This window comes from Cellulosimicrobium sp. TH-20 (assembly GCF_002105775.1).
In the GTDB taxonomy this organism is placed as follows: Bacteria; Actinomycetota; Actinomycetes; order Actinomycetales; family Cellulomonadaceae; genus Cellulosimicrobium; species Cellulosimicrobium funkei.
Genome location: NZ_CP020857.1, coordinates 342727 through 456221, shown reverse-complemented (window position 1 = coordinate 456221; position 113495 = coordinate 342727). Strand labels below are relative to the sequence as shown.

The window sequence follows — 113495 nt, the reverse complement described above, 5'->3', positions numbered from 1 at the left end:
CACGCCGACGCCTCCCGTGCCGGTCTCGCCCGCGCCGGGCGCGGGGGAGCCGTACGCCGGTGCGTCGGCGTCGGTGCGGGGGTCCGCCGTCATACGAGAACGACCTTTCCGGTGGTGGCGCGCGCTTCGAGCTCGCGGTGGGCGCGCGCGGCCTCCGCGAGGGGGATCTGGTGCGTGACGACCCGCCACGTCCCGTCCGCCGCGAGCGCGAGCGCGCGCTCCTGCAGCGCGGACAGGTCTCCCCAGGGTCGGGCCCGGGGTCCCACCGCCCACCGTACGTCCGGCGCGCCGCCGTCGGCCCCCGTTTTCCCGCCCGGGTGGTCGACGTCACCGGCCCGGTTCGGCGCCCCCGACGCCCAGCCGTAGAGCACGAGGCGGCCGGTCGGCGCGACGAGGCTCGCGGCGTCGGTGCCCGCGTCGCCGCCGACGCCGTCGAGGAGCACGGTCGCGCCCTCCGGGGCGTGCTGCCCGACGGCGGTCGCCGCCTCGTCGAGCCAGCCGTCGGCCCGGTAGTCGACGGCGACGAGGCGGTCCTCCTGCGCCTCCCCGGCGAGCGACCGCACGAGGGCGATCTTCTCCGGGCTGCCGGCGAGCGCGACGACGCGCGCTCCCACCGCGAGCGCGCTCTGCACGAGCAGCGTGCCGAGCCCGCCGGCCGCGGCGGTGACGACGACGGTGTCCGTCGCGGCGAGCTCCGCGAGGTCGAGGATGCCGACGGCGGTCCGACCGGTGCCGATCATGGCCAGCGCGTCGGGCGCGGTGACGTGGTCGGGGATGCGGTGCAGCGCCTCGACGGGCACGACGGCCAGGCGGGCGTACCCGCCGCCGTCGGGCGTGGCGCCGAGGTGGGCCGTGACGCGTCGCCCGCGCCACGCGGCGTCGACGCCCGGCCCGACGACGTCCACCACCCCGGCGACCTCGCGCCCGGGGACCGTGGGCAGGGCGGGCAGCGGGAGCGGTCCCGCGACCTCGCCGCGGCGCAGCGTCGTGTCGAGCAGGTGGACGCCGTGCGCGCGCACGGCGACGCGTACCTGGCCGGGGCCGGGGACCGGGTCGGGGAGCTGGTCCAGCACGAGGTTCTCGGGTGGTCCGAACGCGTGCAGGCGGATGGCGTCCACGGGTGCTCCTCGGGGTCGGGATCGGGGTCGTGCCAGGGGTCGTGCGGCCTCGCGGCCGCGCCGCCCTGCTAGTCTCGAACCTCAACAATTGTTCAGGTCAAGTACCCGTGCCGACCGGCGGCCGGCCGTGCGCGCCGCGTCGCCGCTGCACCCGACCGCGTGGAGGAACCGCAGTGCCCGACGCCGCCCCGTCCCCGAGCGACGAGCTCACCGTCGGCCAGCTCGCGGCGCGCAGCGGCGTCGCCGTGTCCGCGCTGCACTTCTACGAGCGCGAGGGGCTCATCACGAGCCGTCGGACGCCCGGCAACCAGCGGCGCTTCACGCGCGAGACGCTGCGCCGCGTCGCGTTCGTGCGCGCGTCGCAGCGCGTCGGCATCCCGCTCGCCCGCATCCGCGCCGCACTCGCGACGCTCCCCGGCGACCGCACGCCCACGGCCAAGGACTGGCACCGGCTCTCGGCCGGGTGGCACGCCGACCTCGACGCGCGCATCGAGCAGCTCACGCGCCTGCGCGACCACCTCACGGACTGCATCGGCTGCGGGTGCCTCTCGCTGCGCCGGTGCGTCCTCGTCAACCCCGACGACGCGCTCGCCGACGAGGGCCCCGGCCCCCGCACGCTGCTCGTCGAGGGGATCGAGGACTGAGCCGCACCGCGCCGAGCGTCCGATCGGCCGCGGGGCCGCGTGGCAGGAGCGTGGGGCGGGCCCGGCGACGAGGCCGTCAGCCCGGCGCGCGCAGCGAGCCGAACGTCGGACGGTGGCGCAGGGCGAACCCGAGCCGCTCGTAGACGCCGATCGCGCCGACGTTCTGCGCCGCGGCGTGCAGGAACGCGCGGTCGCCCCGCTCCTGGACGTGGAACGCGACGTCGCGCACCAGGCGCGAGGCGAGGCCGCGCCCGCGGTGGTCGGGGTCGGTCGTCACGGCGCTGATCTCGGTCCACCCCGCGGGCCGCAGGCGCTCGCCCGCCATGGCGACGAGGCGGCCGTCGTCGTCGCGGAACCCGACGTACCGGCCGAGGAGGTAGGTCCGGGCCTCGAAAGGACCCGGTCGGCTGCGCTCGACGAGCGCGAGCATCTCCGGGACGTCGTCCGCGCCGAGCACGACCGCCTCCGGGTCGGGTCGGGTGACGAGGTGCTCGGTCTCGACGAGCTGGACGCCCTCGACGCGGGCCTCGACCGTCCAGCCGTGCGGCGGCTCGACCCCGACCGGCGGCGCCGAGAAGTGCCCGCCCGGGCCGACGAGCGCGGCGATCGCGTCCCACACGCCCGGGTCGGTCCACGAGCGCACGCCCGTGATCGGGGAGACGTCGGCCGGGTAGCGTCGCGCCAGGTCGCCGCCCTCGGCGAGGTGCGCGTGCGCGCCGGTGAGCGCGCTCCACGACGGGTTGTCCAGGGCCGGGTCGTCGACGCCGGTGGTGCCGGGCCCCGTGCTCGTCGCGGTCATGCTGCTCCTCCTCGCCCGGTCGCCCGGGTGCCGTGCCGTCGTCGCGGCCGTCCGGCCGTGCGTGTCCTCCGGGGCGAACGCGTCCGGACGGTGGCCTCTTCCCGGCGCGCTCAGCCGTGCCACCGGTCCCGGTGCACGACCTCCGCGAGCGGGCGCCGCCGCGGCTCGGACCAGCGGCCCCGGGTCGGGTACCCGAGGGGGAGCAGGCCCATCGTCAGCGCGTCGTCGGGCAGGCCGAGCAGCGCGGCGACGTCGCGCTCCCGGACGGTGTGGAAGGTCGTGAGCGTCGTCCCGATCCCGTAGGCCCGGGCCGCGAGGACGAGGTTCTGCACCGCGCCGTAGATCGAGGCCCCGAGCCGGGGGTCGGCCGAGCGCGCCGCGTCCCGCAGCACCGGCACGACCCACACCGGAGCCTCCTCCAGGTGCAGCGCCAGGTGCTCGACGGCGCGGAAGCCCGCCTCGCTCACGCCGGCGTCGCCGGTCGCGGCACCGAGGACGGCGTCCCGGCGGTCCCCGTACGCCGCTCGCCACCCCTCGCGGTACCAGGCGGCGATCTGCGCCTTCGTCGCGGGGTCCCGCACGACGACCCACCCCCACCGCTGCCGGTTGCCCCCGCTGGGCCCGCGGACCGCGGCGTCGAGGATCGCGTCGAGCACGCCGTCGGGCACCGGGTCGGGCGAGAGGTAGCGGCGCGACGGCGTCGAGTGGAGCGCGCGCAGGACGGGCAGGTCCTCGGGTGTGGTCACGGTCGCCGAGGGTACGGGCGAGCCGCCGGCGCGTCCTCGGGTCGTGCCCGTCGTCTCGCAGGCTGGGCACCCCTGCGACGCGTCCCGCTCCACCGGCCGACGAGGTGAGCAGGCGGACGTCGGAGCGGCCGGCGGACGACGGCGGATCGGCCGCGGCGCAGCCGGGGCTCACCAGTTCTTGGTGCCGCCCCCGGTGCTGTCGCCCGGGTCGCTGCCGGTGCCCGGCTGGTCCCCGTAGAGGTCGCGGTACTCCTGCTCGAGGCGCTCCTGCTCGTCGCGCGCCTCGGAGCCCTGCTGCTCGAGCTGCTCCTGGCGCTGCTGCTCCTCGCGCTCGGCCTGGCTCTGCTGGTCCTCGCCCTGCGCGCCGTCGCCGCCCGAGGCGTCCGACTGCTCGTCGCCCTCGGAGCCGTCGCCCTCGCCCTCCGAGGTGTCGCCACCGTCCTGGTTCTCGGGCTGCGAGTCCTGCGCCTCCTGCTGCTTGTCCTGGAGACGCTGCTGCGCGGCCGCGTCCTGCTCCTGCTGCTCGGGGGTCTGCTCGGACTCCCCGCAGTCGGGCCAGCCGCGGATCTGCTCGGCCGTCGCGTACTCCTGCTCGGCGTACTCGTACCAGTCCTGGACGTCCTGGCGCAGCTCCGCCGGGTCGGGCTCGGTGCCGTCCCCGTACGGGTCGAGCACCCCCTCGTCGTACGGCAGGCCCGCGTCGCGGGCGGCGATCGCCTCCTCGACGAGGGCGAGCTCCGCCGCCTTGCGGTCGGCGTAGGCCATGTCGCCGTCGCCCTGGATCTCGTACGTCAGCGACAGGTTGGTCTGGATCATGCACCGTTCCTCGGGAGACGAATTCTCCGCGAGGTCGTAGGCACGGTCGAGGGATCGGATCGCGTCGTACAGCGACCACGAGTCCTCGGTCCGCGCGAGCGCCGTCCCGTGGTTGTAGTGCGCCTTCCACGGCTCGACGAGGTTGAGCGTCCGCTGGAGGCCGTACGTGCTCGCCGCGCCCTCGGTGTCGCCGGCGTCGTAGCGGTCCTTCGCGAGCGAGGCGACCGGGGCGCGCAGGGCGAGCGTGAACCCCAGCACGAGGAGCACGAGCACGACGGGCAGGGTCCCGAGGAGCCACCACCGGCGCCGCCGCAGCCGCGCCGCACGCAGGGCGGCCGCGCCGGTGGGCCGGGGCGCGCGGGCGCCGGGCGGGGGTGCCGGGGGAGGGGTCCAGGTCATCGGCGCACCTCCGCCCGGTCGCGTGCCGTCGGGCGGACGAGCGAGCGGCTCGCCGAGCGCGCCCAGAACCACGCCTCGACGCCGAGCAGCGTCACGAGCGCGAGGGCGAACGGCCACACGACCGGCCGGTACGCCGTGACGTCGCGGCGTCCGTCCGCTGCCACCTGCTGCGGGTCGACGCCCGCGACGAGCGACGCCGTCTCCGACGGCTCCTGCCGGTGCACGTACGGCACGCCGAGCTGGTCGGCGAGCGCGGTGAGCGTCGCCTCGTCCAGCACGGACAGCGCCTCGACGGGCTCGCCGCCGTCGCTCGGCTTCGACCAGTCGACGAGGTACTCCGCGTCCTCGGGGTCCACGTCCGGGTCGTACTCCTTCATGCGGCCTCCCTCGGCGGTCCCGTAGCCCAGCACCGCTCCGCCGTCGACGAGCGGCGCGAGGTCGGCGAACGACCGCGGCTCGCCCTCGGCCGTCTGCTCGCCGTCGGTGAGGAAGAAGACGAGCCGCACGTTGGCCGGGTGCTGCTCCGCCGAGCCCTCGAGCGCCGACCGCAGCTCGTCGAGCGGCCGGTCCGTGAGGGACCCCTGCGAGTACCGCGTGATCTCGCGGTGGAACGTGTCGGCCCAGGACGTGATCGCGCGCGCGTCCGTCGTCAGCGGGAGCTGGCGCGACGCCTGCGAGTCGAACGAGATGATCGAGTACCGCGCCCCGGGGATCGCCTCCGTGAGGCTCGTGATGTCGTGCCGCACGCCGTCGAGGCGCTCCTGACCGCCCTCGGGCCCGTAGTCCTCGGCCGCCATCGACCCCGTGCGGTCGACGACGAAGAACATGTCGACGTTCGCGACCGACGTGTCGCGGTCCGTCGACGCGACCGACGGCGCGATCCCGATGATCCCGAGCAGCACGACCACCCCGGCGCGGCGCACCCAGGCCGCGCGCGGGGCGCCCGGGCGCGGGGCGCCGTCGGGCCCCGGGCGCCCGGCCACGACCGCCTGCCACCCGGCGAGGCCGAGCAGCGGCAGCACGAGCAGCGCCAGCGCCCACAGGGGCACGAGCGGCTGGAACGTGAGTCCGGCGAGGTTCATCGGCGCGTCACTCCTTCACCCGCCACGCGACGACGAGCAGCAGCGCGACGCCGAGGACCGCGACGAGGAACCAGCCCGCGGGCCGGTCCGTGACGACCACCTCGGGGGACGCGTCGAGCTCGACGGCCTGCTGCGCGACGACGTCGTCGACCATGCCCTGCACCGCGGCCGGGTCGTCCGCGAGGAAGTACAGGCCGCCGCCCGACTCGACGGTCTCGCGGTACTCGGTCTCCTCGGGCGTGCCCTCGTAGCGCTGGGACCCGCCGAAGATGCCGTGCAGCGTGATGTCGCGCGACGCGACCAGGTCCGCCGCCTGCGGGAGCGTGTAGATCGGCTCGCCGGAGACGTAGTTGTCCGTCGCCAGGATGATCGAGCGCGAGCGCTCGGTGTCCTCCGCGTCGAACTGGAGCGCGCAGCTCGCGAGCCCGTCGCCGATGAGGCTCGCGCCCGAGAGGTTCGCCGTCGTGCCCGCCGTGAACTGCGCGTACTCGAGGATCTCCGCGTCGTCGGTGCCGCCCGTGTAGTCGAACGTCGCCGGGTCTTGGTCGAGCGCGGCGATCCCGGCCTGGAGCTCCTCCTGGACGAGCGTGTAGTCGTCCGTGAGCGGGAAGACCGTGCGCGACGACGAGTTGAAGATCGACAGCGCGATCCGCTCGCCCTCGAAGTTGTCCACGAGCTCCTGGAACACCTTGAGCACCGCGCCGTCGTACTCGATCATCGAGCCCGACACGTCGAGGCACAGCACGATGTCGCGCGTGCCGAGGCGGTCGACGACGACGTCCGTCTCCACCGGGCGGGCCGCGACCGCGCCCGCCCCGACGACCGCCACGAGCAGCCCCGCCGCGGTGAGGCCCTGCAGCACGCGGTAGCGGCGCACCCACGCGGCGAACGCCGGGACGCGCGCGAGGTAGTCGGAGTTCGCGACCCAGAGCACGGCGTCGTCCGCGTCGCGCGACCGGCGCCGCCGCGCGAGCCACCACGCCACCGCCGCCGCCGCGAGCACCGCGACGACGAGGACGACCCACAGCCACGGCCACAGGATCGACGGGCCCTGCGGCCCCGGGACGACGGCGGTGCTCGCCGCGACGGAGCGATTCACCATCCGCGCACTACCGCCCGGGCGCGGTCGATCGAGTCCTCGCCGTCCGTCGAGCGCGCCGCCGGGTCGTTGTCGTGGTCCGCGAACGACGGCCGGTAGTAGCGCGCGATGAGCTGCGTGAGCCGCCCGGCCTCGGCGAGCTGCTGGATCTCCGAGAGCGTCATGGACGACGCGTCCTGGCCGAGCCGACCGGTCGCGAAGCCGCGCATCTCCGCCGAGAGGGCGAGGTGCAGGGTGCGCTCGTCGAGCTCGCCCGCGCGGAACCGCTCGGCGACGGCGTCGAGACGCCGCTCGTACTCCGCGCGCAGCGACGCGTACGGGTCGTGCGGGCCGGTGGGGAGCAGCGGCGCGGGACGCGGGGCGTTCTTCTCCTCCGCGCTCGCGCGCGTCAGCCAGATCACGAGGAACACGACCGCGGCGGCCGCGAGGACCAGGACGATCCCCAGGGCCGTCCACCACCCCGAGTAGCCGACGGGGTCGACGAGCTCATCGACGGGCACGCTTCTGCCTCCCCAGGAGCTCGACGAACCGTTGCAGGACATCGTCGGACCCCTCGACGAGCACGCCCTCGACCTGGAGGGCGCGCAGCCGCTCGGCCACCTCGGAGCGCCGCGCGGCCAGCGCCTCGGCGGCGGGCGCCGCGAGCGCGGCCCGCCCGCGCAGGAACGGCGGCAGGCGCAGCGTGCCGTCGACGTCGGCCACCTCCCCGACCCCGGCGCCCACCGGCGACAGGTCCGCGACCTGCACGACCATCACCTCGTGGCGCACGCGCAGCGAGCGCAGGAGCTGCTCGTGCTCGGCGGCGGGGCGGGCCTCGTCGGTGACGACGACCACGAGCGAGCGGCGCCGGAACGCCGTCTGCGCGCGGTCGAGCGGACGGGACAGGTCGCTCCCGGGAGCGTCCGGGCGCCACAGCCCCTCCACGGTGCGCAGCAGCACCTCGAGGTCGCGCGTGCTCGCGCGCGGCGGGAGCTGGACCAGGCGCTCGGCGTCGCCCGCGACGAGCGCGACGCGGTCGCCCCGGTCGCGGGCGAGGTAGGCGACGAGCGCGCAGCAGAAGCTCGCGATCTCCGCCTTCGTCTCCCCGCTCGGCGCCGTCGCGCCCATGGTGCGCCCCGTGTCCACGACGAGCACGAGGTTGAGGTTCGACTCGCGCACGAACCGGCGGATGATCGGCAGCCCGGCGCGCGCCGAGGACTTCCAGTCGATGTCGCCGACGTCCTCGCCCGGCGCGTACAGGTGCAGGTCGTCGAAGTCCTGCCCGTGCCCCTTGAACACCGAGCGGTGCCGGCCCTCGAGCAGGCCGGACGCCCGGCGCGCGACCGGCAGGTCGAGCCGGGCCCGGACCTGGGCGAGACGGGAGACGTCGGGCACGTGGTGCTCTCTCGGGACGGTGGGCGGACCGGTCAGGGCGTGGGGACGGCGTCGAACACCGCGTCCACGAGCTGCTCCGGCGGCACGTTGTTGGCGAGCGCGTCGAACGTGCGCACGAGGCGGTGGCGCAGCACCGAGTACCGCACCGCCTTGATGTCGTCCGGGATGACGTACGCCCGGCCCGCGAGGATCGCGAGCGCCTGGCCCACGCGCATGAGCGCGATGCCGCCGCGCGGCGACGCGCCCACGCGCACGTGGCGCTCCAGGCCCGGCACCGGGCGGGGGCCCGAGAACCGCGTCGTGTTGATGAGGTCGACGACGTAGCGCTTGATCGAGTCGTCCACGTACACGTCGTCGACGAGACCACGCAGGAAGCGCACGTCGTCGAGCGAGATCGGCTGTGCCGTGAGGGGGCGCGTCATCTGCCCGGTCGCGATGCGCTGGAGGATCTCGAGCTCCTGCGGCGGCGTCGGGTACGTGAGCACCTCCTTCATGAGGAAGCGGTCCATCTGGGCCTCGGGGAGCACGTACGTGCCCTCCTCCTCGATGGGGTTCTGCGTCGCGAGCACCATGAACGGGTCGGGGAGCGCGTAGTTCTCGCCGCCGATCGACGTCTGCTTCTCCTGCATCGCCTCGAGCATCGCCGACTGCGTCTTGGCCGACGAGCGGTTGATCTCGTCGAGCAGGACGACGTTCGCGTGCACCGGGCCGAGCTGGGTCGTGAACTGGCCGGTCGCGTAGTTGAAGATCTGCGTGCCGACGATGTCGTTCGGCATGAGGTCCGGCGTGCACTGGATGCGGTGGAACGAGCCGTCGACCGCCGCGGCGAGCGTCTGCGCCGCGGTCGTCTTGGCGAGGCCCGGGACCGACTCGAGCAGGATGTGCCCGCCCGCGAGCAGCGTGCTCACGAGCGCGGTGCGCAGAGCCTCCTGCCCGACGACGCGCTGGTCGAAGACCTGGCCGACGCGCTTGAGCAGGTGGCTCGCGCGGTCGAGGTCCTGCGTCGAGATGCTGCCGTGCCCTGCGGCCATCGGTCGTCCTCCGGGTGGTGCGGGTGGTGTGGTCCCGTGCGCGGCCGGAGGGCGGACGGAGCCTCGCGAGCCCCCGGCGAACCCGGCCCAGTATGCCAGCGCGGACCCCGCCGGACCGGGCGTCGTCCACAGGTCCGGGTGGGGAGAGGTCCCCACGTGCGGCGCGCCGGGAATGCCCCGCGAGCCCGCGACGGTTGCCCCGGCATGAGCACCGACGCCCGTGACATCTCCCGTGACACCGCCCGCGACGTCCCCGGCCGCGCGCCGCGCGCCCCGCTCGGGGACCCCGCGCTCCTCGACCTCGTCGCCGCGCGCCGCCAGGGCGTCCTCGCGACCGTGAAGAAGGACGGGCGGCCCCAGCTCTCCAACGTGCTCTACGTCTGGGACCCGGAGGACGGGCTCGCGCGCGTCTCCGTCACCGCCGACCGCGCGAAGACCCGCAACGCGGCGCGCGACCCGCGCGTCTCGCTCCACGTGAGCGCGGAGGACTTCGCGGGCTACGCCGTCGTCGAGGGCGACGCCGAGCTGAGCGCCGTCACGCTCGACCCCCACGACGCCGCCGCCGACGAGCTCGTCGCGACCTATCGCGCGGCCACCGGGGGCGAGCACCCGGACTGGGAGGAGTTCCGGCGCGCCATGGTCGCGGACCGCCGCCAGGTGCTGCGCGTGCGCGCGACGAAGGTCTACGGGATGGCCCGCCTGTCCCGGCCCTGAGCCGTGACCGGAGGGGCCCGCGCGGTCGATACCCTGGTGGGGTGACCACCACTGCCCTGCGCCGCGCGCCCTCGGACGCCCGACCCGCGAACCCGTGGTGGCTCGTCGTCGCCGGGCCGTTCGCCGTCGTCGTCGCGGTCGTCGCCGTGCTCGCCGCCGGCGCGTTCTCGGCCGCGTTCACCGTCCCCGCCGGGTTCCCGGACCCGGGCGCCCTCGCGCGCCTCGGCACCCCGGTCGTCACGGTGCTCACCGAGCTCGCCGTCGCGCTCACGCTCGGCTCGCTCGTCCTCGCGGCGTGCGTGCTGCCCGCCGGGACGCCCGTGCGCAAGGCGCTCGGCGTCGCGGGGGCGGCGTCGGCCACGTGGGCGGTGCTCACCGTCCTGCAGGTCGTGCTGCGCTACTCCTCCATCTCGAGCACGCCGGTCACCAACCCGACGTTCGGCGACCAGCTCGGCCTCTTCGTCTCGCAGGTCAGCCTCGGCCGGAACTACCTCGCGATCGTCGTCGTCGCGGCCCTGACGTCCGCCGTCGCGCTCGCCGTGCGCAGCGCGACCGGGGCGATGTGGACCGCGGCCCTCGCCCTCGTCGCCCTCGCGATGCAGGCCAACACCGGCCACGCGGCCGGCGCGGTGAGCCACGAGCTCGCCGTCTCCTCGATGTTCCTGCACCTGGCCGGCGCCGCGCTGTGGGTCGGCGGGCTCGGGACGCTCGCCGTCGTGCGCGTGCGCGGTGGCCTGGGCCGCGCGGACTTCGCGTCGTCCGTCGCGCGGTACTCCGCGATCGCGCTGTGGTGCTACGTCGCCGTCGCCGTCTCGGGCATCGCGAACGCGAGCATCCGGGTCGACTCCCTCGCCGGGCTGACCACCGACTACGGCATCCTCCTGCTCACCAAGCTCGCGCTCCTGCTCGTCCTCGGCGCGGTCGGCTTCGCGCACCGGGAGCTCGTCGTGCGCCGCCTCGCCGGCCCGACGGCGGCCGCCCGCCCGGCCGGGGACGGCGCCCCGGCGAGCGGTGCCGGGAAGGGCGGGACGTCGTCGTCCACGAGCGCACGGGCCGCGGCCGCGGAGGGCACGCGCTGGCTGTTCTGGCGCCTCGTCGCGGTCGAGCTCGCGATCATGGGCGCCGTGTCCGGCGTCGCGGTCGCGCTCGGGTCCACCGCCCCGCCGGTGCCGCAGGAGGAGCCGCTCGACACCTCCGCCGCGTACCAGGTGACGGGGCACGCGCTCCCGCCGGAGCCGACGCTCGCCCGCTGGTTCACCGAGTGGCGCTGGGACCTGCTGCCCGCGTTCGCGTGCGTCGCGGCGATCGTCGTGTACCTGCGCTGGGTGCGCCGTCTCGCGCGGCGCGGCGACTCGTGGTCGGTGGGGCGCACCGTCTCCTGGTGCCTGGGGATCGTCATCCTGTTCTGGGTCACGTCCGGCGGCCCGGCGATGTACGGCCACGTGCTGTTCAGCGCGCACATGGTCCAGCACATGATCCTCGCGATGGTCGTGCCGATCTTCCTCGTGCTCGCCGCCCCCGTGACGCTCCTGGTGCGCGCGGTGCCGCCGCGCAAGGACGGGTCGCGGGGACCGCGCGAGTGGGTGCTCGCCCTCGTGACGTCGCGCGTGGGCCAGTTCTTCGCGAACCCGATCGTCGCGGCGGTGAACTTCGCCGGCTCGATGATCGTCTTCTACTACACGCCCGCGTTCGAGTACGCGCTCACGACGTACGCCGGCCACCTCGTCATGCTGGTGCACTTCACGCTCGCGGGGTACCTGTTCGCGAACGCGCTCGTCGGCATCGACCCCGGCCCGCACCGCCCGCCCTACCCGCAGCGTCTGCTCCTGCTGTTCGCGACCATGGCGTTCCACGCGTTCTTCGGCGTCGCGCTCACCTCGGGCGAGGAGCTGCTCGTGCCCGAGTGGTTCGGCCTCCTCGGCCGCGAGTGGGGCCCGAGCGCCATCGCCGACCAGCAGCGCGGCGGCGCCGTCGCGTGGGGCATCGGCGAGCTGCCGACGCTCATCCTCGCGATCGTCGTCGCCGTCATGTGGACGCGCTCCGACGAGCGCGAGGCCAAGCGCCGCGACCGCCAGGCCGACCGCGACGGCGACGCCGAGCTCCAGGAGTACAACGACATGCTCGCCCAGATGTCGAAGCGGAACGACTGACCGACCCCCTCCCGCCCCCGTTCCGCCGCTCCCTCTCCCGCCGAACACGGGGTCGTCGACCGAGAATCCGTGATTTCGGTCGCTGATCGCGTGCTCGCGGGGCGGTGATGGGGGGCGACTCTTGTTGTGCACAGGGTCGGTGCCGGGCCGGGTGTCCACAGGGGGCGAAGGCTCGTGCCGCAGTGGACGAGGGCGTCGTGGTGCCATGCCGGCCATGGCGTTCTCATCGGAGCTGGACCGGCTCGTCGCTGCGCAGGCCGGGCTCGTGTCGATCGACCAGCTGCTCGCCTTGGGGGTCTCCTCGCGCGTCGCTCGTCGTCGCGTCGACTCGGGTGCCTGGGCGCGCGTCACGCGGGGTGTCTACGACCTCCGGCCGCCGGGCGGTCAGCGCCTGGACTGGGACGATAGGCGGCGAAGATCGGCGTGGGCGGGCCTGCTCGCCTTCGGCCCGGAGGCCATCGCCGTCGGGACGACGGCGCTCGTGCTGCACGGCGTCCAGGGGATCCCCGTCGGGGTCGCCCCGGAGGTCGCCCTGCCCCGTGCGAGCGACCGCACCATGCGCGACGGCATCCGCCTGCGGCAGTTCGACGACGGGATGACGACCGTCCAGATCGGTGGGCGAGCCGTCGCGACCGTCGAACGCGCCCTCGCCCAGGCGGTGCCCGAGCTGCCTCGCGCGCACGCGCTGGCCGTCCTGGACTCCGCGCTGCACCGGCGGTCGACCGACCCCGACGGGCTCGCGAGGGCGCACGACCTGGCACAAGGGCGCCGTGGCGTCGCCGCCACGCACGCGCTCTGGGGAATGGCGGACGGCCGCGCGGAGTCGCCGTTGGAGTCCTTCGGGCGGCTCGACTGCGTGGATGCGGGCGTGCCGCCCGACGTCCTCCAGCTGCCGGTCCTCAACGCGGACGGTCGCGTCGTCGCGCGGGGAGACATGGGTTGGCGCCTCGGTGGCGGGCGGTGGCTGGTGGCGGAGATGGACGGAGCGGACGTGCACTCCGACCCTCAGGCCGTGTACGCCGATCGCACGCGCCAGAACCGTCTCGCCGCCTCGGGCACGATCGAGCTGCTCCGGTTCACGGGTCGTGACGTGCCGGGCGGCGTCGGCCCCGCGGTACGAGCCTTCCTCGGCCATCGCGGCGCCCTCCCCGCGTGACAGAGGCCCGAACACGGGAAAGGCGACGGTCGAGCACGGGGTTGAAGACCCGAATCGGCGGATTCCGGTCTCTGATCCCGTGTTCGGCGGGAGCCGTTTCCGGGGGAGGGGCGTGATAGGACGTACGGGTGAGCAATCTGGCTGGCACGCCCGGTACACCCGACCCGACCGTGGGACCGTTCCACGATCTCGACCGATATCTCGCGATCCCGCGCGTCGGGGGCCTCGCGCTCTCGCCCGACGGGACGCGCCTCGTCACGACCGTCCAGACGCTCGACCCGCAGCGCACCGGGTACCGGGCGGCGCTGTGGGAGGTCGACCCGGCGGGCGAGGCGCCCGCGCGTCGGCTGACGCGCAGCACGAAGGGCGAGTCGAGCGCGACGTTCACCGGCGCGGGCGACGTGCTGTTCACGTCGGCGCGGCCCGACCCGGACGGTGGCGCCGACGACGACGCGACGTCGGCGCTGTGGCTGCTGCCGGCGTCGGGCGGGGAGGCGCGCGTGGTCGCCACGGCGCCCGCGGGCGTGAGCGGGCCGCTCGCGGCGACGGACGCGCCGGTCGTGTCGGTCGCGGCGTCGGTGCTGCCGAGCGCGCGCGACCTCGCGCACGACGCCGAGCTCCGGTCGGCGCGCAAGGACGCGAAGGTCGCGGCGATCCTGCACCGCGCCTACCCGGTGCGGCAGTGGGACCACGACCGCGGTCCCGACGAGGCGCACCGGTTCGTCGGTGACCTCACGACGCTGGTCGACGCGCCCGCGCAGCCCCTCCTGGCTCCGGCCCCGGCCGCCCCGACCGCCCCGACCGACGCGCCGGCGGGCTCGGCCAGCACCGCGCCGCACGCCGCAGCGACGCGGGGCACCGCAGGGGAGCATGCCGCCGCCGAGCATGACGCGCGGCTGCTCGACCTGCGCGACGTGAGCCGCGGCGTCGGGCACGACGGCACGGCGCCGGGGCGCGCGCTGCACGAGCACTCGGCAGACCTGTCCGCCGACGGCACGACGCTCGTCACGACGTGGCAGGTGCCGGGTCCCGGCCCGCAGGTGCGCAGCACGCTCGTCGCGATCGACACGGCGACGGGCGCGCGCCGCACGCTCGTCGACGAGCCGCGCGCGGAGGCGCACTCGCCCCGGATCTCGCCCGACGGCGCGTGGGTCGCGTTCGTGCGCGAGACGATCTCGACGCCGCACCAGGCACCGGAGGAGAGTCTTGCCGTCGTGCCGCTGCACGCGCCGGACGGGCCCGCCGGGACCGCGGAGGGCCACGACGACTCGGCGACGACGCGCGCCGAGAACCACGCGTCGCCGCGCACGCTCGTGCCGCACTGGGACCGCTGGCCGACGTCGCTGCGCTGGCTGCCCGACGGCTCGGGCCTGCTCGTCACCGCGGACGACGACGGCCGCGGCCCGGTCTTCCTCGTCCCCTTCGAACCCGCGGGCAACGGTGCGGCCGAGCACGGCACGGCCGAGCGCGTGACGAGCGACGACGCGACGTTCACGGACGTGCAGGTCGCGCCCGACGGCCGGACGCTCTACGCGCTGCGGACGAGCTACCTGGAGCCCGCGCACCCGGTGCGCGTCGACCTCGGGGCGTTCCTCGACTCCGGCACGCCGGGCGGCCGCACGCCGGTGCCCGCGACGCCGCTGCGCGGCCCGGTCGCGACGCCCGACCTGCCGGGCACGCTCGTCGACGTCGAGACGGCGGCGGGGGACGACGTGCGCGTGCGGGGCTGGCTCGCGCTGCCGCACGGTGCGTCCGCGGAGGACCCGGCACCGCTGCTGCTGTGGATCCACGGCGGCCCGCTCGGGTCGTGGAACGCGTGGAGCTGGCGCTGGAACCCGTGGCTGATGGTCGCGCAGGGCTACGCGGTGCTGCTGCCGGACCCGGCGCTGTCGACCGGGTACGGGCAGGACTTCGTGCAGCGCGGGTGGGGCGCGTGGGGCAAGGCCCCGTACACGGACCTGCTCGCGATCACGGACGCCGTGGAGGCGCGCCCGGAGATCGACGCGACCCGGACGGCCGCGATGGGCGGGTCCTTCGGCGGGTACATGGCGAACTGGGTCGCGGGCCACACGGACCGCTTCCGCGCGATCGTCACGCACGCGAGCCTGTGGGCGCTGGACCAGTTCGGCCCGACGACCGACCACGCGTACTACTGGGCGCGCGAGATGACGGACGAGATGGCGCTGGAGAACAGCCCGCACCGGTTCGTCCAGGACATCGTGACGCCGATGCTCGTCATCCACGGCGACAAGGACTATCGCGTGCCGATCGGCGAGGGCCTGCGGCTCTGGTACGAGCTGCTCGAGTCGTCCGGGCTGCCCGCCGGCCCGGACGGCGACACGGTGCACCGGTTCCTTTTCTACCCGGACGAGAACCACTGGATCCTCCAGCCGCAGCACGCGAAGGTCTGGTACCAGGTGGTCCTGGCCTTCCTCGCGGAGCACGTGCTGGGGGCCGCCCCGGGCGAGGGCGACGCCGCGCTGCCGACGACGCTCGGCTGACCGGACCGCCGCCCGCGGGCGGCGGCCCGCAGGGCTTGTCCGCCGTCCGACGGTCGCCGTCCGCCGTCCGACGGTCGCCGTCCGACGGCCGACGGTCACCGTCCGACGGCCGACGGTCGCCGTCAGACCGCCGTCAGACCGCCGTCAGACCGCCGTCAGGCGACGGTCGACGGGAGCCCTGCGGCCGCCGCGCGCCAGCGCCGCACGAGGCGCCGGTCGGCGGCGCCGCGCGCGGCCGCCCACAGGCAGTGCTGGGTCGTCTCGCGGTGCTCGAGGAGCGCGTCGCGGTCGTTCTCGAGCGCCCAGAGCAGGGCGGTGCGCACCTCGGTGCGCGAGGGGGCGGAGGGCAGGGTGTCGTGCATGGTCCGTCTCGTCGTCCGTCGTTCTGCGGCGGCCGGTCGGCCGTCCACACGAGGAGACGGCAGAAGTCTCCGTCTGTGACGCGACTTCGGGGACTTTTTTTCCGGAACGCGCACGATGTCTCACCCGGAGGTCAGGAGAGGGCGTCGACGATCACGGCCGCGAGGTCCCGGGGGCGCGAGAGCATCGGCCAGTGGCCGGTCGGGAGGTCGACGTAGGTGACGTCCTCGACCTCGCCCAGCTCGGTGTGCAGGGGCGGCCCCGGGTGCGCCATCTCGGCGAGGACGGCGGACGGGATCGACGAGCAGACGGCGGTCGCGGGCACCCGCAGGCGCCGCGGGTCCGACACCCGCACGGCCCCCCGCGCGACGGGTCCCGGGGTGGGCACCGCCCGCTCGCGGAAACGCGCCAGCGCGGCCTCGTCCAGCCCGTCGACGCTCGACCCGGCCTCGGCGAGCTCCTCCCACGTCGGGAGCGGGACCTCTGCGGCATCGGCCGGAAGCTCCGGCGACAGCGCCGCGCCGTCGACGAGCGGGCCCGTGTCGACGTAGACGACGCGCTCGATGCGCGTGGGGTCCCGGTCGAGGGCCTCCTGCACGACCGGCCCGCCGCCGCTGTGCCCGACGAGCACGACGCGGCCGTCGAGCTCTTCGATGAGGCGCGTGACCGCGGCGACGTGGTCCGCGCGCGTGACGTGCGCGCGGTCGGCCGCGGTCGCGCCGGGCTCCAGGCCCGGCAAGGTCACCGGGTGCGGGACGAGGCCGGCGGCCTCGAGGTGGGGGACGACGTCGTCCCAGGCCCACGCGCCCAGCCAGAAGCCGGGGACGAGGACGACGTGGACGGGCTGTTCGGGTGTTCCGTGGGTGCTCATGCAGCCACCCTCGCAGGGTGTCGGTGACACCTGTCTGTCACCTGTCTGTCACCATTCTGGGGTGAACAGGACGGAGCGCCTCTACGCGCTCGCGGAGGAGCTGCGCCGCGCGGGCCGGACGGGCACGACGGGGCCGCGCCTCGCCGCGGCGCTCGAGGTGAGCGAGCGGACGATCAAGCGCGACGTCGCCGCGCTCCAGCAGGCCGGGCTCACGATCTGGGCGCAGGCGGGGCCCGGGGGCGGGTACCTGCTCGACCCGAGCGCGTCGCTCCCGCCGGTGAACTTCACGCCCGGCCAGGCCGTCGCCGTGGCCGTCGCGCTCGCGACGCTCCCGCCCGGGAGCCCGTTCGCGGTCGACGCCCTCGCCGCCCGCGGCAAGGTGTGGGACGCGCTCGGCGCGGGCGACCGCGCACGGGCCGAGGCGCTCGCCGCGCGCGTGTGGGTCCGTCACGCCGCGCCGGACCCGGACCGGCCCGACGCCGTCCCGCCCGAGAGCCCGCCCGACGCCGTCCCGCCCGCGAGCCCGCCCGACGTCGTCCCGCCCGCAGCAGGCCCGCCCGCCGTCCCGGCCGACGCCGTCCACCCGGGAGAGCCGTACGGCGACACGACCCCGCCGGGCCGGGGCGACGTCGTCGGGCGTGCGCGGACCCACCTCGGGGTGCTGCGCGCGGTCGAGCAGTCGATCGCGGGCGGGCGCGTGCTGGCGATCCGCTACCGGGACGGGCGCGGGGCGACGTCGACGCGTCGCGTCGAGCCCGTGCTGCTCGCGCACACCGACGGCCGCTGGTACCTCGTCGCCTGGTGCCGCACGCGCGAGGCGATCCGCTGGTTCCGGCTCTCGCGCGTCGAGCGGGCGGACCTCACCGCGGAGGCGTACGACCCGCGCCCCGTCGCGGACGTGGGGGAGCCGCCCCCGGGCTCGGCCGCGGTGTACCGCCCCGACCCCGCGTGACCCGGGGTCAGTCGCCGCGCAGGACGCAGAACTCGTTGCCCTCGACGTCCGCCAGGACGACGAACGTCTCGTGCTCGCCCTGCCCGACGTCGACGCGGCGCGCGCCGAGCTCTTCGAGCCGTGCGACGTCGGCGGCCTGGGTCGACGACGAGAAGTCGAGGTGGAGGCGGTTCTTCACCGTCTTGCCCTCGGGGACGCGCTGGAAGACGAGGCTCGGTGGCCCGAGGATCGTCTCGCCGTCGCGCGGGAAGAGCACGGCCTCGCCGTGCGGCCCGGTCTCGCGCCCCGTCCACCCGAGCGCGGCCTGCCAGAAGTCCGCCACGACGGCGGGGTCGGCGCAGTCGACCACGGCGCCGCTGAAGGTGAGTGTCATGCCGCCAGTGTGACGCGCGCCACCCACACCCAGGGAAGCGGGTCAGCCCGCGGCGGGCAGCGGCTCGACGAGCCGTCCGACGAGCGCCGGGAGCCAGTCCGCGGTCTGCGCGCGCTGCACGGCGTCGTCGCCCGCGGGGCTGAGGAACGCGTCGCGCGCCGCGCTCGTGTACGCGCTGATGAGCACGCGCGTCGCGGCGGCCGGGTCGATCGCGAACCGCATGCCGACCTCCGTGAGGACGCGCGTGAGGATGTCCGCGAGCTCGGTGCGGAACGACTCCTCCTGGTCGGCGAACCGCGCCGCGACCTGCGGGTCGCGCAGCGCGAGCAGCTCGAGCTCCGCGCTCATGAGGCACCAGCGGCGCTCGTCGCGCGGGTCGGCCATGACGGCCGCGACGATCGCGGCGATGGTGTCGGGCGCGATGACGCCGTCCCGGACCGGGTCGTCGGGCAGGTGCTCGACGGCGGCCTCGAGGTTGCGCATGCGCGTCCGGATCTCGCGCTCCGTGAGGGCGAGGAACAGCGACTCCTTCGACTCGAAGTTCGAGTAGAACGCGCCGCGGGTGAAGCCCGCGGCCTCGCACACCGCCTCGATCGAGGTGCCGTTGATGCCGTGCTCGGCGAAGAGGCCGTAGGCGGCGTCGAGCAGGCGCTCGCGCGTGCGCTCGCGGCGCCGCGAGAGCGGCGCGTCGCTCTCCGCGCGGTCGACTCGGGTCGGGTCGAGGTCCGTCGTCACGCCGGACATGCTCCCACTGTCGGACGGCGCCGCCCGAACCGGGCGGCCTTGCGATGCACGAGTGTATCCGATACGTTCGCGCATCGGATACAGCGGCGTATCCTCGAATCCGTCTGCACTCTCCCCGGGAGGCCGCTCGTGTCCTCAGCGCTGTACTCGCTCGGCCGTTGGGCGGTCGGGGCGCGCCGGCTCGTCCTCGTGGCCTGGATCGGCATCCTCGTGCTGGCCGGAGGGCTCGCCGGGCTCGTCGGCCAGGGCCTCGACGACGAGGTGACCATCCCCGGCACCGAGTCCCAGGCGGCGCTCGACCGTCTCGCCGCCACGTTCCCGCAGGTCAGCGGGGCGTCCGCGCAGGTCGTCGTCGTCGCTCCCGACGGGTCGACCATCGAGGACGACGCCGTCCGCGGCCCCGTGGAGGACGCCGTCACCGCGCTCGGCGACATCGACGGCGTCGCCGCCGTCACCTCCCCCTACGACGACACCATGCCCGCGTCGGTCAGCGACGACGACGTCGCGACCCTCATGACCGTCCAGCTCGACGAGGGCCAGAGCGAGGTCACCGACGCCACGAAGGACGCGCTCGGCGACGTCGTCGACGACCTCGCCGCGGCCCTGCCCGACGGCGCGCAGGCCGCGCTCGGCGGGCAGCTCTTCAGCACCGAGTTCCCGACCCTCACCGTCACCGAGGCGCTCGGCCTCCTCGTCGCGCTCGTCGTGCTCGTGCTCACGTTCGGCTCGTTCGTCGCCGCCGGTCTGCCGCTCCTCAACGCCGTCGTCGGGGTCGGCGTGAGCATGGGGCTCCTGTTCGCCGCGACCGCCGTCGCGCAGATCAACTCCACGACCCCGATGCTCGCCGTCATGCTCGGCCTCGCCGTCGGCATCGACTACGCGCTGTTCATCGTGTCGCGGCAGCGCGACGAGCTCGCGACCGGCCTCAGCGTCGAGGAGGCCACGGCGCGGGCCGTCGCCACCGCCGGCTCGGCCGTCATCTTCGCGGGCCTCACCGTCATGATCGCGCTCGTCGGCCTCGGCGTCGCCGGCATCCCGTTCCTCACCGTCATGGGCGTCGCCGCCGCCGTCGGGGTCGGGCTCGCCGTCCTCGTCTCGATCACGCTGCTGCCCGCCATGCTGGGGTTCGCGGGCGAGCGGCTCCGCCCCAAGGCGCCGCGCCGTCGCGGGCGTGGGCGACGCCGTGCGGCCGCGGGAGCGGACGGCGGAGGGCCGGCCGGGGCGACCGGGTCGCCCGGGCGACGGACCGGACGAGCGGCGGCTGCGCCCGAGGATGCGAAGGGCGTGGCGGGCCTGGCGGGAGCATCGCGAGGAACGAGCGATGCGGATGGTAGCCCGAGCACCTCGGGCGCAGCCGCCGCGGACCCGACCACGGACGCCGTGAGCTCGACGACGACCACAGAGCACCGCAACCGGTTCTTCGCGGGATGGGTGCGCGCCGTCACGCGGATCCCGCTGCTGACCATCGGGCTCGTCGTCGCCGCGATCGTGCTGCTCACGCTGCCGGCGCGCGACCTGCAGCTCGCGCTGCCCGACGCGGGGACGCTGCCCGAGGACAACCAGGCGCGCGTCACGTACGACCTGGTGTCGGAGCACTTCGGCCCGGGCTTCAACGGGCCGCTCATCGTCACGGGCACGATCGTCACGTCGACGGACCCCGTCGGTCTCATGAACGACCTGGGCGACGAGATCGCGGACCTCCCGGGCGTGGCGGACGTGCCGCTCGCGACGCCGAACCTGACGGCGGACACGGGCATCGTGCAGGTCGTCCCGACCGGCGCGCCGGACTCGGAGGAGACGAAGGACCTCGTCACGGAGATCCGCGCGCAGCACGACCACTTCCTCGCCGAGTACGGCGTCGACCTCGCGGTCACGGGCTTCACGGCGGTGGGGATCGACGTCTCGGCGAAGCTCGGGGCGGCGCTGCTGCCGTTCGCGTTCGTCGTCGTCGGCCTGTCGCTCGTGCTGCTGACGATGGTGTTCCGGTCGGTCGCGGTGCCGATCAAGGCGACGCTCGGCTACCTGTTCTCGGTCGGCGCGGCGTTCGGCGTCGTGACGCTCGTGTTCGAGCACGGGTTCCTCGCGGACGCGCTGCACGTGACACGGCTCGGGCCGGTCATCTCGTTCATGCCGATCGTCCTCATGGGCGTGCTGTTCGGCCTCGCGATGGACTACGAGGTGTTCCTCGTGGCGCGCATCCGCGAGGACTACGTGCACTCGGGCCAGGCCCGACGGTCGATCTTCACGGGGTTCCAGGCGTCGGCGAAGGTCGTCACCGCGGCCGCGGTCATCATGTTCGCCGTGTTCGTGGCGTTCGTGCCCGAGGGCGACATGAGCCTCAAGCCCATCGCGCTCGGCCTCGCGGTGGGCGTCCTCGTCGACGCGTTCGTCGTGCGCATGACGCTCGTCCCGGCCGTGCTCGCGCTGCTCGGCGACAAGGCGTGGTGGATGCCGCGCTGGCTCGACCGGGTGCTGCCGTCGTTCGACGTCGAGGGCGAGGGGCTGTCGAAGGAGCTCGCGCTCGCGGACTGGCCGGAGCCGGGCAGCACGGACGCGGTCGTCGCGCACGACCTCGTGGTCGCCGGCGCGCGCGGCCCGCTGGCCGAGCCGGTCACGGTCCGGGTGCCCGACGGCGGGTCGCTCGTCGTGCACGGGGAGTCGCCCGCGGCGGTGTCCGGGGTCGTGCTCGCGCTCGCGGGGCGCCTGCGCCCGACGAGCGGGGCGCTCAAGGTCACGGGCCTCGTGCTGCCGGAGCGTGCGCTGACCGTGCGGCGGCGCGTCGCGCTCGTGGACCTCGCGGCGGACGTCGCCGCGCTCCCCGGCGACGCCCCGGCGCCCGCGGCGCACCGCGTGCCGGCGGCGGCGAGCGTCGCCGAGGTCCTGCGCGAGCGGCCCCGGCTCCTCGCCGTCGTCGGGACCGACGCCGTCACGTCGCCCGCCGAGCGGGCCGCGCTGGCCGAGGTGCTCGCCGACGCGGCGGGGCGCGGCACGGCGGTGGTGCTCGGCGCCGTCGGCCCGGCACCGACGGACCTCGCCCCGCCCGGCACGCCCGTGCTCGACCTGCACGACCCGCACGACCCCGACCGCACCGTCCCCGCCGCGCCCGTCGTCGGCCCGCGCACCGAGGAGGTGCCCGCATGAGCGTCTTCCCGCCCGAGCCGGTCCCGACCGACCCGACCGCCGACCCGACCGCGCCGGACGCACGGACCGGCGGCGCGCGTCCCCGCCGCGTCGACGCCCGGCGCGCGTGGACCGTGGCCGCCGCGGTCGCGCTGCCCCTCGCCGTCCTCGGCCTGCTCCTGTGGGCGCTGTGGAACCCGCAGGAACGGCTGGACACGGTCAAGGCCGCGGTCGTGAACCTCGACGAGCCGGTCGAGGTGGACGGCCAGACCGTCCCGCTCGGCCGTCAGCTCACCGCCGGGCTCGTCAGCGGCGGCGCCGCCTCGACCGACACCGGCGCGGTCGCCGTGCAGCCCGACCCGGGGACGACGAACTACGACTGGGTCATCACCGACGCGGACGACGCCGCGGCCGGGCTCGCCGACGGCACGTACGCGGCCGTCGTGACGATCCCGGAGAACTTCTCCGCGGCGGCCACGTCGTTCGGCGGCGACCCGTCGGCCGCGACGCAGGCCACGCTGTCCGTCGAGACGACGCCGGGCGGGCGGGTCGTCGACGAGGCGCTCGCGCGCATCGTCACCACGACCGCGACGTCGGTGCTCGGCACGACGCTCACCGAGAACTACGTGGACGGCGTCCTCACCGGCTTCACGACGCTCCACGACCAGCTCGGCGAGGCGGCCGACGGCGCGGACCAGCTCGCCGACGGCGCCGCCCAGGCGAGCGACGGGGCGACGCAGCTCGCGTCGGGCGCGGGCGAGGTCGCCACCGGGGCGAGCGCGCTCGCGTCCGGCGTCGGCGAGCTCGGCACGGGCGCGGACGGCCTGGCCGCCGGGGTCGGGGAGCTCGGCAGCGGCGCGGACCAGCTCGCGTCGGGCGCGCAGGGCGTCGCGAGCGGCGCCCAGGGCCTCGCCGCGGGGTCGCGGCAGGTGGCGGACGGCGTCGGGCAGAGCGCCGCGGGCGCGGGGCAGCTCGCCTCCGGGGCGCAGAGCCTCGCGGGCGGCGTGGGGGAGCTGTCCACCGGGGCGTCGGACCTCGCGAGCGGGCTCGGCGCGCTCGACGCCTCGATCGCGGACGTGCGGCTGCCCGACGGCACGTCGACGGGCCGGTCGCTCCCGGAGACCGCGACCGCGCTCGCGACGGGCTCGCGCGACGTGGCGGGCGGCCTCGCCCAGGTCGTCGCCGGTCTGGAGCAGCAGAAGGTCGCTGCCGGGTGCGCGCAGGACCCGGCGAGCCCGACGTGCCAGGCGCTCGACCAGCAGCTCGCCGCGCTGCGCCCGCTCGCCGCGGGCGCGGCGGGCGTCGCCGCGGGGAACGCGGCCCTGGCGGGCTCGCCGTCGGGCCAGGGTGGCGCCCCGACCGGCCTGTACGCGCTCGCGGCGGGCGTCGACCGGCTCGCCACGGGCGCCGACGATCTCGCCGCGGGCGCGGCGCAGGCGTCGACCGGGGCCGCCGGCGTGGCCCAGGGCGCGGCCGCGCTCTCCACCGGGCTCGGGCAGCTCGCGCCCGGGGCGGACCAGGTCGCGGACGGCGCGGCGCAGCTCTCCGGCGGCGCGGGCCAGCTGTCCACCGGGGCCGACGGCCTGGCCGCCGGGGTCGGGGCGCTCGGCAGCGGCGCCGACCGGCTCGCCGACGGCGTCGGCGCCCTCGGGACCGGCGCGGACCAGCTCGCCACCGGCACCGAGGAGCTGGCGACGGGCGCGGGCGACCTCGCGGGCGGCGTCGGGCAGCTCGCGGGCGGCACGTCCGACCTCGCCGACGGTCTCGGCGAGGCGACCGGGCAGATCCCCTCGTACACCGACGCGGAGCGCGAGAACCTCGCGAGCGTCGTGGCCGACCCCGTGGCCGCGCCCGGCGTCGACGACCTCGGGACCGGCTCGACCGGCCCGCTGTTCGCGGTGCTCGCGCTGTGGCTGGGCGCGCTCGCGATCTTCGTCGCGTTCCCGCCGGTCCCGGCGCGACTCCTCGGGTCGACGCGCGGCCCCGGCCGGCTCGCGCTCGCGGCGCTCGCGCTCCCGGCCGGGATCGCCGCGGCGACCGGTCTCGTGGTCGGCGGCGTGCTCGCCGCGGTCGAGGGGGCGAGCGTGGGCGGCTGGATCGGTCTGCTCGCGTCCGGGGCGCTCGCGTCGGTCGTGTTCGTCGCGCTCAACCAGGCGCTCGCCGCGCTCCTCGGGAACGTGGGGCGCGCGATCGGCCTGCTCGTCGCGGTGCTGCTCGTCGCGACCGGCATCGTCGCGACCGTCCCGGCCGCGCTCACGAGCCTGCGCGACGTCCTGCCGGTGGGCTCGGCGCTCCGCCTGCTCACGTCGATCGTCGACCCCGGCGCGGCCGGGGGAGCGGGCGACGCCGTGGCCCTGGTCCTGTGGGGCCTCGTGTCCGTCGCGGTGACGACGCTCGTCGTCGCGCGCCGCCGGTCCGTCCGGGTGGAGCAGCTCCTGCGCGCCTGACGCGGGTGCGGCGCGCCGCGGTGCGCGTGTGGGCGGCTGCCGCCAGACTCGCTCGGCAGGACGCGGGCGGCGGGAGCCGTCCGCCGGGCGAGGGGACGGTGCACCGATGGACCAGCAGAAGGCACGGGAGATCAAGTCGCAGCTCGCGGACTACGCGCGCGAGCTCGCCGAGCGGTCGGGCCTGCCGGGCCGGTCGGACACGGCGATCGAGGCGCGCGACGTGCCCGACGCCGCGGAGGCCGTGCGCGCCCCCACGCTCGCGATCGGGCTCGCCCCGCACGACGACGGCGGGTACGCGATCGCGGTCCGGTACCGCCTCGGGGTGCCCACCGCGCGCAGCATCGCGCGCAAGGTCGCCTCCGAGGCGGGCGACACGGTGGACGTGCGGCGCACGGGACGCATCCGTCCGCTCGCCGCCGCGCCGGGCGCCGGGCGTGCCCGCGGCGACGGCCCGGGCGTCCGCCCGCCCGTCGTCACCGCGTACGCGACCGGCGAGACCGGCCGCGTCCGGCCGCTGCGGCCCGGGGTCTCCGTCGCGCACGTGGACGTCACCGCGGGGACGCTCGGGGCGTTCGTGCGCGTCGCGCCGCCCGCGGACGACGGCGCCGACGAGGCCTCGGTCTACGCGCTGTCCAACTGGCACGTGCTCGTCGGCTCGCCGGCCGCGCGGGTGGGGGACGTCGTCGTGCAGCCCGGCCCGGCCGACGGCGGTCGCGCGCCCGACGACCGCGTGGGCACCCTCGCCGGGCTGGTTCCGCTGGAGGCGGGGGTCACCCAGACCGTGGACGCTGCGGTCGCGCTGCTCGACGACCCGGACGTCGACCCGGAGTACCCGGTCGGCCGGATCACGACGACGGCGGTCGCGCTGGGCGGCGAGGTCGTGGGCAAGTCGGGCCGGACCACGGGCGTCACCGCGGGGCGGGTCACAGCGATCGAGCTCGACGACGTCGTCGTCGGGTACGGCGACGGGCTCGGTGCGCTGCGCTTCGACGACCAGATCGAGGTCGAGTCCACGGGAGACGGGCCCTTCTCGCGCGGCGGCGACTCCGGGTCGCTGGTGTACCGCGAGGACGGCGTGGCGCTGGGGCTGCTGTTCGCGGGGTCGGAGACCGGCGGTGCCAACGGCACGGGGCTCACGTACTGCAACCCCATCGGGACCGTGCTCGATCGGCTGGGCGCGACGCTGCTCGGCTGAGCCGGCGCGACGCTGCCCGGGCCGTCCGGACGGGTCTGCTCGCCCGACCCCTCGGGGGCGGGACGCTCGTCCCTGCCTTCCGGCCGCCGTCGGGCGCACAATGGGTGCGGGAGGTGGTTGCCGTGGCGACCCTCGAACGAGCCCGGGAGGCCAAGGCCGCGCTGCGCGACGAGCTCGCGGGCCTCGACGGCGTGACCGGCGTCGGCATCGCGCGCGCCGACCTGAACGGCGCCCCGGTGCGCGGGGCCGGGACGTCCGGCGTCGGCGACGACTGGCTGCTGCGCGTGAACGTGACGTCCGACGACGTCGCGGTCCCCGAGACCGTGGACGGCGTCGACGTGGAGGTGCGCGTCGTCGGCGACGTGACGGCGTCGCGCGCCTGAGCCTCCACCGCTCGACGCGTCCGGGTGTGAGGGACCGCTCCGGCGGTCAGCCCGTCGCGCGGCTGGAGGACGACCGCAGGCGCAGGCTGTTGCCCACCACGAAGACGCTCGAGAACGCCATGGCGGCACCGGCGAGCATCGGGTTGAGCAGGCCGAGGGCCGCCAGGGGGATCGCGGCGACGTTGTAGGCGAAGGCCCAGAAGAGGTTCACCTTGATCGTCCCGAGCGTCCGCCGCGCGAGGCGGATCGCGTCGGCCGCGGAGCGGAGGTCGCCGCGCACGAGCGTGATGTCGGCGGCCTCGATCGCGACGTCCGTGCCCGTCCCCATGGCGAGGCCCAGGTCTGCCTGCGCCAGGGCGGCGGCGTCGTTCACGCCGTCGCCGACCATCGCGACGACCTTGCCCTCGCCTTGGAGCCGGCTGACGACGTCGACCTTGTCGCTCGGCATGACCTCCGCGATGACCTCGTCGATGCCGACCTCGGCCGCGATCCGTCGGGCGACGGTCGCGTTGTCCCCGGTGAGGAGCACCGGGGTGAGGCCGAGGGCGCGGAGCTGGCGGATCGCCTCGGCGCTCGTGGGCTTGACCGCGTCGGCCACCACGAGGACGCCGCGAGCCTGCCCGTCCCAGCCGACGATGACGGCCGTGCCGCCCTGCTCCTCGGCGCGGGCCTTGGCGTCGGCGAGCTCGCGCGGGAGGTGCTGCGCCCACTCGGCGAGGAGCGTCTCTCTGCCGACGAGCACGGCTCGCCCGTCCACGACGCCCTGCACGCCCTTGCCCTCGACGTTGGTGAACTCCGTGGGCACGGGGAGCGGGCCCACCTCCTGCGCCGCACCGCGGGCGATCGCCCGGGCGACGGGGTGCTCGGAGGCGTCCTCCAGCGCGCCCGCGAGGCGCAGGAGCTCCGCGCGGTCCGTGCCCGTCCCGGTGACGACGTCGGCGAGCGTCATGACGCCCGTCGTCACGGTGCCGGTCTTGTCGAGCACCACGGTGTCCACGGAGCGCGTGGACTCCAGGACCTCCGGTCCCTTGATGAGCACCCCCATCTGCGCGCCGCGTCCCGTCCCGACGAGCAGCGCCGTCGGGGTGGCCAGGCCGAGCGCGCACGGGCACGCGATGATGAGGACCGCGACGGCGGCCGTGAACGCCGCCGAGGCGGGGGCGCCCGCCCCGAGCCACGCGCCCAGGGCGCCGACGGCGATCGCGATGGCGATGGGGACGAAGATCGCGGAGACCCGGTCGGCGAGGCGCTGGACCTGCGCCTTGCCGGACTGCGCGTCCTCGACGAGGCGCGCCATCTGCGCGAGCTGGGTGTCGCCGCCGACGCGCGTCGCGCGCACGACGAGCCGCCCGCCGGCGTTCACGGTCGCCCCGGTGACGGCGTCGCCCTCCCCGACCTCGACGGGCACGGACTCGCCCGTGAGCATCGAGGCGTCGACGGCGGACGTGCCGGCCACGATGGTGCCGTCCGTCGCGATCTTCTCGCCCGGGCGCACGACGAACTCGTCGCCCACGGCGAGGTCGGTGATCGGGATGCGGGTCTCCGCGCCGTCGCGCAGCACCGCGACGTCCTTCGCGCCGAGCTCGAGCAGGGCGCGCAGCGCGGCGCCCGCCTGCCGCTTGGACCGCTTCTCGAAGTAGCGGCCCGCGAGGATGAACGTCGTGACGCCCGCGGCGACCTCGAGGTAGATGTTCGCCGCGCCGTCGGTCCGGGCGACCGAGAGCGTGAACGGGTGCGTCATGCCCGGCTCCCCGGCCGTGCCGAGGAAGAGCGCGTACAGCGACCAGAGGAACGCGGCGCTGGTCCCGACGGAGATCAGGGTGTCCATGGTGGCCGCACCGTGGCGCAGGTTGGTCCACGCGGCCCGGTGGAACGGCCACGCCGCCCACACCACGACGGGCGCGGTGAGCACGAGGCTCGCCCACTGCCAGTACGTGAACTGGAGCGCGGGGACCATCGCCATGGCGATGACCGGGACCGACAGCACGACGGCGCCGATCAGCCGGTGCCGCAGCGCGGTGAGCTCGGGGTCGTCCGTGTCCGTGCCCGCGTCCTCGTCGGCGGTGGGGGCCTCGGCGCGCGGGACCTGCGCCGTGTAACCCGTCTTCTCGACCTCCGCGATGAGCGTGGCGGCGTCGACGCCGTCCGGGACGGTGACCCTCGCCTTCTCGGTCGCGTAGTTCACGGTCGCGGTGACGCCGTCGAGCCGGTTGAGCTTCTTCTCGATCCGCATGGCGCACGAGGCGCAGGTCATCCCCCCGATCTCGAGCTCGACGAACGTCCCCGGCGACGGGGCGGCCGATGCCGTCATGAGGTGCTCCTTCCGGCCGGGCAGCGCGCTGCCCGGTGCAGGGTGGTCAGTGGTCGTCGTGCGGGGCGGGGTCGTCGCCCGCCGGGGCGTCGTCCGGGGAGTCGTCGGGGGTCGACGTGGCGCCGGTGGCCTCGACGGTGAAGGCCGCGGTGCGCACCTGGCCCTCGACCTGGAAGTCGAGGTACAGGAGGTACCGGCCCGCGGTCGGTGCCTCGACGGCGAACGCCACGGTCGGGCCCGAGGCCTCGCCCGGCGCTGCCTCGGCGCCCTCGGGGTGGGCGTGCAGGTAGGCGAGGTCGCCGTCGCGAAGGGCGACGAGGTGGCCGAACGCGCCGAGGTAAGGCTCGAGCGTCGTCACCGGCTCGCCGTCCCGCGTGACCTCGAGCGCCAGCCTCGAGACCGTACCGGCCTCGAGGCTCCCCTCGAGCGCGACGTCGTACCCGTCCACCGAGGCGGTGGTCGTGGGGGCGTCGGCCCGCACGGGCACGACCTCGCCCGCGACCTCGACGGTGCGGCTCAGGGTGAGCGGGTCGCCCCCGGTGGGGACGGCGTCGGCGTACACGCGGTAGGTGCCCGCGGCGTCCCACGTCCAGGGCACGGACCAGCGGCCGGCCTCGTCCATCTCGGGGTGGGCGTGGCGGTAGTGCGCCCCGTCGGAGCGCACGACGACGAGGTGCAGGCGCTGCTCGTGCGCGACGGCGAAGTCGGTCACCGGCTCGCCCGCGGGGTCGGTCAAGGTGAAGGCGAGCTCGCCGGGCGTGCCCGGCGTCTGCGGCGCCTCGATCTCGCCGAGCGTGTAGCCGCCCTGCTCCAGGGACAGTCCGCCGACCATGTCCGCTCCTCTCGTGGTCTCCTGCGGGGGGTCGTCGCTCGCGGCGGCGTGCTGCTCCGGCGCGTGCGCGGCGGGCTTCCCCGAGAGGGCGCCCTCGGGGACGACGGCGCCCGCCACCGCGGCCGAGGCCACGAACACGACCCCGAGCCCGGCGACGTAGAGCCCGATCCGGGCGGGCGCCCTCATCGCACCCGCTCCGCGGTGTAGCCGGCCTCGTCGACGGCGGCGAGGACCGCGGCGTCGTCGAGGGGCTGGTCGGCCGTGACGATCAGCCGACCGGTGGTCGCGCTCACGTCGATCGCGGTAACGCCGGGCACCTGCCCGACCTCCTCGCGCACCGACATCTCGCAGTGGCCGCACGTCATCCCGGTCACCTGGTACTCGATCTCGACGATGCTCACGACGTTCCTCCTCCGTGCTGATACCCCCATGGGGTATGGCTAGGATGGCGAATATACCCACAGGGGGTATTGAGGTCAAGGAGGAGAGATGGGCGACGTGGACGGGCCGGACGTGGTGGTGGTCGGCGGCGGAGCAGCCGGGCACGCCGCCGTGACGACGCTGCGCGGCGAAGGTTTCGACGGTCGCGTCGTCCTCGTGCACGGCGAGGAGGGGGAGCCGTACCTGCGCACCCTCGTCGACAAGGCGATCCTCCAGGGTCTGCTCACTGCGGAGCAGGCCGCCCTGCCGGTGCCGCCCGACGTCGAGCTCGTGCGGGCACGCGCGATCGGCCTGGACCCCCAGCGGCGGGCCGTCGTCCTCGCGGACGGGCGCGAGCTCACCGCCGCCGCCGTCGTCCTCGCGACGGGCGCGGTGCCTCGGCCCGGCCCGGCCGTGGACCGCGTCCCGGCGCTCGCGGGCGCCGACGGCGGGGAGCCCCGCGTGGTGCACCTGCACACCGCACGGGACGCCGAGCGGCTGCGTGCCCTGCTCGGCCCCGATCCCGCGCGGCGCACGGTCACCGTGCTCGGCGCCGGGTTCGTCGGTTCCGAGACCGCCGCCTGGCTCGCCGAGGTCGGCGCGACCGTCCACCTCGTCGCCCGCTCCCGGCTCCCGCTCGCGGGGGCGCTCGGGACCGCGGTCGCGCGCGCCGTCGCCCAGCGCCACGAGGAGCACCTCGACGCCCACCTCGGCCGCCGGGTCGAGGCGGTGACCGAGCGTCCGGGCGGCGTCACCGTGCGCCTCGCGGGCGGGGCGACCCTGGAGTCCGACCTCGCGGTCGTCGCGCACGGCACCGCGCCCGCCGCGCCCGGCACCGGCGGTGGCGTCGACGTCGACGACCGCCTCGCCGTCCCCGCCGCGCCCGGCCTGTTCGCCGCCGGGGCGGTCGCCGTCCACCGGGACCGGCGCGGACGACGGTTCCGGACCGACCACTGGGACGCCGCGGTCGCGCAGGGAGCCCACGCGGCGCGCGCCGTCCTGCGTCGTCTCGTCGGCGGCCCGGATCTCGGCCCGTACGTGCCGGACGCCGGCTTCTCCCTCGTGCTGCACGGCGCCCAGGTCGCCGGGTTCGGCGTCGCGGTGCCCGGCGCGACCCCGGAGCACCGCACGCTCGACGGCGGCGGGCTGCTCACCGAGCTGCGTGTCGCGGGCGACCTGGTCGCCGTGGTCGGCCTCGGCGCGACGCGGGAGCTCCACGCGCTGCGCCGAGACCTGCGCCGGCCCTGAGGCGTCGTCGGTCCACAGCGCGCCGGCGCGCGAGAATGGCCGCGTGACCACCGAGCGACTTCCCCGTGTCCGCGCGTCCGAGCTCGTCGGGCACGGCTGGCTCAACACCGGCGGCCGCGACCTGACCCTCGCCGACCTGCGCGGCAAGATCGTCCTGGTCGACTTCTGGACCTTCTGCTGCGTCAACTGCCTGCACGTCCTCGACGAGCTGCGCGAGCTCGAGGAGCGGCACCGAGACGTCCTGGTCGTCGTCGGCGTGCACTCGCCGAAGTTCGAGCACGAGGCGGACCCGGCGGCGCTCGCGGCCGCGGTCGAGCGGTACGAGGTCCACCATCCCGTGCTCGACGACCCGGAGCTCGTCACCTGGTCCGCGTACGCGGCGCGCGCCTGGCCGACGCTCGTGGTCGTCGACCCCGAGGGCTACGTCGTCGCGCAGATGGCGGGGGAGGGGCACGCGTCCGCGATCGCCGCGCTCGTCGAGGAGCTCGTCGCGGAGCACGACGCGAAGGGCACGCTGCACCGGGGCGACGGCCCGTACGTGGCGCCCGAGCCGTCGTCGGGCACGCTGCGCTTCCCCGCGAAGGCGATCGAGCTGCCCGGTGGCAACATCCTCGTCGCGGACGCCGGGCACCACGCGCTCGCCGAGCTCCTGCCCGACGGCGAGACCCTCGTCCGGCGCATCGGGTCCGGCGAGCGCGGGCTCGCCGACGGCGGCCCCGAGGACGCGCGGTTCGCCGAGCCGAACGGGCTGTGCCTCGTCCCGGAGCGCGAGCGTGCGACGTACGGGTTCGACGTCCTCGTGGCGGACACCGCGAACCATGCGCTCCGCGGGGTACGGCTCGCCGACGGGCACGTGACGACGGTCGCGGGCACGGGCGACCAGTTCATGGTGGGCGGGGTCGAGAACGTGGTCGTCCCTGACGACGAGGGCACGCCCCGGTTCGGACCGTTCGATCCGGGCTCCACCTACGACCCGCGCGACGTGCGGCTCTCCTCGCCGTGGGACGTCGCCTGGTCGGACGAGCTGGCCGGCTTCGTCGTGGCGATGGCGGGCCATCACACGTTGTGGGCCTTCGACTGGTGGAAGCTCGGGCTGCTGGCCGGGACGACGAACGAGGGTCTGGAGGACGGGCCGGGAGCGTCGGCCTGGTTCGCCCAGCCGTCCGGGCTGGCGGTCGCACCCGACGGCGCCGTCTGGGTCGCCGACGCCGAGACCTCGGCGCTGCGCCGCGTGTCCGGGCTGGGCGGTGGCGTCGCCGTGGTGCCCGAGGGCGTCGAGGTGCGGACCGCCGTCGGGCAAGGGCTGTTCGACTTCGGCCACCGCGACGGCCCGGCCGAGCAGGCGCTGATGCAGCACCCGCTCGGGGTCGCGACGCTGCCCGACGGGAGCGTCGTCGTCGCCGACACCTACGACGGCGCGCTGCGCCGGTTCGCGCCCGCGGCCGGTGACGCCGGGAGCGTCGGGGACGACACCTTCGGAACCCGCCTCGCCGGCGAGGTCACGACCCTGGCGACGGGCCTCGCGGAGCCGAGCGGCGTCGTCGTGCAGGTGGGCGAGGGGCCGGACGGCGAGCCGCAGGTCCACCTGCTCGTCGTGGAGTCCGCGGCGCACCGCCTGACGCGCGTCGCGCTCCCGGCGTCGCTCGCGGGCGAGGTGCTCGACGGCGGCGCGCACCGCACGCAGCGCCCCGTCACCGACATCGGGGCCGGGCCGCTGTGGCTCGACGTGCCGTTCGTCCCGGCGCCGGGGCAGAAGCTCGACGACCGGTTCGGTCCGTCGACGGAGCTGCGCGTGAGCGCGACGCCGCCCGAGCTCCTGCTGTCCGGGGAGGGCGTCGGCGTCGAGCTCGGGCGCGACCTGGTCATCAACCCCGCGGTCGGGGAGGGCGTGCTGCACGTGACGGCCCGGGCGGCGTCGTGCGACGTCGTCCCGCTCGGCCCCGACGGCGAGCCCGACCCGGACGTGTTCCCCGCGTGCCACCTCGCGCAGCAGGACTGGGGCGTGCCGGTCCGCGTGGTCGACCGCGGCGAGCCGGGCGACGTCCCGTCCCTCACGCTCCCGCTGCGCGGCTGACGAGGTAGTCCGGCTCGCCGTCGTCGAGCTCGTCGTCGAACCGGCGCTGGGCCGCCTCGACCTCGCGGCGGTGCGCGTCGACCCAGGCGAGCAGCGCGTCGACGGGCTCGCGGAGCGACTTGCCGAGCGGGGTGATGCGGTACTCGACCGCGACGGGCCGGGTGCGGACCACGCGACGGTCGACGATGCCGTGGCGCTCGAGGCGCCGCAGCGTCGCCACGAGCGACTTCTGCGTCACGGCAGGGATCGCGCGCCGGAGCTCGTTGAACCGTGCGGGGCCGTCGCAGAGGGTCTCGAGGACGTGGACGGACCACGTGTCGAGCACCTGGTTCAGCAGGCGCCGGTGGTCGTCGCCGATCTCCAGACGGTGCGACGCGGGTGGTGGGGCGGTATCGGGCACGACACCTCGTCTCGTTGAAGTGCGTTCGGGCGATCAAGTATCCATGGGATACCCGACCGGAAGGAAGGTCCCCATGGCCGTCCAGCGACTCACCCCCGAGGGCATGCTCCAGCCCGCCCCCTACCACCACGTCGCGGTCGCGACGGGGAGCCGCCAGGTGCACGTCGCCGGCCAGGTCGGCGGAGACCCCGACCGCGACGACCTCGCGCGCCAGGTCGCTGCGGCCCTCCGCAGCACCGCCCGGGGGCTCGCGGCCGCGGGTGCCACGTTCGACGACGTCGTGCGCCTCACGTTCTTCGTCGTCGGGTGGGAGCCGACCGCGATGGCGGACTTCCTGGCCGGCATCGAGAGCGTCTCGGACGAGCTCGCGATGCCGCGGCCGCTCCCCCCTGCCTCGCTGATCGGTGTCCAGGCGCTCTTCGCGCCGGGGGTGCTCGTCGAGGTCGAGGCGACCGCCGTGCTCGACTGACACACGGCGCCCCGCCCGGCCTCGCCGGGTCGCGCCGGCAGGGCGGGCCGGGCGTCAGCCCCAGGTGAGCAGCTCCTCGCCGTGGGCGGCCCACGCGCCGACCTCGGTGAGCGAGGTCACGTCGTCGGGCGCCGCCTCGAGCGCGACCACGGGGCACACGGCCGACCGGCCGCCGGCGCGCACGGCCTTCGGGTCCCACGTGACGAGCACCGTGCCGCGCTGGACGTGGTCGCCCTGCGCGACGTGCGTCGTGAAGCCCTCGCCGCCGAGCTGGACGGTGTTGATGCCGAGGTGTACGAGGACCGCGCGGCCGTCGTCGTGCTGGACGACGAACGCGTGCGGGTGCAGCTTGACGACCGTGCCCGTGATGGGCGCGACGGCCTCGCCGCCCTGCGCGTCGTCGGGCTCGACCGCGAGCCCGGGGCCGACGAGCCCGGCGGAGAAGACGGGGTCGTCGACGTCGCCGACGTCCACGACCGTGCCCGTGACGGGGACGAGCACCGTGAGCGGCGCCGCCATCAGCGGAGGTCCTCGATGTCGGAGGCGATGTTGTCCGCCTCGGGGCCGACGATGACCTGGATCGCGGCGCCCGACCGCACGACGGCGATCGCCCCGGCCGCGGTCAGCGTGGCGTCGTCGACGAGCGCCGGGTCCTCGACCTCGACGCGCAGGCGCGTGATGCACGCCTCCAGGTCGAGGACGTTCGCGTCGCCGCCGAGGCCTCGGAGGATCTGCTCTGCCTTGCTCACGGGTGCTCCTCGTGGTCGGGGTCCGGCCGGGGCCGGGTCGGGGGGCCGGCCGGCAGCCGTGCCGGTCGGGGTGCGCGGGGTGCGCGGAGAAGGGCGGTGGCCCGGGTCGCGCCCGGGCCGGGTTCCTCACATGAGGTCGGCGAGGTCGGACGCGATGGTGTCGACCTGCGGGCCGACCACCACCTGCACGACTCGCCCGTTCACCATGACGCCGAACGCGCCGGCGCGGCGCAGGAGCGCGGCGTCGACGAGCGCGGGGTCCTTGACGAGCGACCGGAGCCGCGTGGTGCACGGGTCGATCTCCTCGATGTTCCCCACCCCGCCGAGGCCGGCGAGGATCGTCGCGGCGCGTTCCGCGTCGGACTGTGTCATCGGTCGTTCCCTTCGGTCGCCCGTGCCGGCACCGGCACGGGGGCGAGCTGGTCGGTCGGCGCGTCGTCGGTGACGGCTCCCCCGTCCGCGGCGGCGTCGTCGGCGGTGGTGCTGCGGGGCACGAGCGTCGGGCGCGCCTCGCGCAGCGGGACGAAGACGCTGTACCGGTCGCCGCGGTAGCTGGAGCGGGAGTACATGAGGGGCGAGTCGCCCGCGAACGTGCGCCGCACGGTGCGCATGACGGCTCGCGAGGCGCGGAGCCCGAGGAGCTTCTGCTCCTGGACGGTGGCGTCGGACGCGGTGATCGTGTCCTCGCCCCACGTCGGCGCGAGGCCGCGCTCGCGCAGGGCGCCGTAGAGGCTCTCGGGCACGCCGTCGTCGAGCAGCTCGGGGGCGAGGTCCACGGGGATCCAGGCCTCCTCGACGCTCATGGGCGACCCGTCCGCGGTGCGCAGGCGCACGACGTGGTGCATCGGGTCGCCGGTCGCGCGGCCGAGCGACTCGGCGACGGACGCGGGCGCGGGGACGGTCCCGACCTCCAGCACCTCGGTGCCCGGCTCCATGCCGCGCCGTCGTGCCTCCTCGCCGAACGTCGTGAGGCGCATCTCGAAGTCGGCGCGCGGCGGCGCGACGAAGGTGCCCCGCCCCTGCGCGCGCTCCAGCACGCCCTCCGTGACGAGCGCGTCGACGGCCTGGCGCACGGTCATGCGCGAGACGCCGAACTTCTCGGTGAGGCTGCGCTCGGACGGCACCGCGTCGCCGACGGAGAGCTCGCTCGCCACGAGGTCGGCGAGGTAGGCGCGCACCGTGAGGTACTTGTGCTCGCTCGCCTGCGATCGTGACCTGCTCATCGTCGTGCCGCGTCCTCGTCCTCGTGCCGTCCCTGGTCCCGGTCGTCGCCGACCGTCCTGCTCCGGTGCCGCGTTCTCCACGGCTGCATTCTCGTTGCCCGGCCGTGGTGCGACCTGCGGCGACGCGCCCCGCGGGGCCTGCCGTGTGTCCCGGGTCACCCTCGGGGGTTGACACATCATGAGGTCTAGACCACTCTTCCTGCAAGTGGTCCAGACAACCTGGACCGACAGCCCGGGCACGACGACCCCAGGTCTTCTCGTCGCGCCCCGGGACCGGCAACGACGCCGCTCGACGTCGCGCCACAGCCGCCGCACGACGCACCTCGCCTGCGCCCCAGGCCTGCCCAGGAGGAGAAGGACATGACGACCGTCGCCGAACCGACGAGGACCAAGAGGGGGGTGCCCGGCTTCGCGCAGCTCCAGCGCGTCGGGCGCTCGCTCATGCTGCCCATCGCGTCGCTGCCCGCCGCCGCGCTGCTGCTGCGCCTCGGCCAGCCGGACATGCTCGGGGCCGACGGCGTCGCCGGCACCTTCGCGTGGATGCAGCCCGTCGCCGACGTCCTCGGCGCCGCCGGGAACGCGCTGTTCAGCAACCTCCCGATCATCTTCGCCCTCGGCGTCGCGGTCGGGTACGCGAAGAAGTCGGACGGCACGACGGGACTCGCCGCCCTCATCGGCTACCTCGTCTTCAAGGGCGTCAGCGACTCGCTCTCGCCCTACGTGCTCGGCGAGGCGGCGGAGGGCGAGACGCAGGCGCTCATCAACTACGGCGTGCTCGGCGGCATCGTCATCGGCCTGACGGCCGCGCTCCTGTACCAGAAGTACTACCGGATCAAGCTGCCGCAGTACCTCGCGTTCTTCGGCGGCCGGCGGTTCGTGCCGATCGTCACGGCGGGCGTCTCGGTGCTCATCGCCGTGGTGGGCGCGCTGATCTACCCCGCGTTCGACTGGCTCATCAACGAGCAGATCGGCGGGTTCGTCACGGGCTCGACCATCCTCGGCGCGTTCGTCTTCGGCACGCTCAACCGCCTCCTCGTGCCCATCGGCCTGCACCACCTGCTCAACTCGCTGCCGTGGTTCCAGTTCGGCGAGTACACCGCCGCCGACGGCACGGTCGCGCAGGGCGACATCTTCCGGTTCCTCGCGGGCGACCCCACCGCGGGCACCTTCCTCACCGGGTTCTTCCCCATCATGATGTTCGCGCTCCCGGCCGCCGCGCTCGCGATCGTCCATACCGCCAAGCCGGCGCAGCGCAAGGTCGTCGCGGGCATCATGGGCTCGGCCGCGCTCGTCTCGTTCGTCACGGGCGTCACCGAGCCGCTCGAGTTCGCGTTCGTGTTCGTCGCCTACCCGCTGTACGTCATCCACGCGGTGCTCACCGGCACGTCGATGGCGCTCGTCAACGCGCTCGGCATCCGCGACGGGTTCGGGTTCTCCGCGGGCGCGATCGACTACCTGCTGAACTTCCGGATCGCCGAGATGCCGCTGCTCCTCATCCCCATCGGGCTCGGGTACGCGGTGCTCTACTACGTCCTCTTCCGCTTCGTCATCACCCGCTGGAACCTGCGGACGCCGGGTCGTGAGGACGACGACGCGGAGGGCGCCGTCCGGGCGACCGGCGCCGTCGACACCACCGAGGACGCGCGGCCCGACGCCTCGGCGGCGGAGGTCTCGTCGGTGCGACGCGACGCCGACGCAGCGGAGGCGGGCGCCCGGGGCCGAGCGGGTGCGTCCGGCAGCGGGGGCACGGCGTGACGCTCGCCGACGGCGCGACGCGCGCCCCGGCGCGGGCCGCCGACTCGGGGCTGACCGGCGTGCCGGTCAGCCCCGGGCGGGCGGCGGGGCCGGTGGCCCGGATGTCCGGCTCGGTCGCGGAGCCGGGGCCGGCGCCGCTGCCCGCCGACGCGTCGGACGCCGACGTCGACCTCGCGGTGACGCAGGTCCTCGCGGCGGTGACGACGGTCCAGGAGGACCTCACCGCCCGCGCGGCGCGGGCCGAGGGCACCGCGGCGGAGGTCCTGGGCGTGACCGCCGCGATGGCGGCCGACCCCGCCCTGGCGCGCGACGCCGTCGGGCGGGTGCGCGAGCAGCGGGCCACCCCGGCCCGTGCCGTGTGGGACGCGGCGGGGGTCGTCGTCGGGCGGCTCGAGGCGCTGGGCGGCCTCCTCGCCGAGCGGGCGCGCGACGTGCGGGACGTGCGCGACCGGATCGTCGCGACCCTTCTCGGCCTCCCCGTGCCGGGTGTGCCCGACCCGGGTCATCCCTTCGTGCTCGTGGCCGACGACCTCGCGCCCGCGGACACGGCACAGCTCGACCCCGAGCGCGTGCTCGCGGTCGTCACGCGCGGCGGCGGGCCGACGTCGCACACGGCGATCCTCGCGCGCGCCCTGGGCATCCCGGCCGTCGTGGCGGTCGAGGGCGCGCTCGCGCTGCGCGACGGCGAGACCGTGCTCGTGGACGGCGGCCTCGGCACGGTGGAGCGCGACCCGGCGGAGCACGACGTGGCGGCGGTCGTCGCGGCCCGGGGCGCGCGCCGCGCCCGGCGGCGCCTCGACGGTCCCGGGCGGACGGCGGACGGCCGCCGCGTGGAGCTGCTCGCCAACGTTGCGGACGGCGCGGACGCGCGCGCCGCCGCCGAGGCGGGCGCGGAGGGCGTCGGGCTGTTCCGCACCGAGGTCTGCTTCCTCGGTCGCACCGTCGAGCCGACGGTCGACGAGCAGGTCGCGGCCTACCGCGAGGTGCTCGCCGCGTTCCCGGGCCGCAAGGTCGTCGTGCGCACGCTCGACGCGGGCGCCGACAAGCCGCTCCCGTTCGTCACGCCCGACGCCGAGCCGAACCCGGCGCTCGGGGTGCGCGGCCTGCGGACCGCGCGCCGCCACCCCGACGTGCTCGACCGCCAGCTCACGGCGGTCGCGCGCGCGGCAGAGGCGGAGACGGCGGACGTGTGGGTCATGGCGCCGATGATCGCGACGCCGGACGAGGCGGAGTCGTTCGTCGCGCTGTGCGCGGACCACGGCCTCGCGACGGCGGGCGTGATGATCGAGGTGCCGGCCGCGGCGCTCGGCGCGCGCTGGGTGCTGGCCAGGGCGGCGTTCGCGAGCATCGGCACGAACGACCTCACGCAGTACACGATGGCGGCCGACCGCGAGGTCTCCGACCTCGCGCGCCTGTCCACCGCGTGGCAGCCGACGGTTCTCGCGCTCGTCGGGGCCACGGGCTCGGGCGCGGCGCTCAACGGGCGACCGCTCGGCGTGTGCGGGGAGGCCGCGGCCGACCCGGTGCTCGCCCCGGTGCTCGTCGGGCTCGGCGTGACGTCGTTGTCCATGACGCCGCGCGCGCTCCCGGACGTCGCCGCGGTGCTGGCGGCCACGACGTCGGAGGAGTGCGAGGAGCTCGCGTTCCTCGCGCTGCAGCAGCCCACGCCCGACGCCGCGCGCGCGGCGGTGCGCGCCCGGCTCCCGGTGCTCGACGAGCTGGGTCTGTGACGAGCGCCGTGCCCGGCCCCGCGACGACGGGGCCGGGCACGGCGTCAGGAGACCTCGGTCTGCTCCAGGAAGGCGACGAGCGCGTCGATCGAGGCGCTCGCGTCGTCGCCGTCGGCGTCGGTCGACAGCACGACCTCGTCCCCGGCGGACACGCCGAGCGTCATGACCCCGAGGATGCTCGCCGCCTCGACGGCGTCGCCGCCGGGCTTGGCGATGCGCACGGGCGCGGGCTGGGCGGCGGCGGTCTTGACGAAGAGCGCGGCCGGGCGGGCGTGCAGGCCCTCGGTGATCGCGACGACGACGGCACGGTCCATGGTGTTCCTCCGGCAGACAAGTGGTCTGGACCAGTGCATCCTAGGCGATCCGGCCCGGAAAGGGGAGGGTCGGAAGCCCTCCGTGCGCCGCGGCGTCGTCGACGACGGCCGCCCGCTGGTGTGGGCCACAGCGGACGGGTCTAGGGTGACCGGCATGTCAGACGCGACGACGCCGCGAGAGGCCCCCCGGTCACCGGGGGAGCAGCCGCGCATCCACGTCACGCTGTCCACGGCGAGCGTCTACCCGCGCAAGGCCCAGTACGCCTTCGAGGCGGCGGCCGACCTCGGGTACGACGGCGTCGAGGTCATGGTGTGGTCCGACGAGACGACGCAGGACGCCGCGGCGCTGCGCCGGCTCTCCGCCGAGCACGACGTGCCGATCCGCAGCATCCACGCGCCCACGCTCCTCGTGAGCCAGCGGGTGTGGGGACGGTCGCCCGGACCCAAGCTGCGGCGCAGCGTCGAGCTGGCGCAGGAGGTCGGGGCGAGCACCGTCGTCGTGCACCCGCCGTTCCGCTGGCAGTACCGGTACGCGCGCGAGTTCGAGGACCTCGTCGGCGAGCTCGACGAGACCGAGGGCGTCACCATCGCGGTCGAGAACATGTACCCGTGGCGCAGCCGCAAGCGCGAGATGCAGGCGTACCTGCCCGGCTGGGACCCGTCCGAGCACGGCTACGAGCACGTCACGCTCGACCTGTCGCACGCCGCCGTCGCGCAGCAGGACGCGCTCGCGCTGCTCGACGTGTTCGACGGCCGCCTCGCGCACGTGCACCTCGCGGACGGGTCGTCGTCCATCACGGACGAGCACCTCGTCCCCGGGCGCGGCGACCAGCCGTGCGACCTCGTCCTCGCCGAGCTCGTGCGCCGCGGCTGGGAGGGGGACGTCGTCGTCGAGATCTCGACGCGGCGCGCCCGCACCGCGGCCGAGCGGCGCGAGGACCTCGCCGCCTCGCTGTTCTTCGCGCGCACCTACCTCACGCCCGGGCCGCACCCCGGGTACTCGCCGCCGCCCGGACCTCCGCACCGCCACGTCGACGCGTGGGGCGAGGCGGAGGCGCGCGAGATCGCGGCGGCGGAGGACGCCGCGGGCAGCGCCGGCACCGGCTGACGGCGGAGCGTCAGAACCGTAGCGAGCCGAGGATCCCGCGCAGCGTCTCGAGCCCCGCGTCGTCACCGGGCAGCGAGATCATCAGCATGAGGTTCTCTCCGCCGTCCGCGCCGTGGACCCGGACGTCCGCGCTGAGCTCCGACATCCCGTCGTCCGCCCAGAACGGCCCCTGGGACAGGAGCAGCTCGGCGAAGTCGGCGCCCGGGACCTCGATCCGCTGCCCGTGCCACCCCTCGCCGGAGTAGTCGAACGCGCGCGCCCCGGAGCCGCCTCGCTGCACGAACATGTTCCAGTGCACGTCGGGGGACGAGCCGTCCTGGATGGGCCCGGGGTTCGTGGCGAACGGGCCCGTCCACTCCACCCCGGGACCGTAGTTGCCCTCGACGTCGGCGACGGTCCATCCCGGCGGCACGGCGTAGGAGAGGGTGCCCGTCGTGGCCGTCTGCCACCCGGCGGGCGTGCCCGTGGTGAGCGGGCCGATCTCCGGGTACGTGTACGTCGGGCTGAACCACTCCGGCGCGCCCTCGGCCTCGAACCACAGGTTGCCGAGGAAGTTGCGGGCGAGCTCGTCGCCCACGGCGTCGTCCGTGAAGTCGAGGCGGATCGTCCAGCCCGTTCCCCCGTACCGGACCCGGGCCTCCCAGCGGGCGAGGTCCGGGTCGTCGGACGGGCCCCGCGTCACCACGACGAAGTCCGAGCCGGGGACCTCGACCGTCCAGGCCCCGGAGTCCCGGGCCGGCACCACCCACGACGCGGCCCCGGGATCGACGTCGATGCTCACCGTGGCGCCGGAGTCGACCATGGGCGGCGGGACCGCGTCCGCGGGGATCTCCGACCCCTGGAGGGCCCAGTGCTCCGGGCCCTTCCAGCGGACCGACGCGGGCTCGCCGAACGCCTCGCCCTCGACCTCCCACCCCCCGGGGGGCAGCGTGTACGTGAGCCCGCCCTGCACGGTGTAGTCCCCGTGGTGCGTGCCGACGACGCCGTGCTCGACACCCGGCAGCGCCGGAAGCTCGCCGTCGCCCACCGGCAGGTAGCGTGCGGGCTCCTGCGGCGGCGCCGCGGGAGCGGGGGCCGGTCCCTCCGACGCCGGTGCGGTGGTCCGCGCGGGGGCCGCCGCGAGGGCGGGCGCCGGCGCCGACCCGCGGGACAGTGCCCCGGGGAGGATCGCCGCGACCGCGACCAGCGCCGCCACGGCGACGGCCGACCCGCTCGCGGCGACCACGCGCCGTCGTGCCCGCACGCGCCGGACCGCGCGGTGCGCCAGAGCGTCCGGGTCCAGCGTGGGCGGCACCTCGACGGCGGTCTGCGCGGCGCGCACCCGCTCCACGAGGTCCTCGTCGTCCGGGGTCCTGCGTTCCGGCCTCGTGCTCATCGCTCGGTCTCCGTCCCGTGCTCGGGTGCGATCAGGGTGCGCAGGCGGGCCAGGGCCCGGGACCCGGTCGACTTCACGGTGCCGACCGCGATCCCGAGCTCCGCGGCGGTCTCGGCCTCGGACCGGTCGAGGACGTAGCGCAGCAGGACGACCCGCCGCTGCTTGACGGGGAGGGCGAGCAGGGCCCGCACGACCCGGTCCCGGTCCTCGATCCCGGACGAGTCGCCCGTCGCCGGGACCTCGAGACCCACGAGCGTGTCGTGCTCCACGGAGACCTCCCTCCGGGTGCGCCGCCACGAGTCGATGCGAGCCGTCATCACGACGCGCCGCGCGTAGGCGAACGGCTGCCCGTCGCCCACGCGCGTCCACGCGCGGAACGTGCGCTCGAGCGCGAGCTGCACCAGGTCGTGCGCCCGGTGGGCGTCCCCGCACAGCAGGTACGCGTACCGGTACAGGTCGGCGGAGCTCGTCCGGGCGAACTCGGTGAAGCGCTCCTCGGCGGTCAGGCCGACGCGCACGACCTGCACCTCGGGCGCGCCGCCCCACCGCTCGGTCGCGACGTCCGTCATCGCCGACCGCCCCCCTGCTGCGGTCGGCACCTCGGCCGACGTCGGTTCCTCACGACTGCTAGACGCAGCGGAGGGTGCCACGGGTTCCACCTTTCTCCGGGAGCTCGCAGGGATCGCCCAGGATGCCACCGTCGACGCCCGGGGCGGTCGCGCGCCCGGTCTGCCCGCGCGGCCGGCCGGCTGACGTAGGCTCGGCGGTCGTGGCTCGAGTCAACGGTCTTCTCGCCGACACGACCCCGCTGCGCATCTCCCCGCCGTTCCGCCGCCTGTGGTGGGGGCTCGGGATCTCCAACCTCGGCTCGCAGCTCACGGTCGTCGCCGTCGGCCTGCAGGTGTACGCGCTCACGGGCTCGTCGCTCGCGGTCGGCGTGCTCGGCCTCTGCGCGCTCGTGCCGCTCGTGGTGCTCGGGCTCTACGGCGGCGCGCTCGTCGACGCGTACGACCGCCGCAAGGTCGCGCTCGCGGCCTCGACGGCGCTGTGGGTGGTCACCGCCCTCATCGCCGTCCAGGCGTGGCTGCACCTGAACTCCGTCGGCGTGCTCTACGCGCTCGTCGCGGCGCAGTCCGCCGCGTTCGCGATCAACAACCCCGCGCGCTCCGCGATCATCCCTCGCCTCGTCGAGCCGCGGCTCCTGCCCGCGGCGAACGCGCTCCAGACGATCGCGTGGAACGTCGCGCTCACCGTCGGTCCCCTGGGGGGCGCGTTCCTCGTCGCGCTGTGGGGCTACCAGGTCGCGTACACGATCGACGCCGTCCTGTTCACGGCCGCGCTGTGGGCCGTGTGGCGGCTCCCCGACATCCCGCCGCTGCCCGCCGGGCCCGGCGCCCCGGCCGTAGCCGCCGCCCCCGCAGGGCGTCGGCGCCGCGTCGTGGGGTGGCGGTCCGTCGTCGACGGCCTGCGGTACCTCGCGACCCAGCCCAACGTCCGCACGACGTTCCTCGTCGACCTCGCCGCGATGGTGCTCGCCTCGCCGCGCGTGCTCCTGCCCGCCGCCGGCGTCGTGTTCCTCGGGGCGGCGAGGCGACGACGGGCGTCCTCACCGCGGCGTTCGCCGTCGGGGCGGTGCTCGCGGGCGTGTTCTCCGGCGGCCTGTCGCGCGTGCGGTGGCAGGGCCGCGTCATCGTGTGGGCGATCACGGCCTACGGGCTGTCGATCGGGCTGTTCGGCGTCGTGCTCCTCGGCGTGGGCGCGACGACCCCGACGACCGTCCTCGTGGGCGGCGTCGTCGCGGCGAGCGTCGCGCTGGCGCTTGCGGGCGCGTCCGACGCCGTGAGCGCGGTGTTCCGCCAGACGATCCTCCAGACCGCGACGCCCGACGACATGCGCGGCCGTCTCCAGGGCGTGTTCATCGTCGTCGTCGCGGGCGGGCCCCGCCTCGGCGAGCTCGTGCTCGGCGCGCAGGCCACCTGGGTGGGGGAGGCGTGGGCCGCCGTCGCGGGCGGTGTCGCGTGCGTCGTCGTGCTGTGGCTCGTCGTGCGGGCCCAGCGCCGGTTCTGGCGCTACGACGCCCTGCACCCGGAGCCCTGAGCCGCTCCTCGCCGCGTGGGCGGCCCGGCCTAGGCTCGGGGCGTGCCCCCGAAGAAGCCGACGACCGAACCACCTGCGATCGACCCGGTCGTCCTGGACGACCTCCAGCCCGGTGACGCCTACGACCTCGAGGCGGAGGCCGACCTCGAGGGGTTCGAGATCACGGACCTCCGTCTCGACCGGCTCGACCTGCACGGCGCGACCGTGTTCTCCACGCGGCTCGACCAGGTGCGCGCCGACGAGGCCGACCTGGGCGCGGTGACGCTCACGGAGGTCGTGCTGGGGCGCCTCGACGTCCCGGTGGTGCGCGGGACGCGCGGCCGGTGGCGCGAGGTCGAGGTGCGGGGCGCGCGCCTCGGGTCCGCCGAGCTCTACGAGTCGTCGTGGGCCGGGGTGCGGTTCGTCGGCTGCAAGCTCGGGTTCGTCAACCTGCGGGGCGCGTCGCTGCGCGACGTGGTGTTCACCGACTGCACGATCGAGGAGCTCGACCTCGTCGCGTCCGACGCGCTGCGCGTCGCGCTCGAGGGCACGCGCGTGCGCCGGCTCGACGTGCAGGGCGCCACGCTCGCCCACGTGGACCTGCGTGGCGCCGAGATCGACGAGCTCGGCGGCATCGAGTCGCTGCGCGGATCGACCATCGACTCGATGCAGCTCGCCCGCCTGGCCGCGACGTTCGCCCACAGCCTCGGCATCACGGTGACGGACTGATGGCGGCCCCGCAGGCCGAGGTCCTCGTGGCCGGGCCGGCGTCGTGGAACCTCCTCGTCCAGCTCGACGAGCTGCCCGCCCCCACGCCGCACACCGTGTTCGCGCGGTCGCACCGGCACACGGTCGGCGGCACGTCCGCGGGCAAGGCGCTCAACCTCGCGCGCCTCGGCCGGTCGGTGCTCCTGCGCACCGTGCTCGGGACGGACGACGACGGCGCGCGCGTCCGGTCCGTGCTCGAGGGCGCGGGCGTGCGGGTGCTCGCGGAGCCGTCGCCCGACGGCCGCACCGAGAGCCACCTCAACCTCATGGACGACGACGGCGGCCGGGTCTCGGTCTACCTGCGCGCACCGGGCGAGGTCCCGGCCCAGGGCGAGGCGTGGGACGCCACGGTCGCCGCGCTCGACGCGGCGCGGGCCGTCGTCGTCGACCTCGCGGTGCCCGCGCTCCCGGTGCTCGACCTCGCGGTGGTTCGCGGTCGCGACGTCTGGGTCGACCTGCACGACTACGACGGGGAGTCCGCGTTCCACCGGCCCTGGGTCGACGCGGGCACGCACGTGTTCCTCAGCGGGGACCGGCTCGACGACTGGCGCGGCTTCATGGCCGCCCGGGTCGCGGCGGGCGCGCGCCTGGTGGTCTGCACGCACGGCTCGCGCGGCGCGGTCGCGCTCACGCCGGAGGGCGGCTTCGTCGAGGTCCCGGCACAGCCCGTGCCGCACGTCGTCGACACGAACGGCGCCGGCGACGGCTTCTTCGCCGGGTTCCTCGACGCGCACCTGCGCGGGGCAGGCGTCGAGGAGGCGATGCGCGCGGGCGCCCGGCACGCCGCCCTTGTCGTGCAGAGCCCGGACCTCGCCCCGGCCTGACCTCGGCCTCGGTCGCGTGGTCGGCGGTCGGGTGCAGGGGGCGGTCAGGCGAGGCCGGAGTCCCGCGCGACGATCGCCGCCTGCATGCGGGTCGCGACGCCCAGCTTCGCGAGCACGCGTGAGACGTGCGTCTTGGCCGTGGCCTCGGTGATGTAGAGGTCGGTCGCGATGCCCTGGTTGGACAGGCCCCGGCCGAGCGCCGCGAGCACGTCGACCTCGCGCGGCGTGAGGTCGGCGAGCCGCGGGTCGGGCCGGTCGTCGACGACGCCCCCGCCGCCCGACGCCGCGGGGTCCGCGGGACCGTCCGTGCCGCCCGGGCGCGATCCCGCGTGGAGCGGGGGGCCGGCGTCGGGCACGGGACCGCGCGCGAACGCGGCGAGGAGCCGGCGGGTGACCTCGGGCGCGAGGACGCCGTCCCCGTCGGCGACGCGTCGCACGGCGTCGATCAGCGCGGCGGGCTCGGCGGACTTGAGGAGGAACCCCGCGGCCCCGGCGCGCAGCGCCCCGTCCACGTACTCGTCGAGGTCGAACGTCGTGAGCACGAGCACCTCGGCGAGGTGCTCGCCGGTGATCACGCGCGTCGCCTCGATGCCGTCGACGCCCGGCATGCGCAGGTCCATGAGCACGACGTCGGGCCGCAGCGCCCGGGCGTTCGTGACGGCGGCGGTGCCGTCCGCGGCCTCGCCGACCACCTCGACGTCGGGCGCGGCGTCGAGCAGCAGGCGCAGGCCCGCCCGGATGGCGGCGTGGTCGTCGGCGAGGAGCACCCGGACCGGTCGTCGCGTCACGCGTCCTGCCTCTCGACCGGGAGCCCGGCCACGGGGATCTCGGCGCGCACGGACCATCCGCCCGCGGGCAGCGGGCCGGCGCTGCACGTGCCACCGAGCCCGTCGGCGCGCTCGCGCATCGTGAGCAGGCCGGTGCCCGCGCTCAGCGGCGCCTCGACGGGCCCGGAACCGGGGGCGCCGTCGTCGCGCACCTCCAGCACGACGGCCGCCCCGTGCCGGGAGAGCTCGACGACGACCGGGGCGCCCGGCGCGTGCTTGAGCGCGTTCGTCATGGCCTCCTGCGCGATGCGGAACAGCGCCTGGTCCGCCGCCGCGGGCAGGGGCGACCCGGCGACGCCGTCCGGGTCGCGGAGCGTGACGGTCGTCGTCGCGCGCGCGGCGTCGAGGAGCGTGTCGAGGCCGGCGAGGCGGCCGGGGGCGACGACGGCGTCGGACGCACCGCCGTCCTCGCGCCGCCCTTCCGTGCGCAGCAGCAGGATCATGGACCGCATCTCGTCGAGCGACGCGACGGCGCTCGCGCGCACCTGCTCGAGCGCGGCGCGGTCCTTCGCGGCGTCGGGCGGGAGGGCGAGCGCGGCGCCGGAGTGGATGGCGATGGTCGACAGGTGCGACGCGATGACGTCGTGCAGGTCGCGCGCCATCGCGGCCCGCTCCGCACGGACGGCCTCGTGCCGGTCGAGCTGCGCGATGCGCTCGAGGTCGCTCGCGCGCTGGCGCTCCAGGTCGGCCGTGCGGGCCGACGCCTCGGCCTCGCGCGCGGCGAGGTCGGCGCGCTCGCTCGCGACCTCGGCGAGCTCGCTCGTGGTGCGCACGTTGGTGGCCCACCACATCGGCACGAGGAGCAGCGCGCTGAGCTGGAGCCCCATGTACACGAACTCCCGCACGTCCCGCGTGGCCTCGCCCGCCCCGACGGCGCCCACCGCCACGACCGTCGCCGCGACGCCCCAGAGCCACGCGCGCGCCCGGGGCCGCGACCAGAGCGCCGCGGCGTAGAGCAGGTCCCAGAGGACGAGCATGAGGGCGAGGCTCCCGCCCCACCGCAGGTCGACGGCGGTCACGACGACCCCGCCGAGGAGCGCGAGGATCGGGTGCGCGCGCTTGACGAGGATGAGGAGGCACCCGACGCCGAGCAGCGCGACCCGCCACCAGGCGTGTGGGGGCTCGACGACGAACGACGCGCGGACGATGCCGACGAGCCCGACCTCGAGCAGCACCCAACCGAGGACGAACGTCGTCGCGGCGGAGAACAGGTCGTTGCGCCGGTCCTCTATGCGCCACACGCCGCGCAGGGAACCGGCCGCCGCGCGCCAGCGCCCGGAGCGCCCGGGCGCGGCCGCGCGCGCGTCCTGCGTCCCGTCGTCGTGCGTGCTCACGCCCCCATCCCAGCACAGCCCGCCTGGCGACGGATCCGTCGAACGGTGTACGACCCCCGCGCCCGCCCCCGGCACCACGCCCCTCTTCCGTCTCCGCGGCCCCGCGACGGGGAGCACAGATCGGTCGTTCGCCGGACGACGCGCCGGTCGCCGGACGGGAGGCTCGGGGGCATGGACCTCCCCCTCGACCTCGACGCCGTCGGCGGTCCGGGCCTCGGCCTGGCCGCGATGGCCGGCGTGCTCGTCGTGCTGGCGCTCATCGACTCCACGAGCTTCGGCACGCTGCTCATCCCCGTGTGGCTCCTGCTCGCGCCCGGGCGGCTACGTGCGGGGCGCGTGCTCGTGTACCTCGGCACGGTGGCGGGGTTCTACCTCGCCGTCGGGATCGTCGTGCTGCTCGGCGCGGGCGCGTTCCTCGACCGGTTCGGCGACGCGCTCGACACACGCGCCGCCGCGATCGTGCAGCTGCTCCTGGGCATCGGGCTCTTCGCGCTGAGCTTCCGGTTCGACAGCAAGCGCGCGGCGCGCAAGGCCGCGCAGTCCGACGCTGCCCCGTTCGGTGCCACCCCGCCCGGCGCCGGCCGGGCCGACGCCGTGGGGCCCAGCCCGTGGACCGGTGCCGGTGCCGAGACTGCCGGGCCGGGCGCGCCGTCGTCGCCCCCGCGGCCGGGCCGGCTCTCTCGGTGGCGCGAGCGCGCGCTCGGGATCGAGGCGGACGCCGTCGGGACCGGGGTGGTGCGGACGCGCTCGTCGGTGCTGCCGCTCATGGGGCTGGCCCTCGGGGCGGTCGCCATCGAGGTGGGGACGATGCTGCCGTACCTCGCCGCGATCGGGATCGTCACGACGTCGGACGTCGGCTGGCCCGCGAACGGTGCGATCCTCGCCGCGTACTGCGTCGTCATGGTCGCTCCCGCGCTCCTGCTGCTGCTCGGCCGGCTCGTCGCGGCGCGTGCGGTCGACCCGGTGCTGCACCGTCTCGACCGGTGGCTCACGAAGAACGCGACGGACATGACGGGCTGGGTGCTCGGGGCGCTGGGCGTGCTGCTCGCGCTCAACGCGTTCGGGCGCCTCGGCTGGGCCTGACCGGCCCCGGTTCTGCCGGCCAGCTCGCCGACCAGACGGCCGTGGCCCGCCCGGAGGTCCGGACGGGCCACGGCCGCATGCTCGGCGGGGTGGGTCAGTGCGACGTGCCGTTGGTGGGCGCGTCCCCCGAGCCCGCGAGCTGCGTGCCCGCGAGGTTGGCGATGAGCTGGTTGATGTCGACGCCGGTGAGCTGCTTGATGACGCCCTGGCCCTCGCCCAGGACGGACGCGACGTTCTTCGTGAGCGCGGACGCGCCGTCGGTCGAGACGACGGTCATGCCCTGGATGTTGCCGATCGGCTCGGCCGCGGCCCGCACGATCTCGGGCAGGCGCTCGATGAGCTCCTGGACGAGCGCCGCCTCGCCGTACTTCTGCAGCGCGTCGGCCTTGGCGTCGGTCGCCGCCGCCTCGGCGCGACCCTCGGCCTCGATCGCCGCGGCGCGGGCCTCGCCCTCGGCCCGGATACCGGCCGCGAGGGCGACCTGGCGGTCGCGCTCGGCCTCACCGGCACGACGCACGGCCTGCGCGGACGCCTCGGCGTCCTGGATGGCCGCGGTCTTGTTCGCCTCGGCGATGACGGTGCGCTTGTACGCGTCGGCCTCGGTGGCGGCGTTCGCGGCGTCACGACGCGCGTTGGCCTCCTGGACCTCCGCGTACGCCTTGGCCTCGGCGGGCTTGCGGACCTCGATGTCGAGGCGCTCCTGCGTCACGCGCGCCTGCTCGGCGAGCGCCTCGCGCTCCTGCTGCGCGACGAGGCGGTCCTGCTCGGCGCGCGCGAGCTGGCCCGCGGCCTCGGCCTCGGCGTTGGCGCGGTCGGTGTCGGCCTTGATCGCGGCGCGCTTGAGGTCGAGGGCCTTCTGGCGCTCGGCGATCTGCTCGGCCGCCTCGATGACGGCGAACTCCGAGGCGCGCTGCGCCTCGGCCTCGGAGACCTCGGCGACCTGGCGGGCGCGAGCCGACTCGGCGCGCCCGAGGTTCGCGAGGTAGTCCGACCCGGGCGTCGAGATGTCGGAGATGTTGAGCAGGTCGACCTGGAGGCCCTGCTCCGAGAGGTCGGCCTTCGTGGACTCGACGACGCGGTCGGACAGGCCCTTGCGGTCGGAGATGATCTGCTCGATCGTCATGTCGCCGACGATGGAGCGCAGCGAGCCCTCGAGCGACTCCTTGATGATCTCGGTGAGCGTGCCCTGCTGGGAGAGGAAGCGCTGGGCCGCGCGGCGCACGCCCTCCTCGTCGCCACGCACCTTGAAGTTGATCGACGCCTTGATGGCGATCTTGATGCGGTTCTTGTCCACGCCCTCGACCGTGATGCCGATCTGGCGCTGCTCGAGCGAGATGGAGAAGCCCTGCTGGAGGATCGGCCAGACGAACGTGCGGCCGCCGACGACGACCTTCTGCCCGCTGCCCCCGGCCTCCTTGCGGCCCGCGCCGCGGCCGACGATGACCAGGGCCTCGTTCGGCGGGACGCGGCGGATGCGCTTGCTGATGAAGATGACCACCGCGAAGAACGCGATGACCAGGGCGACGATCGCCAGGGTCGTGATGAGGTTCGTGTCGTCGAACATGGTCCGCGCCGGGGCGCGTCTCCTTCCGTGGGTGCGGGCAGGTCAGGACGTGCGGCAGTCGTGCGGGTGCGCGGCACCCACGGGACGACGCGCGGGGCGTCGTGGTCGGTCCGTCGGACCTCAGTCGTTGGGGTAGTGCCGCTGGACGCGTACGCGGCTCCCGGACTGCTCGAGCACGACGACGCGCGCGCCCTCCGGGATCGGTTCGTCGGACCACGCGAGGCGGCGCTCGAGCTCGTGCGCCGCGTCGAGCGAGACCTCGCCGCGCGCGGGGTCGATCGCGGTGGTCGCGGTGCCCTGGACGCCCACGAGGGACACGGGGACGCCGTCCTCCGTCGCGCGCAGGTTCTTGACCAGCAGCTGGACGAGGACCATGACGACGAGCGCCACGACGAGGGACCCGACGTACGCGAGCCAGGTCGGCAGGTCGTTGGAGGCCACGATCACGCCGACGGCGCCGAACACCACGCCACCGACGCCGAGCGTCGTCCCGGACACCGCGCCGTCACCCAGGTCGACGATCTCGCCGACGAGCAGCGAGAGGAGCAGGAGGGCGAGTCCGGCGATGCCGATGACGATGAACGCGATCATGCGAGGTCCCCTCGGACGGGTGGCCACGGCGCGGGAGTGGCGTGTGGAGTTGTCGTGAACGTACGCACACCTTACCGTGACCCGACCGTGCCGTGGGGCGATCCGGGGGTACGTCACATGGGGAGGACTCCCCACGGGGGAGTCTCAGACGCCCAGCTCGTCGAGCATCCGCAGCAGGTTGGCGCGAGCCGTGCCGGCGTACCCCTCGACCCAGTCGCCCTCGTAGCCCCGCGGCACCACCTCGACCGCGAGGAGGCACGACAGGTAGGTGCGGTACAGGCGCAGGCGCGTCCACGCGGCGGGGTCGCCGCTGCCGGGCGTGCCGTCGCCGAGGGCCAGGTCGCCGCCCTCGGCGGCGTAGCCCGCGAGGAGGTCCGCGTCGACGGGCCCGGCACCGAGCTGGTCGGCGCCCGCGAGCTCGAACAGCGGGTCGCCCCAGAGCGACCGCTCGGCGTCGAGCACGCCGACGATCCGCGGGGCGTCCGGCGCGAGCAGCACGTTCCCCGGCCACAGGTCCGCGTGCACGAGCCGCGGGACCTCGACGCGGGCGAGAACCTCGCGGTGCCGGGCGACGGCGTCGCGCACCCGGGCCTCCGGGAGCTCGACCCCCCACGTGCGCGCGTCGTCGAGCACGGCGTCGACCATGTGGGCCAGCGCGTCGGGCCAGGTCGCGGCCGCGAGGCCCGACGCGGGGGCCGGGTAGCCGAACCGGTCGCCCGCGATCCGGTGCAGCCGCGCCATGAACGACCCGAGCCCACGGCGGACGGCGGCGGACTCCGCCGCGTCGTCCTCGCGCGCGCTCCACAGGGTCCCGTCGAGGAACGTCACGACGAGCGCGTCGCCGTCCACGTGCTCGCGCGTGAGGTCGGCGTGCAGCACCCCCGGGACGGGCAGGCCCGCGGCGTGGGCCGCCCGGTAGGCCGCCGCCTCGGTGCCGAGGATGCCGTGCTCGTAGCGCAGGAGCCGGGACGTGTCGGCGCCCGTGACCTTGACGACGACGCGGCCCGGGACGTCGTCGGGCGTCGCGCCCGGCCGCGGGGCGAGGTCGACCGCGAAGACGCTCGCGAACATCCCGCCGCTCAGCGGCTCGGACCGCAGCGCGTCGCCGAGCGGCGCCACGAGCGCCGCGAGCTGGTCGTCCGTGACCGTCGTCCTGGTGAGCACGCGGCGATGCTACCGCCCGGGCAGGCGGCGCCGGACGCGCGCCCGCGCCGACCACCGGCCGCGGGTCAGGACGCCGTGAGCAGGCCCTGGTCCGTCACCGCGTCGAGGCTCAGGGTCCGGTACCCGTGGGTCTCGAAGAGCACCGTCACGCGGTCGTCGCCCTCGTAGCCCATGACGGTCCCCTCGCCGAACTCCGGGTGACGCACCGTCGTGCCCGTCGACCACGGCGCGGACGCGTCGTCGGCGGCCCTCTCCTCCGCGGTCCCGGCCCAGCAGCTGTCGCAGCGCCCGCACGGCTCGGGCAGCTCCTCGCCGAGGTAGGCGAGCAGGAACTGGCGGCGGCACTGCGGGGTCTCGGCGTACGCGCGCATCATCTGCAGGCGCGAGTCGTCGACCCGGCGCCGGGCCTCCGCGAGCTCGTGCGCGACGTCGGCCACCGCACCCGGGCGCGCGTCCTCACCGGCGAGCGCCCGCGCGTCCTCCACGAGCGCGCGCAGGCGTGCGAGACGCCGCGGCAGCCGGGCCCGCCCTCCTGACGACGACGTGCCCGACGCCGGGCCGCCCCGGCCCAGGGCGCGCGCGACCTCGCGGAGGTCGTCGCGGTCGGGCACGCCGACCGCGAAGTAGCGCTGGAGGCCCAGGTCCTCCGGCCGGTAGAAGAGCACCGCGACGGCGGGCTCGCCGTCGCGGCCCGCGCGGCCGACCTCCTGGTAGTAGGCGTCCGGGGAACCGGGGACGTCCGCGTGGACGACGAACCGCACGTCCGGCTTGTCGATGCCCATGCCGAACGCGGACGTCGCGACCACGACGTCCACCTCGTCGTCCGTGAACCGCCGCTGGGCCTCGTCGCGCTCGGCCCGCCGCAGCCCGCCGTGGTAGGCCGCGGTGCGCAGGCCCGCCTCCGCGAGCGCGTCGGAGACCTCGGCCGTGCGGCGTCGCGTGCCGACGTAGACGATCCCGACGCCGTGCTCGGTCTCCGCGCGGACGCGTTCGACGACCGCGCGGTCCTTGTCCGCCGCCTCGACGGTGCGCACGACCTCCAGCGCGATCCCCGGGCGGGCGAACCCGCGGACGATCACCGCGGCGTCGTGCAGGTGCAGGCGCTCGGCGACGTCCTCGCGCACGGGCGGGGACGCCGTCGCGGTGAGCGCGAGCACGGGCGGTCGCGGGTCGAGCGTGTCGAGGCGCTCGCCCACCCGGAGGTACTCGGGCCGGAAGTCGTGCCCCCAGGTCGAGACGCAGTGCGCCTCGTCGACCGCGACGAGGCTGGGCCGGGCCGCGCGGACGGCGTCGAGCACCTCCTCGTTGGCGAGCTGCTCGGGCGAGAGGAAGAGGAACTCCAGCTCGCCCGCCGCGGCGGCCTCGAGCGCGGCGCGGCGCTCGGCCGCGGGCACGGCCGAGCTCACGGCGGCGGCCCGCGCGTCGTCGTCGCCGAGCTCGAGGAGGGAGCGCACCTGGTCCTGCTGGAGCGCGATGAGCGGCGAGACGACGAGCGTCGGCCCGGGCAGCTCGAGGCCGGGGAGCTGGTAGACCGCGGACTTGCCGGCCCCCGTGGGCAGCACGAGCAGGACGTCGCGGCCGTCGAGGAGCGCGGTGATCGCCTCGCGCTGCCCGGGGCGCAGGTCGCGGTAGCCGAAGACCTCCCGGGCGGTGTCGCGGACGTCGGCGAGGGTGGGCTCGTCGGTCACGGGCGGGGCACGTTGCGCAGGTTGGCGCGGGCCATCGAGACGACCTCGCCCATGCCGCCGCCGAGGACCTCCTTGCTCATCGCGACCGCGAACCCGCGGACCTGGCCCGCGGTGATGTTCGGCGGGATCGAGAGCGCCCGGGGATCGGTGACGACGTCGACGAGCGCCGGTCCCGGCCGGTTCAGCGCCTCCTGGAGGGCGCGGCGCAGGTCCTTCGGCTTCTCGACGCGCACCGCCGGGATGCCGATCGCGTTCGCGACCGCGGCGTAGTCCACGGGCGGCGACTCGGTGCCGAACATCGGCAGGCCGTCGACGAGCATCTCGAGGCGCACCATGCCGAGGCTCGCGTTGTCGAACAGGACGACCTTGACCGGCAGGTCGTAGTGCTTGAGCGTCACGAGCTCGCCGAGCAGCATCGAGAGGCCGCCGTCGCCGGCCATGGCGACGACCTGGCGTTCGCGGCCCCCTTCGCGCCCGGCGGCCGCGGCGCCGATGGCGTGGGGGAGCGCGTTGGCCATCGAGCCGTGGATGAACGACCCGATGACGCGGCGCTTCCCGTTGGGCGTGATGTACCGCGCGGCCCACACGTTGCACATGCCCGTGTCGACGGTGAACACCGCGTCGTCGGCGGCGACCTGGTCGAGCGTGTCGGCGACGAACTCGGGGTGGATCGGCGTCGTGCGCTCGACCTTCTTCGTGTACGCCCCGACGACGCCGGTCATCGCCTTCTCGTGCTTGGCCACCATCGAGTCGAGGAACTTGCGCGACCGCGCCTTCTTCACGAGCGGCAGGAGCGCGCGCACCGTCTCGCCGACGTCGCCCACGACGGCGAGGTCCAGGCGCGTGCGCCGGCCGAGGTGGGTCGGGTCGACGTCGACCTGCGCCGTACGGACCGACTCCGGGAGGAACTGGTCGTACGGGAAGTCGGTGCCGAGCAGCACGAGGAGGTCGCAGTCGTGCATGGCGTCGAACGCGGCGCCGTAGCCGAGGAGGCCGGACATGCCGACGTCGAACGGGTTGTCGTACTGGATGAACTCCTTGCCGCGCAGCGAGTGGCCCACGGGCGCGGCGATCTTGTCGGCGAGCGCGATCACGTCGTCGTGCGCGCCGCGCACGCCCGCGCCGGCGAAGATCGTGACCTTCTTCGCGGCGTCGATCGCGTCCGCGAGCTGCTGGACGGCGGTCGCGTCGGGGACGACGCGCGGGGGCGCGGGCCGGCACGCGACGTCGGGCACGGCGGCCGGGGCGTCGAGGTCGGCGACGTCGCCCGGGAGCGTGAGGACGGAGACGCCGCGGGCGCCGTACGCGTGGTGGATCGCGGAGTTGATGACGCGCGGTGCCTGCTCGGCGCTCGAGATCATCTCCGAGTAGACGGAGCACTCGGTGAACAGGCGGTCGGGGTGGGTCTCCTGGAAGAACCCGGTGCCGATCTGCTTGCTCGGGATGTGGCTCGCGATGGCGAGCACGGGCACGCGCGACCGGTTGGCGTCGTACAGGCCGTTGATGAGGTGGAGGTTGCCCGGCCCGCACGACCCCGCGCACACCGCGAGGCTGCCCGTGACCTCGGCCTCGGCAGCCGCGGCGAACGCGGCGGCCTCCTCGTGGCGCACGTGGATCCACTCGATCCCCTTGCCCGCGTTCTCGCCCGCGTTGGACCGGTGCACGGCGTCGACCACGGGGTTGAGGCTGTCGCCGACGATGCCGTAGATCCGGCGCACCCCCGCCTCGATGAGCTGCGCGACGAGCAGGTCGGCGACCGTGCGGTTGCGCTTGTCCTGCGGGGAGCGACCGATTCCGAACGGCATGACGTACCTCCACGGTGGGCTGGGGTCGTCCTCCATCGTGCGACGGGCCGCCCGGCCGCGCAGCGCGAGCGGGCGTCTCGTGCGTCACCCTCCGCGCGGCCGGGCCCGCGGTCGTTCCCGGCCGCGGGCCCGGCCCGGTGTCTCGGGCCGCCGCCTCAGACCGCGGGCTCGGCGTGCGCCGCGAACGGCGTCCGGCGTCGTGCGACGGCCGCCGCCGCGTCGGCCTGCGCGAGCTCCCCGTGGATCCCCGCGCCGGCCATGACCCCGGCCGCCGCCGACGCGCCGACCTGCGCCATGAGGTCGCTCGAGTTGCCCGCGGCCCACACGCCCGGCACGGCGGTCGCGCCGCGCGGGTCGGCGGGCACGAACCGGCCCGCCGGGTGGTCTTCCAGGGTCCCGCCGAGCTGCTCGAACAGCTCGCCGCGCGCGACGAACCGCGGCCCGACGACGACCGCTTCCACGGGGAACGACGTCCCGTCGGCGAGCACGACCGCCCGCACCGACCGGCCGTCGACGTCGAGCCGCGCGACCTCCCCCTCGACCACGCGCACGCCGAGCGCCGAGAGCTGCTCCCACGTGGCGTCGTCGGGCTCGGGGGCGGTGTGCTGGAACAGCGTGACGTGCGGGGTGAGCTGGCGGAACAGCAGCACCTGGTGGGCCGCGGCGGGCCCGGTCGCGAGCACCGCGATCCGCTGCCCCCGCACCTCCCACCCGTGGCAGAACGGGCAGTGCAGCACGCTCGACCCCCAGCCCTCGCGGACCCCGGGGACGTCGGGCAGCTCGTCGACCAGGCCGGTCGCGAGCAGCACGCGGCGCGCGCGGACCGTCCCGCCGTCGTCGAGCGTGAGCGTGAAGCCGGACCCGGCGTCGCCCTCGGCGCGGGCGACGCGCGCGTCGCGGACCTCGGCGCCGTAGCCCTCGGCCTCGGCGCGGCCCGTGGCCAGCAGCTCGCGCGGCGGCACGCCCTCGCGCCCGAGCAGGTTGTGCGCGCCCTCCGCGGGCGCGTTGCGGGGTTCGCCGGCGTCGAGCACGACGACGGACCGCAGCGACCGCGCGAGCGTCACCGCGGCGCTCAGCCCGGCGGGGCCGCCGCCGACGATCGCGACGTCGTAGGGGGCGTTCTTCTCGGTGGTGGTGTCCATGACTCTCCTCAGCGGGGGCGGCGGGCGGCCCAGACGACGCGGCCGCCCCGGGCGCGGACGGTGTGGTCGGTCGTGCCGGGCGCGGTCGCCGCGAGCACGGCGTCGAGCGCGGCGAGGTCGGCGGGCTCCAGCCGGTCCGCCAAGTGCTCGCGCTGGCGCAGCGCGGTGGCGTGCGCCCAGCGGGACGTGTCCGGCCCCGGCGGCACGACGGCGGTCGGCTCGCGCCGGTCCACCACCTCCAGCCCGGCGTCGGTCAGGTACGGGGTCCAGTCGGGGTAGCGGTTCCAGCCGGCGTGCGCCATGGCGCGCTCGAGGCGCGCGGTGAGGTCGGCGTGGTCCGCGCCGTCGGGCAGGACGGGCGACGTCGCGGTCATCTCCACGACGATGAGCAGGCCGCCCGGGGCGAGCGCGTCGCGGGCGTCGTGCAGGACGCGCGCCGGGTCGGCGACGTGGTGCAGCGAGGCCGACGCCCACACGACGTCCGCGACGCCGACCGGAGGCCAGCCGGCGTCGAGGTCGGCCGCGACGGTGCGCACGCGGTCTGCGAGACCCGTCCCGGCGAGCCGGGCGCGCAGACGGTCGAGCATCGCGGCGTCCGCGTCGACCGCCACGATCTCGGCGTCGGGGAACGCCCGCGCGAGCGCCCGGGTGCCGGTGCCGGTCCCCGCGCCGAGGTCGACGACGGCGCGCGTCGGGGCCGGGGCGTGCCCGACGGCGACCGCGACGGCCTCGTCGAGGAGACCGTCGAAGACCAGCGCGTCGAGCTCGAGCAGCTCGGCCAGCCCGGCGCCGTCGTGCGGGCCTTGGGCGTGGCCGTGGGTGTGAGTGTGGCCGTGCCCGGGCGCGTCGCCGGGGGTGGGCGCGGGGCGCCCGGGGGCGGGGAGGTCCATGACTCCACCGTAGGACGACCATGCGTGCTGAGCATAGGATCTTGCTCATGACGCAAGAACCGGATCTCGACGCCGTCGTGCGGCAACGCATCCGCGGGCTGCGGCTAGCGCGCGGATGGACGCTCGACGCGCTCGCCGCGCGCTGCTTCCTCAGCCCGTCCACGCTCAGCCGCATCGAGACCGGGCACCGGCGCATCGCGCTCGACCAGCTCGTGCCGATCGCCCGCGCGCTCGGCACGACCCTCGACCAGCTCGTCGAGCCCGTCGACGACGAGGACGTCGTGATCCGGCCCGAGCCGCAGCGCCGCCCGGGGGAGACCACGTGGCTGCTGTCGCGCGAGCGGACCGGGACGATGGTCGCGAAGATGCGCCTCACGCCCGAGCGCGCCGTCGGGCCGGAGCACCAGCGCGTCCACCCGGGGCACGAGTGGTTCACCGTGCTGTCGGGGACGGCCGTCGTCTACCTCGCGGACCGCCGGATCCTCGTCCACGAGGGCCAGGCGGCGGAGTTCTCGACGATGGTGCCGCACTCGTTCGGCGCGCACGACGGCCCGGTCGAGATCCTCACGATCTTCGACCAGGAGGGCGAGCGGGCCCACCTCTCGGGCGCGGCGTCAGCCGCGCCGGGTCGTGTCTGACAAATGTGGGACACGCGGCGTAGTGTCGTGACCATGGCGACGACAACCCGCAGCACCACGCACGAGAGAACGACCCGCCGAGGCTCGACCTCGCGGGGCGGGAAGAACGTGCCTGCCGGGGGGACCCCGCGGGGCGAGAAGGGCGAGGGCGCCTCGACGAAGCGCGACTCCGTCACGTTCCGACCCACCCCCGAGGAGCGCCGGATCCTCGACCGCCTCCGCGACGAAGGCGTCACCGCCAGCGATGCCGTCCGTCGAGGCCTGCACCTGGTCGCGCACGAGAAGTGGGTCGACCAGGCCCGCGTCGATGCGGAGAGTCTCGCCCACGAGAACCTCGACGACGAGCCGGACGCCTGGTGATCCGCGGCGCCGTCTACCGCGTCGACCTCGGTGACCCCCGGGGCCACGAGCAGGGCGGTCGGCGGCACGGGGTGGTTCTGTCCCCGACGAACATGCCGTGGTCCGTCGCGACGATCGTGCCGACCTCGACGAGCGCGCAGCGTGCGATCTTCCGGCCCGTCCTCGAGATCGCCGGCCAGGAGACCGTGCTCCTGGTCGACCAGCTCCGTGTGATCGACACCGACTACGTCGTCGGGGAGCCGGTCGACTTCCTTCTTCGAGACGACCTGGACGCGCTCGAGCGGGCCGTGCAGAGCTACCTCGGCATCATCTGACCCCGAGGCGTCCCGTCCGTCGTCCTCGGGCGGCTCGACGTCGACCGTCGCGCGGCGTGCCCCGCGTCAGTGGGCGGCCGTGCCGTCCGTGACGTCCTCACGGTCGGCGCTGCGCCGCAGCGACCGCAGGGCCACGAGCACCAGCACGACGGCGAGCGCGGCCGCCGCGACGACGACCTCGAACCCGGCGTGCGCGCCGCCCGCGTCGATGCGGGACCCGGCGACGGACGACCCGATCGACACCCCGACGCCGAGCGACGTCCCGACCCATGCGAGGCCCTCGGTGAGCTGGGTCGGGGCCACGAGGTTCTGCACGAGGTTGTTGCCGTTGATGAGCGTCGGCGCGATGGCGAACCCGGTGACGAACATGACCGCCGCGAGGACGGGGATCGACGTGACGAAGAAGAACAGCGAGACGCCCGCGGCGAGCGCGACGATCCCGATGACGAACCGGCGCCACAGCGGCGACACCCAGTGGCGGGCGCCGTAGACGAGGCCGGAGATGAGCGACCCCAGGGCGAACACGGCGAGGATGACGCCGGCGGCGCCCTTCTGGCCCTCCTCCTCGGCGAACGCGATGGTCGAGACGTCGGTCGCGCCGAACACGATGCCCATCGCCACGAAGATCACGGCGAGCACGACCATCCCCGTCGACCGCATGGCCGAGCGCTGCTTGACCCCGGCCTCGGGCACGACGACGGGCGGCTCGGTCGCGCGCTGGGACAGGAACCACAGCCCGCCCACGACGGCCGCGACCAGGGGGACGACCAGACCGGCCGACGGCGACACGCTCGTCGCGAGCACGGTCGCGAGCACGGGCCCGACGACGAACACGAGCTCGTCGAGCGCGGACTCGAGCGAGTACGCGGTGTGCAGGCGCCGCGCGTCGGGCACGACGTGCGTCCAGCGCGCGCGGACCATCGAGCCGTACGACCCCTGCGTCGCGCCGGAGACGGCGGCGAACACGTAGAGCGTCCACTCGGGCGCGCGGAGCACGGCGCACAGGATGAGCCCGCCGAGCCCGAGCGTCGCGGCGGCGAGCAGCGGCAGCATGACGACGCGCTGCCCCGTGCGGTCCACGAGGCGCGCGATCTGCGGCGACACGACCGCCTGCGCCACGACGAGCGCGGCCGCGACGCGTCCCGCGAGCGCGTACTCGCCGTAGATGCCCTGGATCATGAGGATCGTGCCGATGCCGACCATCGACATCGGCAGGCGCGCGACGAGCGCCGCGGCGGAGAACCGCCACGCGCCGGGCAGCGTGAGCACGGCGCGGTAGGGGTTGCGGGAGGCCCGGACGGGGGCCTCGGGCGCGGTGCCCGACGTCGTCCCCTCGGTCGTCAGGTCGTCCCGCCGGTGCTCGGGGTTCTCGGGGTCGTCAGCGCGCGACGGGGAATCCTGGACCACCGTCCCAGTGTCGCACCCGGAAGCCGTCCGGCCGGTAGCGAATTCGCGTCGCCACGCCCGACGTGACCGCCGTCTCAGGCGTGGCGCCGCGGTTGTCCGGGGGCGCCGGGCCGACGACGATGGCGGCATGACCGACAGCCCCGCACCCCGCACGCCCACCGTCACCGTCACCGACGAGGGCGACCGCTTCGAGGCCCGCACCGACGACGGCGTCGTCGCCGGCTTCGCCGCCTACGTGCGGGAGCCGGGCGCGGTGATCTTCACGCACACCGAGGTCGACCCCGCGTTCGAGGGGCGCGGCGTCGGGTCCGCGCTCGCCGCGGGCGCGCTCGACAGCGTGCGGGAGTCGGGCGAGCGCGTCGTCGCGCTGTGCCCCTTCATCCGCGCGTACGTCGAGCGGCACCCGGAGTACGAGGACCTGACCCGGCGCTGAGCACGCGAGAGCCCCGGTCCGTCGGGACCGGGGCTCTCGCGGCAGGCGCGGGCGGCGTCAGGAGATCGTGCCGGTGCCCTCGCCCTCGATGCGCTCGTCGTGCAGGAGCTCGCCCTCCGCGTCCACGGGCGTGATCACGGCGTCGAACGTGATCGGCGAGCCGGGCTGGTAGCGGAAGTTCGTGGCGTACGAGTACGACTGGCCCGTCGCGAACGGGTACACCGACGGCTCGCGGTACGCCTGGTTGTGCATCGCGTCGTCGTGCACGCCCTGCGCCTCGTACAGCGCGTCGTCGACGATCGTGTCCATGCCCTGCATGTACGGCCAGTCGTCGTAGCGCTCGTCGATGCTCACGAGGCTCGAGCCGAGGTCGATCGGGTCGCCCTCGTTCGTGATGACGTAGTTGATGAAGACGATGTCGTCGCCCGCGGCGATGAGCGGCTGGTTGGTGTCGGGGTCGACGAACAGGCCGTCCTTCGAGGCCTGGGTGACGCCCACCTGGTAGACGTCGACGCGCACGTCGCCGACGTTGAACGTCGAGATCTGCTCGCCCGGCGTCGCGACGGGGTTGGCCCAGTCGGGGAGCTCGCCGTCCGAGCCGGTCTCCGCCGCCGCGTCGTCGGTCTCCTCGGCGTCCTCGGCGGGGGCGGACTCCTCCGTCGTCGTCTCCTCGGGGGCCGACGTCTTCGCGGCGTCCCCGCCGTCGACCGCGACGGTGCACGCGGTGAGGCCGAGCGCGAGCGCGGCGGCGACGGTCAGGCGGGCGGCGGTACGGGCGGGACGCATGAGTGCTCCGGTGGTTCGGGGAGGGGTTCCGCACGGACCTTACCCACAGACGGGTCGCGGGCTCGATGGGGAGCGGTGCCCATGGGGCCCCGGACCGGGACCTTCGCCTGTTGCGCTGCCCCGGCGGCGCGGGGACCCTTCCCCTATGCCTCGGCACGCTCTCCCCCCGCTCCGCCCTGCACGCCCCGGACCGGCCGGCCCCTCCCGCACGCCCCGAGGACGCCGGTGACCGCGCTGCGCGTCGAGCGCGCCGACGTGGTCGTGGTCGGGGGCGGCGCCGCCGGGCTGAGCGCGGCGCTCGCCGTCGCCGAGGCGGCAGCCCGTGACGACGGTCGCGCCCCCGTGGTCGCGCTCGTGTCGAAGGTGTACCCGATGCGCTCGCACACGGTCGCCGCCGAGGGCGGCGCGGCGGGCGTCGTGGGGGACGACGACTCGCTCGAGCAGCACGTCGCCGACACCCTCGCGGGCGGCGCCGGGCTGTGCGAGGAGGACGCCGTCCGATTCGTCGTGGAGCGCGCGGCCGGCGAGCTCTACCGGCTCGAGCGGTGGGGGCTGCCGTGGTCGCGCACCGACGCCGGCGACGTGGCCGTCCGTCGGTTCGGTGGTATGAGCCGCGCGCGCACCTGGTTCGCCGCCGACAAGACCGGCTTCCACCTCCTGCACACCCTGTTCCAGACGTCGCTGCGGCACTCCGGCCCCGACGGTCCCGTCCGCCGGTACGACGAGCACCACGTGCTCGACCTCCTGGTCGACGACCCGGGCGGGCCGGACGCGCGGGTGCGCGGCGTCGTCGTGCACGACCAGCACCGCGGCGAGCCGCTGCTCCTGGAGGCGCCCGCCGTGGTCCTCGCGACGGGTGGCTCGGCGCGCGCGTGGGGGACCAGCACGAACGCGGGCATCTGCACGGGCGACGGCACCGCGATGGCGCTGCGGGCGGACGTGCCGCTGCGCGACCTGGAGTTCCTCCAGTTCCACCCGACCGGCCTCCCGGGCAGCGGCATCCTCCTCACCGAGGCCGCGCGCGGCGAGGGCGGGGTGCTGCTCGACGCCGACGGCCGCCGCTACCTCGCCGACTACGGCCTCGGCCCCGAGTCGCCCGTCGGGGCGCCCGTGCCGCGCACCATGGAGCTCGGGCCTCGCGACCGCCTGTCGCAGGCGTTCTGGCACGCCGACCGCGACGGCCGCACGATCCCGACTCCCGACGGCGGCGTCGTCCTGCTCGACCTGCGGCACCTCGGCAAGGAGCGGCTCGCCGAGCGGCTGCCGCTCGTGACCGGCCTGGCCAAGCAGTTCGCGGGCGTCGACCCGGCGGCCGAGCCCGTCCCCGTCCGCCCGACGGCGCACTACACGATGGGCGGCATCCGCACCGACGCGCGCGGCACGACCGGCGTCGCCGGGCTGTTCGCCGCGGGGGAGTGCGCCTCCACCGGCCTGCACGGCGCCAACCGGCTCGGGTCCAACTCGCTGGTGGAGACGCTCGTCGTCGGGCGCGCGGCGGGCGAGGCGGCGCTCGCGTGGTCGCGGGAGATGGGCCCGCCCGGGGCCGACGGCGGGCCCCCGGCCGTCCGGACGGGTCCCGCGGTCGTGGACCGGGCTGCCGAGATCGCCGACGGCTACCTCGCGATGCGCGGCCGGGGGACCGAGCCGCCCGCCGCGATCCGGGCCGAGCTCGGGCGCTTGCTCGACGCCGACGCCGGGATCTACCGCGACGCCGACGGCCTGCGGCGGGCGCTCGCGGCCGTCGAGGACCTGCGTGCCCGGTACGACGACGTGCGCGTCGCCGACACGAGCGCAGTGCTCAACACCGACTGGGCGACGACCGTCGAGCTCGGCGCGACGCTGCTCGTCGCGCACGCGACCGTCGCCGCCGCGCTCGCGCGGGAGGAGTCGCGCGGCGCCCACCAGCGGCTGGACTTCCCGGCGCCGGACGCGGTGGCGTGCCACTCCGAGGTCCGCCTCGGCGTGGGCGGCACCATCGAGGTGGCGCACGTCCCGGTGGGCGCCGGGACCCCCGCCGAGCACGGGGTTGCTGTCGGGAAGGGCCCGGAGACGACGACGACGTCGTTCTCGGCGAAGGAGGGAGAGGGCGCGTGAGCGAGCAGACGGTGCGGCTGGAGGTCGCGCGCACGTCGCCCGACGGCGCGGGCACCGGCAGGCGGGACGTGTTCGACGTGCCCTACGACGACCGCACGTCCGTGCTCGACGCGCTCCAGTGGGTCAAGGACCACGCCGACCCCACGCTGACGTTCCGGTGGTCGTGCAAGATGGCGGTCTGCGGGAGCTGCGGCGTCATGGTCAACGGCCGCCCGGTGCTCGGGTGCGAGACGTTCATGCGCGGCTACCGCACGTCCGGCCTCGTCGTCGAGCCGCTCGCGCACGCCGAGGTGCTGCGCGACCTCGTCGTGGACACGGACACGTTCCTCGGCAAGCTCGCCACCGTGCAGCCCTGGCTCGTGCCCGACGGCGCCACGCGCCTCCCGCTCGTCGACCCGCCCTCGGCCGGACTCGGGGCCGAAGCCGGAGCCGGGGCGGGGGCCGGCGCCGGGGTCGAGGTGGGCGAGGACGTCGACGGCTCGCGGACGCCGGCCGGCGACGACGTGCTGCGGGCGGTCGGGCCGGCGTCGGGCCACCGGCAGACGCCGGGCGAGCTCGCCGCGTTCAAGGGCTTCGCCGAGTGCATCGACTGCATGCTCTGCTACGCGGCGTGCCCGCAGCTCGACGTCGCGCCCGACTTCCTCGGCCCGGCCGTCGTCGCGACGGCGCGCCGCTGGGACGAGGACTCGCGCGACGCGGGCGAGCTCGACCGCGCCGACGTCCTCGACACCGAGTTCGGCGCCTGGCCGTGCATCCAGATCGGTGCGTGCACGCAGGTCTGCCCCAAGGGCGTCGACCCGGCCCGCGCGCTCCGCGACGCCCAGCGCGTCGCGACGGACACGTGGGAGCTACGACAAATTCAACCCAGGCCCTAGTGCCGAGGAGCTTGTCGGACAAATGCTCGCCCGCGCTCGACAAGTTTGTTGGTTACGCGGCTATCTTTCGCGATCTGGTCAAATAGTAGCTCGCCGGTCACGCGAGTATGCCGCGCATACTCGTCCCGAATTAGGGTCAAGAGTTCCTCTTGCAGCCCGATTGGCGGACCTTCGGGTGGGATGGCTGCTAGATCTGCAGCGCTCGGCCTCTCGCGACGCGTTAGTGCCATGGCTGTGAGCATCGTGAGGTGGTTCTCAAAGTCCTGCCGATGCGGACGAGTGGAGGGGTCTTCGACCAAGAAGGTTACATTTGCGCGATACAGGCTAATACAAGAAGAGTAGGCGAGAATGGGGTGCTCAGGTGAAAATAGCAAATCGTAGACGTCCGTCTCGAAGATCCGAGAAAGCTCCCCCCGAGCAATATGGGGAATCTGCCCCAATGCCGAAAGAAGCGCGCAGCCCATCTGATCGATCGTTACAATCTTGGCCTCTGGTATTCCATTGTTCGTGTGCTGCCTGCGCCTTCGCTCGTAGTAGAGGCCGAGAGTCGAAAGATGCTCCTCAATCTCGCGCTGGACGCGATCCGTCGCCCGCAGCGCACTCGGACCTAGAGAAGTCTGGCTGTTTGTTGCGCGAATAATCCTATCCCGAACCTCGGAATCTTGCGCCTGAATGACCTTAATTAGCACGCTGCGATCGTCCGAAGAGTCACGTCCTGAGCGCGATCTCTTGTAGATTTCGTTTGAAGTTTGAAGGCCGTTTACAATCTGTGGAGATTCAAGCTCAAGCAGCTTGTTCGCTGGTTGTACCCGAGTCGCGACTATCGTGACACCGTTGTTGAGCCACCAGAAGTCAACCCCTACATCCTCGGATTCAAGAGTCCCTTGGATGCTCCGGTTAACGGCCGTCTCGCCCTCGTAGTCGCGAACGTTGGCGTCAAAGAGACCCGCATCGAGTTCGCCACTCTCTCCGGTTATGAACCGTTCGTACTCGTCCAGTTTCACGACGGCGATGTAGCCGCCAGCTTTGTCGGTAGAAATCGGATTCTCGGCGAGAGCGAGCTTCCGGCTTGTCGCGGGCTTCTCGCGCACCAGGTCCGTGATGCGAGCGGCATCGAGAAACTCCATGGAGACGTCGGCGCCCGCAAAGCACCCCGCAATCGTGCTCCGTAGCACCTCGCCTTTTTCCCCGGTATTGGGGTGCAATTCGGTTGCGCGCAGTGAAGCGTATGCTATAAATATCCGCAGCGACGGCATCTCAAGATTGCGGTACGCGCGGAGGAACCGACGGGAAATTTCAATTACGCCAGCATTCACGGTCTTTGAGAGAGCTGCCTCATCCCGGTTGAAGTCGAACAGGCGCGGCAAATTTACGCAGAGCTTGTCGAGTGCGTCCTCGCGAAACCCCTTGGTGTTCTTTACCTGAACGATAAATAGGTCGAGTTGCGCGTTCTTTCCGATGCCTGCTAGTGGCGAGTCGTCGCGAATGCAATACCCGTTAACAAAGAGGTACATGCCATCGATGCCGGCATCGAGGGAGCCGTCGACGATTCCTGACGCGAGGTCATCGGGTGTGGGCTGGTAGTGCTTTAGATAGTGCTTCGCGAGAAACCGCGCTTCGTGCTCGGCATGGGTAAGTGAAGTTGGAGAAGTCGCTCGATCGCGGCTGATCATGTCTTCGAGCAATACCGCATCATTTGCACTCACAACGGCCCCAAGCGTCCGAGAATCGTGTTCCCCAGAGGATAGTTGAAGCACGAGCGTTGTGGAGGGTGAAGTTCGCGTCTTAGCGGCCAGACAGCGCGGCGGAGACGACGTCCTTCGCCTCGGCCTGGACCTGGGTCAGGTGCTCCGCGGAGACGAACGACTCGGCGTAGATCTTGTAGACGTTCTCCGTGCCCGACGGCCGGGCCGCGAACCACGCGTTCTCGGTCGTCACCTTGAGCCCGCCGATCGGGGCGTCGTTCCCGGGGGCGTTCGTGAGCTTCGCGGTGATCGGCTCGCCGGCGAGCTCGGTCGCGGTGACCTGCTCGGGCGAGAGCTTGCCGAGCGTCGCCTTCTCCTCGAGCGTCGCGGGCGCGTCGACGCGCGCGTACCAGGACTCGCCGTAACGCTCGACGAGGTCGCGGTGGTGCTCGGACGGCGTGCGGCCCGTCGTCGCGATGATCTCCGACGCGAGCAGCGCGAGGAGCAGGCCGTCCTTGTCCGTGGACCAGACGCGGCCGTCCTTGCGCAGGAACGACGCCCCGGCGGACTCCTCGCCGCCGAACCCGACCGAGCCGTCGAGCAGGCCGGGCACGAACCACTTGAACCCGACGGGGACCTCGACGAGCCGACGGCCGAGCCCGCCCGCGACGCGGTCGATGAGCGCGGACGACACGAGCGTCTTGCCGATCGCGGCGTCGTCGCGCCAGCCCTCGCGCGCGCCGCCGTAGAGGTACTGGATCGCGACGGCGAGGTAGTGGTTGGGGTTCATGAGCCCGGCGTCGGGCGTGACGATCCCGTGGCGGTCGGAGTCGGCGTCGTTCCCGGTGGCGACGTCGAACGGCGCGCCGCCCTCGACGTTCCCGGACTCCCCGGTCATGCCCGCGACGAGGGACGCCATCGCGTACGGCGAGGAGCAGTCCATGCGGATCTTGCCGTCCCAGTCGAGGGTCATGAACGCCCAGCGGGGGTCGACCTGCGGGTTGACGACCGTGAGGTCGAGCCCGTACCGCTCGCCGATCTCGCCCCAGTACTCGACCGACGCGCCACCCAGCGGGTCGGCGCCGATCCGCACGCCGGAGTCGCGGATCGCGTCGAGGTCGAGGACGTTCGCCAGGTCGTCGACGTACGTGGTGAGGAAGTCGTGCTTGTGCACGTGCTCGGACGTGAGCGCCTGGGTCAGCGGCACGCGCGGCACGCTGCCGACGCCGGTGCGCAGGATCTCGTTCGCGCGGTCCGCGATCCAGCCGGTCGCCTCGGACCCGGCGGGGCCACCGTGCGGCGGGTTGTACTTGAAGCCGCCGTCGCGCGGGGGGTTGTGCGACGGCGTGACGACGATCCCGTCCGCGAGGCCGGGGCCGGTGGTGCGGACGCCGTCGACCGTCGTCGCCTCGTTGTGCAGGAGGATCGACTGCGAGACGGCGGGGGTCGGGGTGAACGAGTCGCGCGCGTCGACGTACGTCTGGACGCCCGCCGCGACGAGGACCTCGAGCGCGGTCTGCCACGCCGGGAGCGACAGCGCGTGCGTGTCGCGCCCGATGAACAGCGGCCCGTCGGTGCCCTGCGAGCGCCGGTACTCGACGATCGCGGCCGTGATCGCGATGATGTGCGCCTCGTTGAACGCGTGGTCCAGGCTCGACCCCCGGTGGCCCGACGTGCCGAACACGACCTTCTGGGCCGGGTCGTCGACGTCGGGCGCGAGGTCGTAGTAGGCGCCGACCACGGCGTCGACGTCGATGAGGTCGCTGGGCTGGGCGGGCGTGCCGGCGCGGGGATCCATGGGTCGATCCTGCCAGGGGTGGCGCCCGCACGTCAGCCGGGACGGACGTCGTGCCGCGGGACCTTCGGCACGACCTCCCTAGCCCGCGGGGTCGGGGTCCTCCGGCGCGGCGGCGGGGTCGTCGGACCGGTCGGCGCTCGCGCTGTCGATGGCCAGCTCGACGGCGTCGAGCAGACGGTCGAGGCTCGCGTCGAAGGGCCCCTGCGGCGCGTCGAAGCCGCCCGCGACGTAGACGCGCGTCATGACGGGGTAGCGCTCGACGTCGAACCAGTCCTCCCAGAAGCTGCCGAGCGTCGTCCAGTACTCGTCGTTGCCCACGCCGGTCGCGTCGCGCTCGGTCCGTTCGGCGATCGTGGCGCGCGCGAGGCCCTGGACGTAGTTGTCGACGAGGCCGAGGGTGTCGACGACCTGCAGCTCGGAGAGGCCCGTGTCGACGATGGTCCGCAGCCCGGCCTCCTGGGCGTCGAGCACGTGCGGCGCGAGCGGGGCGCGCCACATGTTGGTCTGGAGGATCCACGGGTGGCGCAGGTAGAGGTTCCACAGCTCGTGCGCGTACTGCGCGAGCGCGGGACGCCACGGGGCTCCCGCAGCGGGCAGGTCGAGCTCGGCGTACGCGCGGTCGATCATGAGGTCGACGAGCTCGGTGCGGCCGGGCACGTAGGTGTAGAGCGACATCGCCCCGACGCCGAGCTCGGTCGCGACGCGGCGCATGGACAGCGCGTCGAGCCCGCCCTCCTGCGCGACGGCGATCCCCGCCCGCACGACGTCGTCGAGCGTGAGGCGCGGCTTGCGGCCGCGCGTCGCGGGGGCCGGCGGGTCCCACAGGAGCGCGAGGCGGCGCGTGATCTCGGGGGTGCGGACGATCTCGGTGAACTGCGCGCGCGCGTGCTCGGCCGCCTGCACCGCGGAGGCGACCCCGGCGTCCGCGGCGGCCGCGACGCCGCGCGGACGCTCGGAACCCTCGGGGTCCGGGGTCGCGGGCGGGGTCGGCGCGGTGGCCGACGGCGCACGGTCGGCCGCGCGGGCGTCGGTCGGGTCGGTCGTCACGTGCGTATCCTCCCCGACTTCCCGCGGGATCTCGCCTCCGGTGCGAGCGTGCGACGAAGGCTTGCCTTTTCCCGTACACCGTATGCTAGCGTGGTCGCTCCATTTCGGTACGGCGTACGAGAGGGTGGCTCCGGTGATCCGAGCCCGCGGCCTGACCAAGACCTTCCACCGCAAGAAAGAGACCGTCGAGGCCGTCAAGGGCATCGACGTCGACGTCCGGGAGGGCGAGCTCGTCGCCTTCCTCGGCCCGAACGGGGCCGGCAAGTCCACGACCTTGAGAATGCTGACGAGCCTCCTCGCACCGACCGCCGGGACCGCGGAGGTCGCCGGGTACGACGTCGCGCGCGACCCGGCGCGGGTCCGCTCGCGCATCGGCTTCATCGGCCAGGGCAACGGCGGCGGGTTCTCCTACCGCGTGCTCGACGAGCTCCACAACCAGGGCCGCTTCTACGGGCTGCCGCCCTCCGAGTACACGCGGCGCGCCGCCGAGCTCCTCGACGCCCTCGACCTCGGTGGGCTCGAGAAGCGGACCGTGCAGTCGCTGTCCGGCGGCCAGCGCCGTCGCCTCGACGTGGCGCTCGGGCTGATGAACCACCCGCCGCTGCTCTTCCTCGACGAGCCGACTACGGGCCTCGACCCCCACGCCCGCGCGAACCTCTGGGAGCACATCGCGGCGATGCGCGAGCGCTACGGCATGACGATCGTGCTCACGACCCACTACCTCGACGAGGCCGACAGCATGGCGGAGCGCGTCGTCGTCATCGACCACGGCGAGATCATCGCCGACGCCACGCCGGACTCCCTCAAGCACGACCACGCGGACGACGTCATCACGCTCGCCGTGGTCCCGGCGCCCGGCGGCGGTGCCCCGGGGGAGGCGTCACCGGGAGCGGTGCCCGACGTCGTCGGCCGCGTCCGCGCGTCCCTCGCCGAGGACGCGGGCCGGGTCGCGACCACGACCGGCGCGGACGGCGTCGTGACGGTCCGCATCTCGACGACGCACGGCGCCGACCGTCTCCCGGAGGCCATCGAGGCGCTGCGCGTCGCGGGGCTGGCCGTGCGCTCGGCGGAGCTCAAGCAGGCGAGCCTCGACGACGTCTTCCTCAACCTCACCGGCCGCAGCCTGCGAGAGGAGGCCGCATGAGCACGCGGACCGACCTGGCGGGCGCACGCGTCGGGGCACCGGCCGCCGGTGCCGACACGGCGATGCGGACCGGCGTCGCGAAGTTCCTCGGCGACACGTGGGCCGTGTTCACGCGCGAGATCCTGCTCGTGCTGCGCGACCCGTTCACGCTGATCTTCTCGCTGCTGCAGCCGCTGATCTTCCTCGGCCTGTTCGGCCCGCTCCTCACGGGCGCGGTCGGCGGGTTCGGTGGCGGCGCACCCGGGGGCGGCGGGTCGACGGCCGAGACGCTGCAGTGGTTCGTCCCGGGCGTGATCGTCATGATCTCGCTGTTCGGCACGTCCATGAGCGGGTCGAACCTGCTCTACGAGATGATGACCGGCTCCTACGAGCGCGTGCTCGCGACGCCGCTCGACCGTTCCGCGATCCTCGTCGGGCGCTCGCTCAAGGAGTTCGCGCCGCTCGTCGTGCAGGGGCTGCTCATCGCGCTCGTGTGCGTCCCGTTCGGCTTCACGCTCTACCCGCTGCACCTGCTCGTCGGGCTGCTGCTGCTCGGGCTGTTCGGCATCGGGGTGGGCGCGCTGTCGATCGCGCTCGCGCTCGCCGCGAAGAACCGCGAGTGGCTGTTCTGGGGAGTGCAGCAGTCGCTGCTGTTCCCGCTGCTCATCCTCTCCGGCATGATGCTGCCGCTCGAGGCCGGGCCGGCGTGGATGCGCACCGCGGCGCTCTTCAACCCGCTGACCTACATCGTCGACGCGGAGCGCGCGCTGCTCGCCGGGTCGTTCGCCGACCCCGACGTGCTGTGGGGCTTCGTCGCCGCGGCGGTGACGTGCGCCGTCGGGCTGTGGGTCGGCATCCGCCGCACCCGCAAGACCGTCTGACGGCTCACCAGGCGCGGCTGCGCGGGGTGAAGGTGCTTCCGGCGGGCGTGGTCGCCGTCCGTGGTGGGTCGGGGGCGTCCATGAGATCGTCGAGCGCAACCGACCACCAGGAGGACGACATGTCGTGGACCACGCCGGCGAAGAAGGCGGTCTCCGGGCTCGTGCTCGCGGTGATCGCCTGCGTGATCTTCTTCGGTGCCGCCGCCGTGGGTTCCTTCCTCACCGCCGTCGTCGTCGCCCCGGACGCTCCCGACGTCACCACACCTGTCCCGCGCGGTGCGCTCAACGCCCTCTACGTCTGCGGGTTCGTCCTCTTCCTCTGGGGAACCTTCCGGATGACGACGGCGACGTGGGAGATGATCGGGAGCATCCGCCGCCCCGCGGAACCCGACGCCGCTCCCAGGCGCCGCGCGTCCCGGTGATCCGGCGGCCCGGGGCTGCTGTCGTCAGGCGCTCGTCGTCGCGCGGTCCGACGCCCACGGGACGACGCGCCCCGTCGCGAGCGAGGCCCGCGCGTCGAGCACGCGCTGGTTGGTGCTGCCGCGGAACGCGAGCGTGAGGTCGCGGCGCGCGAGCTCGAACCGGCCGTCGACCAGCACGTCGACCTCGGCGAGCAGCGCGCGCTGGTCCGCGGTCCCCGCGCGCAGCTCCTCCAGGGTGTAGCCCGTCCAGCACCACACGTCCCGGCGGTCGTCGTGCTCGGCGCGCAGGCGGCGCACGAGCCGCAGGCACACGCCCGTGTTGAGGAACGGCTCCCCGCCGAGCAGGGACAGGCCCTGCACGGCGGGGTGCGCGAGGTCGGCGAGGACGCGGTCCTCCAGGGCGTCGTCGTACGGGCGGCCGTAGCGGAAGCTCCACGCGGCCTCGTTGAAGCAGCCCTCGCACGCGAACAGGCACCCGCTCACGTAGAGGGAGCAGCGCACTCCCTCGCCGTCGACCATGACGAACGGCTTGTAGTCCGCGACGTACCCCTGGCTGACGCGGTCCGAGCGCCAGCCGGGGCCGGGGGTGCGCGCCACGGTCACGCCGACGCCGAGTCCGGCAGGTGCTTCACGCGCGCGGAGATCTCCGCGTGGCGGCCGTGCACCATGGGGCGCTGCTGCGGGTTGCCGAGGTACCCGCACGTGCGCTTCACGACGTCGCACGTGCGCGGGTCGGCGTTGCCGCACGACGGGCACGCGAAGCCGCGCGCGGTCGGGTCGAAGTCACCCGTGAACCCGCACGCGTAGCAGCGGTCGATGGGCGTGTTGGTGCCGAGGTAGCCCACGCGGTCGTACGCGTAGTCCCAGACGGCCTCCAGCGCCCGCGGGTTCTGCTGGAGCACGGGGTACTCGCAGTAGTGGATGAACCCGCCCGACGTGTACCGCGCGTACTCGGCCTCGAAGTCGAGCTTCTCGAACGGCGTCGGGCTCTTGCGGACGTCGTAGTGGAAGCTGTTCGTGTAGTAGTCCTTGTCGGTGATGTCGGGCACCGCGCCGAACCGCTCCCGGTCGAGGCGGCAGAACCGGTCGGTCAGGCTCTCGCTCGGCGTCGCGTAGACGCTGATCCGGTAGCCGAGCCGCGCCGTCCACCCGGCGGCGTGCGCGTGCAGGGACCGCAGCACGTCGAGCGTGAGCTCCTTGGCCCGCGGGTCGTGCTCCCAGGCGCCGCCGAAGAACGCGGCGGCGACCTCGTACAGCCCGATGTACCCGAGCGACACCGTGGCGCGGCCGTCGCGGAAGAGCCGGTCGACGTCGTCGCCGGGAGCGAGGCGCTCCCCGAACGCCCCGTGCACGTAGAGGATCGGCGCGTTGCCCGGCGTCGCCTCCTTGCAGCGCTCGATGCGGAAGACGAGCGCGTCGTGCACGGTCTCCAGGCGCTCGTCGAGCAGGCGCCAGAACGCGTCGAGGTCGCCGTCCGCCTCGAGCGCGATGCGCGGCAGGTTGAGCGTCACGACGCCGAGGTTCATGCGCCCCTCCGAGACGTCCCGGCCGTGCTCGTCCTGCCAGCCCTGGAGGAACGACCGGCAGCCCATGGGCACCTTGAACGACCCGGTGAGCTCGACGATCTTGTCGTACGACAGCACGTCCGGGTACATGCGCTTCGTCGCGCACTCGACCGCGAGCTGCTTGAGGTCGTGGTTGGGGTCGCCGGGGTCGAGGTTCAGCCCGCGGCGCAGCGTGAAGATGAGCTTGGGGAAGATCGCGGTGCGGCCCTCGCTGCCGAGGCCGCGGATGCGGATCTGGAGGATCGCGCGCTGGATCTCGCGCTCCAGCCACCCCGTGCCGAGCCCGAACCCGACCGACGTGAACGGCGTCTGCCCGTTCGACGTGAACAGGGTGTTGATCTCGTACTCCAGCGACTGCATCGCGTCGTAGATGTCCTTGCGCGTCTTCTCGCGCGCGTACTCCTCGTGCGCAGAGGCGTCGGCGATCCAGCGGCGCGCGTCCGCGAGGTGCTTCTCCAGGTTGCGCTCGGCGTACGGGGCGAGGAGCTCGTCGATGCGGTTGACCGAGCACCCGCCGTACTGGCTGGAGGACACGTTCGCGATGATCTGGCTGATCTGCGCCGTCGCGGTCTGGATCGAACGGGGCGGCTCGACCTGCGCGTTCCCGATCCGGAAGCCGCTCGACAGCATCGACCGGAAGTCGATGAGGCAGCAGTTCGTCATGGGCGCGTAGGGGTGGTAGTCGAGGTCGTGGTAGTGCAGGTCGCCCTTCTGGTGCGCGTTCGCGACGTGCGGCGGCAGCATCCGCAGCCCGATCGCCTTGCCCACCGTCCCGGCCGTGAGGTCGCGCTGGGTGTTGAAGACCTCGCTGTCCTTGTTCGCGTTCTCGTTGACGACCGTCGAGTCCTTGTCGAGCAGCCGCACGATCGAGTGGTTGAGGTCCGTCGCCCGGCTGCGCGCGAAGTCGCGCTGCACGCGGTAGTCGATGTAGGCGCGCGCGACGTCGTACTCGTGCGACTCGAGGAGCACGTGCTCGACGACGCCCTGGATCTCGTAGATCTTCACGGTCGCGTCGAACCGCGCGGCGATCTCCGCGTCGACCTGGTCGACGACCTCCGCCACGCGGCGGCGGTGCGTCGCCGTGAGGTCGCCGTGCACCTCCGCGAACGCCTTCGTCACGGCGGCGCGGATGCGGGCGTCGTCGAACGGCCGTCGCCGGCCGTCGCGCTTGAGGACCTCCAGCGTGGCGGTCGTGCGGTGCGGTGCTGCCTGGTCGAGCTCGATGGCGGTCATCGCTCGTCCCCTCTGCCCACCGGGTTCTCGCCGGCACGCAGAGGTTGCGCGACGGACCGTACCCCAACATGTGGGGTGTGAATCACGGCTGCGCCACCATATCTAGTCCGACGACCGCGCGTGACGACGGACGACGGCGCGCCGCGGGACGCCGTCGAAGGTCAGGACGAAGGTCCCGCGCGGCCGGGACGTGCGGCCGCGCGCACGGGGGACTCCGCGCGGCCGGAGCCGGCCCCTGCGGCGCTAGCCTCGGGACGTGGCCCGACGTCCGCCCGGCTGGGTGCCGAACCAGCACGGCGCGTGGCCCATGCTCCTGCTGCCGTTCGTGGTCGGCACGGTGCGCGGCGTGCAGGACGCCGGGTTCCGTCCGGTGACCCTCGCGCTCGGCGCGCTCTGGCTCATCGGGTACCTCGCCTACTCCGCGGCCGGGCTGTGGCTGAAGTCCCGCCGCCGGCCCCGCTACCGGCGCCCGATGCTCACGTACGGCGCGGCTGCGACCGTTCTCGGGACGGTCGTGCTCCTGCTCGACCCGGCGCTCGCGGCCTGGGCGCCCGCGTTCGTGCCGTTCCTCGCGCTCGGGCTGTGGGCGTCGGCGCGGCGCACCGAGCGGTCGGTCGCCGCGGGCGGCGCCCTCACGGTCGCCGCGTCGCTCATGACGGTCGTCGCCTACGCGGCGTGCCGGCCCGCGGGTGCGTCCGCCCTCGCCGTCCCGGCCGTCGTCTGGCTGGTCGCCGCGCTGCTCCTCGCGTACCTGTTCGGCACGGTGCTCTACGTCAAGACGATGATCCGCGAGCGCGGCGTGCGGTCGTACGTCGTCGCCTCGGTCGCCTACCACGCGGCGGTCACCGTCGCGGCGGGCGTCGTCGCCGTCGTGCACGACCCCACATGGTGGTGGGCGACGGCGTTCCTCGCCGCCGCGACCGCCCGGGCGGCGGTGCTGCCGGGCCGACGGCTGAGCCCGCGGGCCGTCGGGACCGGGGAGATCGTCGCGACGGTGCTGCTGCTCGTCGTCGCGCTCGTCGTGCGTTAGGTCCGCTGTTCGGCAGGTCGTGCGGGGTTCGGCACCTCGTGCTGCTGAACGCGGACCGTGGGTGCCGAACGGTCGGAGGTGCCAGGTGGTTCACTGGCGCGATGGACGACGACGCGCCCCTCACCCTGCCCGCGCTCGGCGAGCGCGTCGAGGCGGTGTCGGCGCTGTACGCGCGCAAGTTCGGCGTCGACCGCGACCCGGACTGGTTCATGCTCAAGCTCACCGAGGAGGTCGGCGAGCTGACCCAGGCGTTCCTCGCCGCGACGGGGCGCACCCGCCCGCGCGGAGGCGCAGGGACGCCCGGGCCCGACGGCGCAGCCTCACCGCTCGCGGACGAGGTCGCCGACGTCCTGGCGCACCTGCTGCTGCTCGCGCGCTCCCAGGGCGTCGACGTCGAGGCGGCGGTACGGCGGAAGTGGCTCGCGTGGGAGGCCGACCTGCCCTGAGCGGGCGCACCGGCGCGGTCGCTAGGGTGGCGCCGTGACCGACCACCGCACCGACCCGCCCGTCGCCGCCGACGAGGTGACCACGCTGCGCGGCTTCCTCGACTTCCACCGCGACACGCTCCGCTGGAAGACGTCCGGGCTCGACGCCGCGGAGCTCGCGCACCGGCTGCGGCCGTCGTCGATGACGCTGGGCGGGCTGCTCAAGCACCTCGCGTTCGTCGAGTCGCAGTGGTTCTCGCAGGTGTTCCGCGGCGAGGAGCTCATGCCCCCGTTCGACACGGCGGACTGGGCCGACGACCGCGACTGGGACTGGACCTCCGCGGCGGGCGACTCGCCGGAGGAGCTGCGCATGCTGTTCGACCGGGCGGTCGCGGCGTCGGACGCGGTGCTCGACGCGGCGCTCGCGGACGGCGGGCTCGACCGGCTGAGCGCCCGCGCCGACCGGCACACGGGCGAGCGCTGGACGCTGCGCTGGATCCTCGTGCACCTGGTCGAGGAGTACGCGCGGCACAACGGTCACGCCGACCTGCTGCGCGAGGCGATCGACGGGACCGTGGGGGAGTAGCGCCGCGGTCGGTTGCCGCGGGCGCCGTCGCCCGGGACGATGGCGGACGTGACCGCCCCCGAGCAGCCCGCGCCCCGTCCGGTCCGTCCGCGCGTCGCCGCCGTCGTCCTGGTGGCGCTCGTCGTGCTGGGGGTCGGCCTGCTGCTCGCCGCGCTCTTGGTCGCGAGCCGCCCGACGTCGTTCGGCTGGTTCGCGTAAGCGCCGGTCTCCGGGACGACGTTCGTCCCCGTGGGCGCGTACCCGCCGGGTGCCGCGGCGCTCCTCGCGGGAGCCGGAGCCCTGCTGGTGGGAGGTGCGGTCGGGTTCGTCCTCGGACGGCGCCGCGCCGCCCCGGCGCAGCAGAGCTCCGCGCCCTCACCGGCACCGTCCGACGGCCCCGGCCCCGGCTCCGCCCCGTCCGACGGCGGGGCGGCACCGACCGCCTGACGCGCCACCTCCGACGCCCGGTCCCCGCACGCCGCGGAGGCCGGGCGTCGTCGTGTACCCACCGCCCGACGGCAGGGCACTCCTCCGCGGCCCCCGCGTGCTCACCCGACGTCCCGGGCGGTGCTCCACCGCCGCCCGGGCCCGGATGGGTACCGGCCTCCGCGACGGACGGTGGAACCACCGACGACGACAGGAGGTGGATCGTGTACCAGCTCGGTACGACTCAGGCAGGGACCGTGCTCGCGACGACGGGAGCGATCGCGGGCTTCTACGTGGTGGGAGCCTGGACGCTCGTCGTGGCGGGGCTCGCGCTCGTCATGACGGCGCGCGTCCTGCGCAAGCGGCTCGCGGAGCACCGATGAGCGCGGCGACGCTCCCACGGGTGGTGGTCGTGGTCCCGGCGCACGACGAGGCCGCGGCCCTGCCGACGACGCTCGCGTCGGTCCGGGCGCAGACGCGCCCGGTCGACCGGGTCGTCGTCGTGTCCGACCGCAGCACCGACGCGACGGTCGAGACCGCGCGCCGCCTGGGCGCCGACGTCGTCGAGACGGTCGGCAACACCGGCCGCAAGGCCGGGGCGCTGAACCAGGCGCTGCGCGGGGTGGAGGCGGAGAACGTCCTCGTGCTCGACGCGGACACGACCATCGCCCCGACGTTCGTCGAGGACGGCCTCGCCCTGCTCGACGCGCGCCCGGAGCTCGGCGCGGTCGGTGGTGTCTTCCGCGGCACCCCGCCGCGCTCGGTGCTCGAGCAGCTCCAGTCCGACGAGTACGAGCGGTACGGCGTGCAGATCGACGTGACCGGGCGGACGTCCGTCCTCACGGGCACGGCCGCGCTCGTGCGGACCGAGGCGCTGCGGGCGGTCGCCGCCGCGCGCGGGGACCGGCTCCCGGGGCGGCGCGGCGACGTGTACGACGTCGGCGCCATCACCGAGGACTCCGAGCTCACCCTCGCGCTGCGCACGCTCGGCTACGAGCTCGCGTCGCCGGTGCGGATGTCCTGCACGACGGAGCTCATGCCGACGTGCCGCGACCTGCACCGCCAGCGCGTCCGCTGGTACAAGGGGATGCTCGACAACCTGCACGCGTACGGGTTCACGCGCGTCACTGCCCGGTACGTCGGGCAGCAGGCGATGCTCGTGCTGAGCACGCTCATGCTCGCGAGCCTCCTCGTCCTCACGGCGCTGACGGTCGTCGCGGGCACGTTCCGGGTGGTCCCGGCGTGGCTCGCCGTGGGCGGGGTCCTCGTGCTCGAACGGGTCGTGACGGTGTGGCGGAACGGGCCGAAGGGCCGGCTGCTCGCCGTCCTCGTGCTGCCTGAGCTGCTCTACGACCTGTTCCTCCAGGTGGCGTTCGTCCGGGCATGCTTCCTCGCCGCGACGTCGCGCGACGCCGGGTGGCACCACGTGGCGCACGCGACCGCGTCCGGGAGCGCGACCGAGGACGCGCCCGAGACCGCTCCCGCGAGCAGCATCGAGAACTCCGAGAGCTCGAAGCAGTTGACCTTGACGTGACGTCAACTTCTACCGTGGTCCCGGTGCCGCACGAGAGCACCACCGACGCACGGGAGGAGCGGGAGATGAGCACGACGGGCGCCCGCACGGCCGACTGGTCCATCCAGGAGGTCGCGCGCCTGGCCGGGACGACGAGCCGCACGCTGCGTCACTACGACGCGGTCGGGCTCCTCCCCCCGAGCCGGGTCGCGGCGAACGGCTACCGCCACTACGACGCCGACGCGCTCGTCCGGCTCCAGCGGATCCTGCTCCTGCGCGACCTCGGTCTCGGCCTCCCCGCGATCCGCGAGGCGCTCGACGGCCCGCCCGCCCGGCAGGGTGACGGGCCGCCGTCGGCCAGCGCCCGGCGGGAGGCCCAGGTGCGGGCGCTGCGCGGCCACCTCGGGTGGCTGCGGGCGGAGCGGCAGCGGCTGGCGCGGCAGATCGCGTCGGTCGAACGGACGATCACCACGATGGAAGGAGGTGGCGAGCTCATGGCGGACGACATGTTCGACGGGTTCGACCACACGCAGCACCGCGACGAGGTCGAGGCCCGCTGGGGGAAGGACGCGTACGCGCGGAGCGACACCTGGTGGCGGGGGATGTCCGACGACGACCGCGCCGTCTGGCAGGACCGCACGCGCGCGCTCGGAGAGGACTGGGCCGCGGCGGCCGCCCGGGGCGTCGACCCGGCGTCCGACGAGGCGCAACAGCTCGCGCGCCGCCACGTCGAGTGGCTCGGCGGCATCCCCGGAACCCCGGGTGCCGGCGCGGCACCGGTCAAGGAGTACGTCGTCGGCCTCGGCGAGATGTACGTCGCAGACGAGCGGTTCGCGAAGAGCTACGGCGGCGTCGAGGGTGCGACGCTCGTGCGCGACGCCCTGCGCGTGTACGCGGACGCCCACCTGTAGCCCCGGGCCCGGGCCGGGACCTCCGGCCCGGGCACGATCCGTTCGACGTCACTAGCCTGGAACCCCGGCGGGACACGGCGCCCCGCCGCCGCCAGGAGGCAGCCATGGCCACGACGTCGACGTCCACCGGCCCGGCCACGACCCGCAACGTCGCCCTCGTCGGGCACAGCGGCTCGGGCAAGACCACGCTCGCCGAGGCGTTCCTCCACCGTGCGGGCGCCGTCCCGCGCCCGGGTTCCGTCGCGGAGGGCACGACCGTGTGCGACCACGAGCCCGAGGAGGTCGCGCGCGGCATCTCCGTGAGCCTCGGCGTCGCGCACCTCGACTGGCGCGCGCCCGACGGCACGACCTACCAAGTCACGCTGCTCGACACCCCCGGCTCGCCCGACTTCGCGGGGTCCGTGGACGCGGCGCTCGCGGTGGCGGACCTCGCGGTCGTGGTGGTGAGCGCCGTCGACGGGGTGCAGTCGGGCACGGAGGAGGTCTGGCGACGGTGCGACGAGGCGGGGATCCCCCGCCTCGTCGTCGTCTCCCAGGAGGACCGCGCGCGGGCGAGCTTTCGCACCGTCCTCGCCGCGCTCCGGGCCGCGTTCGATGCGCCGTTCGCGCCGCTCGAGCTCCCGCTCGGGGAGGAGCAGACGCTGCACGGCGTGGCCGACGTCCTCACCGAGCGCGCCCGCGAGTACGGGGGCGGCGGTCAGGGGGTCTGGCAGGGCCACGACGAGGAGGTCCCCGCCGACGTCCGCGACGAGGAGCACGCGCTGCACGACGAGGTCGTCGAGGAGATCGTCACGCACGACGACGACCAGCTCGAGGCCTATCTCGGGGGCGACGAGCCGGGCCCGGCCGACCTGGAGCGCACGCTCGCGCACGAGGTGCTGACGGGCGAGGCCGTGCCGGTGCTGCTCGCGTCCGCCGTCACCGGCGTCGGGGTGGACCGCGTCCTCGACCTCGTGTGCGAGCTCGGGCCGTCGCCCGCGGACCGCCCGGCCGTCGTCGCGCTGCCCGACGCCGCCGGGTCGGGCGAGGCCGTGACGTCCGAGGTCGCGGCCGACCCCGCGGGCGACGCGCTCGTCCACGTCTTCCGGACCGTCGTCGACCCGTTCGTCGGGCAGGTGTCGGTGTTCAAGGTGCTGTCCGGGACCGTCGCGACGGGCGACCGGCTCGTGAGCACCGCGACCGGCGCAGACGACCGCGTCCACGGGCTCTTCCGGCTGCGCGGCCGCGAGCACCTGGCCGTCGACCGGGTCGTCGCGGGCGACGTCGCCGCCGTCGCGAAGCTCTCCGCCGCGTCGACCGGCACGCTCCTCGCGGGCCGCCGGATGCCCGTCGCGGCGCGAGACCTGCCACCCCGGCCACCGGTGTACACGCTCGCGTTGCGGCCCGTGTCGCAGTCCGACGACGACAAGCTGTCCGCCGCGCTCACCCGGCTGCGCGCCGAGGACGCGACGCTGCACGTCGACCTCACCGGCTCCCAGGCGGTCCTCGGCGGCCTCGGGGACACGCACCTCGCCGTCGCCGTCGAGCGGCTCGAACGGTCCTTCGGCGTCCGCGTCACGACCGAGCCCGTCGAGGTCGCCTACCGGGAGACGATCACGCGCGCCGTCGAGGTCGAGGGACGCGTGAAGAAGCAGTCCGGCGGGCACGGGCAGTTCGCCGTCGTGCAGCTGCGCGTCTCCCCGCTCCCGCGCGGCGAGGGGTTCGCGTTCGTCAGCTCCGTCGTCGGCGGGTCGGTGCCGCGCCAGTACCTGCCCGCGGTCGAGCGCGGCGCCCGCGAGGCCATGGAGAGCGGCGGACCGCACGGCTACCCCGTCGTGGACCTGCGCGTCGAGGTCCTCGACGGCAAGGCGCACTCCGTCGACTCATCCGACATGGCGTTCCGCACCGCGGGCGGCGTGGGGGTGCGGGAGGCGCTCGCCACGGCCGGGACGGTCGTGCTCGAGCCCGTCTCCGCGGTGACCGTGACCGTCCCGCCCGACGCGCAGGGCGACGTCATGGGCGACCTCTCCGCGCGGCGCGGCCACATCACCGCGACCGACTCCCTGCCCGACGGCCGCGTGCGCGTCGACGCGCTCGTGCCCGAGGCCGAGCTGACCCGCTACGTCCTCGACCTGCGCTCGATCACCGGCGGGCGAGGGTCGTTCACGGCCGCGCCCGACCGCAACGAGGTGCTCCCCGGCGGCGTCGGGGCGAGTCGCTAGGCCGGGCCCTCTCGACGGGCGGTGCTCCACGGTCTTCGACCCCGCGCAGAGAAGATCCCCCGGGTTGCGCATCGTGGAGAGGCGTGGGGGATGTCGTGCTCCCGAGCCTATCGTCCTCAGCGGCGCGGCACGACGATCGGCGCGCCGCCGCCGGGGTGGTCGACGACCTCGACGGGGTAGTCGTAGACGCCGCTCAGCAGCTCGGCGGTGAGGACGTCGCGCGGACCGCCGTCGGCGACGACGCGCCCGCCCGCGAGGACGGTGACCTGGTCGGCGTACGCGGCCGCGAGCGAGAGGTCGTGCACGACGACGACCACCGCACCGCCAGCGGCGGCGTGCGCCCGGGCGAGCTGGAGCACGAGCTCCTGGTGCTTGAGGTCGAGCGCGGCGGTCGGCTCGTCGAGCATGAGGAGCGCGGTGCGCTGGGCGAGCACGCGCGCGAGCGCGACGCGGGCCTTCTCCCCGCCGGACAGCGACGTGAAGTGCCGGTCGGTGAGGTGCTCCACGTCGGTCGCGGCGAGCGCCTCGGCGACCGCGGCGTCGTCGTCGTCCTCGAACGGGGTGCCGCGCCACGGCGAGCGGCCCATGCGCACGACGTCCACGGCGGTGAACGGGAAGCTCAGCGAGACCTGCTGGAGCATGACCGACCGGCGCAGGGCGAGCTCGGTCGGGGTCCACGCGGCGAGCGGGCGGCCGGCTACGGTGACGTCTCCGGCCTCGGGGCGCAGGTCGCCGGTGAGGACGCCCAGCAGCGACGACTTCCCGGCCCCGTTCGGGCCGAGCAGCGCGCGGACCTCGCCCGCGCGCACGTCGACCGACACGTCGCGCAGGATCGGCGCCTCGCCCAGGGTGAGGGACACGCCGTGCGCGGCGGTGACCACGTCGCCGGGCGCGGCCGGGCGGGGGAGGCGGGGCCGCCGTCGGGCACCGGTGACGGCGGTGCGCAGCGCGCCGAGGAACGACGACCCCTCGTGGCGCAGGTCGCTCATGCCCAGCCTCCCTGGCGCGAGCGCGTGCGGCGCAGCAGGTAGAAGAAGAACGGCCCGCCGACGAGCGACGTGATCATGCCGAGCGGCAGCTCGACGTTCGCGACGGCGCTGCGTGCGAGGAGGTCGGCGGCGAGCAGCACGACGGCGCCGCCCAGCACGGACGCGGGGACGAGCGTGCGGTGGCTCGGCCCGCACACCATGCGCACGAGGTGCGGCACGACGAGCCCGACGAACGCGATGATCCCCGTGAACGCGACCCCGGCGGAGACGAGGAGCGCGACGAGGACGATGACGAGCTGGCGCAGCCGCTCGACGTCGACCCCGAGGTGCTGCGCGGCGCGCTCGCCGAGCGCGAGCAGGTCCATCTTGCGGCGCACGAGCATCGCGCCGGTGACGCCGACGACGGCGATCGGCAGGACGACCGCGACGGACTGCCACGTCGCGCCGCCGAGCGAGCCGAGCTGCCAGAAGACGATCTGCTCGCGCGCGGCCGGGTCGGCGACGAACGTGAAGAACGCGAGCATCCCGCCCGCGAACGCGTTGACCGCGATGCCCGTGAGCACGAGCGTCACGACCTCGGTGCGACCGCCGGCGCGCGCGAGCGCGTAGACGACGAACGTCGTGACGAGCCCGCCGACGAACGCCGCCGCGGCGACCCACGTGCCGGGCACGAGCGCGCCCGCGGTGACGATGACCGCGCACGCGCCCACGGCCGCGCCCGAGGAGACCCCGATGACGCCGGGCTCGGCGAGCGGGTTGCCGAACACGCCCTGCATGAGCGCGCCCGAGCACGCGAGCGCCGCGCCGACGACGATCGCCAGGACGACGCGCGGGAACCGCACGACCCACAGCGCGTTCTCGCCCTGCGGGTGCGACGGCATGGGCCCCCAGTCGAGCCCGACGTGGTGCGCGAGCGAGCCGAGCACCTCCGCGGGCGACACCGGCACCTGACCCGTCATGCCGGACACGACGGTGAGCACCGCGAGCGCCACGCCCAGCCCGACCATCAGCCACCGGGCGGCGTGGCGGCGCTGCTGCCCGACGGCGGGCCCCACCCGGGCGGGCCGACCACCCGGGCGCGGGGCGCCGTCGGGCACGGCGACGCCCTCGGGACCGGGCGCGCCCTCCGGCGTGCCGAGGGGCGGGTGGCGGGCGCGCTCACGACGCCGGGAGCTCCGGCGCGGGCACGCCGTAGAAGGCCTCGACGAGCGCCGCGATCGTGGAGCCGGTGCGGGGGCCGAACGTGAGGAGGCGCGAGCCGTCCATGTCGACGACGCGCCGCGCCTCGCCCGCGGGCGTCTGCGCGAGGCCGGGGATCGCCATCATGGCGTCGAGGCCGCCCATCGACTCGAGCCCGTCGGTCATGACGAGGTAGGCGTCGGGCGCGGCGCTGATGATCGCCTCGCTCGTGACCGGCGCGTACTGCTGCGTGAGGCCGATCGCGGTCCCGGCGTCCTCGCCGCCGATCTCGCGGATCAGGTCGTCGGCGCCGGAGCCGGGCCCGAACAGCATCTTGATGTTCGCCCCGCGCAGGTAGAGGAACGCGACGCGCGGCGTCCCGGTGTCCTGCGGCACCGCGGCGAGGGCCGCGCAGATCTGCCGGTCCGCGCGCTCGACGAGCGCCTCGCCCTGCTCGGGCACGCCCAGCGCTGTCGCGACGGCGCGGATCCGGTCGTCGACGCCGTCGAGCGTGCGGGCCTCGTCGAAGTACACGACGGGGATGCCCGAGCTCTCGAGCTGGCCGCGCACGTCGTCGGTGAGGATCGTCGCGTCGGTGAGGATCACGGAGGGGTCCAGCCCGAGGATCGCCTCGACGTCGAGCGCGTGGCCGGCACCCGTGACGACGGGGACGTCCGCGGCCTCGGGGAAGCCGGTCGGCAGGTCGCGGCCCACGACGTTCGCGCCCAGCCCCAGGCTGTAGACGATCTCGCCGAGCGTCCCGTACAGGTCGACGGGGATGATGCGGCTCACGTCGGTGATCTCGACCTGGCGCCCGTCGACCGACTCGACCGTCACCGGGAGCTGCGGGGCGGGCGCCTCGGCGACCGGGTGGATCGCGTCGTCGGCGAACGTCGCGCTCGTGGGCCCGGTGGGGAACGACGCGGGGTCGACGTCGGAGCCGCCGCCCGCGGCCCGGGACTCCTCGAGCGTCGTGCAGGCGGGCGCCGTGGTCGTCGGGGTGTCGGTCGGGGTCGCCTCGACGGGCTCCGCGTCCTGGCTCGCCGCGGCCGACGGCGTCGCGGGGGGCTCGTAGGGGAGCGGCGCGCACGCGGCGACCAGGCCCAGCAGGACGACGGCACTCGCCCCGGCCAGCGCGGTCACGGTCCGGCGTGCGCGGCGGGGCGCGGCACCCGGCGTGCCGGCGGGCGACGTCGGGCGGCGCGGCGACGAGCCGGGGTACGGCGCAGGGCGGGCAGCGTGAGGCATGGGGAGTTCTCCAGGGAGCGGTCCGAGGGCGCGGCCGCCACGGCCGCCGCCACCAGGTAAGACGAGCCTAACCTGACCCGCGGACGTTTCTCGACCGCCGTGGAGTAACTCACCTCACGAACGACCCCCCGGCGCGCGGCCGAGCATGGGGTCGCGGCCCGTCGGCTGGGTGGGACCGGCCGCAACCGCATGGGCGGCGGCGGGGCGTGTGGGTGGGGCGGGTCAGGGGTGGGCGGCGCCGAGGTCGGCGAAGAGGTCGCTGTTGAGGCGGAAGGCGTGCTTGGCCTCGGCGACGGTCTCGTCGAGCTGCCCGGGGGTGAGGACCAGGGCGTCGAGGCGCTCGCGGTAGACGTCCTTGAACGGCTTGGACTTGGGGATCTCGACGAACGTGTAGAAGGCGAGGCCGTCGCCCGAGAGCCCGTAGTGGCGCTCGAGCATGCGCTTGATGATCTGGCCGCCCGAGAGGTCTCCGAGGTAGCGCGTGTAGGCGTGCGCGGCGTACGCGGGCAGGGACCCGCCGACCGTGCGCAGGCGGGCGACGTAGCGCTCGGTCGCGGGGTGGATCGTCACGCGCTCGGCCCAGTCGGCGCCCACGAGGAACGTGAGGTCCTTCTCGATCTCGGGGGTGCGCGTGAGCTCGTCGAACACGAGGCTCGCGCCCTGGGCGTCGGCGCGCATCGCGGCGCTCGCGTCCTCGAGCGCGCCGTAGATGGCCCACTGCTGGGCGGCGAGGTCGGCGTACGCGGCGACGTCGAGGCGGCCGGACATGAGCCGCTCGACGAACCCGGAGCCCTCGGCCTGCTCGTGCTCGGGGCGCGTGCCCTCGCGCAGCCGCTGCGACAGCGGGACGGACTCGTCGGCGCGGTGGAGGTCGTGGGTGAGGGCAGTCACGGGATGGCTCCTGCGGGTGCGTCGGGGCGGGACAGCACGTCCTGACGCCGTGTCATGACGATGCGTCAGGAACTGTAGCCCACGGAGGTGAGGCTTGCCTATCCTCTGTCCGTCATCCGACCCCGGAGGGCGCGCTCCAGGCGTCAGCCCGCGAGCGCGGGCGAGGTCGCGTCAGCTCCGACGGCGCGCAGCACGAACGCCTCGGTCGCCTCGATCGCCTGCTCGCGCGCGACGGGGTCGTCGGGCACGAGGCGTCCGGACAGGCACGCGTTGACGAGCTGGACCGTCGTGTCGATGTCCTGCGCGGGGAACTCGCCCGCCTCGATCCCCGACCGGACGATGCGGCGCAGGATCGCCTCGACGAGCTCCGCGTGCTCGCGCAGCCGCTGCCGCGTGGTCCGCGAGAGCACGGTGCGCAGGTCCGGCCCCGGGGCCAGGTGGAAGATGCGCTTGAGCTGCGCCTGCTGGCGGATGTAGGTGCGCAGCTGCTCGACCGGGTCGTCCACGTGCTCCAGCGCGCGCTCGAGCGTCCCGACGTACTGCTCCGTCTCGTGGGTGATGAACCCCAGGAGCAGGGCCTCCTTGTCGGGGAAGTGGTTGTAGACCGCGGTGCGGCCGACCCCGGCGGCGGCGGCGATGTCCGCGAGCGAGATGGCGTCGAAGCCCCGGTCCATCATGAGGGTCGAGAGCGCCGCGAAGAGCTTCTGCCGGGTCTGGGCGCGGTGCTCGTGGAGGGACCCTCCGATGATCTTGGGCATGCTGACATCATAGGCAGGTCGTGTCAGAACGCTAATCCCCGACGATCCGGGCCCCGGGGAGGGTGCTGCGCCGTCTGGCACACTGCCGCCATGGACACGACCGCGTCGCCCGAGGGCGTCCCCGCCGCCGCCCCGGACCCGGAGTTCCCGCCCGTCCCCGCGGACACCAAGGACTGGACGTGGGTCATGGAGCGCCCGTGCCCCGAGTGCGGGTTCGTCGCCGCCGAGGTCACGCCCGACCGCGTGGGCGCCGCGGTCCGCGACGCCGTCCCGCGCTACGTCGCGGCCCTGGCCCGCGCGGACGCGCGGACCCGCCCCGACCCGACGACCTGGTCCGTGCTCGAGTACGCCGCGCACGTCCGCGACGTCTTCTCCGTGTTCGACGTGCGCGTGCAGTCCATGGTCGAGGGCGACGACCCGCAGTTCGCCAACTGGGACCAGGACGCGACGGCGGTCGCGGAGGACTACGCGCACCAGGACCCGGCCGTCGTCGCGCGCGAGCTCCGGATCGCGGGCGACCGCGTCGCGGGCCGCTTCGACGCGCTCGTCCCCGACCAGTGGGAGCGCCCCGGGCGGCGCTCGAACGGGTCGGTCTTCACCGTCCGGACGCTGGGGCAGTACTTCGTGCACGACGTCGTCCACCACCTCCACGACGTCGGCGCCTGACGCCCGCGGGGTCCCCGTGAGCGGACCCACGCTCGTGACACCGCCGTAACACCGTCGCCTCCGGGGCGCTCTACGTTCCGGTCATGGACGCCCCCGTCGCCGGCCTGGTGCCGGACGCGCACGCCGGTGCGCACCTGCTCGCGACGCCCCGCTCGCGCGGCGCGGCCCGCACGCCCGTGGACGCGCTCGCGCGCGCCTGGTTCGCGGGCGCGGCCTGGACGACGCCGCCGGGCGGCGGAGGAGCGGCGCGCCCCATGGCCGGCGCGCGGTTCCGTGGCGTGGTGCCCGACGGCGTCGTCGCACCGGGCGAGCTGCGCCTCGCCGAGGGGGCGCGCGTCGTCGGGCCCTTCGCGCTCACGCCGCCGCAGACGCAGGCGCTCGGCCTCGCGGGCGGGGGCGCCGAGGCGTTCGCGCTCCACGTCGACCACCCCGACGCGCGCCTCGCGCCCCGCGCGCGGACCGGCGCCTGGGCCGACACGTCGACCGGCACGTCGACTGGCTCTGTGACCGACGACCGCGACGGGCTGGTGCGCGCGTTCCCGGCAGGGCTGCCGCAGGGGCTCGAGCTCCGCGTGCTGGGCTGGGCCGTCGCCGCGGCCCGGCGCGTCGGCGGCGCGGTCGTCGCGGACGGCCGGACCGTGCTCACGCCCGACCCGGCATCGGGCGTCGACCTCACGCTCTACAGCGCCCACGTGCTCGGGCCCGACGACGCGCTCGGCGTCCTGCGCACGACGGTCCCCGGCGCGGGGGTCGTCGTGGTGCGGCCGGGCGCGGACGGCCTCGCGGAGTACGTGCTGTCGGGCGAGACCCCGTACGACGGCGCGGTGCGGCTCGAGGCCCGACGCGTCGCGCGGGTCCCGCTCGCGCTCGACGGCCTCGACTGGCGCGAGCACGGGCCGCACGCCTACCGCCTCACGTGGGTGCCGACCGAGCCGGACGAGCTCGCGGTCGAGCGGCCCTCGGGGCTGCACGTCATCGCGCGTTCGCGTGCCCGGGTGCTGCTCGCCCGGCTCGCGGCGATGCTCCAGGGCCGGCTCGCGGGGACGCTCGTCGACGACGGCGGGTTCGTCGTGCGCGACCTCGACCTCGACGAGCGGCTCTCCCCGGCGGCGGCACCCACGGCGCGGTTCTGGGTCTGAGCGCGTGCGCACGGGCCGCGCCGCGGGGTCGGACGGGTCCGGTCCGCGCCGAGATCTGTCCACAGAATTCATCCACAGGCCTGTGGGCGGCGTGGGAACGGCGCGGGGCGTCCTGTGGACGAACCTGTGGTCATCCGGCCGGCCCAAATGACAACGGTGGGAACTCTTGCAGACCCCCGGGCCGAGGACTACAAACGTCCGTAACGGCCCGGACGGGCGCACACGGACGACGGGGTTCCGGCACGCATCACGCAGGGGTCTGAGGGCCTCGCCAGGACCGCACGACGTCTCGCCGCGCACGCGAGGGCACGGCCGACCGGAGAACGGTGGACGACCCGCCACCCCCTGCTGCGGGGCTGCGCGCGACGGCGCAGGTTCCTACCGGACCCGGAAGGCCGACCGCGATCGGCGTCACCGCACCTGCCCGGGCACCCGGGCGGACGCGAGGGCGCCGGGCCGCCACGTCGCGAGCGGCGCCCCGACGGGCCACCCGGCCCGACCGCCCCGGGGTCGCGCGGACACGGCGAGGCCCCTCGGAATCCTGCTCCGAGGGGCCTCGTCCCCATTCTCCCGCGGGCGCGGCCCGACGCGAAGACCGTCGACAGGCGCAGGACGGCGCCGCCCCGCGCGCCTACGCTCGTGCCATGAGCAACCTCGAGACCCGGCCCGAGGAGCGCGTCTGCTCGGCGGGCGCGCCCCACGACGACGGCGGAGGCGCCGCGGTCGAGATCCTCGAGCACCGGGACGTCCCGCTCGGGGGCACCCGGGCGATGCGGGTGCGGCGCACGATCCCGCAGCGCGCCCGGTCGCTCGTGGGCGCGTGGTGCTTCCTCGACCACTACGGCCCCGACCCGCTGCCCGCCATCGGCGACGGCACCGACGGCATGCAGGTGCCGCCGCACCCCCACACCGGGCTCCAGACCGTCACGTGGCTGTTCGCCGGCGAGATCCTGCACCGCGACGCCGTCGGGTCGCTCCAGACGGTGCGGCCCGGCGAGCTCAACCTCATGACCGCGGGTCGCGGCATCTCCCACTCGGAGGAGTCGCCGCGCGGCGAGCGGCCCCCGGTCCTGCACGGCGTCCAGCTGTGGGTCGCGCTGCCGGGCGACCGCCTCGCGGATCCGCCCGCATTCGAGCACCACGCCGACCTCCCCGTCGCCACGGTCGACGGCGCGCGGGTGCAGGTCTTCCTCGGCGCGCTCCGCGTGGGCGGCGCCGCGCTGCGCTCGCCCGCCACGACCTTCACGCCGATCGTCGGGGCGCAGCTCGACCTCGCGCCCGGCGCGCGCGTCACGCTCGACGTGGACCCGGCGTTCGAGCACGGCCTCCTCGTCGACGACGGCGTGGTGCGGCTCGAGGGCTCGCCCGTCCCGCCGTCGTCGCTCGGGTACGTCGAGCCCGGCCGCACGACGCTCGTCGTCGAGGCGGGACCGGACGCCCCCGCCCGTGCGGTGCTCGTGGGGGGCGAGCCGTTCGGCGAGGACATCGTCATGTGGTGGAACTTCGTGGGCCGCTCGCACGACGACGTCGCGCGCGCCCGCGCGGACTGGCAGGCCCAGCTCGTCGTCACGGGGGACCAGGGCCCGAACCGCGGCGGCACCCGGTACGCGGACGGCGCGCGCGACCGCCGCTACGGCGAGGTCGTCGGGTACGACGGCGGCCCCCTGCCTGCGCCCGCGCTGCCCGACGTCCGACTGCGCCCGCGCACCCGGCCCGCCGCTCCGCCGCGCCGGTAGGTCGCGCCAGTAGACTGCCGCGCATGGCCAAGAACACCACGCCCGACTTCGTGCTGCGCCCGTTCGAGGGGCTCCCCGGCGAGACCGACTGGGTCGCGATGCGCGAGGTCGTCCCCTCGGCCACCGCGACCGCGCGCACGACCGCCGAGCACGGGGCGCGCGACGTCCTCGTCGTGACGGTCCTGCCCGCCGGCTGGGCCGCGCTGCACCGCCAGGACGGCACGATCCTCCTCGCCGTCCAGACCCTGGCCGGCTCCGGCGACACGAGCCGCGACCTCGCCGCCGCGCTCCTGGAGGCGATCGACGCCGAGCCCGGCACGTCCATCGAGACGAGCGCCCTGCCCGACGCCGGCCCGCGCCTCCAGGACGTGCTCGACCTCTCCGTCCCGTTCGACGTCACCGTGCACGAGGACTTCGCCTTCTGGCTGGACCCGTCGGCGGAGATCACGCCCGACCTGCGCGCCTCGCTCGACCAGGCGGCCGAGTCGATGGTGCCCACCGTCAAGCTCGACGCCGTCGAGTCCGCGTACTGGTGCCGCATGTCGCGCGAGTTCCTGCGCTGGGCCCGCCCCGAGCCGGAGGACGCCCTCATCGACGCGATCTCGCGCCTGCACGCGAAGCGCGAGTCCGGCCTCGCGGGCGGCAAGTTCGTCGGCGCGTTCCGGTCGAGCGGCCTGCTCGTCCCCGTGTGGGAGCTGCCGCGCGGCACAGAGGCGGACGAGCTCGAGGGCCCGGTCGCGGAGCTCGACGCCCGCCTCACCGAGGCGCTCGCGGTCACGGAGCCGCTCGACGCGAACGAGCGCCGTGCGCGCGCGGGCATCGTGTCCCGGCAGGTCACGCTCCGCTGACCCGGAGCACCCCGCGCGAGCGCACGACGCGGGAGCGCGACCACCCCGAGAGCCCGCCGACGCCCCTGTCGGCGGGCTCTCGCGTCGAGTAGGATCCGGGAGACCTGGGAACGCAGCCCGGTCGTCCTGCGGAGATCCCGAGCGGATCCGCTGGTGGAACGACGACACATCTGCGGCCAACTCTTTGCACTACTAGGCTGGACGGCGTGAACGCGGACCATCGGTCGACCGATACGGGGAAGAACACGGGGAGTGCCCCCACGAGCACGGCGAGCACGCCGCCGACGTACCTGTCGGCGTCCGGGACCCGGGCGCGCACGCCGCGCCCGGTGGCCGGCGACGGGCGCACGGGCCGCGCCGTCCGTCAGCGCGTCGCGGTGATCATCCCCGCGAAGGACGAGTCGCGTCGCATCGCCGCCACCGTGCGCGCCGCGAAGGCCATCCCGCACGTCGACCTCGTGCTCGTCGTCGACGACGGCAGCGAGGACGACACCCAGCACGTCGCGCGCGAGGCGGGCGCCGTCGTCGTGCGGCACTCCCACAACCGCGGGAAGGCCGCGGCCATGGAGACGGGCGCCGCCGTCGTCGCGATGCGCGACGCGGCCGACCGCCCGCCGCGCCTCCTGCTCTTCATCGACGGCGACCTCGGCGAGACCGCGGTGAACACCGCGCCGCTCGTCGCGCCCGTGCTCGACGGGTACGCCGACGTCGCCATCGCACTGCTCCCGCCGCAGCCGGGCGCGGGCGGCCGGGGGATCGTCGTGGGGGCCGCGCGCCGCGCGATCCAGTCCCTCACGGGGTGGACCCCGACGCAGCCTCTCTCCGGGATGCGGTGCCTCACGCGCGAGGCGTTCGAGGCCGCGACGCCGCTCGCGCGCGGCTGGGGCGTCGAGACGGGCATGACGATCGACCTGCTCCGCAAGGGGTACGTGGCGGTCGAGGTGCCGTGCGACCTGCGCCACCGCGCGTCGTCGAACGACCTGAAGGGCCAGCTCCACCGCGCGGCCCAGTACCGGGACGTGCTGCTCGCGGTGAACGCGCGCAAGATGCGCTCCGCCGTCGACCGGGTGCGCGCGGGCGACCACTAGCCACGCGGGACCGCCGCACCGGGCGACCCGGCACGGCAGGTCGCTCGGCGCGGCGGCTCGGCGTCGGGGCTCAGGGCCTCGGCGTGCGGACCATGCCGTGCACGACGGGGCCGTCGTGCACCTGCGTGGTCGCGGTGCGCACGAAGCCCAGCCGCTCGTAGAAGGTGACGTTGCGCGCGTCGGAGGTCTCGAGCGCGACGGGCGCGTCCCCGAGGGCGGGGTCGCGCAGGGCGGCCCGGCACACCGCGCTGCCGCGCCCGGTGCCCTGGAGCGACGGCAGGACCCCCACCGTCGCGAGCGTCCAGGCGCCCGGCGGGGGCGGCGGCAGCTCGGCGGCGGCCACGGCCTGCAGGCGCGGGCCGTGCAGCGCGGCGACGCGCTCCTGGACGTCCCCGGGGGGAGCGGGGGCGTCGGGCGGCATGAGCGCGACGACGGCGTCCGCCGGGTCGTGGACGACCACGATCCCGTGCGCGAGGGCGTGCTCGAGGTAGATCTCCTGGAGCGCGGCGAGGCGCTCGGGGTAGTCGTCCTCCGGGACGGCCCAGCGGGTCCAGGGGTAGTCGTGGAACGCGGCGGCGAGGGTGCGGGCCGCGGCGGGGACGTCGGCGGCGGTGGCTCGACGGAACGTCGGCGTCATGGTGCGGTGCCTCTCGGGGTCGGGTCGGGCTGGGGCTCGATCGCGCCGGTGCGGGCGATCTGCTCGAGCGTGCGCACGTGCTGCCGGAACGCGTCGAGCCCTCGGTCGCTGATGCGGACCCAGGTGCGCGTCCGACGTCCGGCGGCCTCCTTGCGGATCTCGACGAGGCCCGCGTCGGAGAGCGCGGTGAGGGCCTGGGAGAGGGACGAGTCGCTCAGCTCGACCAGGTCGGCCAGGAAGCGGAAGTCCGCGCTCTCGACGTTCGCCAGGGCGGCGAGGATCGAGAAGCGCACGGGCGAGTGGATGAGCGCGTCCAGGGCCTTGCGCGGGTGGCTCACCGGCGTGCGCTCGCGAACGCGCACGCCGCGAACGGGGACGCGGCGACGACGCCGGCGACGACCCACCAGGCGGGCGACGTCGCGCCGACGAGCTGGAGCGCCGGGTCGAGCATGACGAAGTACAGCACCGCCCAGGTGATCAGGGCGATGCCCATGTCGCGCACCCAGTGCCGGGGCGCCGTCCGGTGGTGCCGCGCGACGGCGGACCACAGCAGGGCGAGGACGACCACGAGCACCGTGGTGGCGGGCCACCACGGTGCGTCGAGGACGTCGATCGCGATCGTGTACGCGAGGGCGGCGACGGCGTGCCCGACGCTGAGCCAGGGGTACCAGCGGGTCGCGCGGTGGGCCTGGGCGGCGACCTCCTCCGCCTGGCCGAGCTGACGACGGGCCTGCTCCGGGGTGATGGAGTTCTGGATCATGCAATCACTTTAACACTCCTAAAGTGATTGGGGTCCACCCGACGCGGTGTCCTCCCGCATCTCCTCGAGCGGGCGGTTCGCCGTCTCGGGCAGCGCCCTCAGCACGAGCACGAACGACGCCGCCGCGAACACCGCGTAGAGGGCGTAGCTGCCGGGGAGCGACAGGTCCCGGAGCGAGGGGAACGTGAGATTGACGGCGATGCCCGCCGCCCAGTTGGCGGCGGCGGCGAGCGACGCGGCGCGGGCGCGCAGCAGGTTGGGGAACATCTCCCCGACGAGGATCCACACCACCGGGCCCCACGAGACGGCGAAGGCCACGACGAAGACGTTCGCCGCGACCAGGGTCACGACGCCCCAGGCGTCGACGAACACGACGCCGTCCGCGGTCTGCCGCGCCTGGGCGAACCCGGTCGCCATGACGGCCAGGGCGACCGTCATGCCCACCGACCCCACGAGCAGCAGGCGACGCCGACCCACGCGGTCGACGAGGAAGATCGCGACGACGGTCGCCGCGACGTTGACGAGCGACGTGAGGGCCGAGAGCCAGAAGGCCTGCTGCTCGCCGAAGCCCACCTGCGCCCAGAGCGACGTCGAGTAGTAGAAGATGACGTCGATGCCGACCAGCGCCTGGAGCGCGGCGAGCGCGATCCCCAGCCAGACGATGGGCTTGAGGCGGCCCGGGCCGGAGAACAGGTGGGACCACGCGGGCCGCGCCTCGTGGAGCGTTCCCTCGATGGTCGCGACGCCCAGCAGCGCGTCGCCCTCCGGGACGCGGTGGAGGCGCCGCAGCGTGCGGGCGGCGCCGTCCCGGTCGCCGCGCATCACCAGGTACCGCGGCGACTCGGGCAGCAGGACCGCCGCGACCACGTACGCCACCGACGGCACGACCGCGACGAGGAACATCCACCGCCAGGCGGGCAGGCCGAGGGCCAGCTCCGCCTCGGCCCCGCCCGCGGCGCGGACGAGGAACGCGTTCGAGACGAGCGCGGCGAAGATGCCCAGGACGATCGACATCTGCTGCGCCGTCGCGAGCCGCCCGCGCAGCCGGGCGGGGGCGATCTCGGCGATGTAGAGCGGGGCGACGACGGACGCCATCCCCACCCCCACGCCACCCAGGAAGCGCCACAGCGCGAGGGTCGGGCCGTCGTGCGCGACGGCGCACAGCACCGACGTGGTGACGAACAGGGTCCCGGCGACCATCATGAGGCGCCGTCGCCCGAAGCGGTCCGCGATCGTGCCCGCGGAGAAGGCGCCCACGGCCGCGCCGAGCAGCGCGCTCGCGACGATCACCCCGACGAGCGCGCTCCCGACGCCGAGCTCGGCCTTGAGAGCGTCGACGGCGCCGTTGACCACGGCCGTGTCGAAGCCGAACATGAACCCGCCCAGCGCCGCCCCGACGGTCGACGCGACGACGAGCGGGGTGAGGGCACCGTGGCCGAGCCGGCCCGTCGCGGCGTTCACGGCGTGCCCCGGCGGGGGGTCGTCGGGGTGGAGGTCTGCGTCATCGGAGGTCCTCTCGGAAGGTGTCGACGGGATGGGCGATCGTGCTGAACAGGGCGTTGGCGGCCTGCCGCGAGTCGAGCCGCGTGTGCTGGACGACGACGGGCGCCGACGCGACGACGACGGCCGAGTAGTCGGTGCCGCGGGGCACGGGCTCGGGGTCGTCGAGGTCGTTGAGCGTCACGTGGCGCACCCGCTCGGCGGGCACCACCACGACGTAGGGGCCGGCCGGCGGGCGGTCGGCGAAGTAGAGACGGATCTCGACGCGCGCGTCGTCGGGACCGGCGTTGAGCAGGCACAGGCTCTCGTGGCTTGCGAGGGTCGGGTCGTCGCCCGTGCCGTACGGCGGGATCCAGCCGTCGCCGATCGCCCAGCACGTCGCCCCGACCCGGGGGCGACGTGCCGGGGCGTCCGGCGCACTCATACGCTGATCGACGACTTGGCGAGGACGCCGCCGTCGCACCCGACGAGCGACCCGGTCGTGTACGACGAGCGGTCCGACAGCAGCCAGAGCACGGGCTCGGCGATCTCTTCGGGCCGCGCGAGCCGACCCAGCGGGACCTCGTGCTCGATCTGCGCGCGCGTGGCGGCCACCTCGTCGGCGGGCACGTTGGCCCACATGAGGGGGGTCTCCGTCGGGCCGGGGACGATCGCGTTCACCCGGACGCCGTGGCGCGCGTAGTCGACCGCGAGGGTGCGGACCATGGACGACACCGCCCCCTTCGAGGCGCCGTACGCCGTCGCGCCCCCGGCCGCGAAGCCGACCGTCGCGGCGGGCGAGCCGCACAGCACGACGCTCCCGCCGTCGCCGTCGATCATCGCGCGCAGCACCTCGCGCACGACGAGGAACGTGCCCGTCACGTTGACGTCGAGCACGCGGCGCCACGTGGCCAGGTCGAGCTCGTGCGCCGCCCCGCCCACGTCGATCCCGGCGCCCGCGAAGAGGCCGCGCAGCGGCGGTCCGGATTTCGCGACCGTCCCGACCGCCGCCGCGACGGCGGCGGCGTCGGTCACGTCGAGCACGTGCGCGCGCCCGTCCCCGCCCGCCTGCCGGGCGAGGTCCACGGTGGCCGCGGCGCCGTCGGGGTCGAGGTCCAGCACGTGCACGAACCAGCCGTCGCGCGCCGCGCCCACGGCGACCGCGCGGCCGATCCCCGACGCCGCGCCCGTCACGACGAGCGACCGCGGGCTCACGACGCGCTCCTGAGCAGCGCGTCGACGTCGCAGTAGCGCGCGAGGCGGTCGCGGTCGAGCGTGATGCCGAGCCCGGGACCGTCGGGGATCGGGAGCATCCCGTCCGCGTCGAGCGTCCAGCGGTCGGTCGTCAGGTCGTCGATGTAGGGCGAGCCGGTGACGTACTCGACGAGGTCCGTATCTGGCAGGGCGGAGGCGAGCTGGAGGTCCGTGGCGAGCCCGACGGCGGTGTTCCACCCGTGCGGCACGAGCTTGACGCCGTGGTCGTGCGCGGACCACGCGATGCGCCGCAGCTCGCTCGTCCCGCCGACCTTCGTGACGTCGGGCTGCACGATGTCGAGGGCGCCGCCCTCGATCCACGGCTGGAACGCCTGCCGGCGCGTGAGCACCTCGCCGCCCGAGATCGGCACGGGCGAGCGCCTGCGCAGGTGCGTGTAGTCCTCGATCGCGTCCGGCGGGAGCGGCTCCTCGAACCACGCGACGCCGTACGCGTCGAGCATGCGCGCGGTGCGCAGGGCCCACTTGTAGCCCTGGCTCCACGCGCTGTCGCTGCCACCGGCGTCGACCATGAGCATCGCGTCGGGGCCGACGGCGTCGCGCGCCGCGGCGACGATGCGCTCGTCGAGCCGCTCGTCGACCCGGCCGAAGGGACCCCAGCCGATCTTGAACGCGGTCCACCCCTCGGCGCGCAGCGCGGTGAGGTGGTCGCGCAGCGCGTCGGGCTGGTCCATGAGCAGCGAGGCGTACGGGCGCACCCGGTCGCGGTACCGCCCACCGAGGAGGCGCCCGACGGGCTGGCCCGTCGCCTGGCCGAGGAGGTCCCACAGCGCGGTGTCGACGCCGCTGATCGCGTGCGTGATCGACCCGCCGCGGCCCATCCAGAACGTCGTGCGGTGCAGCCGCTCGCTCGTGCGCTCGGGCTCGAGCGCGTTCGCCCCCAGGAGCAAGGACCGCAGGACGTCGAGCGCGCCGCGCACGAGGTCCTCCGTGGTGAACACGCTGCCGACGCCGACGAGACCCTCGTCGGTGTGGACGGCGACGAGGGTGTGCACGACGTCGTCCTGCCGCAGTTCCTCCTGCCAGCCGCCCTCGGGGGTGGCGCCGCGCAGCCCGGCGGCGGTGATGGCGGTGATCCTCATGGGTGTCCTCTCGTCGGTGCCGTGGACCGCGACTCTAGGTCGCTCGATGGTAGATGGTCAACCATCGGCCACCCACTAGGGTGGAGCCCTCCCGAGTGAGAGGTCGCCGTCGTGCCCGTCCTGCCCGCATCGCCGCCCGAGTCCCGGCGCGACTGGGTCCTGCGCCACCTGCGTGAACGCATCGCCTCCGGCGACCTGGCCGCCGGGGACCGTCTCGTCGAGCGCGACCTCTCGACCGCCTACGGCATCAGCCGCGGCCCGGTCCGCGAGGCGATCATGGTGCTCGAGCAGGAAGGGCTCGTCGTCTCCCACCCGTACCGCGGCGCCGTCGTGGTGGACATCTCCCAGGAGGAGATCGCCGAGATCCTCGTCCCGGTGCGGACCGTCATCGAGAAGGTCGCGTTCCGCTCGGCGGCGCGCGCGCAGGACCCCGCGCTCCTGGACGCGCTCGACCGCACGGTGGCGGCGATGGAGCGCGCGGCGGACCCGCTCGACGCCCGTCGCCTCGCCGACCTCGACCTCGAGTTCCACGAGGCGGTGATCGCCGCCGCGAGCCACACGCAGTCGCTGCAGATCTGGCGGCTCATCCAGCCGCGCGTCCGCGCGTACTTCGTCCGCGACGCGCCGCACCACGAGGACCCGCACGCCGTCGTCGAGCAGCACCGGGAGCTGCTCGCGTCGCTGCGGTCAGGCGACCCGGACCGCGCGGAGCGGGCGGTCGAGGAGCACATCGCCGTCTACCTGCAGCCCTGAGGCGCGCCCCGGCCGGTGGCCCCGATCGGTGCCCGGACGCACCATGGGAGGACGGGGCACGACGTCGTGACCCGGCGGCGCGCGGTCCCGCGTGCCGTGCCGACGACGACGGGGGCAGCGCGATGTGCACAGGGATCAGGTTCTCGGACGACCAGGGCAGCGTGTACCTGGCACGCAACCTCGACTGGACGAGCGGGTACGGGCAGCAGGTCGTGGTGACGCCCACGGGCTACGCGCCGCGCTCGCCGTTCGGTGCCGTGCGCTCGATCGAGCACGCGGTCATCGGCATGGGCATCGTGGAGGAGGACACCCCGCTCTACTTCGACTGCGGCAACGACGCGGGCCTGGCCGTCGCGGGGCTCAACTTCCCGGGCTACGCGGCCTACGCGCCCGGACCGGTCGACGGCGCGGTCAACGTCGCCGCGTTCGAGCTCCCGCTGTGGGTGTGCGCGCAGTTCGCGAGCGTGGACGAGGTCGAGGCGGCCCTCGCGGACGTGGTGGTCGTCGACCGGCCCATCAACGAGAAGTACCCCAGCTCGATGCTGCACTGGATCGTCGCCGACGCGCAGCGCGCGATCGTGCTCGAGCACACGGCGGACGGCCTGCACGTGTTCCAGGACGACGTCGACGTGCTCACGAACCAGCCCGGGTTCGACTGGCACCACGAGAACCTGCGCAACTACCTCAACGTCTCGCCCGACTTCCCCGAGGACACGGTCGTGGGCCGGGCCCACCTCGCCCCGTTCGGCTCGGGCTCGCACATGCGCGGCGTCCCCGGCGACTACTACTCGCCGTCCCGGTTCGTCCGGGCCGCGTACGTCAACTCCCACTACCCGACGAAGGGCACCGAGGAGGAGAACGTCAGCCGCGCCTTCCACACGCTGCAGCAGGTCGCGATGGTCGACGGCTGCGCCGCGATGGGGTCGGGCGAGTTCGAGATCACGGTGTACACCGGGCTCTTCTCGTCCCGCACCTCGACGTACTACTGGAACACCTACGAGGACCCGGCGATCCGGAGCGTCGCCCTCGGTGACCACGCCACGGGCGGCACGGAGCTCGTGCTCGTCTAGCGCGTCACGACGCGGCGCTCTCGACTCGCGACGCGGAGCCCGCCCCGGCGCGCTCGTCCGGATCCTCGCGCTCGCCGTCGCGGTCGCCGGCGTCCGCCGCGTGGAGCGCGGCGACGGTGAGCAGCGGCACCGCCGGGATGAGCGCGATGAGCGCGATCCGCACGCCGAAGTCGTTGACGAGGGAGCCCGCGACGGCCACGATCCACAGGGCCAGGAGGGTCGGGCGCACGAGCGGCCACGCGGCCTCCGTGCGCGCGAACCAGCGCGGCGTGAAGCGTCGGGGCCAGAACAGCAGCAGCGCGGCCGCGACGAGCACGGCGATCGTCAGCCACACCGGCACCCCGCCGAGCACGGACCGTGCCGCGTAGCCCGCCTTGCGGAGCAGCGTCTCCCACGCCGACCCGTCGACGACCTGCCCGACGAACCGGCCCAGGTGCGAGCGCTCGTCGGCCGGGCGCAGCCAGTCGAGCACGCCGACGGCGGCGACGAGCGCGACGCCCGCCGTGGCGACGAGCAGGAAGCGGCGCCACGTGACGCGCGCGCCCGAGGCGGCGAGTCCCAGCACCGCGAACGCGGGCACGACGACGAGGCCGCCGCCGAGGTCGGCGCCGAGCGTCGGCCACACGTCCACGACCATCGTCACGAGGCCGATGACCCCCACCGTCGCGGCGGCGGCGTACCGGTGGCCGCGGGCGACGAGCCACTGAGCGAGCGCCGCGGCGACGACGAGCGCCGCGACCGCGTACACGGAGAACGTCGGGTTCCCGAACCCGTAGAACCGGGCGCCGAACGTGGGTGCCGAGCCGAGCGGGCTGGCCCGGTTGAGCGGGGTGCCGACGAGCGCGTCGAGCGTGAGCACGGCGAACGTGATGCCCGCGACGATCCCGGGCCCGAGCCACACCGGCCGACGCGGGGCGAGCGCGCCCAGGCCGGCAACGGCCGCCGTCGCGAGGACCGTGGACACGACGATCGCGAGCGTCTGGTTCCCGAACCGCCACCAGCCCGTGAGCGACACGAGGAAGGCGGCGGTGGGCACCGCGGCGACGACGAGCGCGGACCCGCGGGCCCAGTGCGCCGCACGGGCCCAGCGGGCGCGCGCACGGTCGCCCGTCGCGCGCGCGGCGCGCGGCGCGAGCAGGAGGCAGAGCCCGGCGATCACGAGCCCGGCGTAGAGCGGCACGTCGACGAACGCGGTGTAGACGGCGCGGCGCACGTGGTCGCGGGTCGTGAGGTCGGCGAGGGCGTCGGCGGTCGACGTCGCGTCGGCCGGGCGCGGCGAGCCCCAGGCCAGCGGCGTGTCCTGGATCCGCGCCGGCGTGGCGGCGCCCGCGGCGTCGAGCACCGTCGCGGGGACGTCGAGCACGCGCGCGACGCCGTCGGTCCGGGTGGCGGCGCTCGTCAGGTAGCGCGACTGGTCGGGGCCGTCGGACGACGGGCGCACGAGCGTCGTGCCGAGCGCGGGCCGCGTGCCGGGCGTCCCGGCGACGTCCACGACGAGCACGGTCGTGCCGCTCGGAGCGGCGTCGAGCACGGCACCGACGGTCGCGTCGACCGCGGTGAGGCGGTCGGCGCGCAGGGTGCTGCGCAGCGTGGCGCGCTCGTCCGCCGGGAGGTCGGGGTCGACGACCGGCGGGGTCGCGTCGCCCGCGTCGACGACGGTCACGGGGCACGCGAACGCGTCGGAGCCGGGTGCGGTCGCGTCCGCGAGGTCCCGGTAGCGCGCGACCTGGCCCGTGGAGTCCGCGAGGGCGACCGCCGCGCCGGGGCCCACCGCCGTCGCGCACACCGCGCCGTCGGCGCCGGCCGCGGCGAGCGCGTCGCCGAGGACGCCGAGGCGCGCCTGGTAGCCCGAGCCGCGCTGGAGCGCGACCAGGTCGTCCCAGCCCTCGACCTGTGCACCGTCCGCGCCGTCGGGGGTGGGCTGCGCCGTCGGGCACGCCCACGCGCCGTCGGGTGCGCGCTCGGTCGTGACCTCGGCGAGCTGCCCGGCGGAGAGCGCGAGCCAGCCGCCGACGGTGCAGCGGCTCGCCGCACCCGTGGGCTGGGAGACGCCGCCGGCTCCCGCGCCGTCGGTGAGCAGGGCGTGGAGGGTCGGGGTGGCGGACGACGTGACGTCGCTCCACGTGACGCCCGTGGTCCCGACGACGACGACCGGCCGGTCCGTCGCGATCGCGTCGGAGCGGGTCACCGACGCCTCGCCGCCCGCCGGGGCGGCGCTGGCCGCCGGTCGGAGCCCCGTCGAGGCGAGCACCGTGGCGGCGAGCAGGACGACGAGCAGGAGCCCGGCCCCCACCGTCGCGAGCATCGTCGGCATGCGCCGGATCCCCGGCTCGGGAACGGCTCCCGCGGTCTGCCGGGGCGCGGGGCGCGCGAGGAACCCCGGCACGATCATCGCGGTCGCGACCACCACGACCATGACGGCGATGATGACGCCCGAGTCGTTGAGGACGGAGCCGACGCCCGCGACGACGACGAGCGCGACGACGAGCGGGCGCAGCACCGGCCAGGTCTCGTAGGCCCGCGCGACCTCCGGGAGGCGGAAGCGCTCGGGGCGCAGCACGGCGACGGCCACGAGGACCACGAGCACCGCGGCGACAGCGCCGAGCGGGTTCGCGAGGGTCGCCCAGGCGCCGAGCGCCTTGCGGCCGATCACGTCGAGCGCGGCGCCGTCCACGACGGTCTGGACGAACCCGCCGAGGTGGGACCGCCCGCCCGGCAGCAGCCAGTCGACGACCGCGACGACCACGACCACGAGCACCGTCGCGAGCGCGACGACGAGCGCGCGCAGCCACGTGATGCGGATGCGGCCCACGAGGAGCGCGAGGACGGCGAACGCGGGGACGAGGGCGAGGATGCCGCCGAAGTCGGCGCCGAACGCGGGCCAGCCGTCGATGACGACCGTGACCACCCCGACGGCGACGACGGACCAGGCCGCGAGCCGGCGTCGTCCGCGGGCGGTCGCGGCCGACGCGAGGCCGCCCGCCAGCACGAGGCCGGCGACGGCGTACACGGCGAAGGTCACGTTGTTGAAGCCGTAGAAGCGCGTGAAGCCCACGACGGCGGACGTCCCGAGCAGGGAGGCCTGCTGGAGCGTCGTGCCGGTCGCGCCGTCCACGGTGAGCACGAGCCACGTCACCCCGGCGAGGGCCGACGGCAGCGCCCAGGGGCGCCGCGGGAGGAGGCGCGAGACGACCCACGCGACGAGGGCGACGACCACCGCGCTCACCGCGAGCGCGAGCGTGAGCGCCGGGGCGGGCGCGCTCCACACCCACCAGCGGGACAGGCTCGCGAGCGACGCCGCGACGGGAGCCGCCGCGGCCACCATGAGCACGGCGGAGAGCACGCGCAGGCCGCGCGGTCCCGGGCCGGGCTCGCGCCCGCGGCGGACGGCGGCGCGGCGCGCCCACAGGACGCCGCCGAGCGCCAGGACCAGGGTGGCGACGAGGAGGCCCACGAGCACGGGGTAGAGCGTGGGGATGGTGCTGGTGAGGACGTTGAGGTACTGCCGGTTCTCGACCGTGCGGGCCACGTCCATGCGCCGGACCTCGCCCTGCTCGAGCGCGGCGCCCTCGAGCCCCTCGGTGCTGCCGCCCGCCGACTCCACGACGGTCGCCGTCAGGTCCGCGAGCTGGACGATGCCGTCCTGCTGCGTGCTCGGCGAGTGGAGCCAGCGGCTCGTCGGCTGTCCCTTGCGCCAGTCGACGACGACCTGGAGCCCTGCCTCGCTGACCGGTCCGGCCGACACGCCGGCCACGACGACGCGCGTGCCCCGGTCGACCTCGTCCATGACCCGGGCGAGCGCCTCGTCGAGCTCGTCGAGGCTCTCGCCGCGGCCGGTGGCCGAGTCGACGATCTCGCCCTGGTCGACGACCGTCACGTCGCACGCGTCGAGGCCGCCGTCGGGGAGGGCGGCGAGCGAGGGCGCGTACCGCTCGACGTGCCCGACGGCGTCCGCGAGCATCACCGCGGCACCCGGCCCGACGGCGGTCGTGCAGACGCCCGTCTCGACGAGCCGGGCCGCGGCGGTCCCGGGGTCGTGCCGCGCCGCCTGGGCGGGCGTCTCCTCCGTGGCGGGCGTCGTGAGGACGGCCCAGCCGGGGACGTCGGCGGGGCGTGCGTCGGGCGTGGTCGTGCCGGTCGTCGCGACGGCGGGCACGGGCAGAGGGAGGCAGCCGCTCGCGGGCTCCTCGGCGTCGGCGGGGAGGGGCTCCGCGGGCTGCTCCGCCGTCTGGGCCGAGACCATGCGCCCCGCGGAGAGCGTGAGCCACGCGTCGGTCGTGCACGCCGTGCGCCCGAGGTTGAGCGACGCGACGGACCCCGTCCGGATCATCGACCACAGCGTGGGCGTCGCGGTGGGGGAGACGTCGCTCCAGTACAGGCCGGCCACCGCGACCAGCACGACGGGCCGCGGGTCGTGCGTCGGTGCGGCGGCGAGCGGGCTCGTGGTCTCGGCGACGCCGGCCGCGGTGCCCGAGCCTCCCGCCGCGACCGCCGGGGGCGCCCCGGTCGCCGCTGCCGCCGTGGCGGTCGCCGCCGCCGGGCCCGCAGTCGCGAGGAGCGTCAGCAGCAGGGCGACGGCGGTGGCGAGCGCCGCCGTCCGCCGCCCGAGGCCCCGGTCCCGGCGGACGGGCTGGGTGCGGGCAGGGGGGAGCGCGGCGGCCGGGAACGTCACCGGACCAGCCTACGGGGGCGCGACGCGCCGCCCCCGACCGGCCCGGCCACGTCTGCGCAGGTCCGCGCGCGACGCTCACGCGGCCTCCACGGGGGCTGCGCGCAATCTTCTGGACGGGCAGACTTGGGAGCGTGTACAAATTGTATCTATGTACAAATTGAAGGAGCGACGGTGCGTGCGCTGACCCGCGCCGAGGCGCGGTCCGCGATCGTCAACGTCGACCCGGCGGAGGGGAAGGTCCGCCTGCCCGGCCACTTCGACGCGCTGCGCTGGGAGGAGCTCGACTACCTCGGGTGGCGCGACCCGCGCGCGCCCTCCCGCGCGTTCCTCGTCGCGGACGTCGACGGGCGCGCGGTCGGGGCGCTCCTGCGCCAGAGCCCGAGCCACGCCGAGGCCGGGTCGCGCGCCGTGATGTGCGCCCTGTGCCGCTTCTCGCGGCGCTTCAACGAGGTCGCGCTGTTCGCGGCGCACCGGCCGTCGCGCGACCCGCGGAAGCGGCTCAGCAGCGTGGGCCTCCTGCTGTGCACCGACCTCGACTGCCACCGCAACGTCCGGACCGTCCGGTCCGGCGGTCCGCTCGACCCCCCGCCCGACGAGGTCGTGCGGACTCGTCGGGAGGGCCTGCGGGCGCGTACCGTCGCGTTCCTGCACACCCTGACCGACGGCGCCCCGACGGCGCGGACGAGGAGTCGTTGATGGCCTACCTGCCGCGCGCGGAGCGTCGGGACTCCATCGTCGCGGCAGCGGCGGCCGTCGTGCGCCGCGACGGGCTCGGCGCCGTCACCGCGCGCGTCGTCGCCGACGAGCTGGGCGGGTCGCCGGGGCAGATCCACCACCACTTCGCGTCGACGGACGAGCTCGTCGCCGAGGCGTGGCGGCGGTACGCCGACGTCGAGATCGGCGCCTTCGAGGATGCGGCCCGCGGCCGCTCCGCCCGCGCCGCGCTCGAGCTCTTCTTCGAGGACCTGCTCGGGCCCGGCGGCGACGGCCGGGCGCTCGCCCGGTGGGCGGAGGCCGGGGCGCACGCGCAGCTGCGGCCCGCCGTCGCGCGGGCGTACGTGGAGACGCTCGGGCTCCTGACCGACGTCCTGGCGGACGTCCTCGGCGACCGCGGCGACGCGCGGCGTCGGGAGGCTGCGGGACGCCTGCTCATGGTCGGCGTCGGCCTCGCGGGCCTCACCCGCGTCGGCGGGGAGCGGGTCGTCCCGCCGGCGGCCGTCATGCGGTCGGCGATCGACGCGGAGACGGCCCGCGCGGACTGATCTCGTGGACCGACCGCGCGGCACCGTCCGCGCGGCACCGTCCGCGGACCGGGCCCGTCGCCCGCCGCCGCGCGTCAGGCCGTGCGCACCACGAGGGCACCGGGGTCGACGCGCGTCTCGATCTCGACCGCGAGCCCCAGCACGTCGCCGTCGACCTGCGCCTGCTCGCCCTCCTCGACGCGCACCCGGACCCGTCGGGCCCGCGCGTGGTCGATGCGCCCGATCTTGGCGGGCAGGTCGTTCCGGACGCCGAGGCCCTGCATGACGACCTCGCCGAAGAGCTGCGCCCACCCCACGACGCCGCCGCGCGTGTCGACCGCGGCGACGTCGAGCACGCCGTCGTCGATCACGGCGTCGGGCAGGAGCGTGATGCCGCCGGGGAGCCGGCCGCAGTTGCCGATCATGAGCGAGCGCAGCCGTGCGTCGACGGGCGGCGAGTCGTCGAGCTGGATGCGGGCCCGCATGCGGCGGCCGTGCAGGTGGCGGATCCCGGCGACGAAGTACGCGACCCACCCGACCTTGGCCTTGAGCTCGTCGTCGGCGTCGGCGACCATCGCGGCGTCGAACCCGAGGCCCGCGATGACGAGGAAGATGTGCTCCTTGCCGGGCTCCCGGACGGGGTCGAGGGTCGTGCCCTCCACGTCCCCGGGGCCCGCGGGGTCCGCGTACCGCAGGACCGTGACCCAGCCGACGTCGATCGGGCGGTCCGACCCCGCGATCACGACGGCGAGCGCCGCGCGGGCGTCGCCCACGGGCAGGTCGAGGTTGCGCGCGAGGAGGTTGCCGGTGCCGACGGGCACGAGGCCCATCGTGCGGCCGCTGCCGACCATGCCCTCCGCGACCGCGCGCACGGTGCCGTCCCCGCCCACGGCGACGACGACGTCCGCCCCCTGGGCGAGCGCGGCGCGGGTCTGCCCGACGCCCGGGTCGGCGATCGTCGTCTCGAACCACAGCGGGTCCGGGAGGGCGGCGTCGGCGAAGGCGCGGCGCACCACGGCCTCCAGCCCGACGACGTCGGGCTTCGACGGGTTGGCGACGAACGCGACGAGCTCGCGCGGGTCGTCGTCGGGGGGCGTCTCCTCGACGGGGAGGTCCGCGCCGTGCGCGCGCCGCAGGCGCGACTGCTGGGCGCGCAGCCCCAGCGCGACGACGAGGGCCACGACGGCGACGGCGAGCGCCGCGATCGCGACCCAGAGGGTCCAGGCCATGGCGACACCGTAGCGGGGTCGTGGCTGTGGAGGACCACGACCGCCGCACCGCCGGGTTCGTGAGGCTGCTGGGGAGATCGACCTCCGCCTGTGGAGGACCACGACCGCCGCGCCGCGGGGTTCGTTAGGCTGCTGGCGTGATCGACCTCCGCCTCCTGCGCGACAACCCCGACATCGTCCGTGCCAGCCAGGTCACCCGTGGTGACGACCCCGCGCTGGTGGACGCCGCCCTCGACGCCGACGCGCGCCACCGCGCCGCGCTGAGCGAGTTCGAGAGCCTGCGCGCCGAGCAGAAGTCCCTCGGCAAGCAGGTCGCGCAGGCGCAGGGGGAGGAGAAGCAGGAGCTGCTCGCGCGCACCAAGCAGCTCGCCGCCGACGTCAAGGCGCGGCAGGCCGACGCGGACGCCGCCTCGGAGGAGCTGCGCGGGCTGCTGTTCCGCATCTCGAACGTCGTCGAGGGGGCGCCTCCCGGAGGCGAGGACGACTACGTCGTGCTGCGCGAGGAGGGCACAATCCGTGACTTCGCGGCTGAGGGGTTCACGCCGCGCGACCACCTGGAGCTGGGCGAGGGCCTGCGCGCGATCGACACCGAGCGCGGCGCGAAGGTCTCGGGCGCCCGGTTCTACTACCTCACGGGCGTGGGCGCGCGCCTCGAGCTCGCGCTGCTCAACGCGGCGATGGACACGGCGGTCGCGGCGGGCTTCACGCCCGTCATCACGCCGACCCTCGTGCGGCCCGAGGTCATGCAGGGCACCGGGTTCCTCGGCGCGCACGCGGACGAGATCTACCGCCTGGAGAAGGACGACCTCTACCTCGTCGGGACGAGCGAGGTCGCGCTCGCGGGCTACCACGCGAACGAGATCGTCGACCTGTCGGGCGGCCCGCTGCGGTACGCCGGGTGGAGCGCGTGCTACCGCCGCGAGGCCGGCTCGCACGGCAAGGACGTGCGCGGCATCATCCGCGTGCACCAGTTCCACAAGGTCGAGATGTTCTCCTACTGCGACCCGTCCGACGCCGCCGCGGAGCACCAGCGCCTGCTCGGCTGGGAGGAGCAGATGCTGCGCCTCGTCGACCTGCCGTACCGCGTCATCGACACCGCGGCGGGCGACCTCGGGTCGAGCGCCGCGCGCAAGTTCGACTGCGAGGCGTGGCTGCCCACCCAGCAGCGCTACCTGGAGCTCACGTCGACGTCGAACTGCACGACGTTCCAGGCGCGCCGCCTCAACGTCCGCGAGCGGGTCGAGGCGGACGGAAAGACGGAGACGCGGACCGTCGCCACGCTGAACGGCACCCTCGGCACGACGCGCTGGATCGTCGCGATCCTCGAGAACCACCAGCAGCCCGACGGGTCGGTCCGCGTGCCCGAGGGGCTGCGGCCGTACCTCGGCGGCCTCGAGGTCCTCGAGCCGGTGGTGGCGTGACGGACGCCCGGGAGACCACCGATGCGGCCGAGCCGCTGCTCGTCGCGCTCGACATCGACGGCACGCTCATGTCCTACGACCAGGAGCTGTCGGAGGACGTGCGCGACGCCGTCGCGGACCTGCGCGCCGCGGGGCACCACGTGGTGCTCGCGTCGGGCCGGTCGCTCATCGCGATGACGCCCGTCGCGGAGATCCTCGGGATCGACCGCGGCTGGGTCGTCGCGTCCAACGGCGCCGTGACCGCGCGGCTGGACCCCGACGAGCCCGACGGGTACGTCCTCGAGGACGTCGTGACGTTCGACCCGGGCCCGGCCCTGCGGCTCCTGCGCGAGCACCTGCCCGACGCGCGGTACGCCGTCGAGGACGTCGGCGTCGGGTTCCGCATGAACGAGCTCTTCCCCGACGGCGAGCTCGACGGCGTGCATCGCGTCGTCGAGTTCGACGAGCTGTGGTCCGGCGAGGTGACGCGCGTCGTCGTGCGGGCGCCGGGGTCGACGAGCGAGCAGTTCCACGAGCTCGTGGAGCGGCTCGGCCTCGACGACGTCACGTACGCCGTCGGCTGGACGGCATGGATGGATCTCGCGCCCCTCGGCGTCACGAAGGCGACCGGCCTGGAGCTCGTGCGTCGCACCCTGCACGTCCAGCCGCACCGGACCGTGGCCGTCGGCGACGGGCGCAACGACGTCGAGATGCTCCGCTGGGCGGCCCGCGGCGTCGCGATGGGCCACGCGGACGACGTCGTGCAGGCGGCGGCCGACGAGGTGACCGGCACCATCGAGGACGACGGCGCGGCGCGCGTCCTCCAGAGCCTCCTGCCCGCGCGGTAGCGCCCGGGCGCCGGGGGAGAGGCGCCCGACCGGGGCCGCACGCCTCAGGGTCGTGTGAAGGTGATCTTCCCCGCTGCGTCGCGTGCGACGGTCCCGGTGTACGAGGCGCGCACCTCGACGGGCAGGTCGCCGTCGTCCCAGAGCAGGACGGTGTACTCCGCCGTCGCCTCGTACGCCCCGTCGACGTACCGGATCTCTGGCCCGGGTTCGGCGAACCACTCCGTTCGGGAGGTCTCGCGCGCGTTCTCGACGAGCTCCGACGGGCAGGACGGACCGGCGAGGCCTTCGTCCTCGCAGGCGGCCCGCAGTCCCTCGACCGCTTCCTCCACCCCCGGCTCGACGTCGGGCCGCAGGGTCGGGGTGAACGCGAAGCCCTCGGCCACGACCCCGTCCTCCCGGACGACGTCGGGCACGTAGGCCGTGAACGACGAGCCCCGGCGCAACCCTTCGAGGAGACCGGTCGGGTCGGTGTACTCGACGGCATAGGCACCCGGGAGCAACGTGACGGGAGTGAGCTCCGCCGCCGGGTACTCGACCTGGCCGTTGACCGTCAGCGTGCCGGACACCGGCTGACCCGCACCGATCGTGTCGGCGGTGCCCAGGTCGCTGATCGTGGTGCGGTCGCCGTCGCGGGTCGTCCGGACCTCCAGGCGCACGGCGCCGTCGACGCCGTCGAGGGTGAACTCGACCGTCACGCTCGCGCCGGCCGACGAGCCGGAGGACGCCACCACGCGCGCGTCGGTGGGCCGAGCCACGGAGGCGCGGTAGAAGTCGTCGTCGACGAGATCCTCGTCGAGGTCGATCGTGGTGAGCGCCGCGGCGTCGCTCGCCCTCCCGGCCTCCAGGCTCGCGAAGAAGTCCTCGACCACCGTGACGCTCTCGGTGGTGTCGGTGTCGACCGCGCCCGGTGCGCACCCGGCGAGCACGACGGAGACGGCGAGACCGCCGGTGAGGCGGGCAGCGGCTCGCCGCCGCCGAGCGTCGCGGGGGCGGCCGGCCACCGTGGTCCGCGCCTCCCCGGAGCCTCGGTCGAGGTCGCGTCCGTGAGCGTCGTGCGTCATCCCTGCATCCTCTTCGATCGACGACGGGAACGTGGCGCCACGGCGTCAGGCGCGTCCCGGCGTCAGGCGCGTCCCGGACGGTGCGGCGGAAGGGGGCGGGTGGCGACGTCTGGCGGTGCTCGGACGTCGCTCGGCGCCCGCAGTGACGATGCCCGCCGACCCGCGGTACCGCGGCTCTACCTCGGCGGACCGGGGCTCTACCTCGGCGGACCGCGGCTCTACCTCGGGGACGGTCAGTCGCGGGGCTCGCGCGCGGTGAGCACGACGGGACCGTCCTCGGTGATCGCGACGGTGTGCTCGCTGTGCGCGCCGCGCGACCCGTCGGCGGAGCGGAGGGTCCAGCCGTCGGGGTCGGTGTAGATCTCGTCGGTGGTCTCGAGGAACCAGGGCTCGATCGCGATGACGAGGCCCGGCTTGAGCGGGAACCCGCGCTTGCGGCGGCCGTCGTTGGGGATGTGGGGCTCGCCGTGCATGGTGCGGCCGACGCCGTGCCCGCCGAAGTCGGTGTTCACCGAGTAGCCCGCGGCGTGCGCGACGTCGGCGATGGCGGCGGAGATGTCGCCGACCTTCTTGCCCGGCTGCGCGGCGGCGATGCCCGCCTCGAGCGCGCGCTCGGTCGTCTGGATGAGCCGGGCGTCCGCCTCGCCGAGCGCGCCCGCGCGCGGCGTGCCGACGACGAACGACAGCGCCGAGTCCGCGACCCACCCGTCGACGGAGGCGGCGAAGTCGATGCTCAGCAGGTCGCCGTCGCGCAGCGCGTAGTCGTGGGGGAGGCCGTGCAGCACGGCGTCGTTCACGGACGTGCAGATCACCTTGCCGAACGGGCTCGCGCCGAACGACGGGTGGTAGTCGATGTAGCAGGACTCGGCCCCGCGGTCGCGGATCATCCGGTGCGCGACCTCGTCGAGCTCGAGCAGGTTCGTCCCGACCTTCGTGGCGGCGCGCACCGTGGTGAGGACGTCGGCGACGAACCGTCCGGCGGGCCGCATCTGCTCGATCTCCCGCGGGGTCCTCAGCTCGATCATCGTGGTCCTTCCGGTTCGCAGGTGGTGGTGCCCGACGACGGCGCGGCGGGCTCGGGCGTGCCGAGCGGTGCCGAGGGCGGGCCCGACCACGATATCGGTCCCCGCGGGAGCAAGCGCTTGCATCGATCTGCTCACGATGCGGCACGGTGCCTCGCCAGGGTCCGTCCCGGCGTGGCAGCATCACCCGTCGTGGCAGGTATCGACGACGTCGCCCAGGCCGCCGGGGTGTCCACGGCGACCGTCTCGCGCGCCCTGCGCGGCCTGCCGAACGTCTCCGAGGCGACGCGCCTGCGGGTGCTCGCGGAGGCGGCGCGGCTCGGGTACGTGCCCACGCCGTCGGCGTCGTCCCTGGCGACGGGGCGGACCCGGACGATCGGCGTGCTGACCCCGTGGGTGAACCGGTGGTTCTTCGCCAACGTCATCGAGGGCGCCGAGCGCGCCCTGCGCGACCTCGGCTACGACGTGCTGCTCTACACGTTCGACGTCCGTCGCACGTCGTCGCGCCGGCGGGTCGACCCGAGCGTGCTGCGCCACCGCGTGGACGGGACGCTCGTCGTCGGGCTGCCGCTGGACGACGACGAGGTGCGCTCGCTCGTCGGGCTGGCGCGCCCGCTGGCGTTCGTGGGGTCCGGGCCGGCGGAGCAGGTCACGGTCCGGCTCGACGACGTCGCGACCGGTCGGGCGGCGACGCGCCACCTGCTGGACCTCGGGCACCGGGTGATCGGGCACGTGACCGGGGTGCCGGACCTGGTGTCGTCGTGGTCCCCGCCCGTGGAGCGTGCGCGGGGGTACGCGCGCGCGCTCGAGGAGGCGGGCGTCGTCGTGCAGCCGGACCTCGAGGTGAACGGCGACTTCGACGTCGCGGGCGGCCGCGAGTCGACCGCGGAGCTGCTGCGCCGCCGTCCGGACGTGACCGCGGTGTTCGCGGCGTCGGACGAGATGGCGATGGGGGCGATCCTCGCGGCGCGCGACCTGGGCCTGCGCGTGCCGGAGGACCTGTCCGTCGTGGGCGTGGACGGGCACGACCTCGGCGAGCTGGTCGGTCTGACCACGATCGCGCAGGACGCCTACCAGCAGGGCTTCGACGCGGCGCTCCTGCTCCTCGACATGATCAACGGTGCCCCCGTCCCCGAGAGCCTGACGTACCCGACGGAGCTCGTCCGGCGCGGTTCGACGGCGCCGCTCGCCCCGAGCGCGTAGGCCCGGCCGCGTCCCCGGCCCGCGCCGGGACGCCTCGGCACGAGCACGGTGTGGGAGCGCGACCAGCCGCACGCGGCCCGAGAGAGCGCGTACCCGGCCCGCGTGACGGAATCGTTACGCAAACTCACCTCTGCTGTGCTTGCACCCGCGGCATGCAACCGCTTGCATGGTGGGAGGGCGAGAGCGCACCCGCGCTCGCGACGTCGCGATGCGCCCGGTCCTCACCGGACCGGGGTGACGACGTCCGGACCCACGACGAGGTGGAGGCTGAGATGACCAGGACCACGAGGACCAGCGCGGCGCGTCGCCGCACGCTGGCGGTCGCCGCCGGCGGCGCGAGCCTCGCGCTCGTGCTCGGGGCGTGCAGCAGCGGGGGCGGCGGCGGGGGCGACGAGGAGTCGCCCAGCGCGGAGGTGGACTGCGCCGACTTCGAGCAGTACGGCGACCTGTCCGGCAAGACCGTCTCGGTCTACTCGACGATCGTCGACACCGAGGCCGAGCAGCAGCAGGCGTCGTACGAGCCGTTCGAGGAGTGCACGGGCGCCACGATCGACTACGAGGGCTCCAAGGAGTTCGAGGCCCAGCTCCCCGTCCGCATCCAGTCCGGCAGCGCGCCGGACATCGCGTACCTGCCGCAGCCCGGCCTCCTGCGCCGCATCGTCGCGGACTTCCCCGACGCGATCCAGCCGGTCGGCGACCAGGCCGCGGCCAACGTCGACCAGTACTACACCGAGTCCTGGAAGGAGTACGGCACCGTCGACGGCACGCTGTACGCGACGCCGCTCGGCGCGAACGTCAAGTCGTTCGTCTGGTACTCGCCGTCCATGTTCGAGGAGGCGGGCTACGAGGTCCCGACGACGTGGGACGAGCTCATGGAGCTCTCCGACCAGATCGTCGCCGACAACCCCGAGGGTGACGTCAAGCCCTGGTGCGCCGGCATCGCGTCCGGCGAGGCGACCGGCTGGCCGGCCACCGACTGGATGGAGGACGTCGTCCTGCGCACGGCGGGCCCCGAGGTCTACGACCAGTGGGTCAACCACGAGATCCCGTTCAACGACCCGCAGATCGCGACGGCCCTCGCCGCGGTCGGCGACGTGCTGAAGAACGAGGACTACGTCAACGGCGGCCTGGGCGACGTGAGCAGCATCGCGACGACCGAGTTCACCGAGGGCGGGTACCCGATCATCGACGGCCTGTGCTACATGCACCGCCAGGCCACGTTCTACCAGGCGAACTGGACGACCCTCGACCCCGACCTCGAGGTGGCCGAGGACGGCGACGTGTGGGCGTTCTACCTGCCGGGCGAGTCGGCCGACGACAAGCCGCTGCTCGGTGGCGGCGAGTTCGTCGCGGCGTTCAACGACCGTCCCGAGGTCCAGGCCTTCCACGCATACCTGTCGAGCCCCGAGTGGTCCAACGCCAAGGCGAGCGTGACCCCGCAGGGCTGGATCAGCGCCAACAACGGCCTCGACCCCGAGCTGCTGCAGTCGCCGATGGACCAGCAGGCGTACGAGCTGCTCACGGACGAGAGCTACACGTTCCGCTTCGACGGCTCGGACATGATGCCCGCCGCCGTCGGCGCCGGCTCGTTCTGGTCCGAGATGACCGAGTGGATCGCGAGCGACAAGTCCGACCAGGCCGTGCTCGACGCCAT

General features: G+C 75.0%; 107 protein-coding genes and 1 pseudogene (2 of these 108 only partly in view). 51 read left to right on the top strand and 57 right to left on the bottom strand.

All coding sequences use genetic code 11. From position 1 onward, the window contains the following. Both B8281_RS02050 and B8281_RS02045 read right to left on the bottom strand, forming a co-directional pair. On the bottom strand, positions 1-93 hold the start of the coding sequence (locus tag B8281_RS02050; RefSeq protein WP_085386750.1) for an MFS transporter. Its footprint begins 1437 nt before the window's first position; the window shows 93 of its 1530 coding nt (coding positions 1-93); the start codon lies at positions 91-93; its stop codon lies beyond the left edge, outside the window. Beyond that, on the bottom strand, positions 90-1118 hold the full coding sequence (locus B8281_RS02045; protein WP_085386749.1) for a zinc-binding dehydrogenase: 1029 nt from the start codon (positions 1116-1118) through the stop codon (positions 90-92). Before B8281_RS02045 ends, B8281_RS02050 begins: the two co-directional genes overlap by 4 nt. 173 nt (positions 1119-1291) lie before the next feature. Here B8281_RS02045 and soxR point away from each other — a divergent pair, with 173 nt between their 5' ends. Then, complete coding sequence (gene soxR, locus B8281_RS02040; protein ID WP_043659223.1) at positions 1292-1762, top strand: redox-sensitive transcriptional activator SoxR; 471 nt, start codon at positions 1292-1294, stop codon at positions 1760-1762. A gap of 76 nt (positions 1763-1838) precedes the next feature. Here soxR and B8281_RS02035 read toward each other — a convergent pair whose 3' ends face one another. From B8281_RS02035 to B8281_RS02000, 8 genes are all read right to left on the bottom strand, one after another. Beyond that, positions 1839-2561, bottom strand: coding sequence for a GNAT family N-acetyltransferase (locus B8281_RS02035; protein WP_085386748.1), 723 nt, complete (start codon positions 2559-2561; stop codon positions 1839-1841). 110 nt (positions 2562-2671) lie between these two features. Beyond that, positions 2672-3307 (bottom strand): nitroreductase family protein, encoded by a 636-nt coding sequence (locus B8281_RS02030; protein ID WP_085386747.1) that lies wholly within the window; start codon positions 3305-3307, stop codon positions 2672-2674. Positions 3308-3475: 168 nt separating this feature from the next. After that, complete coding sequence (locus B8281_RS02025) at positions 3476-4522, bottom strand: hypothetical protein (RefSeq protein WP_137279870.1); 1047 nt, start codon at positions 4520-4522, stop codon at positions 3476-3478. Further along, a complete protein-coding gene (locus B8281_RS02020; protein ID WP_085386745.1) occupies positions 4519-5604 on the bottom strand; it encodes a VWA domain-containing protein in 1086 nt (361 codons plus the stop codon). Before B8281_RS02020 ends, B8281_RS02025 begins: the two co-directional genes overlap by 4 nt. Before the next feature lie 7 nt (positions 5605-5611). Next, a complete protein-coding gene (locus B8281_RS02015; RefSeq protein ID WP_085386744.1) occupies positions 5612-6706 on the bottom strand; it encodes a VWA domain-containing protein in 1095 nt (364 codons plus the stop codon). Further along, positions 6700-7203 (bottom strand): hypothetical protein, encoded by a 504-nt coding sequence (locus B8281_RS02010; RefSeq protein ID WP_034654434.1) that lies wholly within the window; start codon positions 7201-7203, stop codon positions 6700-6702. The genes B8281_RS02015 and B8281_RS02010 overlap by 7 nt, the downstream gene beginning before the upstream one ends. Then, positions 7190-8077 (bottom strand): DUF58 domain-containing protein, encoded by an 888-nt coding sequence (locus tag B8281_RS02005; protein WP_085386743.1) that lies wholly within the window; start codon positions 8075-8077, stop codon positions 7190-7192. Before B8281_RS02005 ends, B8281_RS02010 begins: the two co-directional genes overlap by 14 nt. 32 nt (positions 8078-8109) lie before the next feature. Beyond that, positions 8110-9108 carry a MoxR family ATPase gene (locus B8281_RS02000; protein WP_043659061.1) on the bottom strand — a complete coding sequence of 333 codons (999 nt, stop codon included), beginning with the start codon at positions 9106-9108 and terminating at the stop codon, positions 8110-8112. Positions 9109-9312: 204 nt separating this feature from the next. Here B8281_RS02000 and B8281_RS01995 point away from each other — a divergent pair, with 204 nt between their 5' ends. From B8281_RS01995 to B8281_RS01980, 4 genes are all read left to right on the top strand, one after another. Next, entirely contained in the window at positions 9313-9822 is a 510-nt protein-coding gene (locus tag B8281_RS01995) for a PPOX class F420-dependent oxidoreductase (protein ID WP_085386742.1), read from the top strand. A 41-nt stretch (positions 9823-9863) separates the two neighbouring features. Next, on the top strand, positions 9864-11972 hold the full coding sequence (locus tag B8281_RS01990; protein WP_085386741.1) for a cytochrome c oxidase assembly protein: 2109 nt from the start codon (positions 9864-9866) through the stop codon (positions 11970-11972). Positions 11973-12186: 214 nt separating this feature from the next. Further along, the gene (locus tag B8281_RS01985; RefSeq protein WP_198163118.1) at positions 12187-13128 is read left to right on the top strand and encodes a type IV toxin-antitoxin system AbiEi family antitoxin domain-containing protein; all 942 of its coding nucleotides are present in this window, start codon (positions 12187-12189) and stop codon (positions 13126-13128) included. 137 nt (positions 13129-13265) lie between these two features. Further along, on the top strand, positions 13266-15629 hold the full coding sequence (locus tag B8281_RS01980; RefSeq protein WP_085388563.1) for a prolyl oligopeptidase family serine peptidase: 2364 nt from the start codon (positions 13266-13268) through the stop codon (positions 15627-15629). Between the two features lie 155 nt (positions 15630-15784). On the opposite strand, the gene B8281_RS01975 is transcribed toward B8281_RS01980, so the two are convergent. Beyond that, positions 15785-15991 carry a hypothetical protein gene (locus B8281_RS01975; RefSeq protein ID WP_061267027.1) on the bottom strand — a complete coding sequence of 69 codons (207 nt, stop codon included), beginning with the start codon at positions 15989-15991 and terminating at the stop codon, positions 15785-15787. A gap of 131 nt (positions 15992-16122) precedes the next feature. Then, on the bottom strand, positions 16123-16860 hold the full coding sequence (locus tag B8281_RS01970; protein WP_085386739.1) for an alpha/beta fold hydrolase: 738 nt from the start codon (positions 16858-16860) through the stop codon (positions 16123-16125). 61 nt (positions 16861-16921) lie between these two features. On the opposite strand from B8281_RS01970, the gene B8281_RS19635 reads away from it, so the two are divergent. Further along, positions 16922-17812, top strand: coding sequence for a YafY family protein (locus B8281_RS19635; RefSeq protein WP_157446520.1), 891 nt, complete (start codon positions 16922-16924; stop codon positions 17810-17812). Positions 17813-17819: 7 nt separating this feature from the next. Here the strand turns inward: B8281_RS19635 and B8281_RS01955 are convergent, their stop codons facing one another. Continuing rightward, positions 17820-18185, bottom strand: coding sequence for a VOC family protein (locus B8281_RS01955; protein ID WP_085386738.1), 366 nt, complete (start codon positions 18183-18185; stop codon positions 17820-17822). A 42-nt stretch (positions 18186-18227) separates the two neighbouring features. Beyond that, positions 18228-18929 carry a TetR/AcrR family transcriptional regulator gene (locus tag B8281_RS01950; RefSeq protein WP_157446519.1) on the bottom strand — a complete coding sequence of 234 codons (702 nt, stop codon included), beginning with the start codon at positions 18927-18929 and terminating at the stop codon, positions 18228-18230. 129 nt (positions 18930-19058) lie between these two features. Here B8281_RS01950 and B8281_RS01945 point away from each other — a divergent pair, with 129 nt between their 5' ends. From B8281_RS01945 to B8281_RS01930, 4 genes are all read left to right on the top strand, one after another. Next, positions 19059-22070, top strand: a complete 3012-nt coding sequence (locus B8281_RS01945) for an MMPL family transporter (protein ID WP_085386736.1) — start codon at positions 19059-19061, stop codon at positions 22068-22070. Continuing rightward, on the top strand, positions 22067-24496 hold the full coding sequence (locus B8281_RS01940) for a YhgE/Pip domain-containing protein (protein WP_085386735.1): 2430 nt from the start codon (positions 22067-22069) through the stop codon (positions 24494-24496). Before B8281_RS01945 ends, B8281_RS01940 begins: the two co-directional genes overlap by 4 nt. 106 nt (positions 24497-24602) lie before the next feature. Further along, complete coding sequence (locus B8281_RS01935) at positions 24603-25691, top strand: hypothetical protein (RefSeq protein WP_085386734.1); 1089 nt, start codon at positions 24603-24605, stop codon at positions 25689-25691. Positions 25692-25813: 122 nt separating this feature from the next. Further along, positions 25814-26074, top strand: a complete 261-nt coding sequence (locus B8281_RS01930) for a hypothetical protein (RefSeq protein WP_085386733.1) — start codon at positions 25814-25816, stop codon at positions 26072-26074. A 46-nt stretch (positions 26075-26120) separates the two neighbouring features. On the opposite strand, the gene B8281_RS01925 is transcribed toward B8281_RS01930, so the two are convergent. From B8281_RS01925 to B8281_RS01915, 3 genes are read right to left on the bottom strand one after another with little or no spacing between them, the layout of a single operon-like run. Continuing rightward, positions 26121-28385 (bottom strand): cation-translocating P-type ATPase, encoded by a 2265-nt coding sequence (locus B8281_RS01925; protein ID WP_085386732.1) that lies wholly within the window; start codon positions 28383-28385, stop codon positions 26121-26123. A 46-nt stretch (positions 28386-28431) separates the two neighbouring features. After that, positions 28432-29403, bottom strand: coding sequence for a heavy metal-binding domain-containing protein (locus tag B8281_RS01920; protein ID WP_085386731.1), 972 nt, complete (start codon positions 29401-29403; stop codon positions 28432-28434). Beyond that, positions 29400-29582, bottom strand: a complete 183-nt coding sequence (locus tag B8281_RS01915) for a heavy-metal-associated domain-containing protein (RefSeq protein WP_369824959.1) — start codon at positions 29580-29582, stop codon at positions 29400-29402. Before B8281_RS01915 ends, B8281_RS01920 begins: the two co-directional genes overlap by 4 nt. Positions 29583-29706: 124 nt before the next feature. Here B8281_RS01915 and B8281_RS01910 point away from each other — a divergent pair, with 124 nt between their 5' ends. After that, positions 29707-30885 carry an FAD-dependent oxidoreductase gene (locus B8281_RS01910; RefSeq protein WP_085386729.1) on the top strand — a complete coding sequence of 393 codons (1179 nt, stop codon included), beginning with the start codon at positions 29707-29709 and terminating at the stop codon, positions 30883-30885. A 43-nt stretch (positions 30886-30928) separates the two neighbouring features. Continuing rightward, on the top strand, positions 30929-32959 hold the full coding sequence (locus B8281_RS01905) for an NHL domain-containing thioredoxin family protein (RefSeq protein ID WP_085388561.1): 2031 nt from the start codon (positions 30929-30931) through the stop codon (positions 32957-32959). On the opposite strand, the gene B8281_RS01900 is transcribed toward B8281_RS01905, so the two are convergent. Next, on the bottom strand, positions 32937-33359 hold the full coding sequence (locus tag B8281_RS01900; RefSeq protein ID WP_051028499.1) for a helix-turn-helix domain-containing protein: 423 nt from the start codon (positions 33357-33359) through the stop codon (positions 32937-32939). The genes B8281_RS01905 and B8281_RS01900 overlap by 23 nt on opposite strands. A 73-nt stretch (positions 33360-33432) precedes the next feature. Here B8281_RS01900 and B8281_RS01895 point away from each other — a divergent pair, with 73 nt between their 5' ends. Beyond that, a complete protein-coding gene (locus B8281_RS01895) occupies positions 33433-33828 on the top strand; it encodes a RidA family protein (protein ID WP_034650926.1) in 396 nt (131 codons plus the stop codon). A gap of 54 nt (positions 33829-33882) precedes the next feature. Here B8281_RS01895 and B8281_RS01890 read toward each other — a convergent pair whose 3' ends face one another. The 4 genes from B8281_RS01890 to B8281_RS01875 all read right to left on the bottom strand — a co-directional run bounded on the left by B8281_RS01890 (position 33883) and on the right by B8281_RS01875 (position 35800). After that, a complete protein-coding gene (locus B8281_RS01890; RefSeq protein WP_085386728.1) occupies positions 33883-34347 on the bottom strand; it encodes a PTS glucose transporter subunit IIA in 465 nt (154 codons plus the stop codon). After that, complete coding sequence (locus tag B8281_RS01885) at positions 34347-34577, bottom strand: PTS transporter subunit EIIB (RefSeq protein ID WP_061267010.1); 231 nt, start codon at positions 34575-34577, stop codon at positions 34347-34349. The genes B8281_RS01890 and B8281_RS01885 overlap by 1 nt, the downstream gene beginning before the upstream one ends. A 126-nt stretch (positions 34578-34703) precedes the next feature. Next, on the bottom strand, positions 34704-34949 hold the full coding sequence (locus B8281_RS01880; protein ID WP_021482555.1) for a glucose PTS transporter subunit EIIB: 246 nt from the start codon (positions 34947-34949) through the stop codon (positions 34704-34706). Then, a complete protein-coding gene (locus B8281_RS01875; RefSeq protein WP_085386727.1) occupies positions 34946-35800 on the bottom strand; it encodes a GntR family transcriptional regulator in 855 nt (284 codons plus the stop codon). The genes B8281_RS01880 and B8281_RS01875 overlap by 4 nt, the downstream gene beginning before the upstream one ends. Before the next feature lie 360 nt (positions 35801-36160). Between B8281_RS01875 and B8281_RS01870 the strand changes: the two genes are divergently transcribed. Next, on the top strand, positions 36161-37555 hold the full coding sequence (locus tag B8281_RS01870) for a PTS transporter subunit EIIC (protein WP_085386726.1): 1395 nt from the start codon (positions 36161-36163) through the stop codon (positions 37553-37555). A gap of 101 nt (positions 37556-37656) precedes the next feature. Further along, the gene (gene ptsP, locus B8281_RS01865) at positions 37657-39285 is read left to right on the top strand and encodes a phosphoenolpyruvate--protein phosphotransferase (protein WP_232322752.1); all 1629 of its coding nucleotides are present in this window, start codon (positions 37657-37659) and stop codon (positions 39283-39285) included. Between the two features lie 44 nt (positions 39286-39329). Here ptsP and B8281_RS01860 read toward each other — a convergent pair whose 3' ends face one another. Next, on the bottom strand, positions 39330-39599 hold the full coding sequence (locus tag B8281_RS01860; RefSeq protein ID WP_021483009.1) for an HPr family phosphocarrier protein: 270 nt from the start codon (positions 39597-39599) through the stop codon (positions 39330-39332). Between the two features lie 154 nt (positions 39600-39753). Here B8281_RS01860 and B8281_RS01855 point away from each other — a divergent pair, with 154 nt between their 5' ends. Beyond that, positions 39754-40707, top strand: coding sequence for a sugar phosphate isomerase/epimerase (locus B8281_RS01855; protein ID WP_081600354.1), 954 nt, complete (start codon positions 39754-39756; stop codon positions 40705-40707). Positions 40708-40717: 10 nt separating this feature from the next. Here the strand turns inward: B8281_RS01855 and B8281_RS01850 are convergent, their stop codons facing one another. Together B8281_RS01850 and B8281_RS01845 are read right to left on the bottom strand one after the other, a co-directional pair. Next, positions 40718-42082, bottom strand: coding sequence for a hypothetical protein (locus B8281_RS01850; protein ID WP_157446518.1), 1365 nt, complete (start codon positions 42080-42082; stop codon positions 40718-40720). Next, positions 42079-42651 (bottom strand): SigE family RNA polymerase sigma factor, encoded by a 573-nt coding sequence (locus B8281_RS01845; protein WP_085386723.1) that lies wholly within the window; start codon positions 42649-42651, stop codon positions 42079-42081. The genes B8281_RS01850 and B8281_RS01845 overlap by 4 nt, the downstream gene beginning before the upstream one ends. Before the next feature lie 200 nt (positions 42652-42851). Between B8281_RS01845 and B8281_RS01840 the strand changes: the two are divergent. The 3 genes and pseudogenes from B8281_RS01840 (at position 42852) to B8281_RS01830 (ending at position 45750) form a co-directional block, all read left to right on the top strand. Further along, positions 42852-44179, top strand: a pseudogene (locus B8281_RS01840) (MFS transporter). Between the two features lie 42 nt (positions 44180-44221). Beyond that, the gene (locus B8281_RS01835) at positions 44222-44887 is read left to right on the top strand and encodes a pentapeptide repeat-containing protein (RefSeq protein WP_085386722.1); all 666 of its coding nucleotides are present in this window, start codon (positions 44222-44224) and stop codon (positions 44885-44887) included. Beyond that, a complete protein-coding gene (locus B8281_RS01830; protein ID WP_085386721.1) occupies positions 44887-45750 on the top strand; it encodes a carbohydrate kinase family protein in 864 nt (287 codons plus the stop codon). The genes B8281_RS01835 and B8281_RS01830 overlap by 1 nt, the downstream gene beginning before the upstream one ends. A gap of 44 nt (positions 45751-45794) precedes the next feature. Here the strand turns inward: B8281_RS01830 and B8281_RS01825 are convergent, their stop codons facing one another. Further along, positions 45795-46538 (bottom strand): response regulator transcription factor, encoded by a 744-nt coding sequence (locus tag B8281_RS01825; protein ID WP_232322641.1) that lies wholly within the window; start codon positions 46536-46538, stop codon positions 45795-45797. After that, positions 46535-47911, bottom strand: a complete 1377-nt coding sequence (locus tag B8281_RS01820) for a sensor histidine kinase (RefSeq protein WP_085386720.1) — start codon at positions 47909-47911, stop codon at positions 46535-46537. The genes B8281_RS01825 and B8281_RS01820 overlap by 4 nt, the downstream gene beginning before the upstream one ends. A 171-nt stretch (positions 47912-48082) precedes the next feature. On the opposite strand from B8281_RS01820, the gene B8281_RS01815 reads away from it, so the two are divergent. Beyond that, entirely contained in the window at positions 48083-48994 is a 912-nt protein-coding gene (locus B8281_RS01815; protein WP_085386719.1) for a GAP family protein, read from the top strand. Positions 48995-49088: 94 nt separating this feature from the next. Here B8281_RS01815 and B8281_RS01810 read toward each other — a convergent pair whose 3' ends face one another. The 7 genes from B8281_RS01810 to B8281_RS01780 form a co-directional block, all read right to left on the bottom strand. Then, positions 49089-50558, bottom strand: coding sequence for a flotillin family protein (locus B8281_RS01810; RefSeq protein ID WP_034652746.1), 1470 nt, complete (start codon positions 50556-50558; stop codon positions 49089-49091). A gap of 120 nt (positions 50559-50678) precedes the next feature. Further along, positions 50679-51149: an NfeD family protein gene (locus B8281_RS01805; protein ID WP_034652748.1), complete on the bottom strand. Its 471-nt coding sequence runs from the start codon at positions 51147-51149 to the stop codon at positions 50679-50681. A 144-nt stretch (positions 51150-51293) separates the two neighbouring features. Then, the gene (locus tag B8281_RS01800; RefSeq protein ID WP_157446517.1) at positions 51294-52313 is read right to left on the bottom strand and encodes a phosphotransferase family protein; all 1020 of its coding nucleotides are present in this window, start codon (positions 52311-52313) and stop codon (positions 51294-51296) included. Between the two features lie 65 nt (positions 52314-52378). Further along, a complete protein-coding gene (locus tag B8281_RS01795; protein ID WP_085386718.1) occupies positions 52379-54001 on the bottom strand; it encodes an ATP-dependent DNA helicase RecQ in 1623 nt (540 codons plus the stop codon). Next, positions 53998-55806 (bottom strand): pyruvate dehydrogenase, encoded by a 1809-nt coding sequence (locus B8281_RS01790; RefSeq protein WP_085386717.1) that lies wholly within the window; start codon positions 55804-55806, stop codon positions 53998-54000. Before B8281_RS01790 ends, B8281_RS01795 begins: the two co-directional genes overlap by 4 nt. A 155-nt stretch (positions 55807-55961) precedes the next feature. Beyond that, a complete protein-coding gene (locus B8281_RS01785; RefSeq protein ID WP_085386716.1) occupies positions 55962-56948 on the bottom strand; it encodes an NAD(P)/FAD-dependent oxidoreductase in 987 nt (328 codons plus the stop codon). A gap of 8 nt (positions 56949-56956) precedes the next feature. Beyond that, on the bottom strand, positions 56957-57838 hold the full coding sequence (locus B8281_RS01780) for a trans-aconitate 2-methyltransferase (RefSeq protein ID WP_085386715.1): 882 nt from the start codon (positions 57836-57838) through the stop codon (positions 56957-56959). Between the two features lie 47 nt (positions 57839-57885). Here B8281_RS01780 and B8281_RS01775 point away from each other — a divergent pair, with 47 nt between their 5' ends. Genes B8281_RS01775 through B8281_RS01765 form a run of 3 tightly spaced genes read left to right on the top strand, consistent with a single transcriptional unit; the run spans position 57886 to position 59150 of the window. Continuing rightward, positions 57886-58476 (top strand): helix-turn-helix domain-containing protein, encoded by a 591-nt coding sequence (locus B8281_RS01775; protein WP_034655013.1) that lies wholly within the window; start codon positions 57886-57888, stop codon positions 58474-58476. Positions 58477-58509: 33 nt separating this feature from the next. Beyond that, a complete protein-coding gene (locus B8281_RS01770) occupies positions 58510-58836 on the top strand; it encodes a hypothetical protein (RefSeq protein WP_232322640.1) in 327 nt (108 codons plus the stop codon). Further along, positions 58833-59150 (top strand): type II toxin-antitoxin system PemK/MazF family toxin, encoded by a 318-nt coding sequence (locus B8281_RS01765; RefSeq protein WP_157446516.1) that lies wholly within the window; start codon positions 58833-58835, stop codon positions 59148-59150. The genes B8281_RS01770 and B8281_RS01765 overlap by 4 nt, the downstream gene beginning before the upstream one ends. A 66-nt stretch (positions 59151-59216) precedes the next feature. Here B8281_RS01765 and B8281_RS01760 read toward each other — a convergent pair whose 3' ends face one another. Then, on the bottom strand, positions 59217-60557 hold the full coding sequence (locus tag B8281_RS01760; RefSeq protein ID WP_369824926.1) for an MFS transporter: 1341 nt from the start codon (positions 60555-60557) through the stop codon (positions 59217-59219). A gap of 127 nt (positions 60558-60684) precedes the next feature. Here B8281_RS01760 and B8281_RS01755 point away from each other — a divergent pair, with 127 nt between their 5' ends. Next, complete coding sequence (locus tag B8281_RS01755; protein WP_061266992.1) at positions 60685-60990, top strand: GNAT family N-acetyltransferase; 306 nt, start codon at positions 60685-60687, stop codon at positions 60988-60990. Between the two features lie 57 nt (positions 60991-61047). On the opposite strand, the gene B8281_RS01750 is transcribed toward B8281_RS01755, so the two are convergent. After that, positions 61048-61776 carry a hypothetical protein gene (locus tag B8281_RS01750; protein WP_085386713.1) on the bottom strand — a complete coding sequence of 243 codons (729 nt, stop codon included), beginning with the start codon at positions 61774-61776 and terminating at the stop codon, positions 61048-61050. Between the two features lie 225 nt (positions 61777-62001). Between B8281_RS01750 and B8281_RS01745 the strand changes: the two genes are divergently transcribed. Continuing rightward, positions 62002-63870, top strand: a complete 1869-nt coding sequence (locus B8281_RS01745; RefSeq protein ID WP_198163116.1) for an FAD-binding protein — start codon at positions 62002-62004, stop codon at positions 63868-63870. After that, positions 63867-64745 (top strand): succinate dehydrogenase/fumarate reductase iron-sulfur subunit, encoded by an 879-nt coding sequence (locus tag B8281_RS01740; RefSeq protein ID WP_198163115.1) that lies wholly within the window; start codon positions 63867-63869, stop codon positions 64743-64745. Before B8281_RS01745 ends, B8281_RS01740 begins: the two co-directional genes overlap by 4 nt. Here the strand turns inward: B8281_RS01740 and B8281_RS01735 are convergent. From B8281_RS01735 to B8281_RS01725, 3 genes are all read right to left on the bottom strand, one after another. After that, entirely contained in the window at positions 64742-66430 is a 1689-nt protein-coding gene (locus B8281_RS01735) for an AIPR family protein (RefSeq protein WP_157446514.1), read from the bottom strand. The genes B8281_RS01740 and B8281_RS01735 overlap by 4 nt on opposite strands. A 100-nt stretch (positions 66431-66530) precedes the next feature. Then, the gene (pgm, locus tag B8281_RS01730) at positions 66531-68228 is read right to left on the bottom strand and encodes a phosphoglucomutase (alpha-D-glucose-1,6-bisphosphate-dependent) (RefSeq protein WP_085386710.1); all 1698 of its coding nucleotides are present in this window, start codon (positions 68226-68228) and stop codon (positions 66531-66533) included. Between the two features lie 78 nt (positions 68229-68306). Next, positions 68307-69275, bottom strand: a complete 969-nt coding sequence (locus B8281_RS01725; RefSeq protein ID WP_051027800.1) for a TetR/AcrR family transcriptional regulator — start codon at positions 69273-69275, stop codon at positions 68307-68309. Between the two features lie 133 nt (positions 69276-69408). On the opposite strand from B8281_RS01725, the gene B8281_RS01720 reads away from it, so the two are divergent. From B8281_RS01720 to B8281_RS01710, 3 genes are all read left to right on the top strand, one after another. After that, positions 69409-70419, top strand: a complete 1011-nt coding sequence (locus B8281_RS01720) for an ABC transporter ATP-binding protein (RefSeq protein WP_085386708.1) — start codon at positions 69409-69411, stop codon at positions 70417-70419. Further along, a complete protein-coding gene (locus B8281_RS01715; RefSeq protein ID WP_021483463.1) occupies positions 70416-71279 on the top strand; it encodes an ABC transporter permease in 864 nt (287 codons plus the stop codon). The genes B8281_RS01720 and B8281_RS01715 overlap by 4 nt, the downstream gene beginning before the upstream one ends. Before the next feature lie 119 nt (positions 71280-71398). Continuing rightward, positions 71399-71701 (top strand): hypothetical protein, encoded by a 303-nt coding sequence (locus tag B8281_RS01710; RefSeq protein ID WP_043652929.1) that lies wholly within the window; start codon positions 71399-71401, stop codon positions 71699-71701. A 24-nt stretch (positions 71702-71725) separates the two neighbouring features. Here B8281_RS01710 and nrdG read toward each other — a convergent pair whose 3' ends face one another. Next, complete coding sequence (gene nrdG / locus B8281_RS01705; protein WP_085388555.1) at positions 71726-72298, bottom strand: anaerobic ribonucleoside-triphosphate reductase activating protein; 573 nt, start codon at positions 72296-72298, stop codon at positions 71726-71728. Between the two features lie 2 nt (positions 72299-72300). Then, positions 72301-74499: an anaerobic ribonucleoside-triphosphate reductase gene (nrdD, locus tag B8281_RS01700; protein WP_085386707.1), complete on the bottom strand. Its 2199-nt coding sequence runs from the start codon at positions 74497-74499 to the stop codon at positions 72301-72303. Between the two features lie 256 nt (positions 74500-74755). Between nrdD and B8281_RS01695 the strand changes: the two genes are divergently transcribed. From B8281_RS01695 to B8281_RS01665, 9 genes are all read left to right on the top strand, one after another. Beyond that, a complete protein-coding gene (locus B8281_RS01695; protein ID WP_157446513.1) occupies positions 74756-75529 on the top strand; it encodes a YwiC-like family protein in 774 nt (257 codons plus the stop codon). A gap of 101 nt (positions 75530-75630) precedes the next feature. After that, positions 75631-75975, top strand: a complete 345-nt coding sequence (locus tag B8281_RS01690) for a MazG nucleotide pyrophosphohydrolase domain-containing protein (RefSeq protein ID WP_085386705.1) — start codon at positions 75631-75633, stop codon at positions 75973-75975. 34 nt (positions 75976-76009) lie between these two features. Beyond that, complete coding sequence (locus B8281_RS01685; RefSeq protein ID WP_034655021.1) at positions 76010-76540, top strand: DinB family protein; 531 nt, start codon at positions 76010-76012, stop codon at positions 76538-76540. Between the two features lie 48 nt (positions 76541-76588). Beyond that, positions 76589-76738: a hypothetical protein gene (locus tag B8281_RS19050; RefSeq protein ID WP_157446512.1), complete on the top strand. Its 150-nt coding sequence runs from the start codon at positions 76589-76591 to the stop codon at positions 76736-76738. A gap of 30 nt (positions 76739-76768) precedes the next feature. Beyond that, the gene (locus tag B8281_RS01680) at positions 76769-76966 is read left to right on the top strand and encodes a hypothetical protein (RefSeq protein WP_085386704.1); all 198 of its coding nucleotides are present in this window, start codon (positions 76769-76771) and stop codon (positions 76964-76966) included. A gap of 203 nt (positions 76967-77169) precedes the next feature. Beyond that, positions 77170-77328, top strand: coding sequence for a hypothetical protein (locus B8281_RS19385; protein ID WP_009861736.1), 159 nt, complete (start codon positions 77170-77172; stop codon positions 77326-77328). After that, a complete protein-coding gene (locus B8281_RS01675; RefSeq protein ID WP_198163113.1) occupies positions 77325-78479 on the top strand; it encodes a glycosyltransferase family 2 protein in 1155 nt (384 codons plus the stop codon). The genes B8281_RS19385 and B8281_RS01675 overlap by 4 nt, the downstream gene beginning before the upstream one ends. Before the next feature lie 65 nt (positions 78480-78544). After that, positions 78545-79369, top strand: a complete 825-nt coding sequence (locus tag B8281_RS01670; RefSeq protein ID WP_085388554.1) for a MerR family transcriptional regulator — start codon at positions 78545-78547, stop codon at positions 79367-79369. Positions 79370-79473: 104 nt separating this feature from the next. Beyond that, positions 79474-81570: an elongation factor G gene (locus B8281_RS01665; protein ID WP_085386702.1), complete on the top strand. Its 2097-nt coding sequence runs from the start codon at positions 79474-79476 to the stop codon at positions 81568-81570. A gap of 116 nt (positions 81571-81686) precedes the next feature. Here the strand turns inward: B8281_RS01665 and B8281_RS01660 are convergent, their stop codons facing one another. From B8281_RS01660 to B8281_RS01640, 5 genes are all read right to left on the bottom strand, one after another. After that, the gene (locus B8281_RS01660) at positions 81687-82559 is read right to left on the bottom strand and encodes a heme ABC transporter ATP-binding protein (RefSeq protein WP_085386701.1); all 873 of its coding nucleotides are present in this window, start codon (positions 82557-82559) and stop codon (positions 81687-81689) included. After that, positions 82556-83566 carry an iron ABC transporter permease gene (locus B8281_RS01655; RefSeq protein WP_085388553.1) on the bottom strand — a complete coding sequence of 337 codons (1011 nt, stop codon included), beginning with the start codon at positions 83564-83566 and terminating at the stop codon, positions 82556-82558. Before B8281_RS01655 ends, B8281_RS01660 begins: the two co-directional genes overlap by 4 nt. A gap of 151 nt (positions 83567-83717) precedes the next feature. Beyond that, positions 83718-84986, bottom strand: a complete 1269-nt coding sequence (locus B8281_RS01650; RefSeq protein WP_085386700.1) for a hemin ABC transporter substrate-binding protein — start codon at positions 84984-84986, stop codon at positions 83718-83720. A 222-nt stretch (positions 84987-85208) separates the two neighbouring features. Further along, positions 85209-85877, bottom strand: a complete 669-nt coding sequence (locus B8281_RS01645; RefSeq protein ID WP_085386699.1) for a heme oxygenase (biliverdin-producing) — start codon at positions 85875-85877, stop codon at positions 85209-85211. Positions 85878-86020: 143 nt separating this feature from the next. Next, positions 86021-86635 carry a TetR/AcrR family transcriptional regulator gene (locus B8281_RS01640; protein WP_021483301.1) on the bottom strand — a complete coding sequence of 205 codons (615 nt, stop codon included), beginning with the start codon at positions 86633-86635 and terminating at the stop codon, positions 86021-86023. 90 nt (positions 86636-86725) lie between these two features. Between B8281_RS01640 and B8281_RS01635 the strand changes: the two genes are divergently transcribed. From B8281_RS01635 to B8281_RS01610, 5 genes are all read left to right on the top strand, one after another. Then, positions 86726-87301: a DinB family protein gene (locus B8281_RS01635; protein WP_085386698.1), complete on the top strand. Its 576-nt coding sequence runs from the start codon at positions 86726-86728 to the stop codon at positions 87299-87301. 83 nt (positions 87302-87384) lie between these two features. Further along, positions 87385-88440 carry a hypothetical protein gene (locus tag B8281_RS19045; protein ID WP_157446511.1) on the top strand — a complete coding sequence of 352 codons (1056 nt, stop codon included), beginning with the start codon at positions 87385-87387 and terminating at the stop codon, positions 88438-88440. Between the two features lie 644 nt (positions 88441-89084). Further along, complete coding sequence (locus B8281_RS01620; RefSeq protein WP_085386695.1) at positions 89085-90176, top strand: pirin family protein; 1092 nt, start codon at positions 89085-89087, stop codon at positions 90174-90176. A gap of 23 nt (positions 90177-90199) precedes the next feature. Further along, positions 90200-91024: a DUF5926 family protein gene (locus B8281_RS01615; RefSeq protein ID WP_043656736.1), complete on the top strand. Its 825-nt coding sequence runs from the start codon at positions 90200-90202 to the stop codon at positions 91022-91024. A gap of 206 nt (positions 91025-91230) precedes the next feature. Beyond that, positions 91231-92112 (top strand): glycosyltransferase family 2 protein, encoded by an 882-nt coding sequence (locus tag B8281_RS01610; protein ID WP_082774333.1) that lies wholly within the window; start codon positions 91231-91233, stop codon positions 92110-92112. 70 nt (positions 92113-92182) lie between these two features. Here B8281_RS01610 and B8281_RS01605 read toward each other — a convergent pair whose 3' ends face one another. From B8281_RS01605 to B8281_RS01575, 7 genes are read right to left on the bottom strand one after another with little or no spacing between them, the layout of a single operon-like run. After that, entirely contained in the window at positions 92183-92749 is a 567-nt protein-coding gene (locus B8281_RS01605; protein ID WP_085386694.1) for an N-acetyltransferase, read from the bottom strand. Beyond that, complete coding sequence (locus B8281_RS01600; protein WP_085388552.1) at positions 92746-93087, bottom strand: transcriptional regulator; 342 nt, start codon at positions 93085-93087, stop codon at positions 92746-92748. Before B8281_RS01600 ends, B8281_RS01605 begins: the two co-directional genes overlap by 4 nt. Continuing rightward, positions 93084-93509: a hypothetical protein gene (locus B8281_RS01595; protein WP_085386693.1), complete on the bottom strand. Its 426-nt coding sequence runs from the start codon at positions 93507-93509 to the stop codon at positions 93084-93086. Before B8281_RS01595 ends, B8281_RS01600 begins: the two co-directional genes overlap by 4 nt. A gap of 18 nt (positions 93510-93527) precedes the next feature. Beyond that, positions 93528-94970, bottom strand: a complete 1443-nt coding sequence (locus B8281_RS01590) for a sugar porter family MFS transporter (protein WP_085386692.1) — start codon at positions 94968-94970, stop codon at positions 93528-93530. A gap of 40 nt (positions 94971-95010) precedes the next feature. After that, positions 95011-95433, bottom strand: a complete 423-nt coding sequence (locus B8281_RS01585; protein WP_021482307.1) for a sensory rhodopsin transducer — start codon at positions 95431-95433, stop codon at positions 95011-95013. Next, positions 95430-96203, bottom strand: a complete 774-nt coding sequence (locus B8281_RS01580; RefSeq protein WP_085386691.1) for an SDR family NAD(P)-dependent oxidoreductase — start codon at positions 96201-96203, stop codon at positions 95430-95432. Before B8281_RS01580 ends, B8281_RS01585 begins: the two co-directional genes overlap by 4 nt. Then, entirely contained in the window at positions 96200-97342 is a 1143-nt protein-coding gene (locus B8281_RS01575; RefSeq protein WP_085386690.1) for a mandelate racemase/muconate lactonizing enzyme family protein, read from the bottom strand. The genes B8281_RS01580 and B8281_RS01575 overlap by 4 nt, the downstream gene beginning before the upstream one ends. A 111-nt stretch (positions 97343-97453) precedes the next feature. On the opposite strand from B8281_RS01575, the gene B8281_RS01570 reads away from it, so the two are divergent. Together B8281_RS01570 and bsh are read left to right on the top strand one after the other, a co-directional pair. Further along, the gene (locus B8281_RS01570) at positions 97454-98095 is read left to right on the top strand and encodes a GntR family transcriptional regulator (RefSeq protein ID WP_043656750.1); all 642 of its coding nucleotides are present in this window, start codon (positions 97454-97456) and stop codon (positions 98093-98095) included. A 161-nt stretch (positions 98096-98256) separates the two neighbouring features. Further along, positions 98257-99165, top strand: coding sequence for a choloylglycine hydrolase (bsh, locus tag B8281_RS01565; protein ID WP_198163112.1), 909 nt, complete (start codon positions 98257-98259; stop codon positions 99163-99165). 4 nt (positions 99166-99169) lie between these two features. Here bsh and B8281_RS01560 read toward each other — a convergent pair whose 3' ends face one another. Further along, positions 99170-103837: a hypothetical protein gene (locus B8281_RS01560; protein ID WP_085386689.1), complete on the bottom strand. Its 4668-nt coding sequence runs from the start codon at positions 103835-103837 to the stop codon at positions 99170-99172. 171 nt (positions 103838-104008) lie between these two features. On the opposite strand from B8281_RS01560, the gene B8281_RS01555 reads away from it, so the two are divergent. Both B8281_RS01555 and B8281_RS01550 read left to right on the top strand, forming a co-directional pair. Continuing rightward, the gene (locus tag B8281_RS01555) at positions 104009-104533 is read left to right on the top strand and encodes an FBP domain-containing protein (protein ID WP_085386688.1); all 525 of its coding nucleotides are present in this window, start codon (positions 104009-104011) and stop codon (positions 104531-104533) included. Next, positions 104533-105099, top strand: coding sequence for a TetR/AcrR family transcriptional regulator (locus B8281_RS01550; protein ID WP_198163111.1), 567 nt, complete (start codon positions 104533-104535; stop codon positions 105097-105099). The genes B8281_RS01555 and B8281_RS01550 overlap by 1 nt, the downstream gene beginning before the upstream one ends. A 74-nt stretch (positions 105100-105173) precedes the next feature. Here B8281_RS01550 and B8281_RS01545 read toward each other — a convergent pair whose 3' ends face one another. Continuing rightward, positions 105174-106307: a diacylglycerol kinase family protein gene (locus B8281_RS01545; protein ID WP_043655302.1), complete on the bottom strand. Its 1134-nt coding sequence runs from the start codon at positions 106305-106307 to the stop codon at positions 105174-105176. A gap of 137 nt (positions 106308-106444) precedes the next feature. Here B8281_RS01545 and serS point away from each other — a divergent pair, with 137 nt between their 5' ends. Both serS and B8281_RS01535 read left to right on the top strand, forming a co-directional pair. Further along, positions 106445-107728 carry a serine--tRNA ligase gene (gene serS, locus B8281_RS01540; protein WP_043655299.1) on the top strand — a complete coding sequence of 428 codons (1284 nt, stop codon included), beginning with the start codon at positions 106445-106447 and terminating at the stop codon, positions 107726-107728. A gap of 68 nt (positions 107729-107796) precedes the next feature. Then, the gene (locus B8281_RS01535) at positions 107797-108555 is read left to right on the top strand and encodes an HAD family hydrolase (RefSeq protein ID WP_051028200.1); all 759 of its coding nucleotides are present in this window, start codon (positions 107797-107799) and stop codon (positions 108553-108555) included. Between the two features lie 44 nt (positions 108556-108599). Here B8281_RS01535 and B8281_RS01530 read toward each other — a convergent pair whose 3' ends face one another. Together B8281_RS01530 and map are read right to left on the bottom strand one after the other, a co-directional pair. Beyond that, positions 108600-109616: a hypothetical protein gene (locus tag B8281_RS01530; protein ID WP_034652566.1), complete on the bottom strand. Its 1017-nt coding sequence runs from the start codon at positions 109614-109616 to the stop codon at positions 108600-108602. Positions 109617-109849: 233 nt separating this feature from the next. Then, positions 109850-110641, bottom strand: a complete 792-nt coding sequence (gene map / locus B8281_RS01525) for a type I methionyl aminopeptidase (protein ID WP_021482979.1) — start codon at positions 110639-110641, stop codon at positions 109850-109852. Between the two features lie 171 nt (positions 110642-110812). On the opposite strand from map, the gene B8281_RS01520 reads away from it, so the two are divergent. Next, on the top strand, positions 110813-111841 hold the full coding sequence (locus tag B8281_RS01520) for a LacI family DNA-binding transcriptional regulator (protein WP_232322639.1): 1029 nt from the start codon (positions 110813-110815) through the stop codon (positions 111839-111841). Positions 111842-112113: 272 nt separating this feature from the next. Then, positions 112114-113495 carry the 5' portion of an ABC transporter substrate-binding protein gene (locus B8281_RS01515; protein WP_085386685.1) on the top strand. The gene runs 25 nt beyond the window's last position, so the window shows 1382 of its 1407 coding nt (coding positions 1-1382); the start codon lies at positions 112114-112116; its stop codon lies beyond the right edge, outside the window.

Bases quoted from the DNA above. Each gene is read 5' to 3' on its own strand.
- B8281_RS01985 (WP_198163118.1), top strand. From the start codon at position 12,187: ATGGCGTTCTCATCGGAGCTGGACCGGCTCGTCGCTGCGCAGGCCGGG.
- B8281_RS19045 (WP_157446511.1), top strand. From the start codon at position 87,385: ATGGACGCCCCCGTCGCCGGCCTGGTGCCGGACGCGCACGCCGGTGCG.
- B8281_RS01655 (WP_085388553.1), bottom strand. From the start codon at position 83,566: ATGGTCGGGCTGGGCGTGGCGCTCGCGGTGCTCACCGTCGTGTCCGGC.
- B8281_RS01710 (WP_043652929.1), top strand. From the start codon at position 71,399: ATGTCGTGGACCACGCCGGCGAAGAAGGCGGTCTCCGGGCTCGTGCTC.
- B8281_RS01890 (WP_085386728.1), bottom strand. From the start codon at position 34,347: ATGGCGGCGCCGCTCACGGTGCTCGTCCCCGTCACGGGCACGGTCGTG.
- B8281_RS01850 (WP_157446518.1), bottom strand. From the start codon at position 42,082: ATGAGCACGAGGCCGGAACGCAGGACCCCGGACGACGAGGACCTCGTG.
- B8281_RS01620 (WP_085386695.1), top strand. From the start codon at position 89,085: ATGAGCAACCTCGAGACCCGGCCCGAGGAGCGCGTCTGCTCGGCGGGC.
- B8281_RS01915 (WP_369824959.1), bottom strand. From the start codon at position 29,582: ATGACGTGCGGCCACTGCGAGATGTCGGTGCGCGAGGAGGTCGGGCAG.
- B8281_RS02035 (WP_085386748.1), bottom strand. From the start codon at position 2,561: ATGACCGCGACGAGCACGGGGCCCGGCACCACCGGCGTCGACGACCCG.
- B8281_RS01925 (WP_085386732.1), bottom strand. From the start codon at position 28,385: ATGACGGCATCGGCCGCCCCGTCGCCGGGGACGTTCGTCGAGCTCGAG.
- B8281_RS01595 (WP_085386693.1), bottom strand. From the start codon at position 93,509: ATGATCCAGAACTCCATCACCCCGGAGCAGGCCCGTCGTCAGCTCGGC.
- B8281_RS01785 (WP_085386716.1), bottom strand. From the start codon at position 56,948: ATGGACACCACCACCGAGAAGAACGCCCCCTACGACGTCGCGATCGTC.
- B8281_RS01845 (WP_085386723.1), bottom strand. From the start codon at position 42,651: ATGACGGACGTCGCGACCGAGCGGTGGGGCGGCGCGCCCGAGGTGCAG.
- B8281_RS01860 (WP_021483009.1), bottom strand. From the start codon at position 39,599: ATGGACCGTGCCGTCGTCGTCGCGATCACCGAGGGCCTGCACGCCCGC.
- B8281_RS02000 (WP_043659061.1), bottom strand. From the start codon at position 9,108: ATGGCCGCAGGGCACGGCAGCATCTCGACGCAGGACCTCGACCGCGCG.
- B8281_RS01575 (WP_085386690.1), bottom strand. From the start codon at position 97,342: ATGAGGATCACCGCCATCACCGCCGCCGGGCTGCGCGGCGCCACCCCC.
- B8281_RS01875 (WP_085386727.1), bottom strand. From the start codon at position 35,800: ATGAGCAGGTCACGATCGCAGGCGAGCGAGCACAAGTACCTCACGGTG.
- B8281_RS02025 (WP_137279870.1), bottom strand. From the start codon at position 4,522: ATGACCTGGACCCCTCCCCCGGCACCCCCGCCCGGCGCCCGCGCGCCC.
- B8281_RS01970 (WP_085386739.1), bottom strand. From the start codon at position 16,860: ATGAGCACCCACGGAACACCCGAACAGCCCGTCCACGTCGTCCTCGTC.
- B8281_RS01940 (WP_085386735.1), top strand. From the start codon at position 22,067: ATGAGCGTCTTCCCGCCCGAGCCGGTCCCGACCGACCCGACCGCCGAC.
- B8281_RS01670 (WP_085388554.1), top strand. From the start codon at position 78,545: ATGAGCACGACGGGCGCCCGCACGGCCGACTGGTCCATCCAGGAGGTC.
- B8281_RS01910 (WP_085386729.1), top strand. From the start codon at position 29,707: ATGGGCGACGTGGACGGGCCGGACGTGGTGGTGGTCGGCGGCGGAGCA.
- B8281_RS01935 (WP_085386734.1), top strand. From the start codon at position 24,603: ATGGACCAGCAGAAGGCACGGGAGATCAAGTCGCAGCTCGCGGACTAC.
- B8281_RS01895 (WP_034650926.1), top strand. From the start codon at position 33,433: ATGGCCGTCCAGCGACTCACCCCCGAGGGCATGCTCCAGCCCGCCCCC.
- B8281_RS01660 (WP_085386701.1), bottom strand. From the start codon at position 82,559: ATGAGCGACCTGCGCCACGAGGGGTCGTCGTTCCTCGGCGCGCTGCGC.
- ptsP (WP_232322752.1), top strand. From the start codon at position 37,657: ATGTCCGGCTCGGTCGCGGAGCCGGGGCCGGCGCCGCTGCCCGCCGAC.
- B8281_RS01755 (WP_061266992.1), top strand. From the start codon at position 60,685: ATGACCGACAGCCCCGCACCCCGCACGCCCACCGTCACCGTCACCGAC.
- B8281_RS01810 (WP_034652746.1), bottom strand. From the start codon at position 50,558: ATGTTCGACGACACGAACCTCATCACGACCCTGGCGATCGTCGCCCTG.
- B8281_RS01855 (WP_081600354.1), top strand. From the start codon at position 39,754: ATGTCAGACGCGACGACGCCGCGAGAGGCCCCCCGGTCACCGGGGGAG.
- B8281_RS01950 (WP_157446519.1), bottom strand. From the start codon at position 18,929: ATGTCCGGCGTGACGACGGACCTCGACCCGACCCGAGTCGACCGCGCG.
- B8281_RS01830 (WP_085386721.1), top strand. From the start codon at position 44,887: ATGGCGGCCCCGCAGGCCGAGGTCCTCGTGGCCGGGCCGGCGTCGTGG.
- B8281_RS01605 (WP_085386694.1), bottom strand. From the start codon at position 92,749: ATGACGCCGACGTTCCGTCGAGCCACCGCCGCCGACGTCCCCGCCGCG.
- B8281_RS01650 (WP_085386700.1), bottom strand. From the start codon at position 84,986: ATGCCTCACGCTGCCCGCCCTGCGCCGTACCCCGGCTCGTCGCCGCGC.
- B8281_RS01640 (WP_021483301.1), bottom strand. From the start codon at position 86,635: ATGCCCAAGATCATCGGAGGGTCCCTCCACGAGCACCGCGCCCAGACC.
- B8281_RS01790 (WP_085386717.1), bottom strand. From the start codon at position 55,806: ATGCCGTTCGGAATCGGTCGCTCCCCGCAGGACAAGCGCAACCGCACG.
- map (WP_021482979.1), bottom strand. From the start codon at position 110,641: ATGATCGAGCTGAGGACCCCGCGGGAGATCGAGCAGATGCGGCCCGCC.
- B8281_RS01530 (WP_034652566.1), bottom strand. From the start codon at position 109,616: ATGACGCACGACGCTCACGGACGCGACCTCGACCGAGGCTCCGGGGAG.
- B8281_RS01870 (WP_085386726.1), top strand. From the start codon at position 36,161: ATGACGACCGTCGCCGAACCGACGAGGACCAAGAGGGGGGTGCCCGGC.
- B8281_RS01550 (WP_198163111.1), top strand. From the start codon at position 104,533: ATGGCCTACCTGCCGCGCGCGGAGCGTCGGGACTCCATCGTCGCGGCA.
- B8281_RS01975 (WP_061267027.1), bottom strand. From the start codon at position 15,991: ATGCACGACACCCTGCCCTCCGCCCCCTCGCGCACCGAGGTGCGCACC.
- B8281_RS01585 (WP_021482307.1), bottom strand. From the start codon at position 95,433: ATGAGTGCGCCGGACGCCCCGGCACGTCGCCCCCGGGTCGGGGCGACG.
- B8281_RS01920 (WP_085386731.1), bottom strand. From the start codon at position 29,403: ATGAGGGCGCCCGCCCGGATCGGGCTCTACGTCGCCGGGCTCGGGGTC.
- B8281_RS01715 (WP_021483463.1), top strand. From the start codon at position 70,416: ATGAGCACGCGGACCGACCTGGCGGGCGCACGCGTCGGGGCACCGGCC.
- B8281_RS01615 (WP_043656736.1), top strand. From the start codon at position 90,200: ATGGCCAAGAACACCACGCCCGACTTCGTGCTGCGCCCGTTCGAGGGG.
- B8281_RS01665 (WP_085386702.1), top strand. From the start codon at position 79,474: ATGGCCACGACGTCGACGTCCACCGGCCCGGCCACGACCCGCAACGTC.
- B8281_RS01880 (WP_021482555.1), bottom strand. From the start codon at position 34,949: ATGACACAGTCCGACGCGGAACGCGCCGCGACGATCCTCGCCGGCCTC.
- B8281_RS01815 (WP_085386719.1), top strand. From the start codon at position 48,083: ATGGACCTCCCCCTCGACCTCGACGCCGTCGGCGGTCCGGGCCTCGGC.
- B8281_RS01690 (WP_085386705.1), top strand. From the start codon at position 75,631: ATGGACGACGACGCGCCCCTCACCCTGCCCGCGCTCGGCGAGCGCGTC.
- B8281_RS01535 (WP_051028200.1), top strand. From the start codon at position 107,797: ATGTCCTACGACCAGGAGCTGTCGGAGGACGTGCGCGACGCCGTCGCG.
- nrdD (WP_085386707.1), bottom strand. From the start codon at position 74,499: ATGACCGCCATCGAGCTCGACCAGGCAGCACCGCACCGCACGACCGCC.
- B8281_RS01775 (WP_034655013.1), top strand. From the start codon at position 57,886: ATGACGCAAGAACCGGATCTCGACGCCGTCGTGCGGCAACGCATCCGC.
- B8281_RS02020 (WP_085386745.1), bottom strand. From the start codon at position 5,604: ATGAACCTCGCCGGACTCACGTTCCAGCCGCTCGTGCCCCTGTGGGCG.
- B8281_RS01675 (WP_198163113.1), top strand. From the start codon at position 77,325: ATGAGCGCGGCGACGCTCCCACGGGTGGTGGTCGTGGTCCCGGCGCAC.
- B8281_RS02015 (WP_085386744.1), bottom strand. From the start codon at position 6,706: ATGGTGAATCGCTCCGTCGCGGCGAGCACCGCCGTCGTCCCGGGGCCG.
- B8281_RS01770 (WP_232322640.1), top strand. From the start codon at position 58,510: ATGGCGACGACAACCCGCAGCACCACGCACGAGAGAACGACCCGCCGA.
- B8281_RS01750 (WP_085386713.1), bottom strand. From the start codon at position 61,776: ATGCGTCCCGCCCGTACCGCCGCCCGCCTGACCGTCGCCGCCGCGCTC.
- B8281_RS01780 (WP_085386715.1), bottom strand. From the start codon at position 57,838: ATGGACCTCCCCGCCCCCGGGCGCCCCGCGCCCACCCCCGGCGACGCG.
- B8281_RS01545 (WP_043655302.1), bottom strand. From the start codon at position 106,307: ATGGCCTGGACCCTCTGGGTCGCGATCGCGGCGCTCGCCGTCGCCGTC.
- B8281_RS01955 (WP_085386738.1), bottom strand. From the start codon at position 18,185: ATGACACTCACCTTCAGCGGCGCCGTGGTCGACTGCGCCGACCCCGCC.
- B8281_RS01805 (WP_034652748.1), bottom strand. From the start codon at position 51,149: ATGATCGCGTTCATCGTCATCGGCATCGCCGGACTCGCCCTCCTGCTC.
- pgm (WP_085386710.1), bottom strand. From the start codon at position 68,228: ATGGATCCCCGCGCCGGCACGCCCGCCCAGCCCAGCGACCTCATCGAC.
- B8281_RS01635 (WP_085386698.1), top strand. From the start codon at position 86,726: ATGGACACGACCGCGTCGCCCGAGGGCGTCCCCGCCGCCGCCCCGGAC.
- B8281_RS01995 (WP_085386742.1), top strand. From the start codon at position 9,313: ATGAGCACCGACGCCCGTGACATCTCCCGTGACACCGCCCGCGACGTC.